The organism is Streptosporangium sp. NPDC087985 (assembly GCF_044741965.1).
Classification (GTDB): Bacteria; Actinomycetota; Actinomycetes; order Streptosporangiales; family Streptosporangiaceae; genus Streptosporangium.
In genome coordinates, this window is the sequence record NZ_JBIUTQ010000007.1 from 169,903 (window position 1) to 277,830 (window position 107,928).

Genomic DNA, 107,928 nt, shown 5'->3' on the forward strand with positions numbered 1-107,928 from the left:
TACAGGGTGACGGTCCCGGAGGCGCGCATGGCGGCCACCCGGGCGTCGACGGTGTCGACGTCCACGAGCTCGGGCTTGTCCCCGGACAGGCCGAGGAGGACGGCCTTGTCGCTGCCGTGGCCCTTGCCGGTCAGTCCGAGCGAGCCGTAGAGAATCACCTCGACCCTGGTGGTCTTCTCCAGGAGGCCGTCCTGGTCGAGGCCCCGGGCGAACTTGTGCGCGGCGGCCATCGGGCCACCGGTGTGCGAGCTGGACGGTCCGATGCCGATCTTGAAAAGATCGAAGACGCTGATCGCCATTGGTCTGGTTCCTGCTTTCACATCGCCGTGATCATGCGCGTCGGATGACGCGCATGATCACGGCGCAAGAGAAGAAATTTCAGGACTCGCCTGAAGTAAGTGCGGTGTACTCCTCGGCGGACAGCAGGTCGTCGGCGTCGCCCTCAAGGCGGACGCGGAACAGCCAGCCCTCGCCGTACGAGTCGCTGTTGACCAGGGAGGGGTCGTCCACGACCGCCTGGTTGACTTCGACGATCTCGCCGCCCACCGGGGCGAAGATGTCGCTCACCGACTTGGTGGACTCGACCTCGCCGATCGCGTCGCCGGCGCTGACCGTCGAACCGACTTCGGGGACCTGCACGTAGACCACGTCACCCAGCGCCTCGGCGGCGTAGGCGGTGATGCCAACGGTGAGGGTCAGGCCGTCGTCGAGGCCCGAGATCCACTCGTGTTCCTTGGTGTAGTGCAGGTCATCGGGAATGCTGCTCATTTTTTCCTCCTGTAGAAAGGCAGTTCGACCACATCGACCGGCTCGCGACTGCCCCGGATCTCCACGGCCAGGCCGGTCGACAGACCGCTGTCCACATAGGCCAGGGCGATGGGCCTGCCCAGTGACTGGGAGGGCGCCCCGCTGGTGACCTCTCCGGCGACGGCGCCGTCGTCGGAGAGGACCGGATACCCGTGCCGGGGCACCCGGCGGCCGGTCGCGACCAGTCCGACCAGGCGACGGGCAGGCGGGACGTCCTTGAGTGGTTCCAGGGCGGCCCGGCCGACGAAGTCACCCGGCTTGTCAAACCTCACCACACGTCCGAGCCCCGCGTCGAACGGGGTGAGGTCGGCCGACAGCTCGTTTCCGTAGAGCGGCATGCCCGCCTCCAGCCGGAGGGTGTCGCGCGCGGACAGCCCGGCCGGGAGCAGCCCGTGCGGCCGGCCCGCCTCGGTGAGCGCGGCCCAGAGCGGCTCGGCGTCGTCGGCCGCGATGAACAGCTCGAAACCGTCCTCGCCGGTGTATCCGGTGCGGGCGAGGAGGACCTCGCGTCCTGCCACGGTGGCGGGCAGACCGGCGTAGTACTTGAGCCCGTCGAGGTCGGCGTCGGTCAGCTCGCCCAGGATGGCGCGGGAGTGCGGGCCCTGGACCGCGATCAGCGCGTACTGCTCGGAGCGGTCCTCCACCACGGCGTCGAAGGCCTTGGCGCGCTCGGTGAGCTCGGCGGCGACCCTGGGGTAGTTGGAGGCGTTGGCGACGACCATGAACTCCTCGTCCGCCAGGCGGTAGACGATCAGGTCGTCCAGCACGCGGCCCGAGGGGTCGACGATCATCGTGTAGCGGGCGCGGCCCGTCTCAAGGGCGGAGATGTAGCCCACCAGCGCGTAGTCCAGGGCCTCGCCCGCCTGGGGGCCGGTCACGAAGATCTCGCCCATGTGGGACAGGTCGAACAGGCCCGCCGCCTGGCGGACCGCGTTGTGCTCGGTGGACTCGCTGCCGTAGCGGAGCGGCATCAGCCAGCCCGCGAAGTCGGTCAGGGTGGCGCCTAGGGCCTCGTGGACACCGCGCAGCGGCGTAGGTCGGGACATGTTCGCACCTCAGGCAGAAGACAGATGAGAGCATCCTCCCCCTCTGTCATCGATGCCTGAGAGCTTCGCCCGACTTTTACCGGACTTTCACCTTCGGCGAGGCCGTCAGGCCTGCTTTCCAGAGAGCACCTACCCGCACGGTCCTTTGCCTTGAGAGGTTCGCGGGGAGGGCTTGCTCCTTCAGGGGTCCTGGCCTGGATGTCAGGACACTCTCCCGCGCGGGATTCATTCGGTGTCGTGGCCAGCCTAACCGCCCAGGGCGGTCGAGCGAAATCCCTCGGTGACGTGTTTTCGCTGCTCGGTGGCGGCCAGGTCGTTCAGGGACGGGCCTGCCATACCAGTTCCTCGAACAGCGGGCACTCGTCGTCGGCTTCGGGGTGCCACTGGACCGCGACGGCGAACGGATGGTCCTCCAGCTCCACGGCCTCGACCGTGCCGTCCTCGGCGTGGGCGGTCACGGTCAGGCCCGTGCCCAGCCGGTCCGCGGCCTGGTGGTGGTAGTGGGCCACGTCCACGCTCTCGGTACCGAGGACCTTGGCGAGCCGGCTGCCGGGGACGGGCCGCACCGGCATGCGGCCGAAGCAGCCGGGGGCGGGGGCGTGCCCGCGGTGGCCGACCACGTCGGGCAGATGCTGCCGCAGGCTGCCGCCGAGGGCGACGTTCAGGACCTGCAACCCCCGGCAGACCCCCAGGAACGGGATGCCCCGCTCCAGGGCCGCCCGCGCCAGCCCGGACTCGGCGTCGTCGCGGAAGGGGCGGATATGGCTGGTCCGCTCGTGCGGGGCCGCGCCGTACCTGGCCGGATCGACGTCTCCGCCGCCGGCCAGGATCAGCCCGTCCAGCCGTCCCGCCAGCGTGGCGGGGTCGCCCGCCGGGGGCAGGATCACCGGCTGCCCACCCGCGCGGACCACGTGGTCGACGTAGGTGTACGGCAGGAGCGCGGTGGTCATCTCCCAGACGGTGAACTTCGCGGGCTCGACGTAGCAGGTGATGCCGATGACGGGGCGGGACATGGTCTCTTTCTCGCAGGACGCCGGGGACGTGGGATATCCGCCCACGTCCCGGCACGTTACCGAGGGCACGGTATGGCGTGGGCAAAACCCCGTCGCCCTCGGGCTGCGGAGACGGTCACGGAAGACGGCCGGGGTGCGAGACAGGCGCCGGGGACGCCGCCGTCCGCGTGGAGAACGGCCGGGGAAGCGGTCACAGAGGGGTGACGTAGGCGCCTGAGATGCCGCCGTCCACCAGGAACTCCGACCCGGTGATGAAGCTCGCGTCGTCCGAGGCCAGGAACGCCACCGCGGCGGCGATCTCGGTGGCCTCGGCGAACCGGCCGATCGGGATGTGCACCAGGCGGCGCTGCGCCCGCTCGGGGTCCTTGGCGAACAGCTCCCGCAGCAGCGGCGTGTTGACCGGTCCCGGGCAGAGCGCGTTGACCCGGATGCCCTCGCGGGCGAACTGCACGCCCAGTTCGCGGGACATCGCCAGCACCCCGCCCTTGGAGGCGGTGTAGGAGATCTGGCTGGTGGCCGAGCCCATCACCGCCACGAAGGACGCGGTGTTGATGATCGACCCCTTGCCCTGGCGCCGCATGTAGGGGATGGCGTGCTTGCAGCACAGGTAGACCGAGGTGAGGTTGACCTCCTGGACCCGGCGCCAGGCGTCGAGGCCGGTCTCCAGGATCGAGTCGTCCTCCGGAGGTGAGATGCCCGCGTTGTTGAACGCGATGTCCACGCTGCCGTAGGTGTCGGAAGCGGTCTGGAACATCCGGACGACGTCATCCTCGCTGGTGACGTCAGCCCTGACGAACAGGCCGCCCACCTCGGCCGCGGCCGCCTCCCCGGTCGCCTTGTCCAGGTCCACGCACACGACGTGGGCACCCTCCTGGGCGAACCGGCGCGCGGTGGCCAGGCCGATCCCGCTGCCCGCGCCGGTGATGACGGCGACCCGGTCCTGCAAACGCTGCATGGCTGTCAATCCTCCGAAATGAAGACGTTCTTGGTCTCGGTGAACGCGGACAGGGCGTCGGGGCCCAGCTCCCGGCCGAGCCCGGACTGCTTGAAACCGCCGAACGGGGTCCAGTAGCGGACGCTCGAATGGGAGTTGACGCTGAGGTTGCCCGCCTCGATCGCCCTGGCCACCCGGAGCGCGCGGCCGACGTCCCTGGTCCAGATGGAGCCGCTGAGGCCGTATCTCGTGTCGTTGGCGATCCGTACGGCGTGCGCCTCGTCGTCGAACGGCACGACCGCCACCACCGGACCGAAGATCTCCTCGGTGAACGCCGGGTCGGTCACCTCGGGGGTGAGGACCGTCGGTGGGAACCAGAAGCCGGGTCCGGACGGGCACGCCCCTCGCAGACGGACCGGGCCGGTGACGAAGGAGGCCACCCGGTCCCGGTGCTCGGCGCTGATCAGCGGACCCATCTCGGTGCTCCCGTCGAGAGGGTCACCCACTCGGACCTCCAGCACCGCCGCCGCGAGCCGTTCCAGGAAGTCGTCGTAGATCGGGCGCTCCACCAGGATCCGGGAACGCGCGCAGCAGTCCTGGCCCGCGTTGTCGAACACCGCGTACGGCGCGCTCGCCGCCGCCTTCTCCAGGTCGGCGTCGGCGAAGACCACGTTGGCGCTCTTGCCGCCCAGCTCCAGCGTGACGCGCTTGACCTGCGCGGCGCACTTGGCCGCGATCTCCTTGCCGACCTCGGTCGAGCCGGTGAACACGATCTTCGCCACGTCCGGGTGCTCGACCAGCCGGACCCCCGCCACCTCACCGGCCCCGGGCAGGACCTGGAGCACTCCCTCCGGGAGACCTGCCGCCAGGGCCAGCTCGGCCAGGCGCAGAGCGGTCAGCGGCGTCCACTCGGCGGGCTTGACGATCACGGTGTTGCCCGCCGCCAGCGCGGGGGCCGCCCCCCAGATCATGACGACCATCGGGAAGTTCCACGGCACGATCACGCCGACGACGCCCAGCGGCTCCTGGAACGTGACGTCCAGCCCGCCGGCCACCGGGATCTGCCTGCCGTGGTTGCGCTCGGGCGCCCCGGCGTAGAAGTTCAGCACGTCACGGACGTTGCCCGCCTCCCAGCGGGCGTTGCCGACCGTGTGCCCGGCGTTGGCGATCTCCAGCTGGGCGAGTTCCTCGGCGTGCTCCTCCACCAGGGAGGCGAAGGCGCGCAGCAGCCGCGCCCGGTCACCTGGGCTGACGTTCCGCCAGGTGGCGGAGGCGCGCCTGGCGCGCTCCACCGCCCGGTCCACCTCGGCGGTGTCGGCGGACCCGACCTCGGCGATCACCTCTTCGGTCGCCGGATTGATGATCTTCATGTTCACATCCGTTCGAATCCCCGGAACAGCTCCCAGTCGGTGACCGCCGAGTCGAAGGCGGCCAGCTCGACCCGGGCGTTGTTCGCGTAGTGCGCCACGACGTCCTCACCGAAGGCGCTCGCCGCCAGTTCGGATTTCTCCCACAGCTCCAGCGCGTCCCGGAGCGTGTGCGGCACGGTCTCCGCGCCCGACGCGTAGGCGTTCCCGGTACACGCCTCCTCCAGGGGCAGCTCGTTGTCGATGCCGTACAGCCCGGCCGCGACCAGTGCCGAGACCGCCAGGTAGGGGTTGACGTCCCCGCCGGGCACCCGGTTCTCGATCCGCAGCGACCGCCCGTGGCCGACCAGCCGCAGCGCGCAGGTCCGGTTGTCCACACCCCACTTGACCGCGGTGGGGGCGAAGCTGCCCGGCACGTAGCGCTTGTAGGAGTTGATGTTGGGGGCGTAGAACAGGGTGAGCTCGCGCAGGCAGGCGAGCTGTCCGGCGATGAAGCGCTGTCCCGTCTCCGACAGCCCGTGTGGCCCGTCCCCGGCCATGATCGGCCGCCCGTCTCCGTCCCGCAGCGAGATGTGGATGTGGCAGGAGTTTCCCTCGCGCTGGTCCGGCTTGGCCATGAAGGTGATCGACATGCCCTCCTGGGACGCGATCTCCTTGGCGCCGTTCTTGTAGACGACATGGTTGTCACAGCTGGTGAGGGCATCGGAGTAGCGGAAGGTGATCTCGTGCTGGCCGAGGTTGCACTCGCCCTTGGCCGACTCGACGTACATCCCGGCGCCCTCCATGCCGAGCCTGATCCTGCGCAGCAGCGGCTCGACCCTGGCGGTGCCGAGGAGGGAGTAGTCGACGTTGTAGAGGTTGGCCGGGTTCAGATCGCGGTATCCGCGCCGCCAGGCCTCCTCGTAGGTGTCGTTGTAGATCACGAACTCCAGCTCGGTCCCGGCTGAGGCACCCCAGTCCCGCTCGCCGAGCCGGTCGAGCTGCTGGCGCAGGATCTGCCTCGGTGAGGCGGCCACGTCCGAGCCGTCCTCCCACACCAGGTCGGCCATCAGCAGGGCGGTGCCCTCCTGCCACGGCACCCGGCGCAGGGTGGACAGGTCGGGCCTCATCACGAAGTCGCCGTATCCTCGCTCCCACGATGACATCGCGTAGCCGGCCACCGTGTTCATGTCCACGTCCACCGCGAGCAGGTAGCTGCAGCCCTCGGAGGAGTGGTGCAGCACCTCCTCCAGGAAGTAGCGGGCGGACAACCGTTTCCCCTGCAGGCGGCCCTGCATGTCGACGACAGCCAGCAGTACGGTGTCGATCCGTCCTGCCCGCACCTCGTCGTGAAGCTCGTCGACGTCCACGCCGCTCTCCTCGCCGGAGTCTTATTGGGCTAGTGTCAGACCATTGAGTTATACGCGAGGATCTTTGTCAAGGGTGGAGGTGAGATTGGACGAGTCGCCGCGACTGACGACCGTGCTGCGGCCGGTACGTGCGGGAAACGCGTTCGAGGAGACCGTCGAACGCCTGCTCCAGGCGATCAAACTCGGTGTGGTGACCGAGAAGCTGCCGCCTGAGCGGGAGCTCGCGGTGCAGCTCGGGATCAGCCGGGTCACCCTGCGCGAGGCCATCCGCGCCCTTCAGGAGGCGGGCTACCTCACCGTACGGCGTGGCAGGTACGGCGGTGCCTTCGTCAGCTACACCCCGCCGCGTCCTTGCCGGGGAGATCTGCGCAGGGCCGTGACCGACATGGGGACCGACGACCTGGCCGACGCGCTCACCTTCCGGATGGCCGTGGAGTGCGGCGCCGCCCAGGTGCTGGCCACCGCGGAGCTGAACGGGGCGCAGCGCGCCACGCTGCGCCGGCGCCTGGACGAGGTCAATTCGGCCGGCCCCGACGACTACCGCCGTCTCGACACGGCCTTTCATCTGGCCATCGCCGAGCTGACCGGCTCCCCGCTGCTCGCCGCGGCCTGCGCGGACGCCAGGCTGCGGGTCACCGACCTGCTCAACGCGATCCCGGTGCTCCAGCGCAACATCGAGCACGCCGCCACCCAGCACGAGGCGATCGTCACGGCTGTCCTGGCCGGTGACCCCGACGCCGCGCGGCGCGCGGTGGCCGAGCATCTCGAGGGCACCGCAGCCCTGCTGAGAGGGTTCCTCGCATAATCTGGTGAATCAGTGGGGGATCTGTTAAGGCACCGAATCGTGGACGCAGGGCGGCTTCCGCTGTTCTGTTTCTTCGTCGCGCTGATCGTCGCCTTCGTGTTCACCCGGATCAACGTCCGGCTCATCCGCGCCAAGATCGGCTGGTTCCGCAACGTCAGCGCCGGTGAGATGCACATCCACCACGTGGTGTTCGGCGTGGTGCTCACCCTGCTCGGCGGGGTGTCGGGCCTGATCGTGTCGGGTATCTCGCAGAGCTGGTACGCCGTGACGGCGGCTGTCTTCGGCGTCGGCGCCGCCCTGATCCTGGACGAGTTCGCACTGATCCTGCATCTGCGCGACGTCTACTGGGAGGAGGAGGGCCGGACGTCGGTCGACGCCGTGTTCGTCGCGGTCGCGATCACCGCCCTGCTCCTGCTCGGCCTGCGCCCGCTCGGCTGGGAGGCCTCCTACGGCACGCCGCCGGGAACGTGGTTCGCGGCCGGTGTCATCGTGGTCAACCTCGTGCTCGCGGTGGTCACCCTGCTCAAGGGCAAGATCTGGACCGGTCTGGCAGGTCTGTTCATCCCGCCTCTGCTGATCCCCGGCGCATTCCGGCTGGCCCGCCCGGGATCGCCCTGGGCCCACTGGTTCATGGCACCCCACGCCCGGCGTCCCCGGCCCCGGAAGATGGCCAGGGCCGAAGGCCGGGAGGAGCGCTGGCGCCGTCCGGTGATCCGCGCCAAGATCGCGTTCCAGGAGTTCGTCTCGGGCCGCCACGACCTCCCCTCCACCCGCCGCAGGGCCCACCACTGAGCGGAAGCCGGGCGGCGGCATCGGGAACCGCCGGCTGGTGGCGCATCCGGTGTCGGAAGTGACCACTTCTGTCAGTACCGTCGCGAGGCGACTCGCGTTGTACGGCTCGCCGATCGGGTGAAGCGGGAGGCGGGGCGGAGAGGCCGGTTGCGGAGAAATCACGAATGATCATGGTGCAAAATCGCTAAAATTTCATGGGTAAAAACACGATCGATCACGGACGCGGGTGATGAATCCCATGGTGGAGATAGTGCCCCGGGCGCTGGAACGGAAGCTGGCCGAATACGTCGAGGACTTCCGGGTGGTGGTGGTCAACGGTCCTCGGCAGGCGGGGAAGACGACTCTCCTCCGGCTTCACCTCCGCGGCCGCAGGGGAGAGTTCAGAACCCTTGACGACCCGGAGATGCTTCTGGCCGCTCTCGCCGATCCCGTCGCCTTCGCGGCTGATGCTCCTCGCCCCCTCTGCATCGACGAGGTGCAGAGGGCAGGGGATCCTCTGGTGCGGGCCGTGAAGATGGTCGTCGATGAGAACTGGGATGCCGGAAGCTTCATCCTGTCCGGCTCGACACGTTTTCTCACCGTTCCGACCTTGTCGGAATCGCTCGCCGGACGTGCCGCGATCCTGGAGTTGTGGCCCCTCAGCATGTCCGAGCGGACGCGATCCTTCACCAACTTCGTCGACCAGGTGTTCTCTGATCCAGAGGCCCTCCGGGGAGGGGTGTCTCCGTGGGCGCGGCATGACTATTTTCAGGTCATCGCCAGAGGTGGATACCCGGAGGCCTTGCGGATGCGTTCCGAGAGCACCCGTCGGGGTTGGTACGACAGCTACCTCGAAACCGTGGTGAAACGGGACCTTCTTGAGTTCGTCCAGATTCAGCAGGCCCGTTCGATCCCCGATCTTCTCGCACTCCTGGCCGCGCGTGCCGGTAGCACGCTGGTTCTCGCTGATCTCGCTCGATCGCTGGGCGGGTTGAGCGTCGACACGGTGCGTAACTACCTGTCCTACCTCGAAACAGTATTTCTGGTCGGGCATGTCCCCGCGTGGTCCACCAACCTGACCTCGAAGATCGCGAAGGCCCCCAAGTCCTATCTCACTGATTCGGGACTGGCCGCGCACCTTCTTGACGCCACGCCTGCCACCTTCGCCAACCCGGTCAACCGTGTGTTGGGCGGGATGACCGAGACCTTTGTCTACACGGAACTGATGAAAGCACTTTCGGTTTCGAGCACCTCGGCATCCCTGCACCACTTCCGTGAGCACAACGATCGCGAGATCGACTTCGTGCTTGAGACGAGGGACGGCCGGGTGGTGGCGATCGAGGTGAAGGCGAGCTCGTCACCGCCTCGGGACGCGACCGCCAACCTCCGTTGGATGCGTGACAGACTCGGAGACCGGTTCGCCGGTGGCTATCTGCTCTATCTCGGTGAGCACACGCTCTCCCATGGAGATCGCATCACTGCCATTCCGCTGTCCGTGCTCTGGGGGCATGCTGTCCTTAGCGGTCGCCAGCCGTAGGAGGGACTCGGTCTCGCCGCCACCCGGTTCCTGCTGCCTACGTAGATCCGAGCTCGCGGTCTGTGCCTCCGCACGCAAATTCGTGCGGAGCGTAACGGGATAGTTCGGTCAACCGGTCCTGCCGACCGGTTGGCCGTCCAGGAAATCGGGCATCCCGGCCTGTGCGAAGCCTCTCCTTCGTCTGGGAGTGCCCGCCGGGCACTCGCCGCGTCCGGTCTCCGGTCCAGTCCGTGCGGGATGGGGGCCAGGGTAAGGATTGGACGGGCAGTCGGAAAAAGGGCATCTCGGACCTACTATCCGGGATGCCCTCTTCCTCGGTAGCCTCCGAGTGACAGTATGAATGTGTTCATTCATTCCCGATGGGGAGGTTTCGGTTATGACCGGCAGCCGGATCGTGCGCGCGCCACGCGGCACCACGCTCACCGCCAAGGGATGGCCACAAGAGGCGGCGCTCCGCATGATCCAGAACAACCTGGATCCCGAGGTGGCCGAGCACCCGGAGCAGCTCGTCGTCTACGGCGGCTCGGGCAAGGCCGCGCGTGACTGGCGTTCCTTCGACGCGATCACCCGCACCCTGACAACGCTGGAGGGAGACGAGACGCTGCTGGTGCAGTCCGGCCGTCCCGTCGGGGTGTTCCGCACGCACGAGTGGGCGCCCCGGGTGCTCATCGCCAACTCCAACCTCGTGCCCGACTGGGCGAACTGGGAGGAGTTCCGCCGCCTGGAGGCCGCGGGCCTGACGATGTACGGGCAGATGACCGCCGGTTCCTGGATCTACATCGGCACCCAGGGCATCCTGCAGGGAACCTACGAGACCTTCGCGGCCGTCGCGGCCAAGCGGTTCGGCGGCACGCTGGCCGGGACGATCACGCTGACCGCCGGGCTCGGCGGCATGGGCGGCGCCCAGCCGCTCGCCGTGACCATGAACGACGGTGTGGCGATCTGCGTCGACTGCGACCCCAGGTCGATCGACCGGCGGATCGAGCACCGCTACCTGGACGTGAAGGCCAAGGACCTCGACGAGGCGCTGCGCCTGGCCTACGAGGCCCGTGACCAGCGCAGGCCGCTGAGCATCGGTGTCGAGGCCAACGCGGCCGAGGCCGTGCCCGAGCTGCTCCGCCGGGGGGCGGAGATCGACATCGTCACCGACCAGACATCGGCGCACGACCCGCTGATGTACCTGCCGATCGGCGTGGCCTTCGAGGACATGGCCGCCGAGCGGGAGAAGGACCCGGCCGGCTTCACCCGGAAGGCGCGCGAGGCCATGGCCAGGCACGTCGAGGCCATGGTCGGTTTCCAGGACGCGGGTGCCGAGGTCTTCGACTACGGCAACTCGATCCGGGGCGAGGCGCAGCTCGCCGGCTACGCCCGGGCCTTTGACTTCCCCGGATTCGTGCCCGCCTACATCCGGCCGCTGTTCTGCGAGGGCAAGGGCCCGTTCCGCTGGGCGGCGCTGTCCGGATCCGCCCAGGACATCGCCAAGACCGACAGGGCCATCCTGGAGCTTTTCCCGGACAACGAGCCGCTGGCCCGATGGATCCGGATGGCCCAGGATCGGGTCCACTTCCAGGGCCTGCCCGCGCGGATCTGCTGGCTCGGGTACGGCGAGCGCCATCTGGCCGGGGAGCGGTTCAACGACATGGTGGCCTCCGGTGAGATCGAGGCCCCGCTGGTGATCGGCCGCGACCACCTCGACTGCGGTTCGGTCGCCTCGCCGTACCGGGAGACCGAGGGCATGGCCGACGGCTCCGACGCGATCGCCGACTGGCCGCTGCTCAACGCCATGCTCAATGTGGCCTCCGGTGCCGCCTGGGTCTCCATCCACCACGGCGGCGGCGTCGGCATCGGCCGCTCCATCCACGCCGGCCAGGTCACCGTCGCCGACGGGACCAGGCTCGGCGCGGAGAAGCTCAACCGGGTCCTCACCAACGACCCCGGTATGGGTGTGATCCGCCACGTCGACGCCGGCTACGACGGAGCCGTCACCGTCGCGGAGGAGCGCGGCGTCCGCGTTCCGATGCGGGAGCGGTAGACCGGCGGGCGCGCCCCGGGGGTGTTCCCGGTGCGTGCCCGCCGGGTGTCCCCCCGGCGGAAACCGGGCCGGGAACGCCTGCCCGGCGGAAACCAGGGGGCCGGGAACGTCGGCGCGCCTTCCGGGAAAACCGGGCCGGGGAATGCCCGTGCGCGGCCGGGTGGTTGGAGGGAACGTGGGTGACGGACTCGATCGACTTCTGGAAGGCCGGCGGCTGTCGCCCGTGCAGCGGCGGATCGCCCGCTACCTCGGCGACCACCTGAACGAGGCGATCTTCCTGTCCAGCGTGGAGCTGGCCGAGAGGGCCGGGGTGAGCCAGCCGTCGGTGACCAGGTTCGCCATGGTGCTGGGCTTCGCCGGATACCCCGAGCTGCGGCAGGCGCTGCGGCCCTTCGTGGTGGGCGAGCCGGGCCCGGCCGGGGCCAATGACCTGCAGACGGCCATTGACGTGGAGATCGCCAACCTGCGGAGCGTGCGGGAGGGCCTGGCCGACCCGTCACGCGTCGCCGGGCTGGGGGCCGCCCTGGCCGCCTGCGAGCCGCTGCCGGTGCTCGGGCTGCGGGTCTCCAGCGGGCTGGCCACCACGTTCGCCTACTTCGCGCGCCGCATCCATCCCGACGTCCGCCTGATGGTCCACGGCGGCTCCGAGCTGGCCGACGGCCTGCACGCCGCGCGGCGGGCGGGAGCCGGCTGGCTGGTCGCGGTGATCCTGCCCCGCTACCCGGTCGAGGCCGTACAGACCCTGAAGAACGCCAGGGAGCTGGGCCTGCGGACCGCGGTGATCACCGACCGGCCGGACGTGCCGTTCGAGGCCGATGTGATCCTGGACGCCCCGGTCGGCGAGCGGCTGGTGTTCGACTCGCACGCGGCGCCGCTCGCCCTGGCCATGGTGCTGGTGGAGGCCATGGCGGACGCGGCGCCGCTGCGGACCCAGGCCCGGCTGGAGGACCACGAACGGATGATCCAGCGGACCGGGGTCTTCGTCGACTGACGGCGTGGCCCCTTTCGGAGGGGGCCGCCGTCCGTCCCGGCTATCCGGCCAGCTTCCGCAGGGAGCGGACCGACCAGGTCAGGGTGAGGACGCCCAGGACCAGGAAGAGACCGAAGGCCACCGGGATCGTGCCGTTGGAGAAGTCGCCGGCGAACAGCGCCCGGCCCGCCTCGACCGCGTAGTAGAGCGGGTTGAACTTCGCGACCGCCTGCATCCACTCCGGTCCGAGCGAGATCGGCAGCATCAGGCCGGAGAGCAGCATCAGCGGCAGCAGGAAGAACTGCACGATCTGCGACATGCCGTTCTCGTCGCGGATCGCCAGCGCGAGGCCGTACGACAGGTTCGAGGCGAACAGGCCGGTGACGGCCATGAGCAGCAGCATGAGGCCCATCGCGGCCGCACCGACCCGCAGGCCCATCAGCGCGGCCACCCCGAGGATCACCAGCGACTGCAGGACCAGCATGATCATGTCTTTGGCCACCCGGCCGAGGATGATCGCGGGCCGCCACGCCTGGCTGACCGCGAGCCGCTCCAGCACCCCGTTGCGGGTCTCGTTGATCATGCCGAAACCGGTGAACATCGAGCCGAACAGGGCGATCATCACCAGCGCGGCGGGGGTGAACACGACCAGCGCCTCGCCCAGCGTCCCGCCCCTGGTCAGGCTGGTCAGCAGCGGGGCGAACAGCAGCAGGTAGAGGACGGGCTGCATGATGCCGAGGAGCGGCCAGGCCGGGTTGCGGCGCAGGTTGCCGAGTTCGTACCCCAGGAACAGCATGGTGTGTCTGAACATTGGGATCTCCGGAGGTCAGGCGGCGTCGCGCAGGGAGCGGCCGGTGTGCTTGAGGAAGACGTCGTCGAGCGTGGCCCGTTCGAGGGAGACCGAGCGGATGGCCAGCCGCTCGCCCTCCAGGGCGCGCAGCAGGGCGGGCAGGTCGTGCTCGCCGTCGTCGAGGTAGGCGCGCAGGCTCTCGCCCTCCTCCCGCGTCTCCCTGATGTACGGCTGCGCGGCCAGCAGCTTCCGGGCGGCCCCCAGGTCGTCCAGCCTGAGCGTGACGACGTCGCCCGCCACCTCCTTCTTGAGATCGCCGGGGGTGCCCTCGGCGACGATCAGGCCATGGTCGATGATGACCAGCCGGTCGCAGAGCGCGTCGGCCTCGTCGAGGTAGTGGGTGGTCAGCAGGACGCTCGTGCCCGCGTCGCGCAGCGCGCGGATCTCGTCCCAGAGGTTGGCGCGGTTCTGCGGGTCGAGGCCGGTGGTGGGCTCGTCCAGGAAGATCAGCGGGGGCCGGTTCACCAGGCCGACGGCCAGGGCGAACCGCCGCTTCTGCCCACCGGAGAGCGTCCGGGCCGGGCGCCTGGCGATCTCGGTCAGGCTGAAGGTCTCCAGCAGCTCCCCGGCGCGGGCCAGCGCGTCCCGGCGGGTCATCCCCGCGAGGCGGGCGGCCAGGACCAGGGTCTCCAGGCCGGGGGCGTTGTCGTCCACGCCACCGGCCTGGCTGACGTAGCCGATCTTCTCCCGGACCTTCGCCGCGTCCTGGACCACGTCGTACCCGGCCACCCGGGCGGTCCCTGCGGTGGGGACGGTGAAGGTGGCCAGCATCCGGACGGTGGTCGTCTTGCCCGCGCCGTTCGGGCCGAGGGCGGCGAAGATCTCACCCTCACCGACGCTCAGGTCGATGCCCCGGACGGCCTCGACCTCCTCCGTTCTGCCCCGCCCGCGTTTGGCGGTGAAGGTCTTGCGCAGGCCGTGCGCTTCAATGATCATGATTCTCCGTTTCGGGGGTGTTCCGGGAAAGCGGGGTGTTCCGGGAAGACGGTGACGCCCCCGGGTGTCACCCGGAGAGACTGAACCCTCCCGCTGGTGGAGGGTCAACCGGTTTTCAGGGGAGCTCGCCCTTTTCGATCTTCTCGGTGGCCTCCTCCACCCAGGTCAGCTGGGCCTGGAGCTGGAGGATGTTGAGCCGCAGGCACTCGTCGATGTGCCGGGGGGCACCGAAGGCCTGCTTGCCGCCCATGGCCCGCCGGACCATCTCCACGGAGAACCGGAGTTGCGCGGCCCGGGCCTCCATCGCCGACTTCAGCTCGGCCACGGGCAGCCGGTCCATGAAGGTCAGCGCCACCTGGAACGGGTCGACGATCGGCTTGATCTCCCACCAGTTGCTCAGCAGGAGCCGAGAGAACTCCGACCGGCCGATCTCGGTGATCGCGTAGACGGTCTTGCCGCCCTTGCCCTCCTCCACCCGTTCCAGCAGGCCCTCGTCGGCCATCTTGCCCAGGCCGTGGTAGATCGAGCCGTAGGCCACGTTGGCCCAGTGGTGGGTGCCCATGAGTTCGAGGCGGCGCCGTACCTCGTAGCCGTGCAGCGGGCCGTCGAGCAGCACGCCGAGCAGCAGGACGCGAGTGGAGGACATATTCAAATTTGTATTCAAGTTTGTATATGGTGTCAACCATGCGAGAGATCAGACGTGACGGCGACGGTGCCCTGCTGGGATTCCTGCGGCCGGTGGGCGGTGTGTGGGAGCCGCTCACCGTGTTCGGCTACCCGCTGGGGGAGCCGCGCCCCGAGGAGGCCGCCTCCGACGAGGTCCATCGGTCGGGGCTGGAGGTGCTGATGCGGCCGTGGGAGTTCCTGGAGGACGGCGAGTGGTACCGGTGCGTGATCCTGGAGGCCGCCGGGGAGGAGGTCAGAATCCAGCCGAACGACCACCGCTACCCGCACAACGTCTACGCCCTGACCTTGGAGCGCCCGGGACCCGCCACCTTCCGCCCGCAGTAGGGGCCGGAGCCGCCGGGGGGGTCACACCGGGCTTGGGGCCCGTGGGGCCGCCGGGGGAGCGCGGAAGCCCCCCGTCGGCCCGGAGTAGGGTGAATCGCATGTCCGTACGCCCGACCGCACTGGTCACCGGAGCTTCCCGAGGGGTCGGGGCCGCGATCGCACACGCCCTCGCCCCCACCCATGACCTGCTGCTCGGCGGCCGGGACGCCGAGGCGCTGGCCAAGATCTGCGCTGGCCTGCCCAACGCCCAGCCCTGGCCGGTGGAGCTCACCGCCGTCACCGAGGCCGACGTCGCCGGGATCGACCGGCTCGACGTGCTGGTGCACAGCGCCGGCGTGGTGACCCTGGGGCGGATCGCCGAGACCCCCGCCGAGGTCTGGCGGCGGACGATGGAGATCAACGTGATCGCGGTGGCCGAGCTGACCCGGCTGCTGCTGCCCGCGCTGCGCGCGGCCCACGGCCAGGTGGTGCTGATCAACTCGGGGGCGGGACAGCGGGCCAACCCGAACTGGGGCTCCTACGCGGCCAGCAAGTTCGCGCTGCGCGCCTTCGCCGACGCGTTGCGGCTGGAGGAGCCCGGCCTCCGGGTGACCACGGTCTACCCGGGACGGGTGGACACCGACATGCAGCGCGGGGTGCGGGCACAGGAGAGCGGGGCCTACGAGCCGGAGAAATACCTGGCCCCGGAGTCGGTGGCCCGGGCGGTTGTCGCGGCCGTGACGGCCTCTCCCGATGCTCACATCACCGACATCACCGTCCGCCCGGCGGCGGGATCCGCAAACTGAAAGAGATTCGGGCTCGCCAATGAATGACTCCATTCACATAATGGAGGGGTGTTCGACGAAATGTGGGGTGCCATCGCGCACCTCGGACGCGACAGCCGGACCCGGGGCTACCTCCGTGACGCCTGGTCGCCCGCCGATCTGGAGCTGCGGCAGTGGTTCGGTCAGGAGGCCGCCCGGCGCGGCCTCGATCTAAGAGAGGACCGCAATGGCAACCTGTGGGCCTGGTGGGGTGATCCGTCGGACAGGCCGGGCGTCGTCACGGGCAGCCACCTGGACTCGGTACGGCAGGGCGGCGCCTTCGACGGCCCCCTCGGCGTCGTGTCCGCCTTCGCCGCCCTCGACACGCTGCGAGCCAGGGGCTTCGAGCCCGCCCGTCCGCTGGGAGTGGCCTGTTTCACCGACGAGGAGGGCGCCAGGTTCGGTGTCCCCTGCATGGGCTCCCGGCTGCTCACCGGCGCACTCGACCCCGACCGGGCGCGCGGGCTGACCGACGACGAGGGCGACTCGATGGCCGAGGTGCTGCGCGGGGCCGGGCGCGACCCCGGCGAGCTCGGCCGTGATGACGAGACTCTCGGTCACGTCGGCGTCTTCGTGGAGCTCCACGTCGAGCAGGGGCAGGACCTGGTCCACCGGGGTGCGCCGGTCGGCGTGGCCGCCGCCATCTGGCCGCACGGCCGCTGGCGCTTCGACTTCCACGGCCAGGCCAACCACGCGGGCACCACCCGGCTGGAAGACCGCGACGACCCGATGCTGCCCTTTGCCAGGACGGTGCTGCACGCCCGTCAGGCCGCCGAGCGGCGCGGCGTGGTGGCCACCTTCGGCAGGCTCCGCGTGTCGCCCAACAACGCCAACGCCATCCCCGGGCTGGTCAGCGCCTGGCTGGACGCCAGGGGCGGCGACGAGGAGGAGGTCCGGGCGCTGGTCGCCGAGCTCGCCGAGTTCTCCAGGGCCGAAATCAGCGCCGAGTCGTGGACCCCCGTCGTCGACTTCGACGAGATCCTGAGGGAGCGGATCGCCGCGGCCCTGGGGGGAGCACCCGTCCTGGCGACCGGGGCCGGCCACGACGCCGGGATCCTCGCGTCCGCCGGTGTGCCCAGTGCGATGGTGTTCGTCCGCAATCCAACGGGAATCTCTCACTCCCCGGACGAACACGCCGAGATGTCTGACTGCCACGCGGGCGTTGCCGCCCTCGCGACCATTCTGGAGGAGCTGTGCCGGAGCTGAACTACTGGTGTGAGCTCGCCTGGCTGCCGCCCGGTGAGGTCGTCGCGGGGGTGCTCGTCCGGGTCGAGGGCTCCCGGATCGCGGAGATCACCCCGGGCATGGCCGATCCGCCGGCGGGAGCCGTCCGGCTCGCCGGCCTGACCGTTCCAGGACTGGCCAACGCGCACTCCCACGCCTTCCACCGGGCCCTGCGAGGGGTGACACAGCGGGAGAAGGGCAGCTTCTGGACCTGGCGCGAGCAGATGTACGGCGTGGCCGCGACGCTGAACCCCGACTCCTACCTCAGGCTGGCCAGGGCCACGTTCGCCGAGATGGCACTGGCCGGGATCACCGCCGTCGGGGAGTTCCACTACCTTCACCACGGGCCGGGCGGTACCCCGTACGACGATCCGAACGTCATGGGCCACGCGCTCGTCCAGGCCGCGCGGGACGCCGGCCTGCGTATCGCGCTGCTGGACGCCTGTTACCTGAGCGGTGGCTTCGGTGCTCCGCTGGTCGGCACCCAGCTCCGTTTCGGCGACGGTGACGCCGACAGGTGGGCCGTACGGGTCGAGGCCCTCGCCGACACCTACCGGGGGGTGGAGGACGTGGAGATCGGCGTGGCCGTCCACTCGGTCCGCGCGGTCCCCTGCGAGCAGATGCCGACCGTCAGCAGGTTCTCCCACCACCACGCCTTCCCTATCCACGTCCACGTGTCCGAGCAGCGCGCGGAGAACGCCGCCTGCGTGGAGATGTACGCCGCCGGCCCGGTCCGGGTGCTGGCCGAGCACGACGTGCTCGGCCCCCGCGCCACCGCGGTGCACGCGACACACCTGTCCGACTCCGACATCGCGCTGCTCGGCCAGTCGAGCACCCATGTCTGCATGTGCCCGACGACCGAGCGCGACCTGGCCGACGGCATCGGCCCTGCCAGGGCGCTGTTCGAGGCGGGCGCGCCGATCACCCTCGGTTCCGACAGCCACGCGGTCATCGACCTGTTCGAGGAGGCCCGCGCGGTCGAGCTGGACGAGCGGCTGGTCACCGAGCAGCGCGGCCACTGGACGGCCGCCGAGCTGCTCCAGGCCGCGACCGCCGCGGGGCACGCCTCCCTGGGCTTCCCCGACGCGGGCATGCTCGTACCGGGTGCGTGGGCAGACCTGGTGTCCGTACGGCTGGATTCGGTCCGCACGGCGGGTGCGTCCCACAGCGGCGCCCCGGAGATGGTGGTCTTCGCCGCGACGGCCGCGGACGTGCACTCGGTGGTCTCGGGTGGACGCCGGGTCGTCGCCGAGGGCAGGCACGTCCTCGGCGACGTGGGCGCGCTGCTCGGCGAGGCGATCGCCGAGGCACGAGGAGAGAAGGAGTGAGCGAGCGGTGAGTGTGCTCTTTGACCGGATCGGGCTGCTCTATACCGGTGATCCGGAGCGGGAGGAGATCGAGGACGCCGCTCTGGTGGTCGAGGACGGCCAGGTGGTGTGGGCCGGAGCCGCGGGTGAGGATCCCGGCGCCGACGAACGCGTGGACGTGGACGGGCGCTGTGTGATCCCCGGTTTCGTGGACAGCCATGCTCATCTGGTCTTCGGCGGAGACCGTACGGCCGAGTTCACCGCCCGCATGTCGGGGGAGCCCTACACCGCCGGAGGCATCCGCACCACGGTCGCGGCGACCCGAGCGGCCACCGGCACCCTCCTGGCGGACAGGACGGCCGCGCTGGTCGCCGAGATGCTCGCCCAGGGGACCACCACGGTCGAGATCAAGAGCGGCTACGGCCTGACGGTCGAGGACGAGCGCAGGTCCCTGGAGATCGCCCGGCGGTTCACCGAGGAGACCACCTACCTGGGCGCGCACGTCGTGCCGCCGGACGCGTCCTCGGCCGACGACTACGTCCGCACGGTCACCGGGGAGATGCTGGAGGCCTGCGCGCCGTACGCCAGGTGGGTGGACGTGTTCTGCGAGCGCGGCGCGTTCGACGCCGACCAGACCAGGGAGATCCTGCTCGCCGGGATCAAGGCCGGGCTGCTGCCCCGGATCCACGCCAACCAGCTCGGCAACGGCCCGGGCGCGCGGATCGCCGCCGAGGTGGGTGCCGCGTCGGCCGACCACTGCACCCACCTGACCGACGACGACGTCTCGGCGCTGTCCTCGGCCGGGGTGGTGGCCACCCTGCTGCCCGGCGCGGAGTTCTCCACCCGCTCGCCGTACCCGGACGCGCGCCGCCTGCTGGACGCGGGAGTGACCGTCGCGCTGGCCACCGACTGCAATCCCGGCTCGTCCTTCACCTCGTCCATGCCGTTCTGCCTGGCGCTGGCGGTCCGTGAGATGCGGATGACGCCCTTGGAGGCGATCAGGGCCGCCACGTACGGCGGAGCCCGGGCGCTGCGCCGCGACGACGTCGGCACGCTGAGGGTGGGGGCCCGCGGTGATCTGGTGATCCTGGACGCTCCCTCCTACGTCCATCTGGCCTACCGGCCGGGTGTGCCTCTGGTGGCCCAGGTCTGGAGGGAGGGCCGCCGCCTGGTTTGAAACCCCGCCGGCTGGGAAGACCGAAATGCCTGTGACGTTACGTTCGGAGACATCCTCCTTGAGGAGGAAATTCAAACCGTTCTTCGGGCGTACTTCTTTAGGGAATCTTTGCGCTGATCCGAACGTTGGTCAGGTAAGCAACATGTCCGCGGGCACGGGGCCTTGGGCGAGCGTGCGGACATGCCATAAGCAGGCGGAGCGAGGTGCCATCGGATGGCAAGGCCGACGGGGAATCGGACGCAGGATCAGCAGGTCTCTGATCGGGACCTGCTGGGAACCTACCTGGCTGAGATCGGGCGGGTCCCCCTGCTCACCGCGGAGGGAGAGGTCGAACTCGCCAAGCGGATCGAGGCGGGCCTCTTCGCGGAGCAGTTACTGGACGGCGGGCTGGCGGAGCCGCGGATCGCGGACGCCGCCGATGAGGAACTCGAACGACTGGCTGTTTCGGGGCAGCGGGCCAAAGATGAATTCATCCAGGCCAATCTACGTCTTGTGGTGGCGGTCGCGCGCAAATACTCCGGAAGGGGAATGCCGCTGATCGATCTGGTTCAGGAAGGAAATCTGGGCCTGGTGCGGGCGGTCGAGAAATTCGATTACCGGCGTGGCTACAAGTTCTCCACATACGCCACCTGGTGGATCCGCCAGTCCGTGGGTCGCGCGATCCACGAGCAGGCCCGGCCGGTCCGGCTGCCCACCCACGCGGGTGAGCAGATGACCCGGCTGATGCGGGTCCGGCGCGACATGCTGGCCGAGCTCGACCAGGAGCCGACGGACGCCGACCTGGCCGCGGTGCTGGAACTGCCGATCGAGCGGGTCCGCGAGCTACGTCGCTGGGCATCCGACCCCGTCTCCCTCCAGCTCGGCGTGGGCGACGAGGACGAGACCGAGCTCGGCGACATGATCGCCGACGAGACGTGGGCCGATCCCGAGCAGCAGGCCATGGACATCCTGGAGCGCGAGCACCTGGAGCAGTGGCTTACCGGGCTGGAGGGACAGACCCGCGAGATGCTCCGCTGGCGTTACGGCCTGATGGACGGCCGCGAGCACACGCTGACCGAGGTCGGTGAGCGCTACGGCATCGGCCGCGACCGCGCCCGGCGCATCGAGCGCGACGCCCTGGCCCGTCTCCGGAAGATGGCCACGGCCGCCTGATTCCCGGCTCACCCGGGCCGTGCCTTCCGAGCCCTGCCCGACTTCGGGCGGGGCTCAGGTCGGTTCGCGCTGCGGTGGCCGGCCGGAACACCCGGCCACCACAGCGCGAACCGACCGGACACGACTCAATCTTCAAGGGACACAGCGCCGGCCGTAACCGCCTAAGGCTTGGCGTACTTCTCCAGGTCGTCGAGGATCTTTCCGGCGGCGGTGACGCCGATGCCGGTCATCCAGGTCTCATCGTCCACGTTGTGGGCCCTGCCGTCCTTGACCGGCGGCAGGTTCTTCCAGAGGGGGCCTCCGGTGACGGCGGCCTGGCTCTGTGCCGCCTGGGCACCGTAGGCGCTGTAGAAGAGCACGTCGCCGTCCGCCTGGGAGATGTTCTCCTGGCTCAGCTCGCCGAACCGCCGGTCCTGGGCGTCCGCCAGCTGCTGCGGTTCGGGACGGCCGAAACCGGCGTCGCCGACGACGATGCCGCTGAACGACTCGGGGCCGTACATCCGGATCTGGGCGGGCATGAAACGCACGATGCTGACCCTGACCGCGTCGGAGCCGCCCAGGGACCGTGCACGGGCCTGGTAGTCGGCGAGAAGTTTCTCCGCCTCCGCCTTCTTTCCAAGCGCGTCGGCGTCGAGGAGGAGGTTCTCCTTCCACGTGGTCCCGACCTTCTCGGTGAACACGGTGGGCGCGATCTGCTTGAGCTTGTCGTAGAACTGCTCCTGCCGGAACTTCGTGCCGAGGATCAGATCCGGCTTGAGCGCGGAGATGGCCTCCAGGTTGAGTGCCTGGAGGGTGCCGACCGGTTGGGTGGCGTCCAGCGCGGATCCCAGGTATTTCGGCCATGTCTGGTTCTCGGCCGCCTGTGCGGCGCCGACCGGCGTGAGGCCCAGAGAGACCATGGTGTCGAGCTTGTCGGTGTCGAGCACGATGACCCGCTGGGGGGACTCGGGCACCTCCGTCTCGCCCATCGCGTGCTTGATCGTCCGGGTCGGGCCCTCGGCGGCCTGCTCGTCGCCGGAGGAACCACAGGCCGCCAGGGCGATGGTCGACAACAGGACGGCAGCCGCGGCCTTGGCCAGGCGGATGGTCATTGGACTCCCTCAAAATATTAGGTAAGGCATACCTAACCATAGTTGAGGTCATCTCGGGGTCAAGCGCCGCTCTGTCCGAAACCTCCTCGAAACACCGTGTGGCCGAGTTTCACAGAGGTGAAACACGCGAGGTCGCGACCTGAAACGGCAGGAGAAGACGCTGGGCGCAATGGCAGTGCGCGGCCGGTCGACGGAGCTCGGGAAGCGTTCACTGCGACGGTGAGAACGGCCACACGCCATTTGTAAGGGAGGGTCGCGTCGAATGAAGATCGATGGCGGCACCACTGCCTGGATGCTCACGGCCACTGCCCTGGTGCTGCTGATGACTCCTGGACTCGCGTTCTTCTACGGGGGCATGACCAGGGCCAAAAGTGTCCTCAACATGATGATGATGTCGTGGGTCAGCATCATCGTCGTGACGATCACCTGGGTTCTCTACGGCCACTCTCTGGCCTTCGACACCGCTGGGGACGGCTCGGGCATCGTCAACAAGCTCATCGGCGGTCTCGACAACATCGGGTTGACCAGGATGGTGGAGACCGCGACGAAGGCCGACGGCACGGGCATGCCGAGCCTGGTCTTCTCCGTGTTCCAGATGACCTTCGCGATCATCACGGTCGCCCTGATCAGCGGTGCGCTCGCCGACCGCGTCAAGTTCGGTGCCTGGGTCGTCTTCGCGATCGTCTGGGTGAGTGTCGTCTACTTCCCCGTCGCCCACTGGGTATGGGGCGGAGGCTGGCTGAGCAGCCTCGGCATCGAGGACTTCGCCGGAGGCACGGTCGTCCACATCAACGCCGGTGCCGCGGCCCTGGCGGTCGCGCTCGTGATCGGCAGACGGATCGGCTGGCGCAGGGAACCGATGCGGCCGCACAACCTCACGCTCGTCCTGCTCGGCGCCGGTCTGCTGTGGTTCGGCTGGTTCGGTTTCAACGCCGGCTCCGAGCTCGCCGTGGACGGGACCGCCGGTCTGGCGTTCATGAACACCCAGATCGCCGCCGCGGTCGCCGCCGGCGCGTGGCTCCTGGTCGAGAGGCTCCGGGACGGCCACGCCAGCAGTCTCGGCCTCGCCTCCGGTGCCGTCGCCGGCCTGGTCGCCATCACCCCGGCCTGTGGTTTCGTCGACCCCTGGGCGGCTTCTGTCATCGGCGCGCTGGCCGGTGTGGCCTGCGCCTACGCGGTCGGCCTGAAGTACAGGTTCGGCTACGACGACTCCCTGGACGTGGTCGGCGTGCACCTGGTCGGCGGTGTCGTCGGCGCGGTGGCACTCGGTGCCGTCGCGGCCTACCCGTCCGCCGGCGGTCAGGAGAAGGGCCTCCTCTACGGCGGCCCGATCTCCCAGCTCGGCGTGCAGGTGCTGGGCCCGGTCGCGGTGGGCCTGTACTCCTTCGCCGTCTCGTGGATCATCGCCAAGGTCATCGACAGGACGATGGGCTTCCGCGTCACCGGGGAACAGGAGATCGCGGGAATCGACATCACCACCCATGCCGAGACCGGTTACGACCTCGGCACCATCCACTCCTCCGGCGTGGCCTCCCCCAGTGGTCCGGCTGTCGCCCCGGTGTCCAGGAAGGTGGACGTATGAGACTCATCACCGCGGTCATCAAGCCCTTCAAGCTCGATGACGTGAAGGCGGCCCTGGAACAGTTCGGCGTCAGGGGCATGACGGTCAGCGAGGCCAGCGGGTACGGCCGCCAGCGCGGTCACACCGAGGTCTACCGGGGCGCCGAGTACCAGGTGGATCTGGTGCCCAAGGTCCGGCTTGAGGTGCTCACCGAGGAGGAGGACGCCGAGGACGTCATCGACGTCATCGTCAAGGCCGCGCAGACCGGCAAGATCGGTGATGGCAAGGTCTGGTCCGTTCCGGTGGACACGGTGATCCGGGTCCGCACCGGAGAGCGCGGACCCGAGGCGCTCTAGCCGGTGAGAGGCGACACCCGCTCGTACGCCGCGGCCCGTAAGGAACGGGCCGCGGACGTCGACCGGTGGCTGACGGACCTGCTCCGGGCCGCCTGCGGCACACCGTACGGGCGCGAAGGAAAGCACGGAAGTCTCGGCGCCCTCGGTGGCGTCGCGCTCGTCGCGGTGGGAAGCCTGGGCCGCGCGGAGCTCGCTCCGGGCAGTGACCTGGATCTGGTCCTGCTGCACAGTGGCCGGGACGACGTGGCTCGCATCGCCGACCGTGTCTGGTACCCCGTCTGGGACTCCGGCGTCGGTCTCGACCACTCGGTGCGGACAGTGGACGAGGCGGCCACGGTCGCCAGGGACGATCTCAAGGCGGTGCTCGGGCTGATCCAGGCCCGGCACGTGGCGGGGGACCCCGGCCTGACGCGCGCGGCGCGTGAGGCCGTGCTCTCCGAGTGGCGGGCCGATTGCAGGCGCCGCCTGGGCGAGCTGCGGGAGGCCTCGGACAAGCGCGCCGAGGCGGGCGGTGAGCTGTCGTTCCTGCTCGAACCCGATCTCAAGGACTCACACGGCGGGATCCGCGACGTGCAGGCGATGCAGGCCGTGGCCGTCGCCTGGGTCGCCTCGGCCCCGGGACCCCGGGTCCGGGAGGCCTACGAACTTCTGCTCGACGTGCGGCACGCCCTGCACCTGGTGACCGCTCGGAGAGCCGACCGGCTGGTTCTCCAGGAACAGGAAGCGGTCGCCGGAACGCTGGGTCTGCTCGATGCCGAGGCGCTGATGCGCAGGCTCGCCGAGGCGGGACGGACGGTCGCGCACGCCTCCGACGCCACCTGGCGCACCGTCGACCGGCTGCTGTCGGGTCCCTCTCCAAGAGGGCGCCGTCCGCTCGCGGACGGCGTCGTCGAGCACGGCGGGGAGGTCGTGCTCGCTCGCGGGGCCGATCCGCGGAAGGACCCCGTGCTCGTACTCCGCGCGGCCGCGGCCGCCGCCGAGGCGGGGCTGCCTCTCGCGCCCGCCACCGTGAACGCGCTGGCCGCCGGGTCTCCGCCGCTCCCGGTCCCGTGGCCGGACGAGGCGCGGGACGCGCTGGTCGCGCTGTTCGGCGCGGGGCGTGCGGCGGTGCCGGTCTGGGAGGAGCTGGACCAGGCGGGGGTGCCGGCGCGGCTCCTGCCCGACTGGGAGCGGGTACGGCACCGCCCGCAGCGCAACCCCGTGCACCGTTACACCGTGGACCGGCACCTGATCGAGACCGCAGCCGGGGCCGCCTCGTTCACCCGTGAGGTGTCCCGGCCCGACCTGTTGCTCATCTCCGCGCTCCTGCACGACATCGGCAAGGGCTGGCCCGGCGACCACTCGGCCACCGGTGCGGTGGTGGCCCGCGACATCGGCATCCGGATCGGCCTGCCCCCGGCGGACGTGGACACCCTGGAGACCGTGGTCCGCCACCACCTGCTGCTCCCCAAGACGGCGACCCGCCGCGACCTGGACGATCCGGTGACGATCTCCCAGGTGGCCGAGGCCGTCGGCTCACGCGAGGTCCTCGAACTGCTGGCCATGCTCGCTGTGGCCGACGGCAACGCGACCGGACCGGTTGCCTGGAACTCCTGGAAGGCCTCCCTGGTCGCCGACCTCGTCCGCCGGGTGCGCTCGGTCCTGTCCGGCACCCCGCTGCCGCCCGCGCCGGTGCTCTCGGCCGCACAGGCGTCCCTGGCCCGGCACGGTGGCGGTGCCGTACGCGTTCACGGGGGAGCGGTCACCGTGGTCGCCCCGGACAGGGCGGGGCTGTTGTGGCGCGCGGCCGGGGTGCTCGCCGCACACCGGATGGTGGTCCGCGCAGCCTCGGCCGCCTCGGCCGGATCCACGGCGGTCATCGAGTTCTCGGTCGTCCCCGAGTACGGCTCACCGCCCGACCCGGCGACGCTGGAGGCCGATCTGAGGCTGGTCCTGGCCGGTCGGCTCGACATCGAGCAACGGCTGGCCCGGAGGACCCGATCACTGCGCCCAACCCATGTACCGGTGGCTCCGCCGTGGGTTACGCTCGTGGATGACGCGTCCAACACGGCAACCGTCGTAGAAGTGCGCGCGCACGACCGTCCCGGTCTTCTGTGGCGGATCGGCAGAGTTTTCGGCGACTGCGGCCTTGACGTACGCGCCGCGCGTGTGGAGACTCTCGGCGCAGAGGTCGTGGATGTCTTCTATGTCGTGGACAACGCCGGACGTCCGCTGACTGATGAGGCCCAGCGAGCACAGGTGCGGGACCATGTGCTTGCCGCCTTACGGTAACCACAAGCAATCGTTCTCTCGTCACCTTCGTAACGATTACGCCCGGTTTGTCGGCTATGTCGATCGTGTCCCGTGACCTTGTGGTCTGATACTGACCACATATGTCGTGACGGTTAGGGGTAGCGAGAGCGGTGACGGCGACATCCGAGAGCGGCGGTGCTTCTGCACGCGACCGTGGCAAGCGGCCTGCCGCCCGGTTCGGTCTGCGGAACTGGCGTGTGCGGTCGCGTCTCACGGCCCTGATCCTGGTGCCGACCGCGGTGGGCGTCCTGCTCGCCGGCACCCGAGTGGTCGCCTCTGTCGACAGCGTGGCGGGCTACCAGCGGACCGCGTCAGCGGCCGAGTACTCCGGTGATATCCGCGACCTGGCCCAAGCTCTCGGTCTGGAACGCGACCGGAGCGCGTGGGCCTCGCTCCAGCCCTCGAATAAGGGGCTGAAGAACAGCGCCGAAGCGCAGCGGAAGACGGTTGACGCACTGGTCAGCAAGGTCCTGCTGGACCTGCAGGCGATCGACGAGTCCTACGGCGTCCGCGTGGCCAAGGCCGCCAAGGACGTGACCTACCAGCTCTCCGGCCTGAAGGCGCTGCGCCAGCTGCTCGGGACGACCCAGGCGGAACGGTACGCCTTCATGGTCGCCCCGCTGCTCCAGCTCCACGAGGAGCTCACGCTGGTCAGCGAGGACACGGAGATCACCGGCAATATGCGCGCGCTCAGCGCGCTGGCCTACGCCAAGGAGGAGGTCTCCAAGCAGCGGGCCCGCCTGCTGGCCGGCTACTACGCGCCTTCGCTGATCAACGCCCAGGAGATCGAGAAGTTCATCGCCTCCCGGTCGCGGGTGGAGGAGTACAAGGCGAACTTCAGCATCGAGGCGAGCCCGGAGAACGGCCAGCTCCTCGTCAAGGCCATGATCGACGAGAAGATCCACCGCGCCGAGCTGACCAAGGCCAGGGCCATCGTGCTCGCCAGCGACCCCCGCAACACGGGCCGCCTGCTCTCCAGCTTCAACCAGGTCAAGGAGTGGTTCTCGGACAACGGCGCGGTCGTGGACGCGATGAAGAAGGTCGAGACCAAGGTCGCCGGTGACGTGGTCACCCGGGCCCGTATGCTGGAGGACACCGAGCAGCGCAACGCGATCATCACGTCCGGGTTCATCCTGATCCTGCTGCTCCTGGTCCTCGGCCTGACCGTGCTGATCGCCCGCTCGATGGTCCTGCCGCTGCGCCGCCTGAGAGCCGAGGCGCTGGACGTCGCCGGATTCACGCTCCCCGAGGTCGTGCGCAAGCTCCGGGTCTCCGGAGACTCCCAGCCTCCCGACATCGCCCCCATCTCGGTCGACACCAAGGACGAGATCGGGGAGGTCGCGAAGGCCTTCGACGAGGTCCACCGGCAGGCCGTGCGGCTGGCCGCCGAGGAGTCCGAGCTCCGCTCCAACATCAGCGCGATGTTCGTCAACCTGTCGCGTCGTACCCAGACCCTGGTCGAGCGGCAGATTTCACTGATCGACGGCCTGGAGAAGGGAGAGGAGGACGGCGGCCGCCTGGCGGACCTGTTCAAGCTCGACCACCTCGCCACCCGCATGCGCCGCAACTCCGAGAACCTCCTGGTTCTCGCCGGGCACGAGCCGACCCGCAGGCGTAGCCAGCCGGCCAAGCTCGTCGACATCGTGCGTGCCTCGCTGTCGGAGGTCGAGGACTACGAGCGGGTGCAGATCAAGGTGCACCGCACGATCTCGGTCGCCGGAAGCTCCGCCAACGACATCGTCCACCTGGTGGCCGAGCTGGTGGAGAACGCCATCCAGTTCTCCCCCCGGGCCAGCCAGGTCGTGGTCTCCAGCAGCATGATCGAGGGCGGTGGCGCGCTGCTCGCGGTCAGCGACGCCGGCATCGGTATGACCACCGAGGAACTGATCGAGATCAACCGGCGCCTGGCTGACCCGCCCGTCGTCGACGTCTCGGTGTCGCGGCGGATGGGTCTGTTCGTGGTCGGCCGGCTGGCCCTGCGCCACGGCATCCGCGTCCAGCTCCGCCCGCAGGAGGCCGGCGGTCTCATCGCCATGGTCCTCTTCCCGCCGGAGCTCATTGTCGAGGCGGTCCAGCCGCCCATCACCCCATCGTGGGGCGCCGAGCCGCAGAGCCAGCAGCCTTCCGGCCAGGCCGCCCCGTTCGGTCAGAGCTCGTTCGGTCAGAGCTCGTTCGGCCAGGTCTCCGACGGCCAGGCCGCCCCGTTCGGCTCCACGTCGTTCGCGGGCGACAGCCCGGCCTTCGGCCGGCCGCAGGGCGAGCTCGGCGCTCCGGTGCCGGCGGGCGATTTTCCCCTCCCCAAGCGTCAGGTGCCGGGCACGAACGGTTCCGGGAGTGTTCCCGGTTCTGTCTTCTCCGCCTGGGGACAGGCCTCCGAGGACGACCCGGCGACCGCCTCGATGCCGGTCGTACGGGTCTCACCGCTCGAATCCGAGCAGGAGGAGTTCCTGCCGATCTTCGCCTCCATCGAGTCGGCCTGGTTCCGCCGGGCCGACGGCACGGATGGACACGGGGCCGACGGGCCCGCGCGGCGGGAGGACGCCCCGCAGCCCGCTCCGCCCGACCCCGTGGGTGAGGCGTCCATACCGGTGAACGGCCCGTCGATCCGCGAACCGGCAGGGGAGCGGATGCCGGCCCGTGAGCCGGACCACTGGCAGACCGCTGCCGACGCCGGATGGCAGGCGGCTCAAGCGGCGAGTGAGCCCGCCCTCGGCGGGCTCACCTCGGCGGGTCTGCCCAAGCGGACCCCCAAGGCCAATCTGGTGCCCGGCGCCGCGGCCAGCGTGCCGTCCAGCCCGATGCCGTCTTTCTCGCCTGAACGGGTCCGTAACCGTCTGTCGAGTTTCCAGCAGGGCGTACGGCGGGGCCGTGCCGAACTGAACGAGGACACCGCCAGGAGCCTGGCGGACAATGAGGAGGGCTCGTGACGACTCTCAGCCATGAGGCGCGTAAGTTCGACTGGCTGATCACCGAGTTCGTCCGTGGTACCCCCGGTGTCGCGCACGCGGTGTGCGTCTCCGCGGACGGACTGCGGATCGCCAGCTCGGAGGGATTCCCGGACGACCGGGCCGATCAGCTGGCTGCCGTCGCGGCCGGTCTGCTCAGCCTGACCGTGGGCGCGTCCCGCGTGTTCGAGGGCGGGGCCGTGACCCAGACGGTGGTCGAGATGGAGCGCGGCCTGATGCTGGTCATGGCGATCAGCGACGGTTCCGTGCTCGCGGTGCTGGCCTCTCCCGACTGCGACATGGGTCTGGTGGCCTACCAGATGACCTTGCTCGTCGACAGAGCGGGTCAGGTGCTCACCCCGGCCCTCCGGGCCGAACTGCAGACCTCCCGGGGGCGGTAGTGATCGAGTTCTCCGCAGGAGAGGGACGTGCTCGGGCGTGACGGAACCGGGGACGAAGAGCCCCTGTTCCGTCCATACGCGGTAACCGGTGGTCGTTCCGAACCCCGGTATCACATGGCGATGGAGACCCTGGTCTCCTCCTCGTTCATCAGGGACGAGGAGCTGGTCCTGCTCACCCCCGAGCAGGACGCCATCATCAGGCTGTGTCGTGCGTTCCGGTCGGTCGCCGAGATCTCGGCACTGCTGAGGGTCCCGCTGGGCGTGGCCCGCGTGCTGGTGGCGGACATGGCCGACGAGGGTCTTGTCCGGCTCCACCAGCCACGACTTGACCAGGGACAACCGGATCTCAACATGCTCGAAAGGGTGCTCAGTGGACTCCGCAGGCTCTAACCATGGCGGCCTGACGTCGACGAAGATCGTCGTCGCGGGCGGGTTCGGCGTCGGCAAGACCACGTTCGTGGGTGCCGTGTCGGAGATCCTCCCGCTGACCACGGAGGCGGTGATGACCGACGCCAGCGCCGGCATCGACGACCTCGGTCTCACGCCGAACAAGGCGACGACCACGGTCGCGATGGACTTCGGCCGCCTTTCGCTGGACCGTGACCTGATCCTCTATCTGTTCGGCACGCCGGGCCAGCACCGGTTCTGGTTCATGTGGGACGACCTGGTCCGCGGCGCGCTCGGCGCGGTGGTCCTGATCGACACCCGGCGGCTGGCCGACGGCTTCCCGGCGATCGACTACTTCGAGGAGGCCAAGCTTCCCTTCGTGGTCGGCATCAACGGCTGGGACGGGCATTTCCACCACACGGAGGAGGAGGTGCGAGAGGCGCTGGCCCTCGCACCCCATGTGCCTATCGTGCGCACCGACGCCCGTTCCCGCGACTCGGTCAAAGGCACGCTGATCACGCTGGTCGAGCACGTCCTGCGGGTCCGCGCGGCCTACGGCATGCCGGCCTAGACCGTACGGCCCGCCGCCGGACGGTCACGGCGGCGGGCCACAGGTCAGCCGGGCACCCAGTCCTTCCACACGATCTTGTTCGCGTCGATCCACTTCCGCGCCGCCTGGTCGGCGCTCAGACCGTTGTTGGTCATGTCGTTGGCGACCGCGTTCTGCTGGTGGTTCGTCCACCCGAAGTTGCGCACCAGCTCGTAGGCCCTGCCCCCGGTGTCGGCGAACTTCCTGCTCACGATCTTGTCGAGCAGGTAGGGCGGGTAGTCGCACGCGACCTTCGCGGCGTCGGCGTCGCAGCCGATCGCATAGGGAGGCAGATTGACTTTCGCCAGCTTGATCTGGGTGAACAGCCACTGGGGTTCGTAGAAGTACATCAGCAGCGGGGTGCGCCGCTGGGTCGCCAGTTTGGCGGCCCTTATCAGGGCCTTCTCGCTGCCCGCATAGACGACTCTGTAGTTGAGCTTGAGATTGCGGACCAGCGCCTCGTCGTTGGTGACGTATGAGGCGTCCCCGTCAAGGATCTGGCCTAAATCGCCTGATTTTTCAGTCTTAAATAGGTGGGCATACTTGTTGAGCTGTCGCCAGTCAGTGATGTCCGGATATCGGTCGGCCATCCACTGAGGGACATACCACCCAATTACCCCTTTATTTCCGTTTCTTCCGGCGGAGACGGCGACCTTCTTCTCCTCGATGTAGGTCTTCTTCTCCGCCTCGCGGCCCCAGTTCTCGATGATGACGTCCACGGTGCCCTTTTCGATGCCCTCCCAGGATTCGGCCTCGTTGAGCTCCACCCTCTGCACCTGGTAGCCGAGCTCCTGCTTCAGGAGCCGGCTGAGTACCGCGGCGCTGGCCTCGTAGCCCGCCCATCCGTTGATGGCGATCTTCACGGTGCCGACGGCCGGCGGGGGCGCCTCCTCCTCGCCGCCGCACGCGGTGAGGAGGAGGAGCGCCGCGACCGCTCCGGCGAGTTGTCTTCTCACAGAATCGGCCGATCGTTTACTGGGGGATCCAGGAGGCCCAGACGGACGGGTTGGCCTCGACCCACTTCTTGGCCGCGTCCTCGGCGCTCAGGCCGTTGTTGGTGATGTCGTTGGCCACCGCGTTCTGCGCGTCGTTGGTCCAGGAGAAGTTCTTGACCAGCTCGTAGGCCCTGCCGCCGGTGTCGGCGAACTTCGTACTCGCGATCTTGTCGAGATCCATCTCGGCGTAGTCGCAGGCGACCTTCTTGGCGTCGGCGTCGCAACCGTCGGTGTGGGGCGGCAGGTTGACGCGGGTCAGCTCGACCCGGTTGAACAGCCAGTGCGGGTCCCAGAAGTAGAACAGCAGCGGCTTCTGCTGCTGCTGGGCCTGGACAGCGGACTCGATCAGCGCCGCCTCGCTGCCGCCGACGACCACCTTGTAGTCCAGCTTCAGGTTCTTGATGATCGCATCCTCGTTGCTGACGTAGGACGGGTCACCGAAGAGGAGCTGGCCCTTGCCGCCCGACTCCGAGGTCTTGAACAGCTCGGCGTACTTGTTCAGGTTCTTGTAGTCGGTGATGTCGGGATACTTGTCCGCCATCCACTTGGGGATGTACCAGCCGATGACCCCCTTGTTCCCGGTGGACCCCGCCTCGACGGCGACCTTCTTCTCCTCGATGTAGGTCTTCTTCAGATCGTCGTGGCCCCAGTTCTCCACGATGAGGTCGACGTCGCCGCTGTCGAACCCCTCCCAGGAGACCTGCTCGGCCAGTTCCTTCTTCTCGACCTTGTAGCCGAGCTTGTCCTCCAGCAGATAGGAGAGCACCGCGGCGCTGGCCTCGTAGCCGGCCCACGGGTTGATGGCGATCTTCACGGTGCCGCCCGCGGCGGCCGCCGGCGATCCGGTGTCGCCGGCGGACGGTTGTGCCGAGCTGGTGCCGGTCTCCACCTTGGCGCCACCGCAGCCCGCGGCGGCCAGTCCAAGCGTCAGGACACCGGCGAGCAGGCTGAGCCTGCGTCCGATCCTCATGCGATCCTCTTCTTTCGGGGGGAAGGGCGCCCGTCGGCACCCTGTGTGATCCGGTCGAGCATGATGCCGAGCAACACCGTGGCGACTCCGGCGGCGAAGCCCATACCGAAGTCGGTGCGCTGGGAGAATCCGGAGACGACGTCGTAGCCGAGGCCGCCCGCGCCGACCAACCCGCCCACCACGACCATGGCGAGCGTCATGACGATGCCCTGGTTGGCGGCGAGCAGGACCGCCCGGCGGGCCATCGGCAACTGCACCTTCCACAGCAACTGCCGATCGGTGGAGCCGGATGACCGCGCGGCCTCCACGACGACCGGGGGCACGGTCCTGATCCCGTCCTCCACCAGCCGGACGACCGGCGGCACCGCGTAGATCACCGAGGCGAAGATCGCGGTGAACCGGGTCGCGCCGAACAGCGCCAGCGCGGGCAGCAGGTAGACGAACGCGGGCATGGTCTGTGCGGCGTCGAGCAGTGGTCGCTGCACGGCGGCGAACCGGGGCGAGCGGGCCGCCGCGATGCCGAGCACGAGACCGACGGCCAGCGCCAGCGTCACCCCGACCAGCACGGTGGTGAGCGTCTCCATGGTGTGCTGCCACAGCCCGAGCAGCGCCGTGGCCAGCAGGCAGCCCACCGCGGTGACGGCGGGCCGCGGTCCGCCGGTCCGCCACGCGACCGCGAGCACGACCGCGGCGACCAGCCACCAGGGGGCGGTGGTGAGCGCGGTCTGCAGGGGGTTGAGGAACGCCTCGGTGGCGATGTTCCTGACCGTCTCGGTCACGCCGTACCAGGAGAACTTGGCCCAGTTCACGGCCTCGTTCACCGGCCCGGCGAAGCGGAGCACCGCGCCCTGCGGGAACTCGGCGGGCAGGTTCCAGGACGCGAGCATGGTGGCGGACAGGATCATCGACGTGCCGGCGCGCCGGGAGCGGAAGGAGGAGGGCCCGGGCGGCACGGGCTCGCGCGTCGCCGCGGCCATGGTGATCCGGTCCAGTACGACGGCCATTGCCACGATTGCGATGCCCGCCGGGAGCATGACGCCCACGTTGGCCCGGGAGAGCCCCCGGATGATGTCCGAGCCCAGTCCCGGGGCCGCGATCAGCGCCGCGATCACCACCATGGCCAGCGCCATCATGACGGTCTGGTTGACGGCCAGCCCGATCGTGGCACGTGCCAGCGGGATGTGGACCTTGCGCAGTGTCTGCAGACGGGTGGCGCCGAGCGCCGTGGACGCCTCCACGGCAGTCGGGGAGACCTGCTCGATGGCCAGCGCGGTGATCCTGATCGCCGGTGGGATCGAGTAGATCATCGTGGTGATCGTCGCCGAGGCGTTCCCGATCTGGAAGAACAGCACCATCGGCGCCAGGTAGGCGAACGTCGGCATGATCTGCATGACGTCGAGGACCGGGGTGAGCAGCCGGCGCAGCCGTACCGAACGTCCCGCCCACACGCCCAGTGGCAGGCCGACCAGCAGGGAGAGCGTGACCGCCGCGAGCACGAGCGCGAGTGTGTCGACGCTCGCCTCCCACACTCCCAGCACCCCGAACGAGCCGAACCCCAGTACGGCGAGCAGGGCGATCCGCCAGCCGCCCGCCAGCAGGCCCAGCGCGCCCGAGGCCCCGATGACCCCTGCCCAGCCGAGACCGTGCAGCACCAGGTGGAACAGGTCGTAGAGGCCGCCGACGGACAGCCGCACGTAGTTCACGAAGAACAGGAAGACCGGGCTCTCGTTGCGGTTGGTGTCCACCCAGTCCCGCACGCCGTTGATGAACCCGAACTGCGCGGCGTCGTCGTCATGGGGGAGGAGCGCGGTGTCCCGGAACACCAGGTAGGCGGCCACGGCCACGGCCACCCCGGTGAGCGGCGCCACCCAGGGCGGCAGCGTCGCCGTCCTGGAACGAGATGCGGGCGGGGTCAGGTGTGTGGGGGAGAGGGAGGCCTGCCGGGAGGTCATGCACCGGCTCCGGCTGTCTGCCCCGGGACGCCGGCCATCGCCGCCAGGATGTCCAGGTGGTCCACCACACCGATCAGCTCCCCGTCGTGTATGACGCGGATCGGCCGGGCCCCCAGGGCGGCCGGTACCGCGTCGCGGATGACGGTGGCCGCCGGAAGCGCGGGACCGTCGAGGGGGTCGTCCTCCAGCGGGGGGCGGCAGATCCAGCGCAGCGAGAGCACCTCGCTCCGGGGCACGTCCCTGACGAAGTCGGCCACGTAGTCGTCGGCGGGAGCGCCGACCAGCTCCTCGGCGGTACCGAGCTGGACGATCGCGCCCGCCCGCATGATCGCGATGCGCTCACCGAGCTTGAGCGCCTCGGACAGGTCATGGGTGATGAACACCATGGTCTTGCCCACCTCGCGGTGCAGGCGGATGACCTCCGCCTGCATGTCCCGGCGGATCAGCGGGTCCAGCGCGCTGAACGGCTCGTCGAAGAGCAGCACCTCGGGGTCCACGGCCAGTGCCCGGGCCAGACCGACGCGCTGCTGCATGCCGCCGGAGAGCTGGTCGGGGCGGGCGTCGGCGGAGCCGTCCAGGCCGACGAGGGAGAGGATCTCCCGGGCCCGCTCGTGCCGTCTCGCCCGGGGGACGCCCTGAACCTCCAGCCCGTAGGCGACGTTGTCGAGGACCTTGCGGTGCGGCAGCAGGCCGAAATGCTGGAAGACCATGCTGACGCGGTGCCTGCGCAGCTCCCTGAGCTGGCCGGGGGAGGCGGCGCGCACGTCCTGGCCGGCGATGGAGATCTCTCCCGCGGTCGGTTCGATCAGCCGGGTCAGGCAGCGGACCAGAGTCGACTTGCCGCTCCCTGACAGTCCCATCACGACGAACACCTCCCCGGGCCGTACCGCGAAGCCGACGTCCCTGACGGCGGCGACGCAGCCGGTGCGCTCGCGGAGCGCGGCCGGGTCGAGCCCGGCATCGGGGCTGCTGAGAACGCGCTCCGCCCCGGGACCGAAGATCTTCCACAGTCCACGGACCTCGATCGCGGCACCGTCGGATGGGGCCACTGACTCCTCCAAAGCTCGACGTCCGGATTCGACGAGGCGACGGACGTAAGGAGTCAAGATATGGGGGAAATATCGTGAATCACAATCATGTGATCTTCCGGAGACCGTTGTGCCTCTGTGACGTTATCCATCATCCATTGCTCTGGAACGATACAAACGGCCATATGGGCATGAGAAATACTTAATGGCGGTATATGGGTGACCGTAATTGGGGCTCCAGCCTGAAAGTGGAGCTCCAGGTTCTCCCCCTTCTGACTCATAAGTAGTTATTTATGGAGCTATGTTCGATTGGCCCCATTGGTTGATATGTGCTCGAATTGCCGAGGACCAAGGGAATCCGGCCGGTGGGTTCATCCACCGAGAGGCAGTGTTCGGTGAGTACACACAACATCCATGGAGCGGGGAGCAGGTTCCGCCTGGAGAACTGGCGGGTGCGCTCCCGGCTGATCGCGCTCATCCTGGTCCCCACCGCCGTCGCAGTGCTGCTCGGCGGGATCCAGGTGTTCGTCTCCATGCGGGCTGCCGCCGACTATCAGCAGGTCAACGATCTGGCCAGGCTCTCGAACCGCATCGGCGAGCTCACCCACGAGCTGGCCGAAGAACGTGACCGTACGGCCTGGTTCATCGCTCTCGGCCGCCCGGAACGCGAGGTGGAGGCCGTACGCAAGCAGATGAACACGGTGACCGCCGCGGTGACGCACGTCCGCGACAGTGGGACCCTCCTCCAGGAGACGCTGAGCGGCCGGACCCGGGACGAGGTGGAGGCCATGCTCACCCGGCTGGACGACCTCGCCCCGCTGCGGGAGCAGGTGCTGAAGTCGACGCTGCTGCCCGACGCGGCCATCAGTGCCTACTCCCTGGTCATCGCCGACCTGCTCTCCCTCCACGACGAACTCGGCAAGGGAGGCGCCGACGACGTGCTGTTCGGCCAGGCGCTGACCCTGAACGCGCTGGCCCGTGCCAAGGAGGCCGCCTCGCTCCAGCGGGGGCTGCTCTCGGTGGTGCTGGTCGCCGGCCGGTTCGAGCAGGAGCAGATGGAGGAGTTCCTCGGCGCGCTCTCCTCCGAACGCAACGAGCGCAAGATCTTCGCCGCCGAGGCCGGAAGCGAGCAGCGCCGCCTCTTCGACGAGACCGTCAACGGCCGGACCGCCGACAGGGCCGAGTTCCTGCGGGAGCTGGTCCTGCTCCGCGCGGCCTCCGGGGCCTCGCTGAAGGGGCTGGATCTGGCCAACAAGGACGACGCCGGGGAGTGGTACGCCGCGCAGACGGTCACGATCGACCGGATGCGCGACGTCGAGAAGCGCCACGCCCAGGACATCGTCGACCGCAGTCAGGAACTCGGCGCCGCCGAGCAGAACCGTGCCCTGCTGGTCGCGGGCTCGGTTGCCGCCCTGCTGCTGGTCGTGCTGCTGATCACCACAGGGGTGGCGCGCTCCCTGGTCAGGCCGTTGCGGCGGCTGCGCAAAGAGGCGCTGGAGGTCGCCGGAGAGCGGCTGCCCGCATACGTCCAGCGGGTACGCGACTCCCGTGACGGCGAGATCACCGTTGAGGTGCCGCCGATCGGGGTCATGTCCCGTGACGAGATCGGTGAGGTCGCCCGGGCGTTCGACGAGGTCCACCGGGAGGCGGTACGGCTGGCGGCCGACGAGGCCAGGCTGCGCACCACGGTCAACGCGATGTTCGTCAACCTCTCGCGCCGGAGCCAGACGCTCGTGGAGCGCCAGCTCACCCTGGTGGAGCGGCTGGAACGCGGCGAACGCGACGACCAACGCCTGGCCGACCTGTTCAAGCTCGACCATCTCGCCACCCGCATGCGCCGCAACAGCGAGAACCTGCTCGTCCTCGCCGGACAGGAAGTGGCGCGACGCTGGCGGAAACCGGTCGAGCTTATGGACGTCGTCCGCGCCTCACTGTCGGAGGTGGAGAACTACGACCGGGTGGTGACCCGGGTGCAGTCCGAGGTCGCCGTCACGGGGCCCGCGGTGAGCGACGTGGTACACCTGCTCGCCGAGCTCGTGGAGAACGCGATCTCGTTCTCGCCGAAGGACAGCGAGGTCGTGGTGTCCAGCAGCCGGATCGACGGCGGCGGCGTGATGGTGTCGGTGACCGACCAGGGCATCGGCATGACGCAGGACGAGCTCTCCCAGGCGAACTGGCGTCTGGCCAACCCGCAGGCCGCCGACGCCTCGGTCGCCCGTCGCATGGGCCTGTTCGTGGTGGGCCGCCTCGCGCTCAAACACGGCATCCGCGTCCAGCTCCGTCCTCAGGACACCGGCCTGACCGCCATGATCCTGCTTCCCGAGACGCTCCTCGCCTCCATCGCCGCCCCACCCCAGCAGGCCGGGCCGCTCCAGGCCACCGGATCCCGTACGGCGGGGGCCGCACCCCCGGCGGCGCCCATTCTGGCGGCCCCCACCGCGCAGGCGCCCGTGCCCCAGCAGAGCAGATCCCGGTGGGCGACCGGGCCGAGTGTGTGGAACCCTCCCGCGGAGCGGCCGCGTCCCTCCTCAGCGGAGGGCGACCGGTTCCCTCCGCCGCCCTCCGGCCTGCCCGAGCGACGTCCGAGCCCGCCGGAAGCGGGCGCCGCCGGACCGCCGCCCGCGGCGGAGACCCCCACCCTGGCCAGAGAGGACTTCCTGCCGATCTTCGCCTCGGTGGAGTCGGGCTGGTTCCGGATCGTCCCCCCCGCTCCCGCCGACGGAGCCGGCCAGTCGGGCGGCCCCGCTCCCGCCAAGTCGGGCGACCCTGCTCCCGCCAAGCCCGGCGGCCCTGCTCCCGCCAAGCCTGGCGACCCTGCTCCCGCCAAGCCCGGCGGTCCGGCTCCCGCCGAGCCCGCCGCCTGGTCCTCCCCTGCCGATACCGGCTGGCAGGCCGCTCAGGCCGCGAGCGCTCCCACGCTCGGCGGGACGACCACCTCGGGCCTGCCCAAACGCACCCCCAAGGCGAATCTGGTGCCCGGATCGGTGACCCCGGCTCCCGGCCCGGCCCAGCCGCAGCAGCCGGTGGCTCCCCTCTCGGCGGAACGGGTCCGCAGCCGGATGTCGAGTTTCCAGCAGGGCGTGCGCAAGGCCCGCAACGAACTTCCGAACCGGGAGAGCTGAGCCGTGCGGGACGGATACCACGACGATGGGCAGGGGCAGGGGAACGGTTACGGTCCGTTGCCGGGCGAGCATCCTGGTTACGGTGGGTCGCCGTACGGTGAGCCGCCCGAGGAGGAGAGCTCGCTGGTCCGGATGTACACCGTCACCGGTGGCCGGACAGCCCCCCGCACCCAGCTCGCCATGGAGGCGCTGGTCTCCTCGGCGACCTCGGCACAGCTCGGCCTGTCCTATATCCGCGAATACCGTGCCATCAGCGAGCTCTGCCGCCAGATCCGCTCCGTCGCCGAGATCTCCGCACTCCTGCACATCCCCCTCGGTGTGGCCCGGGTCCTGATCTCGGACATGGAGAGTGAGGGCCTCGTCCGCATTCACCATCCCCAGATCGACCAGGGCGGCCCCGGTCTCGACCTGCTGGAACGCGTCCTTAGCGGCCTCCACCGCCTGTGACCGCGGCGGGACGGGTGATCCCGGCCTTCAGGCCTGCTGGGCCAGCCACCACTGCGCGGCGATCAGCTCGGCCACCAGGGTCTCGGTGAGCAGGGCGACGTCGGGATCGTCGTCGTGGAGGTAACGGACGGAGGCTCCGGCGCCCGGCAGCTCGCCGCCGACGGTGAGCACGGTGGAGCCGCGCAGGCGGATCCAGTCCATCGCCTGGTCGTCGTAGCGGGATCCGGGGAACAGGATGGCGCGGTAGTCGAGGGTCTTGGTCAGGTAGACGTCCACATGGGACCAGTCACCGGTCTCGCAGGCGTCGGAGGCGCGGCGGGGACCTTCGCGGAACATCAGGGCGGACTGCTCGGCTGAGGACAGGCGCTCGGCGGGGGCGATCGTGTAGACCCCGGCCGGGCCGTCGAGCAGAGTCATCGCCTCCTCCAGCCACTGGTTCCGGCGGTCCAGCAGGTCCGCGGTGGCCTCGGCCGTACGGCGGAGCAGACCGGGCACGTCCAGGCAGGGATCGGAAGGGCCGGACGCGGCGCTGCCCGGGCCGGCGAGGCGGTTCCGCAGGGCCAGGAGCAGGCCGAGGGTGTGCTGGAAGGTCCGGCAGGCCACGCCGCCGCGTTCCTCCTCGGCGGCCATCGGCACGACCAGATCGGCGCCCTCGGTGATCGCCGAGCCGGGGCTGTTGGTCAGCGCCAGCACGAAGGACCGGCCGCGGTGGCGGGCCACCGCGTCAAGGGTCTCCCGGCTGCCGCCGGTGGCGGAGATCGCGACGACCAGGGTGTCCGGGGCCGGCGGAGAGGAGATGGACGCCGAGGCGTATTCGGCCACCGCGTCGATCCCGGCGGCCCGCAGGCGCAGCGCGGCGACCCCGGCGGCATACCGGGAGCTGCCCATGCCGAGGAAGACCACCCGCCGGATCCTCTCCGGGAGCCCGTCGAACGGGTCGCCGGCCTCCAGGGCGCTCGCCAGGCCGGTCAGCGCGGACGGCTTGGTCTCCAGATCGGCGAGGTACAGCTCGGGGTTCACTATCTCTCCTTTGGTTCAGTTGCCGGCAGAGGTCGGCTACCGGGTCCGGCGGGCGCGGGCCGGTGCCGTCACGGCTGCCGGAGGACGGTCCGGCTACCGGTACCAGGACCGTAGAACGCCCATCGGGGCGTAACGCCAGCGGGGGAGGTGCCGGGCGGCGTAGATGAGCTCCCTGCACTCCTGCTCGATCTCGAACGGGCGCAGCAGGGAACGGTCCAACAGGGCGGCATGTCCGTGCCCGGCGAGGCGGGCGAGGTAGGCGGCCTCCAGCGCATCGCGGGCGGCGACGGTCCATGCGGAGATCACCAGGGGATGGGCACCGCGGCGCCTGACGGCGATCTGGCCGACGTGTTCGAGGCTGGTGACCAGCTGGGCGAGGTCGCGGGCGGCGGGCTGGAAGGGGTCGGCGCCGGTGACCGTCGGATTGCCGTCGAAGTCGATCACCGCGTAGCCGTCCCGCCAGCGGAGCATCTGGCCCACGTGCAGGTCGCCGTGGATGCGGATCAGCGGGGTGGCGCCCGCCCAGGCCAGTGGGGCGAGTTCGGCGCGGAGCGCGTCGGCGTGGGCGGAGAGCCAGTCTCTGTCCTCGCCGTCGGTCAGCGCGAGCGCCTCGTTCAGTGCCTCCTCGGCACGGACGGACCAGGCGGTCGCCCCCGTTTCCGGGGCGGCGGGCGCCTGCCGTACGGGGTCGGGGAAGGTCGTGGACGGGGTCGCCATCGCGGCGTGCAGGTCGGCGGCCAGGACGCCCAGGTCGGCGGCGAAGCCGGTGCCACCGGAGACGGCCTCGTCCACGCACCACTCCCAGCCGTCTCCGGCGTCGGGCAGGTAGGCGGTGACCAGGGCGAGCAGTAGCTCGCCGTCGTCGTCACGACGGGACACGGCCGCGTACGGCCTGGCGGTGGCGGTGAAGCCGACCGAGGTCAGATGGGCGAACATGTCCGGCGTCGGCTGCGGGAGCGGCGCCGGTGGGGTGAGCCACTTGACGACCACACTCTCGCCGACCACCACCGACCGGTTTGTCTGGTCCACGGCGAAGCCCCGTTCGGACGTCGGGGGCACACTGTTGACGGCCGATAACAGTTGAATATCGGTTGAAAAAATGGAAGTCCATACGCTGGACAACGGGTGGAAGTGGCGGGCTACGAACGGATCTGGAACCTCACAGCTCAGAGCAGCGAGCAGTTCGCCGCTTCTGCCGTCGCCGGGGCTCGGTACGGTGCCGAGCCGATCCCATATTGAAGACGGATTCAACAGGCAAACCAAACTTTCGCGGGGTAATGTCCGGGTAAAGTCTTGCTCAAGTTATTCTTGGCTGCAACACTCCTGCTTTGGTCTGCCGTGTCCGTAACGGCCGGGCTACCCCCATTACACTTGAAATTTGAAGGAGTAGCGGTCGTGTCCCGTGTCCGGTACACCCGTCGTCTCCCGGCTGTCGCCCTGGCAGCCGGTCTTGCTCTCGCGGTCTCGGCCTGCGGCGGAGGGTCCACCAACACCGCCGCCCCCGAAGCGAGTGCCTCGTCCGCCCAGCTCGATCCGAACGCGGACCTGTCCAAACAGAGCATCACCATCTCGGTCTGGCCCGGCTACACGCCGGAAGACCTCGTCAAGAGGGTCAAGGACAGGCTCAAGACCGAGCTCAAGATCACGTTGCACGACACCAACGAGATCATCATGGGCAAGCTGACCACCGGCGCCGACACCGGTCTCGACGTGGCTTTCGTCTCCGGCCAGTATGCCCAGGCCCTCAACGAGGCCGGCCTGCTCGAGCCGCTCCACCCCGAGCTCATCCCGAACCTGTCCAACCTCTACCCCGAGGCCAAGGAGCTCGCCTACGACAAGGGAAACGTCTTCTCGGTCCCCTACACCTGGGGTACCACCGGTATCTGCTACCGCAGTGACCTGGTGAAGACGCCGCCGACGAGCTGGAACGACATCCTCGACCCGCCGGCCGACGCCAAGAAGAAGGTCACGATGATGACCACCGAGCGCTGGCTGGCCCTGCCCGCCATCAAGGCGCTCGGTCTGTCGGTCAACACCAGGAGCGACGAGGACCTCGCCAAGGTCAAGGCGAAGCTGCTCGAGGCCAAGCCGAACGTGTTCTACGACGACGTCACCTTCGGCGACCGTCTCAAGACCGGCGAGGCCGTGATGGTCGAGGCGTGGGACGGCTGGTGCCCGACCACCGAGAAGAACATCGAGTTCATGGTGCCGAAGGAGGGCAGCGACCTCTGGGCGGACACGATGGTCGTGCTGAAGAGCTCCAAGAACAAGGAAGCCGCGCACGCGTTCATCAACTTCATCCTGGACCCGGAGATCCACGGCTGGGCCGCGGAGAACATCCTCTACAAGGTCCCCAACAAGGCCGCCATGGATGCCCTCCCCGCCAAGCTCAAGGAAGAGAACGTGCCGCTGCAGATGACCCCCTCGCAGCTGCTCGCGGGTGAGTCCATCATCGACCTGGGTGAGGACTCGGCCAAGTTCACCCGCCTCCAGACCGAGGTCAAGGCCGCGCAGTGACACGTTCCACCGTCTCCGGCGCGACCGCGAAATCGCGGTCGCGCCGGTCGCGTGTGCTCGGACGGCTGGTCTTCCTCGGTCCTGGTCTGACCTATCTGATCGTTCTCCTGCTGATCCCGCTGGCGCTGGTCCTCAGCTACGCGTTCTTCCGCAGGGGGCGGTTCGGCGGCGTCGTCTACGAGCTGACCGGGGAGAACCTCACCCGGCTCTTCGACCCGCTCTATCTCGATGTCGTGCTCGGCTCGCTGAAGCTGGCCACGGCCGCCACGGTGATCGCCCTGCTGGTCGGCTATCCCACGGCCTACCTGATCGCCCGGCTCCCCGGGAAATGGAAGACGGTCGCGCTGGTCGCGATCGTGCTGCCCTTCTGGACGAACTTCCTGATCCGGATCTACGCCTGGATCGTTCTGCTCAGTGGTCCCGGGCTGGTCAACACGGTGCTGGGCAAGCTCGGCCTGGGCCCGTTCGAGTTCCTCTACAACGAGGGCACCATCGTCACCGGCCTGGTCTACTCCTATCTGCCGCTGATGGTGCTCCCGCTGTACGCGGCGATCGAGAAGCTGGACCCGCAGCTCCGCGAGGCCTCGGCCAACCTCGGTGCGAAGCCCGCCCGCACATTCGTCTCGGTGACGCTGCCGCTGACCCTGTCCGGTGTGATCACCGGGTGCATGTTCGTCTTCGTGCCGAGCTTCGGCAACTTCGTCATCCCCGAGCTGCTCGGCGGCGGACGCTCGATCATGGTCGGCAACCTGATCAGGGACCAGTTCCTCGCGGCCCGCGACTGGCCGTTCGGGTCCGCCCTCACGCTGGCGCTGATCGCCGTACTGATCGTCCTGCTGCTCCTGCAGTCCTGGAGTGCCCGCCGTGCGTAGACCGCGTCTGCTGTACGTCCCTTTCTGGGCGACCTACATATTCCTGTACACACCCATCGTGGTGCTCGTCGTCATGTCGTTCAACTCCGGCAGGTCGCCCTACTCCTTCGAAGGCCTCAGCCTGAAGTGGTACGGCACGCTCGCGGGGAACGCCGACGTCCGCGAGGGCCTGGTCAACACGTTGATCGTGGCGGCCGGGTCCACGGTGCTGGCCACCGTGCTCGGCACCCTGCTGGCGGTGGGTCTGGCCCGCCACAGCAGGTCGCGGGTGCTGGACGCGATCGGCGTGATGCCGGCCGTACTGCCCGACCTGGTGCTGGCCATCGGCCTGCTGGTGTTCTACGTCATGGTCAAGATAACCCTGGGTCTGCACTCCGTGCTGCTGGCCCACACGGTGTTCGGCATGGCGTTCGTGACCGCGGTGGTCCGCACCCGGCTTACCCATGCCGACACCTCCCTGGAGGAGGCGTCCAGGGACCTCGGCGCGACGCCGCTCACCACGTTCGCCCGGGTCACGCTGCCCCAGCTCATGCCGGGTATCGCGGCGGGCGCCCTGCTGGCGTTCACACTCTCCATCGACGAGTTCGTCATCGCGTTCTTCACCGCGGCGCCGACCTCGCCCACCCTGCCCATCGTCATCTACTCAATGGTCCGCTTCGGGGTCACCCCAGAGATCAACGCGCTGGCGACACTGCTGCTGGCCGTGAGCTTCACCGTGGTGATCGTGGCTCAGCGGATGACCCGACTGACGGAGTCACTGTCCTAATGCTGAAGATCACAGGTGTCAGCCGCCGGTTCGGTGACGTCACAGCGCTGTCAGAGGTCTCCCTGGACATCAGGCAGGGTGAGTTCTTCGCACTGCTGGGCCCCAGCGGTTGCGGCAAGACCACCCTCCTGCGCATCCTGGCGGGCTTCGAGGCCCCCGACGCGGGTACCGTCACGCTCGACGGCGACGATCTGCTCGGCCGTCCCGCGCACCGCCGCCCGGTCAACCTCATGTTCCAGTCCTACGCGCTGTTCCCGCACATGACCGTGGCGAAGAACGTCGCCTACGGCCTGGAGCGGGAGAAGCTGCCCAAGGCCGAGATCGGCGAGCGGGTCGACGAGGTCCTGGAGAAGGTCGGCCTGGCCGAGATGGCCGGACGCAGGCCGCAGCAGCTCTCCGGCGGCCAGCGGCAGCGGGTAGCGCTGGCCCGCGCGATCGTGAAAAGGCCGCGCCTGCTGCTGCTGGACGAGCCGCTGTCCGCCCTGGACAAGAAGGTGCGTGCGGAGATGCAGCTGGAGCTGAAGCGGCTCCAGCACGAGGTCGGCATCACCTTCGTCGTGGTCACCCACGACCAGGAGGAGGCCATGTCGCTGGCCGACCGGATCGCGGTCTTCAGCGCGGGCAGGGTGGAGCAGGTGGATGCGCCGGTGACGCTGTACGAGCGGCCGCGCACGCCGTTCGTCGCGGGCTTCGTGGGCGCCAACAACCTCTTCGAGGGCAAGGCCTGCGCGGGTGGCCTGTCCAGTGACGGACTCGGCGTCCTGCCCGGCGTGTCCGACCTGGAGGAGGGTACGCCCGCGCTGCTCGCCGTACGGCCGGAGCGGCTCAGGCTGAGCGTCCAGGGCGAAGTGGCCGCGGCTGACGCCGCGGAGGCCGGAGACCCGGTGGACGGCGAGGACATTGTGGACGCCGAGGACACTGCGGACGCGGCTGACGGCGGAGACGCCGAGGACGCGGTGGACGGTGAGGGCACGGTGGACGCCGAGGACACTGCGGACGCGGCTGACGGCGAGGACACTGCGGACGCGGCTGATGGCGGAGACGCCGAGGACGCCGAGGACGCGGTGGACGGTGAGGGCACGGTGGACGCCGAGGACACTGCGGACGCGGCTGATGGCGGAGACGCCGAGGACGCCGAGGACGCCGAGGACGCGGTGGCCGACGGGGGCGTGCTGCGGGGTGAGGTCGTCGACGTCAGCTTCTACGGCGGCATCTCGCACGTCTCGGTCCAGGTGGCCGGACGTCAGGCGCCGATCCTGGTGGCCACACAGGGGGCCACCCAGGTTCAGGCGGGATCCTCGATCGCCCTCACCTGGGCTGCCGAGGACGGGGTGTTGATCCCTCAGTGAGACGTCTTGAGCGGGTTGCCTGTGGCGATCCTGGCGTAGTCCAGGATGAGCTCCGCCGCCTCCTCCGGGCCGATCACCGGGTGGCGGGCCGTTATGCGGTATCCGTACGCGTCCTCGAGCGCGACCAGGTTGCGCGCGATGACCAGCGAGTCGCCTGTCAGCGTGAAGGCCCTCAGGGCCGCCCCGGTCTCCAGGACACTCTGGTACATGGAGACCTGCCGGTCGTAGAGCGTGGTGAGCAGGAGGGCGTACATCCTGTTCCGGGGAGCGGCCCCGCCGAGCTCGTTGAGCAGCCGCACGTCCGGGTCGTCCGGCCCGAGTGGCAGGCCCGAGCGGATGGTCACGACGAGCTTCTCGACGGGGTCGCGCATGCCGCTGATCCGCTTGAGCCGCTGCTCGTAGAAACGCTCCATCCCGGCGTGGTGGGCGTCCACCAGCAACTCGCTCAGGTCGGGGTAGTGGTAGAGGACGGCTCCGGAGGTCAGACCGGCCTCCTCGGCGACGTGGTTGAGATGCACTCCATCGGTGCCGTGCCGGATGATCGCCCGGTGTGCGGCGGCAATGAGATCCAGGCGACGGTCCGCCCGCTTTTTGCGTGTCACAATCCCCCAACCGTTGAAAACCACGCTCTGTGCCGGGGTCCATGGTGGCCCCTTTTGGGCACTTTAGCTAGATCTAATAATTGAACCATTCTTCAAAACTGGAATCCCCCTCAACTGGAGGCATGGTGTCCCTCACGATCCTGTTCATGCCGGAGAGCGCCTACGGGCCGACGAACAACTGCATCGGCATTGGCGACATTCTTCGCAAACGCGGCCATCGGGTTGTTTTCGCAGCTGAAGCCTCCTGGAAGGGGAAGCTGGAGGCTCTCGGATTCGAAGAGGACCTGGTCGATCTCGCACCGCCGTCCGAAGATGAGCAGGATCCGGGACAGTTCTGGAAAGACTTCATCCGGGACACCGCTCCGGAATACCGGAAGTCGACCTCGGCGCAGCTGGAGACGGTGACCAAGCCGATCTGGGATGCGCTCATCGATGGCGTGAAGTACTGCGAGCCGCAGCTGAAGGCGATTATCGAACGGGTCCAGCCGGATGTCATTGTCGAGGACAACGTCGTCACCTTCCCGGCGTTGCTCACCGCGGGCAAGCCGTTCGTCCGCATCGTCTCCTGCAACCCCCTGGAGGTACGCGGCGAGGGCGTCGCCCCGGTCTTCTCCGGGCTGCCCGCCGACGACCGGTCGGAGTGGGACGCCTTCCGCGCCGAGTACGAGCGGACCCACCGCGAGGTCTGGACCGCCTTCAACGAGTGGGTCGTCGCCCAGGGAGCCCGGCCGCTGCCGGACCTCGACTTCATCCACGAGGGCGACCTGAACCTCTACGTCTTCCCGGAGATCGCCGACTACACCGGCGCCCGGCCGCTGGGTGACTCCTGGCACCGCCTGGACTCCTCGGTCCGTGAGACCGACGGCGGCTTCGAGCTGCCCGCGTCGCTCGCCGAGCGGGACGGCGCGCTGGTCTACTTCTCGCTCGGCTCGCTCGGCTCGGCGGACGTCTCGCTGATGCAGCGGGCCATCGACGTGCTGGGCACCACCCCGTACCGCTTCATCGTCTCCAAGGGACCCCTGCACGAGGAGATCAAGCTCGCGGACAACATGTGGGGAGCCGAGTTCGTCCCGCAGACTAAGATCATCCCCCTGGTGGACCTGGTGATCACGCACGGTGGCAACAACACCACCACCGAGGCGCTGCACTTCGGCAAGCCGATGATCCTGCTGCCTCTGTTCTGGGACCAGTACGACAACGCGCAGCGGATTCACGAGCTGGGCTACGGCGTGCGCCTGGCCACCTACACCTTCACTGACGAGGAGCTGACCGGCGCACTGGACGGGCTGCTCGGTGACGCCGGGCTCCGTGAGCGTCTGGCCGCCGCCGGCGAGGAGATCCGCCGTCGCGACGGCCTGCGCAAGGCCGCCGACCTGATCGAGCAGGCCGGCGCCTAGAAAGCTCTCAGCACCACCATTACGAGGGAAGTTCCATGGGCAAGTTGATCAACCCGGCAGACGGCGCGTTCCTGCGGGAGGTGCCGGACACCCCGCTCGCCGAGGTCGCGGACGCCGTACGGCGGGCGCGGGCGGCGTATGAGGAGTGGAGCGGGGCCACCCCGGCCGAGCGGGCCAGGGTGATGCTGCGCTTCGCCGACCTCGTCGAGGCCGACGCCGAGGAGCTCACCCGGCTGGAGGTCGCCGAGACGGGCAAGCCCGCGGCGGTGTTCCGCGACGGCGAGCTGCCGTTCGCGGCCGACAACCTCCGCTTCTTCGCCGGCGCGGCCCGCTCGCTGGACGGCACCGGAGCCGGGGTTCTCAGCTCCGGCTACACCTCGGTGCTGGTCCGGCGTCCGGTCGGTGTCGTCGGGTCGATCGCCCCGTGGAACTTCCCGCTCGTGATGGCCGTCTGGAAGCTCGGTCCGGCACTCGCCGCGGGCAACGCGGTGGTCATCAAGCCCGCTCCGCAGACGCCGGGCACCACGCTCCGGCTGGCCGAGCTGTTCGCCGGAGCCGGCGCGCCCGAGGGCCTGCTCCAGGTCGTGCTCGGCGACGCCGAGGTGGGCGAGGCACTGGTCACCGACCCGGGCGTGGACATGGTGAGCGTCACCGGCTCCACCGAGACCGGCCGCGCTGTCATGCGCGGGGCGGCCGGTTCGCTGAAGCGGGTCCACCTGGAGCTCGGTGGCAAGGCCCCGGCGCTGGTCTTCGGCGACGCGGGCCTGGCCGAGATGGCCAGGGGAGTGGCGATGGGCGCGACCTACAACACCGGCCAGGACTGCACGGCCGCGACCCGGGTCTACATCTCCCGCGAGGTGTACGGCGAGGCGGTCGAGGCACTTCACGCGACGCTGGCGCAGATCACGGTGGGCGACCCCTGGGACCCGGCCACCGACATCGGCCCGCTGATCTCCGCCGGACACCGGGCCCGTGTGCACGGCTCCGTCGAACGCGCCGTCGCCTCGGGCGCCTCGGTGCTCTGCGGTGGCACCCCGCTGGACGGTCCCGGCTTCTTCTACCCGCCGACGCTCGTCACCGACGCCCGCCAGGACAGCGAGATCGTTCAGGGTGAGCTTTTCGGCCCGGTGCTGGTGGCCCTGCCGTTCGACGGTGAGGACGAGGCCGTACGGCTGGCCAACGACACCCCCTACGGTCTGGCCTCCTCGGTCTGGTCCGCCGACGTGGCGAGGGCACTGCGCGTCTCGCACCGTCTCGACGTGGGCGTGACCTGGGTCAACGACCACCTGCCGATCGCCTCGGAGGCGCCGCATGGCGGGGTCAAGGGGAGCGGCTTCGGCAAGGACATGAGCCAGGAGGCCGTCCAGGAGTACTCGGTGACGCGTCACTTGATGATCAAGCACCAGGCTCCCGAAGACCGGGCGTCTTTTCGGCCCGCCTGAAATTTATGGCTGTATATCCCTTTTGTAGGGATATGCCGATACTTACTCCATTCGTAGTGACATAAAGGATGTGCTCAAATTGCTTTCGCCGCATCCGCACCCGGCGAGGGGTTACGTAAGCCAGTGATGACACAAGACCGCCGGAGCCACCGCGCGTCAGGGGTAGGCAGCCGACTCCTGCCGTCGAACTGGCGCGTCCGTCCCCGTCTGGTCGCGCTGATCGTGCTTCCGACCGCGGCGGCCGTACTGCTGACCGGCTTCCAGCTCACCAACTCGCTGGCCAGTGCGGCGGAGTACCGCAGGATGACCCAGGTCGCCTCGCTCATCGAGCAGCTCGGCACCCTCTCCCACGAGATGGCCGAGGAGCGCGACCTCACCGCCTGGTACATCGTCGACAACCGGGGCCCCCGCCGGCTCGCCAAGGTCAAGCAGCAGCGCGAGGTGGTCGACCAGGTCCGCGCGCAGGTGCAGAAGTCGATCGACAACCTCGACTCCGGGCAGGCGGCCCGGGTTCTCTCCGAGTCCTCCCAGGTGAGCCGCTGGCTGAAGGGCCTGCCCGGTCTGCGCAAGCCGATGGAGGGAAGCGTGCTCCCGCGTGCGGCCCTCGACATGTACTCGCGAATGATCAGCGACTTCATGACCCTCCATGACGACCTCGGCCGTGGTGGAGGCGACGAGCGTCTGATCGGTGACGCGCTCGCGCTGGGCGCGCTGACCCGGGCCAAGGAGCAGGTCGCCAGGCAACGAGGCATCCTGCTCGTCGGCCTGGAGGAGCGCAAGTTCGACTTCGACGACCCCGCCGAGTTCCTGGGTGCCCACAAGAGCCAGCTCAGCGAGGTGTCCGCTTTCCGGGCGACCGCCTCCCCGGGCGACATCAAGCGCTTCGACGACGCGGTCAGCGGACCGAAGGTCGACCGGGCCGAGTCGACGACCGCCCTGGTCAGGTCCCTCATGCGCGAGTTCAAGCCGCTGCCCCGGATGGGCCCCGTGGGGATCAACAACTGGTTCAACTCCTCCACGGCGATCGTGGACAGCATGCGGACCGTCGAGCGCGGTCTGAGCGCCGCGGTCGTCGCCCGCAGCCAGGAGATGGAGAGCAACGAGCAGCGCAGTGCCGTCATCTCCGGTGCCGCGATCCTCGTCCTGCTGGCCCTGATCCTGTTGATCACCGCCTGGGTGGCCGGCACGCTGGTCCGCCCGCTGCGCAGGCTGCGCAGCGAGGCGCTCGAAGTGGCCGACACCCGGCTGCCCGAGACCGTCCGCGTGCTGCGGGAGTCCGGTGAACTCGCGCCGAACGTGGAGGTGCCCTCCATCGGGGTGGCCTCCCGGGACGAGATCGGTGAAGTGGCCCGGGCCTTCGACGAGGTCCACCGCGAGGCCATCCGGCTGGCGGGCGACGAGGCCCGCCTGCGGAACAACGTCAACGCGATGTTCGTCAACCTCTCCCGGCGCACCCAGTCACTCGTGGAACGCCAGATCGACCTCATCGACGACCTGGAGCAGGGCGAGCAGGACGACACCCGGCTGGCCAGCCTCTTCAAGCTGGACCACCTGGCCACCCGTATGCGCCGTAACTCCGAAAACCTTCTGGTCCTCGCCGGCCAGGAGCAGAACCGTCGGTGGAGCGAGCCGGTCCCGCTGAGCGACGTCGTGCGCGCCTCGCTGTCGGAGGTCGAGAACTACGAGCGGGTGTCTCTCCGGGTGGAGTCCGGTACCTCGATCATCGGTTCGGCTGTCAACGACATCGTCCACCTGATCGCCGAGCTGGTCGAGAACGCCATCTTCTTCTCGCCGCAGGACACCAAGATCATGGTGAGCAGTAACGGCAACGAGACGGGTGCCATCATTCTGGCGGTCACCGACATGGGCATCGGTATGAGCGACGAGGAGCTGGCCGAGGCCAACCGCCGGCTGGCCGAGCCGCCCGCGGTGGACCTGTCGGTCTCCCGCCGGATGGGCCTGTTCGTGGTCGGCCGCCTGGCCATGCGCCACGGCATCCGCGTTCAGCTCCGCCGTCCGGAGACAGGCGGCCTGAGCGCCGTCGTCCTGCTCCCCGTGCAGGTGGTGGCCCAGTCCGGGATGCCCGAGATGGCGATGGCCGGACAGAGTACGTCCCAGCCGTCGTTCGGCGGCATGCCGAATCCGGACCCGTTCGGATCCGGTCCGAATCCGGACCCGTTCGGCGCCGCCCCCGTTGGAGGACCTGCCAACCGGGCGCCCTCGGCCCAGAACGTGCCGCCTCAGGCTCCGCCGGCCGACCTCTGGTCGGCGCCGGTGGTGTCCGCCTCCGCGGTGGAGGATCTGTGGTCGTCGCCCTTCACCTCGGTCTCGCCGCCGCTGTCGGCTCCGGCTCCGCAGCCGTCTGCCCCGCCTTCCTGGCCGGAGATGCCGCCGATCGACCCGTGGACGCCGCCGCAGCGGGACGTGGTGGAGAACACCCAGAACCTGCCCGTGGTCGAGATTTCGGCGACGGAGCCGGAGCCGGAGGAGTTTCTGCCGATCTTCGCGGCGGTGGGGTCCGACTGGTTCCGCAGCAGTTCCTCCGCCGAGCCCGCCGTCGATCTCGCGCCCGAGCCCGAGCCCGAGCCCGAGCCCGAGTCCGCTCAGCCGATGACCATGCCCCGGCCATCGGCCCGGCAGCCACAGCCGGCCCAGGAGGCCCAGCCGCTGCCGGTCCGGCAGGCCCGGCAGGTCCCGCCCACCGAGAGGCAGCCGTGGAGCACCCCCGCCGACCAGGGCTGGGCCGCGGCCGAGGTGGCCAAGAAACCCGTGGAGGGTGGCACGACCGGAGCCGGTCTGCCCAAACGGGTGCCCAAGGCGAACCTCGTCCCCGGAGCCGCCTCCGCAGCGCCGGCGGCGCCGGCCCCCCCGATGCCCCCGATATCGGCGGAGCGGGTGCGCAGTCGTCTGTCCAGTTTCCAGCAAGGCGTACGGCAGGGCCGCGCTGAGATGAGCGAGCGGTCCAACGCCGTCGAGGGAGAGAAGCAGTGAACCATCAACTCAGTCAGGCCGCCCGCGGCTTCAATTGGCTGATCACCGAGTTCGTCAAGGAAATGCCCGGAGTGGCCCACGCGGTGATCGTCTCCGCGGACGGTCTTCCGCTGGCCTACTCGCAGGGTTTCCCCAAGGACCGCGCCGACCAGCTCGCCGCGATCACGGCCGGCCTGATCAGCCTGACCCAGGGGGCCTCCCGGGTCTTCGAGGGCGGCGCCGTCGCCCAGACTGTGATCGAGATGCAGCGTGGCCTCCTGCTGACCATGTCGATCAGTGACGGTTCCGCGCTCGCCGTACTGGCCTCGCCGGACTGCGACATGGGCCTGGTGGCCTATCAGATGACTTTGCTCGCAGAACGTGCCGGGCAGGCGCTCACGCCTGCGCTCAGGGCCGAGCTGCAGTCAGCTCAGCGATAGGGAGGTGATATGGACGCACCGGGATGGCGTGGATCGGGGGAGGAAAACCTGAACACGTCTCAGGCCAAGAGCGGGCGAGATCGTTTGATTCGCCCTTACGCTGTTACCGGGGGAAGGACCGCCCCTCGAATGCAGCTCGCACTCGAGGCGCTGGTCTCCTCGGTGACATTCGTGAGCGTGGATACCGGCACGCTCTCCACGGAGTATCAGGCGATCATCTCGTTGTCCCAGCAAGTGCGTTCGGTTGCGGAGCTCTCGGCTCTGCTGCGCATGCCGCTGGGCGTGACCCGGGTCCTGATCGCGGATATGGCAGCCGAGGGCCTGGTGCAGATCCACCAGCCGTCACTGGATGCCGGAAAGCCGGATCTCAACTTGCTTGAAAGGGTGCTCAGTGGGCTTCGCAGGCTCTGACGCCGGAATGACGTCGACGAAGATCGTTGTCGCCGGAGGGTTCGGTGTCGGCAAGACGACCTTCGTCGGCGCGGTCTCCGAGATCATGCCGCTGACCACGGAAGCGGTGATGACAGAGGCGAGTGCGGAGGTCGACGACCTCTCGCACATCCCGACCAAGCGGACCACCACGGTGGCCATGGACTTCGGCCGGGTTTCACTGGACCGTGACCTGATCCTGTACCTGTTCGGTACGCCGGGTCAGCACCGGTTCTGGTTCATGTGGGACGACCTTGTGAAGGGCGCGATCGGTGCGATCGTGCTGGTCGACACTCGGCGGCTGGCCGACAGCTTCCCGGCGATCGACTACTTCGAAGAGGCCGGACTACCGTTCGTCGTGGCACTCAACGGCTTCGGCGGCTCTCACATCCACGGCGAGGAGGAGGTGCGGGAGGCTCTGACGATCTCTCCGCACATTCCTATCGTCCGTACCGACGCCCGGTCCCGGGACGCCGTGAAGTCGACTTTGATCACTTTGGTCGAGCACGTTCTCACCCTCCGGGTCTGAAACCACGTTGTGAGGCCCACCCCCAAGCGGTGGGCCTCACAACGTGACTCCCCGCACGCCCGGGTACTCCGGCAGGTGCGGGGCTTCGACCACCTTTCTCCGAGGCGCCGCCCGCATCCGGGCCTGAACCCGCCCCGAAATCCGCTCCTCCGCATCCGCCCAGACGGGCGGTGTGAGAAACCCGATGACGATTCGGGAGCGGTTCGGGTGCGGGAATTTTTTTTGTGAAGAGCTTTCCGGTCGCGTTTGAGCGGCCGGGGCTCGCCGAGGCGCGTGATCGGGCGGAGAAAATGCGGCGGGTGCGGATCGGCGGAGCCGGGGGTAATGGTGGAATCCCCGGAGCCGGCTCGCGTTTTAACCGTTGAGCATTTTTGAATCAGCCATCAGGAGAATCGTCCATGACGAAATCACATATGGCATGAGCTGGGATACGGGGCGGCGTGCGCCCGCCGCTGTTTTGAATGAAGATTCAAATAACTACGGCGTGAGGGCCGCCTCGACCCCCCTGACCAGGCGGCCGACCTCGGCGCGGAGGCGGACGAACTCCGGATGTTCCCTGGTGGAGATCTGGTCGCGCGGGCCCGGGAGGTTCACGCGCAGATCGCCGACGACCTTCGCGGGCGCCTTGGACAGCACCACGACCCGGTCTCCGACGTAGACGCTCTCGTCGATGTCGTGGGTGATCAGGACGATGGTCATCGGGTGGTGTGCCCTGACCTGCAGGACGAGATCTTCCAGGTCTTCCCTGGTCTGAGCGTCGACGGAGCCGAACGGCTCGTCCATCAACATCAGGGCGGGACGGTAGGCCAGCGCCCGGGCGATGGCCACGCGCTGCTGCATGCCGCCGGACAGTTCGAAGGGGTATTTGCTCGCGGCGGCGGGCAGGCCGACCTGCTCCAACGCCTCCTGGGCGGCCTCCTTGCGCTGCTTGCGGTCCATGTTCCGGCGCCGTAGGGGCAGGGCGACGTTGTCGCTCACCGACATCCAGGGGAACAGCGATCGGCTGTAGTCCTGGAAGACGACGGCCAGGTTGTCGGGCGTCTGCCGCACCGGAATCCCGCCCACCTCGATCTCCCCGCCGGTCGGCTTGATGAGGCCGGCGATGGAGCGCAACAGAGTGGACTTTCCGCAGCCTGAAGGGCCGACAACGCAGACGAGTTCCCCCTCGGCGACGCTCAGTTCGAGTCCGTCAATGGCCCGGTGCACGTTCTCGCCACTGCCGTAGGTGTGGGTGAGGTTGGCGATCTCAAGCAAGGTGATTCCTAGGGCGTGATCCGCTGGTAAGTGTGCGGGGACTCTAGCGGAGTTCAAATATCGCAGTCGCGGTATGTCCAATTTATGCCTATGTGTCAATCATTGCACTGAAGATGGCTAAGAAGGAAATTTGATACTGAAGTGTCAGAAGTCATTTCATAGCCATATATGTGCGCTACGATCCTGACCGTTCCCTTCTCGAAGATCGTTTCTTCATGCTGTGCGGTCTTCTTCTGCTGTGCGGTCCTGGAGGATCCATGAAACTCCGTTCATCAATCGTCGGGGTCCTGGCGCTGGCACTTGTGACGGTCACCGGATGCAGTGGCGCCGACGAGTCCACCAAGGACTCCGCCGGCGGTTCCGGCCTGGAGAAAACGAAGATCACTGTTGGGACGATGCCGGTGGTCGACACGGCTCCTCTGCAGATCGCGATGGACCAGGGGCTGTTCAAAGCCGAGGGCCTCGACGTCACGCTGACCCCTCTCGCGGGTGGCGCGGAGGCGATCCCGCAGCTCAAGCGCGGCAGCCTGGACATCAGCTTCGGCAACTACGTCTCCTTCTTCTCGGCCTCGGCCAAGGGGGTCATCGACCTGAGGATCGTCGCCGACGGCTTTCAGAGCGGGCCCAAGACGCATGTGATCATGGTCCCCAAGGACAGCCCGATCCAGACGCCGGCTGACCTCGAAGGTAAGACCATCGCGGTCAACACCAAGCGCAACGTCGCCTCGATGCTGGTCCGGGTCGCCGCCAAGGCGCACAACGTCGAGCTCGACGAGGACAAGAACTTCGTGGAGGCACCCTTCCCGGAGATGGAGGGCCTCCTGAAGGCCGGGACGGTCGACGCCGCCCAGGTCGTCGAGCCGTTCGGCACCTTCGTCGGCCAGAACATCGGCGCCCGGATCATCTGGGACACCTCGGAGGGCCCGACCGCGGACTTCCCGATCGCCGGCTACGCCTCGACCGCGGAGTTCGCCAAGGCGAACCCCAACACGGCGGCGGCGTTCCAGCGGGCGATGGCCAAGGCCCAGGCGCTGGCGGCCGACCGGGCGAACGTGGTCGCGGCCATCCCGAAGTACACGAAGATCCCCGCTGAAGCGGCCGGGAGCCTCGCCATCGGCGGCTTCCCCACCACGCTGAACGCCACCAGGCTCCAGCGGGTCGCCGACAGCATGAAGGAGTACGGCCTCCTCGACGCGCCGCTCAACGTGCAAGACCTCATCGTCGCCGACAGATGAACAGAACCCGTGTCATCCGAGGGGTGATCGGCGTCTGTGCGGCGGTGGCGCTGGCCGAGGCGGTCGCCCGGCTGGGGATCATTGATCCGGAGATCGTCCCGCCGATCTCCGCCGTGCTGCTCCGATCCGTCACGCTGGCGGGGGACCCCGTGTTCCTCACCAACATGGCGGACACGGTCCTGGCCTGGCTGATCGGACTGGCGCTGGCCGCCGTGGCGGCGGTCGTCGTCGGCGTGCTGCTCGGATCGGTCCCGTGGCTCAGCGCACCGAGCCGGATGGTGGTGGAGTTCCTCCGCCCCATCCCCTCGGTGGCGCTGATCCCGCTGGCGATCCTGCTGTTCGGGGTGGAGACCGAGATGAAGGTCTCCCTGATCTTCTACGCGGCGACCTGGCCCATCCTGTTCAACACCCTCTACGCGCTCCGGGACGTGGACCCTGTGGCGAAGGACGCGATGCGCAGCTTCGGGTTCGGCCGCCTGGCCGTGCTCTGGCGGGTCTCGCTACCCAGCGCCGCGCCGTTCGTGGCGACCGGGGTACGCGTCGCCGCGGGGGTGGCGCTGGTCGTGGTGGTGGGCGCCGAACTGCTCAGCGGGGGCCAGAGCGGTCTCGGCACCTTCCTCATCGAGGCGGGCAGCGCCGGAGGCAACACCGACGTGACACTGGCCGGCGCGGTCTGGGCGGGGGCCCTCGGCCTCATCGTCAACACCCTGCTGGTCCGGGTGGAGCGCGGCGCGTTCCGCTGGCACTTCGCGCGCACGGAGAGGACACGATGATGAGCTGGGCCGGCGCGGTGGCGCGCGGCGTCCTCACCGTGGTGTCCCGCCTGTGGCTGGCGGCCGCGCTGTTCGTGGCCTGGGAGGTGGCCGCCCGGATCATCCGGGAGAGCTACTTCCCGCCCCCGTCGGAGATCGTCGCGGCGATGCACGAGCTGTGGTTCTCCGGTCCGGCGAGCCGGCTGTTCCTCACCGAGAAGGCTCTGGACGACTTCGGCCACAGCCTGTACAACCTCTCCGTCGGCTGGGTGCTCGCCTGCCTGGCGGGGATCGCCGTGGGCATCGCGCTGGGTCTGTCGCGGACGCTGGCCGACTACGTGGAGCCGATGGTCCACTTCGGGCGGGCGATCCCGCCGCCCACCCTTCTCTCCTTCTACATCGCGGCGTTCCAGCTCGGAACGCCCATGCAGGTGGCGACCATCGTCTCCGGAGTCGTCTGGCCGGTGCTGCTCAACACCATCGACGGCGTCCGTACGGTGGACCGGCTCCATCTGGAGAGCGCCGAGGTCTTCGGCGTGCGAGGGGCCCGCAGGCTGCTGCGGGTCGTCATACCCGCCGCGGCGCCCAAGATCGTGGCCGGTGTCCGTATCAGTCTGGGGATCGCCCTGATCCTGATGGTCCTGTCCGAGCTGGTCGGGAGCACGGCGGGCATCGGTTCCCTTCTCGTCGGCGCCCAGCGCAGCTTCGAACTGCCCCAGATGTGGGCGGGGATCATGCTTCTGGGCGTGCTGGGATACCTGTTCAACGCCGTCTTCGTGGCGATGGAGAAGCGGGCGCTCAGGTGGCACCTGAACGCGCGGGGGGCGACATGAGCTTTCGGCAGATATCGAGGAAGTCATGAGAGTACTGGTCATCGGTGGCGGCATCGGAGGGCTCACCACTGCGCTCAGCCTCCACGCCGCGGGCATCGGCTGCGAGGTCGTCGAGTCGGTTGTGGAGCCGCGACCGCTCGGGGTGGGTATCAACCTGCAACCCCATGCCGTCCGCGAACTCACCGAACTCGGTCTGGGAGAGGCGCTTGCCGAGATCGGCATCCCGACGAGCTACCTGACCTACACCGACAGGTTCGGCGGGGCGATCCTGGCGCTGCCGCGCGGGAGGTTCGCCGGATACGACTGGCCCCAGTACTCCATCCACCGTGGCGAACTGCAGATGCTCCTGCTGGAGACGGTGCGTGAGCGCCTCGGTACGGTCAGGACCGGGCTGTCGCTGGAGGACTTCGAGCAGGACGAGGCCGGGGTCACGGTGTCGCTGCGCGACGTGCGGACCGGCGAGCTCCTGAAGGAGACGGCCGACGTCCTCGTGGGCGCGGACGGTATCCACTCGACCGTACGCGCCCGGCTCCATCCCGACGACGGGCCGCTCCTCTGGAACGGGATCCGGATGTGGCGGGGAACGACGGAGGGGGATCCCTTCCTCGACGGCGCCACGCTGATCGTCGCGGGTTCCAACCTGTCGGCCAAGTTCGTGGCCTACCCCATCTCGGCGCGGGTCCGGGCCCGGGGACGAGCGTTGATCAACTGGGTGGCCGAGGTGATGATCGCCGACCCCGGTCCCGTCCCGGTCGCCGACTGGTCCAGGCCGGGCCGTCTGGAGGACGTGCTCCCGCACTTCGACGGCTGGCGGTTCCCCTATCTGGACGTACCGGCGCTCATCTCCGGTTCGGAACGGATCCTGGAGTACCCCATGGTGGACAAGGATCCGCTCCCCCGCTGGGGGGCGGGCCGGGTCACCCTGCTGGGGGACGCCGCGCATCCGATGTACCCGGTGGGCTCCAACGGTGGTTCGCAGGCCGTGCTTGACGCCAGGGTCCTGGCCAGGGAACTGGCCTACGCGGCCGATCCGGTCACGGGACTGGCCGCGTACGAGGAGGAGCGCAGGACCGCCACCACCGGCCTCGTGCTGGCCCATCGCCAGCTGCCCATGGAGGAGACCATCGCGATGGTCTCCGAGCGAGCGCCCGACGGGTTCGCCGACATCGCCGACGTGCTCACGCCGGCGGAACTGGCGGACATGGCCGCCGCCCAGCGGCGGACCACCGATATGGACATTAATGCTCTTAATGGCCGTTCTTCATGGAATGTTGCACGTCAGACGCATCGGTGATGATTTGTCGAATAAGTGATGTGAACGCCAGAGGCTGCTGACGAGGGAATTAGGTAAATATGTATGGAAAATCCGATTTGATGGGTTTAGGGGCATTGGCTGAACTTGTGGAGCTGTGCTCCAATAACCCTCACCCTGTGGACGCGTCGGTGTCCCATACCACCCAGGTGTTTGACGTGTTCCTCTCCGCAGTCGGCCGCCCGATGAGAGGCAGCGGATACCTATGAGGACAGCATCACCGGGTGAGGATCCTGACATCGGCCCGGCCGCGATGGCGGCGTCCAGCGGTCAGGACCGGGACGGAACCTCCGGAGACGGCGATTCCCCCGTCCGGAGCGGCAGCGGGCTCGCGCTGCGCAACTGGCGCGTGCGGTCCAGGCTGATCGCTCTCGTCCTCATTCCCACCCTTGCCGGTGTCGTTCTCGGCAGTCTCCGGATCGTGTCCTCGGTCTCCAGCGCCGCCGACTACGGGCGTGCCGGGAAGATCGCCGAATTCTCCATCCGCCTGAGCACCCTCACCCACGAACTGGCCCTGGAGCGCGACCTCTCCACGCGTTTCATCGCCGAGCGCCGCACCGTCAACGGGCGCGCGGCGATGAGGAAGCAGCAGACGGTCGTCAACAAGGCCGTCGGAGACGTCCAATCGGTGATCGACTCGCCTGATCTGGCCGGCGCGGACAGCTCGGGCGGACAGCGCATCCAGGACAAGGTCGCCCAGATACGCAGCCGCCTGACGGAGCTGGCGAGCATGCGCCAGGCCATCGCACGCACCCAGCTGCTGGCCCAGCCCACCCTGGACATGTACTCGCGGGCGATCCAGGACCTGCACGCCATTCACGACGAGATCGGCAAGGGCGTCACCAACGACGAGACCCTCACCGGCAGCGTCTCCGCGTTCGCCGCGCTGACCCGCGCCAAGGAGCAGGCCTCTCGCGAGCGCGCCGCCCTCGCGATCGTCATCGCCTCCGGGCGCTTCAGCGGGGAGAGCTTCGACACCTTCGTCTCCGCCCGCGCGCAGCGCGACAGCGAGCTCGTCACCTTCCGTTCCGAGGCCTCGCTTACCCAGCGCCAGGCCTACGACGACACGGTGAGCGGCCAGGAGAAGGACCGGGCCGAGCTGATCCGCATCCGCGCCCTGGTCTTCCCGACGCTGGAGCGGAAGCCCGGTACCCCCTCCCTGATGCCCCTGTCGCAGGCCGACAAATGGTTCGACTCCACCAGTGACGTCATCACGCGCATGCGTGACGTCCAGAAGAGCCTCGGCGACTCGATCCTCTTCCGGACCCAGGAACTCCAGAAGGCCGAGCAGCGCAGCGCGCTGATCGTCGGGGCCGTCGTCACGGCCCTGCTGCTCCTGGTCCTCGGCATCACCGTCCTGATGGCTCAGTCACTGGTCCGGCCGCTGCGCACCCTGCGCACCGAGGCCCTGTCGATCGCCGGCCGCCGGCTCCCCGAGACCGTGCAGAAGCTGCGGGAGACCGGGGAAGCGGCCGTGCCCTCGCAGATCCCCCCGATCGGGGTGAACTCCGACGACGAGATCGGCCAGGTGGCACGGGCCTTCGACGAGGTCCACCGCGAAGCCGTACGGCTGGCGGGCCAGGAGGCCACGCTGCGGAGCAACGTCAACGCGATGTTCGTCAACCTCTCCCGGCGTAGCCAGACCCTGGTCGAGCGCCAGCTGTCCCTCATCGAGAGCCTGGAGCAGGGCGAGCAGGACGAGAGCCGCCTCGGCAGCCTGTTCCGGCTCGACCACCTGGCCACCCGCATGCGCCGCAACAGCGAGAACCTCCTCGTCCTCGCAGGCCAGGAGCCCGCGCGCCGGTGGAGCCAGCCGATCCCGCTGATCGACGTGGTCCGCGCCTCGCTCTCGGAGGTCGAGAACTACGACCGGGTCGACCTGCGGCTCTCCGGTGGCGTCTCCGTGGCCGGAACCTCCGTCAACGACGTCGTTCACCTGATCGCCGAACTCGTGGAGAACGCGATCTCCTTCTCCCCCAGGGAGACCAAGGTCATCGTGTCCAGCAACCGGATCGACGGCGGCGGCGTGATGGTCTCGGTAACCGACATCGGCATCGGCATGACCGCCGAGGAGCTCTCCCAGGCGAACTGGCGACTGGCCAATCCGCCGGTGGTGGACGTCTCGGTGTCCCGGCGCATGGGCCTGTTCGTGGTCGGCCGGCTGGCCCTGCGGCACGGCATCCGCGTGCAGCTCCGCCAGCAGGACAGCGGTGGCCTGACCGCCATGGTCCTGCTCCCCGAGGCACTGCTCTCCGTCTCCAGCGCCCCCGCGATGCCGGCCGGTCCGGCCATGACGTCCGTCGGCGGCGACTGGGCAGGGGGAATGGCCTCGATGGACCGGACCTCCATGCTGGCCGGCCCCACCACGCTCAATCCCGCCCATCCGTCGTTCACCTCCTTCGAGGCCGCCCATCCGTCGTTCGCCTCCTTCGAGGCCGCCCACCAGCCGTTCGCCTCCTTCGACATGGGCCAGCAGTTCAACTCCTTCGAGGCCGCGAAACCCTCCGACAGTGGCTACTTCGGTCGGGCATCGGTCGACACCCCCCCGGCCGGCCACATGCCCGCACCGGGTGCCGACCACGGCTGGCCGAGCCTGTCCCAGGCGGACACCGGGGTGTGGCCGGCCCCGCCGGCCCCGCCGCCCACCGGCGACTCGGGACTGTTCCAGCGGCGCTCCTACGGAGCGGCCGACAGCACCGGCCCGCTGCCCGTGGTCCGCGACTCCTCGCCCATGGAAGAGGCGAAGGAGGAGTTCCTGCCGATCTTCGCCGCGGTCGAGTCCGACTGGTTCAGGAAGGTCGAACCCGCGGCCCCCGCCCGGGAACCGGCCGAGGAGGCCAAGGACCCAGCCCCGCTCCAGCCCGCACCGGCACCCGAGGCCTGGTCCTCACCCGCGGACGTGGGATGGCAGGCGGCCCAGGCGGCCAGTGAACCCTCGCTCGGCGGAATCACCGGCTCAGGTCTGCCCAAGCGCGTGCCCAAGGCGAACCTGGTGCCCGGTACGGCCGCGCCGGACCTGAGCGCGGCACCTCAGACCCCCGTATTCCGGCCAGCCGTCTCTCCCGAGGCGGTGCGCAACAGGCTGGCGAGCTTCCAGCAGGGAGTACGGCAGGGCCGCGCGGCGGCCAGAGGCGAAGTCGGCGACGAGCAGCCGTATCCCGACTTCGGCCGGGGTGTTGAAGGAAACAAGGAGGACCGGTGAGAGAGCTCATCTTGGTCGCCAAGGAGGATGACACGTGCGCGAAATGAGCCAGGCCGCCCGGGGGGTCAATTGGCTGATCACCGATTTTGTAAACAATGTCCCAGGCGTGGCGCATACGGTCGTGGTGTCGGCGGACGGTCTGCCGTTGGCGTATTCCGAAGGCTTCCCCCGCGACCGGGCGGATCAACTGGCGGCGGTCGCGGCCGGCCTGATCAGTTTGACCCAGGGTGCCTCCCGGGTCTTCGAGGGCGGCGCCGTCACCCAGACGGTGGTGGAGATGCAGCGAGGGCTGCTTCTCATCATGTCGATCAGTGACGGCTCCTGCCTTGCCGTGCTGGCGGCGGCCGACTGTGACATGGGTCTGGTGGCCTACCAGATGACCCTGCTTGTCGAACGGGCCGGCCAGGTGCTGACGCCGGCCGTCCGTGCCGAACTCCAGGCCTCTCACCCCAGGTGAGGACGATGATCCTAGGAGGATGCCGTGGCAGGCCGCGGCTGGGCTGGTGAAGGTGACCCGCTGGGCGGGTCACCCTACCAATCGATGGACGACCCTTACCGGCAACGGGGTGGTCCTTCACATCTCATGCAACCGGCACCGGCGGAGCAGAGCTCCCTGGTCCGGCCGTATGCCGTGACCGGGGGGCGGACCGCCCCCCGGACCCAGCTCGCCATGGAGGCCCTGGTCTCCTCGGCGACGTCCGTACATCATGATCTATCCACCCGCACTCCGGAGTATCAGGCGATCAGCGCCCTGTGCCGGCAAGTGCGTTCGGTCGCTGAGATCTCCGCGATGCTCCGCATCCCGCTCGGCGTTACCCGGATCCTGGTCGCGGACATGGCGGCCGAGGGTCTGGTCCAACTGCATCAGCCGCAGCTGGACGCGGGCAAGCCGGATCTCAACCTGCTGGAAAGGGTGCTCAGTGGACTTCGCAGGCTCTAGCCGCAGCGGCGGCCTGACATCGACGAAGATCGTCGTCGCCGGTGGATTCGGTGTTGGTAAAACCACGTTCGTGGGGGCGGTCTCGGAGATCCTGCCGCTGACCACGGAGGCGGTGATGACCGACGCCAGCGCCGGTATCGACGACCTCGGTCTCACTCCGAACAAGACCACCACCACGGTCGCGATGGACTTCGGCCGTGTATCGCTGGACCGTGACCTGATCCTCTACCTGTTCGGCACGCCGGGCCAGCACCGCTTCTGGTTCATGTGGGACGACCTCGTCCGCGGCGCCATCGGTGCGATCGTACTGGTCGACACCCGGCGGCTCGCTGACAGCTTCCCGGCGATCGACTACTTCGAGGAGGCCAAACTCCCGTTCGTGGTCGCGGTCAACGGCTGGGACGGGACCTACCTGCACGGTGAGGAAGAGGTACGGGAGGCGCTGACGCTGGCGCCGCACATCCCGATCTCACGGACCGACGCGCGTTCGCGGGACGCGGTGAAGGCCACGCTCATCACGCTGGTGGAGCACGCTCTGACCGTGCGGATGGCCGTTCCCGGATGGGGCCGCTGACCGCACCGACGGCCTTTTTCCGGGTGGCGCCGTATGACCACCGGGGCGTTAGTCATGCCTCCCAACGGATAGGCTGGGGGGTCGAGTCGCAGACCTGTAGCGCAGAGGCTGGCCAATCACGTGTTCGAGACGCTTTCCGACCGGCTCACATCGGTCTTCTCCTCCCTCCGTTCCAAGGGTCGGCTGTCCGAGGCCGACATCGACGCGACCTGTCGCGAGATCCGCATCGCGCTGCTCGAGGCCGACGTCGCGCTGCCCGTGGTCAGGACGTTCGTCGCCCAGGTCAAGGAGCGCGCCCGCGGCGTCGAGGTCTCCCAGGCGCTGAATCCCGCGCAGCAGGTCGTCAAGATCGTCAATGACGAGCTGATCGAGATCCTCGGCGGGGAGACCCGGCGGCTTCGCTACGCGAAGAACCCGCCGACCGTCATCATGCTCGCGGGTCTCCAGGGTGCCGGTAAGACCACCCTGGCGGGCAAGCTCGCCCGCTGGCTGCGTGACCAGAACCACACGCCCATGCTGGTCGCCGCCGACCTTCAGCGCCCGAACGCGGTCCAGCAGCTCCAGGTCATGGCGGAGCGCGCCGGCGTCGCCGTCTACGCGCCCGAGCCGGGCAACGGTGTCGGTGACCCGATCGCCGTGGCCCGCCAGTCGATCGACCACGCCAGACGGCAGCAGCACGACATCGTCATCATCGACACCGCCGGCCGCCTGGGCATCGACCAGGAGCTGATGAAGCAGGCCGCGGACATCCGCGACGCGGTCTCGCCCGACGAGGTCCTGTTCGTCGTCGACGCCATGATCGGTCAGGACGCCGTCTCCACGGCCCAGGCCTTCATGGAGGGTGTCGGTTTCGACGGCGTCGTGCTCACCAAGCTCGACGGCGACGCCCGTGGTGGCGCCGCCCTGTCGGTCCGCCACATCACAGGCAAGCCGATCATGTTCGCGTCCACCGGTGAGAAGCTGGAGGACTTCGACGCCTTCCACCCGGACCGGATGGCCTCCCGCATCCTCGACATGGGTGACATCCTCACCCTGATCGAGCAGGCTCAGAAGACCTTCGACGAGGCCGAAGCCGTCAAGATGGCGGGCAAGCTCACCTCGGGTGAGGGCTTCACTCTGGAGGACTTCCTCGAGCAGATGATGATGGTCCAGAAGATGGGCCCCATCAAGAACCTGCTCGGCATGATGCCCGGCATGGGGCAGATGCGCGAGCAGCTCAACCAGGTCGACGACCGTGACCTGGACCGCATCGCCGCCATCATCCGCTCCATGACCCCGGGCGAGCGCCAGAACCCCAAGATGATCGACGGCTCCCGCCGGGCCCGCATCGCCAAGGGATCCGGTGTGACGGTGACCGAGGTGAACGGCCTGGTCACCCGGTTCTTCGACGCGCAGAAGATGATGAAGAAGATGGCCGGCGGGATGGGCATCCCCGGTATGCCCGGCGGACGCAAGGCAGGCAAGGCCGCGCAGAAGAAGGCGGCCAAAGGGCGGCGGGTCAGCGGTGACCCGCGCAAGGCGGCACTCGGCAAGGGTGCCTCCGGCACGGACGCCACTCCCGCCGGCACCGCGGGCCCGGGCGGTGCCCTCGGCAGGCTGGGCGCCGGTCAGCTGCCGCCCGGCCTCGAACTGCCCCCGGGCTTCGACCCCTCGAAGTTCAAGCTTCCCGGGCAGAAGTAGGTGTGAGCGACAACGGGTTCGACCGGCGGGCCCGGTGGATCTGGCTGGCCATCGTGGTGGGATTCATCGCCATGGCGACGCTGGAGCTGCTGGGAGTGCGGCCCAGGTAGGACCGGGAGGAGCGGGGGTGACGGAGAGATCCGGCACCCCCGCTCCTCCGTCGTCCCTCCCTACCCCGGACACGCGTGGATTACCGAGATTTGCCCTCCTCGAGCCGGACGGGATGGGCCATGTTTGGCTGGGCACTCCCGTGAGTCTGGCACAATGGCATGTTGGAACATCGTGACCACGTGGGTGCCCTCTCACCCCCGCGTGCCACGCCTGTCCCTATGAACGGTCCTCTCCTCGTGCCCCACTCGATGAGATGCCGTTCACCCACGCTCTAATGCAGGAGAGACCACACCAGTGGCAGTCAAGATCAAGCTCAAGCGGCTCGGTATGATCCGCAACCCGCAGTACCGCATCGTCATCGCCGACAGCCGCACCAAGCGTGACGGCCGGGCGATCGAGGAGATCGGCCTGTACCACCCGAAGGAGACCCCCTCGCGCATCGAGGTCAACTCCGAGCGGGCGGCTTACTGGCTGGGTGTCGGCGCGCAGCCGACCGAGCCCGTGCTCAAGCTCCTCAAGCTCACCGGTGACTGGCAGAAGTTCAAGGGCGAGCCGGCTCCGGCTCCGCTCAAGGTCGCCGAGCCCAAGGCCGACCGGCACGCTGCCTACGAGGCCGCCGCCAAGGAGGCGCTGTCCCTGGACGCCGCCACCACGCCGAAGAAGCCGGCCAAGAAGGCCGTGAAGGCTGACGAGCCCGCCGCTGAGACCTCGACTGAGCCGGTCGCGGAGGAGAAGCCGGAAGGCGAGGCCTGAGGTGCTCGAGGAGGCCCTCGAGCACCTGGTGAAGGGCATCGTCGAACATCCCGACGAGGTCCAGGTTCACGCTCGCCGCATCCGCAGCGGGCGTGTGCTTGAGGTCCGGGTCCACCCCGAGGACCTCGGCAAGGTCATCGGCCGTGGTGGCCGTACGGCCAAGGCGCTGCGCACTGTCGTGAACGCCTTGGGCGACGGCAAATACGTTCGGGTCGATCTGCTCGACCTGAACGAGGCCCGCTAGCCGACACGAGATCCATCGAGTGAACGGGTCACCCACCCAGAGTGGGTGACCTGTTTGCTTTCTGTGACAAACGATCATTTTGGGAGGCGGGCGTGCAGCTTGTCATAGGCCGGATCGGCCGCCCGCACGGACTCCGCGGCGATGTGTCCGTGGAGGTGCGCACCGATGACCCGGAGAGGCGTTTCGCCCCGGGTACGGCCGTCGTCACCGACCCCGCGTCGGCCGGTCCGCTCGTCGTCGAGTCCCGGCGCTGGCACTCCGGTGTCCTGCTGGTCAGGTTCGAGGGCGTCGACGACCGCAACCGCGCCGAGGAGCTCCGCGGCACCACCCTCGTCATCGACTCGGCGGACATCCCGCCGCCCGACGATCCCGACGAGTTCTACGACCACCAGCTCATCGGCCTCACCGTCGTCACTCCCGACGGCGAGCAGGTCGGAGAGGTGTCCGACGTCCTCCACCACGGCCAGGACCTGCTCGTCGTACGGAGGGGCGGCGGCACCGAGGTCTACGTGCCGTTCGTGAAGGCGCTCGTCCCCGTGATCGACCTGGACAGGGGCATCCTCGTCGTGGACGGGCCCGCCGGCCTGCTCGACCCGGACGCGATCGTCTGACATGCGCATCGACATCATCTCGATCTTCCCCGAGTACTTCGCCCCGCTCGACGTCTCCCTCATCGGCAAGGCCCGCGAGCGCGGCATCCTCGACATCCACCTCCACCAGCTCCGCGACTGGGCTCACGACGTGCACCGCACGGTGGACGACACTCCCTACGGCGGCGGGCCCGGCATGGTCATGAAGCCCGGCCCGTGGGGGGAGGCCATCGACGCCGTCCTCGCCACCGACCCCACCGCGCAGCCCAGGATCATCGTGCCGACTCCCAGCGGGGTGCCTTTCACCCAGAAGCTGGCCATGGAGTACGCCTCCGAACCGTGGCTGCTGTTCACCCCGGCCCGTTACGAGGGCATCGACTCCAGGGTCATGGCCGAGTACGGCTCGCGCGTGCGCGTGGACGAGGTCGGCATCGGCGACTACGTGCTCGCCGGTGGAGAGGTGGCGGTGCTGGTGATGGTCGAGGCCGTCGGACGGCTGCTGCCCGGCGTGCTCGGCAACGCCCACTCGGCCGTGGATGACTCGTTCGCGCCGGGGGCGATGGAGAACCTTCTCGAAGGCCCCGTCTACACCAAGCCGCCCGAGTGGCGGGGGCACGAGGTTCCGGAGATCCTGCTCTCCGGGCACCACGGCAAGGTCGCCCGGTGGCGGCGTGACGAGGCGCTCCGCCGTACCGCGAAGAACCGTCCCGAACTGCTGGCCGTGCTCGATCCGGGGAGCCTGGACAAGCACGACCGGCAGGTCCTGTCGGAGCTCGACCTCCCCGACTGATCATGACGTCGGGGCCGTGGTCCGTGGACCGGAGGGACGGGTTGACGGGTTGATTTCCGGTCGGTCGCGAAAATATGGCAGACTGAACCGTTGCCGCCGACTGTCCACAGGTCGGCGCGCGCCGTCGGGCAGATGGGCCTGACTCCCAAGACACCGTCCAATTCAGCACGCGTGTCCATCTCGAAGCCGCTTCAGCGCGGCCGGGTGGACCTCCGGGTGCTCGCGTAAATGAGGTACCACTGCCATGCACACGCTGATCACCGAGCTTGAGAAGGCCACGCTCCGCAGCGATGTCCCGGACTTCCGTCCCGGTGACACGCTCGAAGTTCACGTCCGCGTGATCGAGGGCAGCCGGTCCCGTGTCCAGATCTTCAAGGGCTTCGTCCTGCGCCGCCAGGGCAGTGGCGCCCGCGAGACCTTCACCGTCCGCAAGGTCAGCTACAGCGTTGGCGTCGAGCGCACCTTCCCGGTGCACAGCCCCGTCATCGAGAAGATCACCGTAGTGACCCGTGGCGACGTCCGCCGCGCCAAGCTCTACTACATGCGTGACCTGCGCGGCAAGGCCGCTCGCATCCGCGAGAAGCGCGACGCCCGCTAGGGTCTCGCCCCTGCCGTCCTGGCCCGCCTCCCCACACGGAGAGCGGGCCAGTCCCGTTCAAGGAGGTTTGACCTCCGATGGGTAAGACGCATAGCCATGTCCGTACGGTAGGAGACAGGCCGAGGCCGGTCATCATCTAGGCTCGTCCACGATGACTAGCGAAGGCCGGGAGTACGGCGCAGCCTCGCGTCGACCTGTCGAAGACGAGGTGGACGTGGTTGCCGAAGACGCCCAGAAGACTGCCCAAGATGGCAAGGACAAGAAGAAGGGCTCTCTCTGGAAGGAGCTTCCTGTCCTGCTCGTCGTCGCGCTGGTCCTCGCGCTGATAATCAAGACCTTCGTGATCCAGGCGTTCTACATCCCGTCGGAGTCGATGGAGAACACCCTCCTGACGAACGACCGGGTCCTGGTGAACAAGCTCGTCTACCACACCCGCGACATCGAGCGCGGCGACGTCGTGGTGTTCTCCGGTGTGGACTCCTGGGACGGCGAGGTGCCGTTCGAGGAGCCGTCCAACCCGGTCTCCGCGTTCTTCCGCTGGATTGGCACCGCCTTCGGTGTGGTCCCCGGCGAGAAGGACTACATCAAGCGCGTCATCGGTGTCGCCGGCGACACCGTGAAGTGCTGTGACGTTCAGGGGCGCGTCACGGTCAACGGTGTTCCCCTCGCCGAGAAGTCCTACCTCTACCCCGGTGACGTGCCGTCCCGGGAACCCTTCGAGGTCAAGGTCCCGCAGGGCCGCCTCTGGGTCATGGGCGACCACCGTTCGGTCTCCCTCGACTCCCGCTCCCACATGGATGATCCTGGTAACGGAACCATCCCGGTGGACAAGGTGATCGGCCGGGCCTTCGTGATCGTATGGCCGTTCTCCAGGGCGAAAATTCTCCCCATTCCCGACACCTTCCAGCAGCCCGCACTCAAGGCGGCCGTCGCCCTGGGAGAAGCCGCTCCGCTTCTCGCGGGTTTCGCGGGGGCCGTGCCGCTGGTGCTGTGGCGTCGTCGCTGGCTCTCAAGGCGGTAGCCGTACCTCATGACTGTGGAACCTGACAGCACGTCCGTGGAGTCCGGGAAGAAGAAGCCGTCCCGCAGGGGCGGCCTGCGCGAGTCGCTGACTCTGATCGTGTCCGGCGTGGTGGTGGCCCTGCTGCTGCAGGCCTTCGTCTTCCGGAATTTCTCGATCCCTTCGGAGTCGATGGAGAACACCCTGCGGGAGGGTGACCATGTGGTCGTCAACCAGTTGCACGGCGAGAGCGAGCGCGGCGACGTGGTGGTCTTCAGGGGGTGGCCGGGCGGTGACACCATCAAGCGGGTCATCGCGGTCGGCGGTGACACGGTGAAGTGTTGTGATGCCCAGAAGCGGATCACCGTCAACGGGGTTCCGATCGACGAGAAGGAATACCTGTACCCCGATGACTTCCCCTCGGGCGAAAAGTTCGAGAAGGTCGTGCCCCCGGGGCGCCTGTGGGTGATGGGAGATCACCGCTCCGCCTCCGGTGACTCGCGCAGCCACGAGAATATGGAGGGGGAGGGCACGATCTCCGAGGACGACGTGATCGGCCGGGCCTTCGCGATCTACTGGCCGCCCTCCCGTGTGGCCATCCTCTCGACACCGGATGTCTTCGCCGGACCGGAGACCTTCGACACGGCGCGGTAGTCCGAGATCTTCACCGGGACGGGCGGACGGGGTTCCCTGAGCCGAGGTCCGATAGCGGTACCGAATGCCGCGGATGGGGCGTACTCTCGGCTCATGGTCGCTATGTCTGCCGTGGTGCCATGACCGTTGCGTTCCGTCCCGCGCCGAGCGTGGTCCGGCGGAATTCGGGACTGTACGGCTATGAGCGGGCTCTCACACGCCGCGGGCTGGGGCCCGTGGCAGGGGTGGACGAGGCCGGCCGGGGCGCCTGCGCCGGGCCGCTGGTGGTCGCCGCGGTGGTGCTCAGCCGCCGGATCGACGGCCTGAACGATTCCAAGCTGCTCACCGCCTCCCGCCGCGAGTCACTGTACGGACTGATCATGACGACCGCGGAGGCGGTCAGCGTGGTGGTGATCCCGCCGGCCGAGATCGACGCGCGTGGACTGCACAGGTCCAACATCGAGGGAATGCGCCGCGCCGTCGCCCGGTTGTCCGGTGACCTCGGCTACGTGCTCACCGACGGTTTCCCCGTGCCGGGCCTGCCCGTGCCGTCACTCGGCGTGTGGAAGGGCGACCAGGTGGTGGCCTGCGTCGCGGCGGCCTCGATCGTGGCGAAGGTGACGCGGGACAGGATGATGATCGAACTGGACGGATCCCATCCCGAGTACGGTTTCGCGGTGCACAAGGGTTATGGCACCGTGAGTCATCGCAGGGCACTGGAGGCTCACGGTCCGTGTCCGGCCCATCGATTCTCGTTCGCGACGGTGGCGCGGTCCAGGCCGGGCGGGGTGATGGGTGAGAATGAAGTGGGGGCCGGTCCCACCTGATCGGGTGGACCGGGAAGGCGTGCAACAGGAGGACCGGTATGAGCGCAGAGGATCTCGAGAAATACGAAACCGAGATGGAGCTGCAGCTTTACCGTGAGTACCGCGACGTGGTCGGGCTGTTCAACTACGTCGTGGAGACGGAGCGGCGCTTCTACCTGACCAACTCTGTTGATCTGGATGTCCGGACGGCCGAGAACGGTGACGTGTTCTTCGACGTGAAGATGCAGGACGCCTGGGTCTGGGACATGTACCGACCGGCGAGGTTCGTGAAGAACGTCCGGGTGGTCACCTTCAAGGACGTCAACGTAGAGGAGCTTGCCAAGCCCGAGCTGGAGATGCCCAAGGAGGGTTTCTCCAGCTGAGGCGTTCTCCACAGACGCGGCTCGCGCCTCCCGAGTATCCACAGAATCGGATTCGGTCCGCTGGGGACGGGGCGCGCTGAGCCAAGGTCGGGGACCGGAGGTGGTTCCATGGCCGCGAAGGACGAGTTCGGCAGGCACGGTGAACAGGTCGCCGTCGACTATCTGCTGGCGCAGGGCATGCAGATCCTGGATCGCAACTGGCGATGCCCGGACGGGGAGATCGACGTGGTCGCCCGTGAGGGGCGGGCGCTCGTCGTGGTGGAGGTGAAGGCCCGGTCCGGCCGCACCCACGGGACCGCCTTCGAGGCGGTGACCGAGGCGAAGCTCGGCCGCCTGCGCAGGCTCTCGGGCCGCTGGCTGGCCGCGCGGTCTGAGCGGTTCGACTCCATCCGTATCGACGTCATCGCCCTGGAGCGGTTCGCGGGGGACATCGTCCTCCGCCACGAGCGGGGGGTGTGGTGAGTGGCTGTCGCACGCACGCGCTGCATCGCGCTGGTCGGGGTGACCGGCCATCCCGTTGACGTCGAGGCCGATGTCGGTAGCGGCATGGCCGGCCTGCATCTCATCGGCATGCTGGACACCGCGCTGAGCGAGGCGCGGGACCGGGTCCGCTCGGCCGTGGTCAACAGCCGCTACGGCTGGCCTGACGCGCGGATCACCGTCAGCCTGTTCCCCGCCAGCCTGCCCAAACGCGGCAGCGTGTTCGACGTCGCGATCGCCGTGGCCCTGCTCGCGGCGGCGGGGATCGTGCCCCCCGCCAAGGTCGCCGAGCCGTTCTTCCTGGGCGAGCTCGGCCTTGACGGCTCGATGAGACCGGTCCGCGGCGTGCTCCCCGCCGTGCTGGCGGCGGCCGGAGCCGGTGCCCGCACCGTCGTGGTCCCTCCGCACAACGCCGCCGAGGCCGGTCTCGTGCCGGATGTGACCGTGATCGCCGCCGCCACCCTGGGGGAGTTGGTGAGCCGGCTGCGGAGTGACGACCCGGCTGGCAGGCCCGCTGCCGGGGGCGCTCCGTACGCCGAGCCGCCCCGCCTCGGCGGCGGACCGGGCGGCCCGCGGCCCGCCGCTCCGGACGGTCCGGACGGTCCGGACGAGATCGTCCCGGACCTGGGCGACGTGGCCGGCCAGCCCTTCGCCCGCCGCGCACTGGAGGTCTGCGCCGCCGGAGGCCACAACCTCTGGATGCTGGGCCAGCCGGGCACCGGCAAGACGATGCTCGCCGAGCGGCTGCCCACCCTGCTCCCGCCCCTGGAACGGGACGAGGCACTGGAGGTCACCGCGATCCACTCCATCGCGGGCGCGCTGCCGATGGACCGCCCGCTGCTGACCCGTCCGCCGTTCGTGGCACCTCACCACACCGCGACCGTCGCGGCCGTGATCGGCGGCGGCAGCGGGGTGATCCGCCCGGGGGCGGTATCGCTCGCCCACAGGGGTGTCCTGTTCATGGACGAGGCTCCCGAATACGCGGCGACCGTTCTCGACTCGCTCAGGCAACCGCTCGAATCGGGCAGGGTGACGGTCTCCAGGGCGCTGGGCTCGGTCACGTTCCCCGCCCGGTTCATGCTGGTGCTGGCAGCCAACCGGTGTCCCTGCGCGCGGCCGTCCAGCCCCGAGGACCCGTGCCGGTGCACTCCCGCGGCCCGCCGTCGCTATCTGGCCAGGCTCTCCGGCCCGTTGCTCGACCGGATCGACGTCAAGGTCACCCTGTACCGGTCGACCCGCCGCGAGCTCCTCGCCGACCGCCGGTTCATCGAGCCGAGCCGGGTGGTGGCCGAGCGGGTGCTCGTCGCCCGCGGACGGGCCGCCGAACGGTTCGCGGGCAGGCCGTGGCGGTGCAATGCCGAGATGCCCACCCGTGCGCTCCATGCCGACTACCGCCCGTCGCCGCAGGCGATGTCGCCCCTGCTCCACTGTCTGGACAGTGGAGAGCTGAGCGCCCGGGGTCTGGACCGCGTGATCAGGGTGGCCTGGACCCTGGCCGACCTCGGCGGCAGGGACAGGCCCGAAGTCGAGGAGACCAACGCCGCACTCGGACTGTGGCTGGGGGAGGAACGGTGAACGACCGGCTCGCGCGGGTCACGTTGATGCGGCTGGCCGAGCCCGGCGACGCCGTGATGGGCAGGCTCGTCGCCTCACAGGGTCCGGACGCCGCCGTCGGGCGGATCCGGGAGGGGCGCCCGGACCCCGAGTTCGCCCGCTGGTTCGCGGCCTCCTCGTGCCAGGGCTCGGCCGGATCGCGGCAGGAGCGGGTCACCGTCAGGCTTGAGCGGATGTTCGCCGCCTGGGCGGCCCGGCTGGAGACGGCCGAGCCTGACCGCGACCTGGCCGAAGGGGAGCGGGCAGGGGCGCGGCTGGTGGTTCCCGGTGACTGCGAATGGCCGACCCAGCTGAACGATCTGGGAGACTCCCGCCCCCACGCCCTCTGGCTCCACGGTGATGCCGATCTGCGCTTCTCCTGCCTGCGCTCCGTCGCCGTCGTCGGTTCCCGGGCCGCCACGCCGTATGGCACGCATGTCGCGGCGGAGTTCGGGGCCGGGTTGAGCGAACGGGGATGGAGTGTGGTGTCAGGCGGCGCGTACGGCATCGACGGGGCGGTCCACCGGGGCGCCCTGGCCTGCGGGACACCGACCGTCGCCGTGCTCGCCTGCGGCACCGACATCGCCTATCCCAGCGCGCATCACTCGCTGTTCGCGGCCGTGCGTTCCCAGGGCCTGCTGGTGAGCGAGTGCCCGATGGGCGTCCACCCGACTCGGCCGCGTTTCCTGGTCCGCAACCGGCTCATCGCCGCGCTGACACGGGGCACCGTGGTGGTCGAGGCGGCCGTGCGCAGCGGGGCGCTCAACACCGCGGGGCACGCGGTCTCGCTCAACCGCCACCTGGCCGCCGTGCCGGGGCCGGTGACCTCGGAAACCTCAGCGGGATGTCACCGGTTGATCCGCCAGGGGACGGCCACCTGTGTGACCACTCCCGAGGAGATGATCGAGCTCGTCGGTGCGATGGGCGGTGATCTGGCTCCCGAACCCCGAGGCCCGGTGTTCCCGCGTGACCGGCTGAATCCCGAGACCCGTGCGGTCCTTGAGGCGGTGCCCGCCCGGGCCGGGGCGGGTCCGGCGACGATAGCGGTGGCCGCGGGGGTCGACCTGGAGACCGTGCTGTCCTGCCTCGGCGGCCTGGCCGCCGCCGGGTACGTCGAGCGTGTTCCCCGGGGCTGGCGCCTGCGTCCGGACAGATCCGGCGGTGGCTAGATCAAGGACACGGACTGCCGGTGCGGAGCCGTAGGGTGCCGGCCGCCGCCCGCCCCGCACGGGGGCGTCGCCCGCGCATCAGCCGGGAACTCCACGGTCAGGCCCGCGTGTGGCAGGTGTCTCCCGGGCGGGCCGGTCGCTCTGGGCCGGGTAAGCAGGCCAGATGGGGAGAAGCCGGACCTGGCCCCGGCCCAGCAGGAGCAGCGGGTCGAGATACAGGTGGTCGCGGAGCAGGCCCCAGTGCAGGCAGGAGGCCGGGCAGTGCCCGGGAACATCCTGGAGGACGCCGATCACCTCACCCCGCTCCACCCTCTGGCCGCGCCGTACCGACGGCTGGACCGGCAGGTAGGTCGTCCGCAGGCCGCCGGGGTGAAGCACCGTCACCACCCCCCGATCCGCGAGCGGCCCCGCGTAACCGACCGTCCCGGCTCCGGCCGCGCGGACCTGCTCGCCGGGTGCCGCGGCGAGGTCGGCGCCCCGGTGCCCGGCCAGCCAGGGCTGGGCCGGGGGCGCGAAACCGCGGAGCACGCGGGGCCGCCCGGTGAGGGGCCAGTCCCAGCGGGAAGAGGGCTGCGGCGCTCTCCCCTGGGCGGTCCGGCCGAGTGTGCCGTGCGCGCCCGCGGCCTCCGGCGCGACGAGCAGCAGCGTGGACAGCAGGACGGGGAGCGAGGCCTGCGCCCCGAGGGCGCGGAAGCGATTCACGTTTCCGAGGATGGGAGACGTATGAGGGGTCCGGGCGCGCCGAGCGGGATTCTGTGGACAGGTGATCGGGGCTGTGGACATCCGCTGTTCTCCGATCCCGCCTGTGCCGTACGTCAACGGGTCGCGGAGCGGCGGAGCGGGGAGAGCCAGATCCACGGGATCGTGAGCAGGACTCCGGCCGCACAGATCCACAGCACTGGGCGCAGCCCCAGCAGCTCGCCGAGCAGGCCGCCGGTGAGGCTGCCCAGGGCGAGGACGCCCTGGATCGTGAAGGTCATCGTGGCGTTGATCCGGCCGAGGAGGTCGGCGGGGCTCTCGCGGAGGACGACGGTGCCGAAACAGACGGAGAAGGACACGATGACCATGCCGGTGATCAGCGTGCTGACGGACATGAGCAGGAACTTCGCCCAGATCGGGCCGGAGGCGAGCGCCGCGGTGACGAAGTCGAGCGGGAAGAGCAGCACCGAGTAGACCAGCAGCCGGTTCTCGCCGAGCCGCCTGGCCAGGCGCGGGGTGATCGCCGCGCCGAGCAGGCCGCCCACACCGGCGAAGGCGGTGAGTACGCCGAGCAGCCCGCCGGGCAGGCCGAGCACGTTGAGCGAGTAGATCACGAACAGCGCGATGAAGGCGGAGGCGAAGAAGTTGATCGTGACTCCGCAGCCGCAGAGCGCGCGGAGCGTCGGGTGCCCGGCCACGCCGCGCAGGCCCTCGCGGATCTCGATCCACATGCCGCGCGGCGGAGCGGGGGTGTGGGCCTCCGGCGTTTTGATCGTCCGGATCAGGAACGCGGAGGCCAGGAACGATGCCGCGTTGACCAGGATCGCGAACGGCGCAGTGATCAACTGGACGAGCAGCCCGGCGAGTCCCGGGCCGCCGACGGTGGCCAGGGAGTAGGCCGACTGGAAGCCCGCGAGCGCCTCGGTCCGCTGGCTCTCGTGCACCACCGCGACCATGTGCGGGAAGTTCATCGCGCGGAAGACCACCGCGCAGGTGCCGACGGTGAATGCCACCGCGATCAGCCAGGGCACGGTCAGCAGCCCGGCGATCCAGGCCGCCGGGATGGTGGCCATGGCGACGGCCGAGATCACCTCGCAGCCGATCATGACCGGACGGTGCCGCCTCAGCCGGTCGGCGACCGCACCCGCCTGGAGCCCGATCAGCAGGTAGGGGGCCGAGGTCGCGGCGGCGAGGATGCCCATCTGGGCCGGGGAGGCACCGAGCAGGGTGGCGGCGGTCAGGGGTACGGCCAGCCGGGAGACCTCGGTCCCGGTCTCGGAGACGGCGCGGGCGGACAGCAGCAGCCGGTAGTCGCGCTGCCTGCGCAGGGGGAGGGGCTGAAGCACGGGGATCACCGCTTTCTGAAGGGAATGCTTCATAACTATGAAGATAATCCTTCATAGTTATGAAGGCAATCCTTCAGACTGAAGAAGGTACGGTTTGCACATGACCGAGGTACGGAGGCCGATCACCGACCCCACGGCGATGCGCGCCCTGGCGCACCCCGCGCGGCTCGCCATCCTGAACCGGCTCCAGTCCGAGGGGCCGGCCACCGCCACCGACGTCGCCGAGGTCGTCGGCGTGACGCCGAGCGCGGCGAGCTATCACCTGCGCATGCTCGCCAAGTACGGCTTCACCGAGGACGCGCCTCCGCGTGGCGACGGCAGGGAGCGCCTCTGGCGGGCCACTCCCGGTGGCGTGACCATCAGCCCTAACCCGGACGACCGGCCCGAGGTCCGGACGGCAAAGGACCTGCTGATCAAGGCTGTGCGCGATCAGGCGGCCGAGGAGGTGACCCGTGCCCTGGACAACTTCGACAGGGAACCCCCGGAGTGGCGGGAGGCCTCGGTGCTCAACCGGGCCGTCCTGCTGGTGGACGCCGAGGAGATGAAGCGGCTGGGCGAGCAGATCGACGAACTGCTCGCCCCCTACCGGATCGCCTCCCGGGACCGTGCTCAGGCCCCGGCCGGAGCGCGGATCGCCGAGGCGCAGGTGAGCCTCTTCCCACGTGTCGAGCGGCGGCCGCACGGGATCCCCCGCGAATGATCGGAAGTGGTGTCCGCGGCCGGAGATCTCTCCGGAAACGGTCGGTGAGGATAGGGCGGACTTGACGTGCCGAGGTCAGGGCGAGACCTGATTACGGGTACACTTTTCGATGGCCTGTCACTCACAGGCCGACTTCGCATGCTCCGTCAAGAATCGTTCCCTCGGTCCGGGTGAGAGCCCGGGAGGAGCCGGTTCGGGGCATCAGGGCGGCAGCCGCGGGCTGTCGCGTCAACCGAGAACAGCGCCCGGACGGGCGCCCCGACCTGGAGGACAATCACATGTCCACCCCCGTCGTCACCATGCGACAGCTGCTCGAGAGCGGCGTTCACTTCGGCCACCAGACCCGTCGCTGGAACCCGAAGATGAAGCGCTTCATCTTCACCGAGCGCAACGGCATCTACATCATCGACCTGCAGAAGTCGCTGGCCTTCATCGACCGGGCCTATGACTTCGTCAAGGAGACCGTCGCGCACGGCGGCACGATCATGTTCATCGGCACGAAGAAGCAGGCCCAGGAGGCCATCGCCGAGCAGGCGGCGCGTGTCGGCATGCCGTACGTCAACCAGCGCTGGCTGGGTGGCATGCTCACCAACTTCTCCACCGTGCACAAGAGGCTTCAGCGTCTGAAGGAGCTCGAGGAGCTCGACTTCGACAACGTGGCCGCGTCGGGGCTCACCAAGAAGGAGCTCCTCATGCGCCGCCGCGAGAAGGAGAAGCTGGAGCGCACCCTCGGTGGTATCCGCGACATGGCCCGCGTTCCCAGCGCGGTGTGGGTCGTCGACACCAAGAAGGAGCACATCGGGATCAGCGAGGCTCGCAAGCTCAACATCCCGGTCGTCGCGATCCTCGACACCAACTGTGACCCGGACGAGGTCGACTACCCGATCCCGGGTAACGACGACGCCATCCGCGCCGTCGGCCTGCTGACCCGCGTCGTCGCCGACGCCGTCGCCGCCGGCCTCATGGCCCGCGCCGGTGCCACCCGCGGCGACGACAAGCCGGCCGTCGCCGGTGGCGCCGAGCCGCTGGCCGAGTGGGAGCAGGAGCTGCTCGCCGGTGCCGAGGCTGCTCCGGTCGCTGAGGCTGCTCCGGTCGCTGAGGCTGCTCCGGCTGCTGAGGCTGCTCCGGTCGCCGACGAGGCTCCGGCCGCCGAGGCCGAGGCTGCTCCGGTCGCCGAGAACGACGCCGACGCCGAGAAGCAGGCCTAGCTCCTTCCCGTACGGCCCGGCCGTACGACTCGCAAGACTCTTCCGGGTGGGTGCGTTCAAGATGAGGGCACCCACCCGATCCACGACGACTCCCACGAGGAAAGACAATGGCTTCCGTGAACATGGCCGACGTCAAGCGGCTTCGTGAGCTGACCGCCGCCGGCATGATGGACTGCAAGAAGGCTCTTGAGGAGTCCGAGGGCGACTTCGAGCGCGCCGTCGAGATCCTGCGCCTCAAGGGCGCCAAGGACGTCGGCAAGCGTGAGGCCCGTACCGCCTCCAACGGCCTGGTCGCTCTGAAGCAGGCCGGTGACTCCGCCGCCGCGCTGCTCGAGCTCAACTGCGAGACCGACTTCGTCGCGAAGGGTGAGCGCTTCCAGGAGCTTGCCGCCCAGGTCGTCGAGCACATCCTGGCCACCAAGCCGGCCGACGTGCCCTCCCTGCTGGACTCCCAGCTCGACGGTAAGACCGTCAAGGAGCACCTGGACGAGGCCAACGCCGCACTCGGCGAGAAGATCGAGATCCGTCGTTTCGCGGTGCTCGAGGGTGGCTTCGTCGGCGCCTACATGCACAAGACCGACCCGCAGCTTCCGCCCACGGTCGGCGTGCTCGTTCAGCTCGACACCCCCAACGCCCAGGTCGCCAAGGACGTCGCGCAGCACGCCGCCGCGATGGCTCCGAAGTATCTCAACCCGGAGGCCGTCCCCGCCGACGTCATCGAGAAGGAGCGCGCGCTCTTCGAGGAGATGACCCGCGAGGAGGGCAAGCCCGAGGCCGCCATCGGTAAGATCGTCGATGGCCGCATCAACGGCTGGTACAAGGACTTCACCCTGCTGGAGCAGGCCTTCGTGAAGGACAACAAGAAGTCCATCGCGAAGTTCGCCGACGAGAACGGTGTCAAGGTCGAGGCCTTTGTCCGCTTCAAGGTTGGGCAGGCCTAGTCTTAACTCAGCTTCTCTCAGCAGCAGAGCACTAAACGAGGAGGCCGTCGTCGTGCCGGAGAACCAAGAACCCGCTACGTCGGCGGTTTCGTCGTATTCGGGCCCGCTCCGCTGGAAGCGGGTCATGCTGAAGTTGTCGGGTGAGGCGTTCGCCGGGGGAGAGCCGCAGGGCATCGACCCGGCTGTCGTCAGTCACCTGGCTGACTCGATCGCCGAGGCCGTCCGGAAGGGCGTGCAGGTCGCGGTCGTGGTCGGCGGTGGAAACATGTTCCGGGGCGCCGCTCTGTCCGAGAGCGGCATGGACCGCGCCAGAGCCGACTACATGGGCATGCTCGGCACAGTGATCAACTGCCTGGCTCTTCAGGATTTCCTGGAGAAGCGGGGCATCGACACCCGTGTCCAGACGGCCATCACCATGCAGCAGGTCGCCGAGCCCTTCCTGCCCCGCCGTGCCATCCGTCACCTGGAGAAGGGGCGTGTGGTCATCTTCGGGGCAGGGCTCGGTTCACCGTTCTTCTCCACCGACACCTGTGCCGCACAGCGCGCGCTGGAGATCGGTGCCGAGGCGCTGCTCAAGGGCACCCAGGTGGACGGCGTCTACGACGCCGACCCCCGGAAGAACTCCGACGCCGTCCGGTTCGACCACCTCGAATATGGTGAGGTGCTGACCCGCGGTCTCGGTGTCATGGATGCCACCGCGATCAGCCTGTGCATGGACAACGGCCTGCCCATCGTCGTCTTCGACCTCATGGGTGAGGGCAACATCCTGCGGGCGGTACGTGGTGAAAAGATCGGCACGCTGGTGAGTCCGGCAGGGAAATAGGGAGCCGCTGTGATCGACGAAACCCTCCTCGAAGCCGAGGAAAAGATGGACAAGGCGGTGTCGGTGGCGAAGGAGGACTTCGCAGCCATCCGCACGGGCCGCGTCACCCCGTCGATGTTCAACAAGATCAGCGCTGAATACTACGGGACGCCCACTCCCATTCAGCAGCTGGCCTCGTTCCATGTCCCCGAGGCCCGCATGGTCATCATCCAGCCCTTCGACAAGGGCTCGATGGCCGCGATCGAGAAGGCGATCCGCAACTCCGATCTCGGTGTCAACCCCGGCAACGACGGCCAGGTCATCCGCGTGGCCTTCCCCGAGCTGTCGGAGGAGCGCCGCAAGGAGTACATCAAGGTCGCTCGGAACAAGGCGGAGCACTCCAGGGTCTCCATCCGTAACATCCGCCGCAACGCCAAGGAGACCCTCGACAAGATGGTCAAGGACAGCGAGGCAGGCGAGGACGAGGTGCGTCGCGCCGAAAAGGAGCTCGACGACCTCACCCAGAAGCACGTAGCCAAGATCGACGAGCTGCTCAAGCACAAGGAAGCCGAGCTGCTCGAAGTCTGAACCCATCGGTCCTTGTCTCGCGTGGGTGCTCCACGCGGGACAAGGATTTTGTGTATTGAGAGTAGGACCCCCTTGGAACCTGCGGCGGGTGGTAGCCGTACCGGCCGGAATCTTCCCGTCGCGATCGCGGTGGGTGCCGGTCTGGGAGCCGTGATCATCGGCTCTCTCTACTTCGTCAAGGTGCTCTTCCTCGCCGTGGTGATCGCGGCGGTGGGCATCGGTGTGACCGAACTGGTCAAGTCGTTCGCCACCAGGGGCATCACCGTCCCGGTGGTCCCGGTCCTGGCCGGGATGGCCGCCATGATCGTCGGCGCCTACTACGGCGGGCCCGCGTGGCTGGTCGGCATCTTCGCCATGACCGCGCTCGTGCTGATGATCTGGCGGATGTTCCAGGGCTCCGACGGCTACGTCCGCGACACCACCGCGAGCATCCTGGTCACGGTCTATCCCTCGATGCTCGCCGGGTTCGTGGCGCTGCTGCTCGCGCATCCGCTCGACGGCCCCGACCGGGTGATCGTCTTCATCGCCACCACGGTCGCGAGTGACATCGGCGGATATTTCGCAGGAATATCCTTCGGCAAGCACAGGATGTCCCCGCTGATCAGCCCGAAGAAGACCTGGGAGGGCTTCGCCGGGTCGGCGCTGGCGTGCATGGCCGTGGGCGGCTGGCTGGTGGCGTGGCGGCTGGACGGCGACGTCTGGAAAGGCGTGCTGATCGGCGCCGTCGTGGTGGTCTTCGCCACGCTCGGCGACCTGGTCGAATCAGTGATCAAGCGGGATCTCGGCGTCAAGGACATGGGCAGCGTGCTGCCCGGTCACGGCGGCCTGATGGACCGGCTCGACTCCCTCGTCGTCGCGCTGATCCCGGTCTGGGCGCTGCTCACCCTGCTCGTCTGAGCGCGGCCCGGGCCGGGCGGTGCGATCATCCCGCCCGGGTGAGCCGGTCGGCTGACAGCCGGGGGAGCAGTGTCCGATAGCCGTTCTCCGCGACCAGGCGCAGCTCGTCGGCGGTGATCGGGACCAGCCAGAGCCACCGCACGACGTCCCCGCCGAAGGTGAAGCCCGACAGGTCCGGCAGGCCCGGCAGCCCGGCCAGCATGATGACGCCGCTGTAGGCGGGGCCGAGCGGGAACGTCTCCGGCCGGTGGTACCACTTGGCCGTGTGGCCGTGGCCGATCCAGGTGACCGAGTGCCATGGATACTGGCCCAGCCACAGGAACAGCCGGGCCGCGTCCCGCGCGTCGCCGGGGGTGGCCACGGCGAGCTCCACCCGGGCATAGGCGTCCGGCCGGTCGATGTACTGCTCCATGGCGGGCATCCGCTGGCAGCTCATTCCCACCGTGGACAGGATCGTGTGCTCCCGCTCCCGTTCCGGCGGCCGTTCGGTGATACCGACCGTGGGCAACCGGTCGCCGCCGGCGTCCCAGAACCGACCCGCACCGCCGGCCGTCCGGTCCAGGTGGCCCATCACGAACTGCTGGAACGAGGCCCAGGCGCCGTCGCTGCCTCGCCAGTCCCAGTAGGCGCGGGCCTTGGCCAGCTGGGAGGTCAGGCCCTCACGGACCTGCTCCAGCGACCGGGCGAACGGCGACTCGCCCACCGCGTCGCGGGAGTAGCCCGGTATGCCCCTGCCCGTGTCGGCCCAGCCAGGAATGACCGCGAGCAGCTCGTCGTTCTCGTACAGGGCGACGCCGTCGCCCTCCTCGGACCAGAGCGGTCGCAGCGTGCCCAGCGGTGGCCTGCCATCGGGGTGCCGGGTGTTCGCCCGGGGCACCGCCGGGGGCAGTTCGGAGTTCAGGCGGTCCAGGTCGATCGTCGCCGGAGCCGGATCGTGGTTGGCCAGCCAGACCGCTCCGTGCACCGTCCCTCCGGTCCCGCACAGGTAAGCTACCGAGGAAGTCTCGTCGCGTTCGACCACCAGGGTGCGGCTCCCATAGGGATTGACGTCGGTGAGCACGACCTCGACGCCGTTTCCCCGCTCGCCTGAGGGCCGGATTGTCGCCATACCTCCGGACTCTAGATCAGAGTCGAGTACCGCTTCGAGTAACCGTCGAGAGAAGGCGTTGGACTTGTCGACTGTCAGCCCGTCCGGGACCCCCGCACCCGGCCAGCTCACCTTCGTGGCCCCCCGCAGGGCGAAGCCCGCGCGCCACCTGGCCGACCTGACCATGGCCGAGCGCCGGGCGGCGGTCGCCGAGCTGGGGGAGAAGCCGTTCCGCGCCGACCAGCTCTCCCGGCACTACTTCGAGAAGCTCAACGGTGACCCCGAGCTCATGACGGATCTGCCGGCCGCGGCCAGGGAGAAGTTCGCCGCCGCGCTGTTCCCCACGCTGCTGACCTCGGTCCGGGAGATGACGACCGACGCCGGCACCACCCGCAAGACGCTGTGGCGGCTGTTCGACGGCGCGCTGGTCGAGTCGGTCCTCATGCGCTACACCGACCGCACCACCATGTGCGTGTCGTCCCAGGCGGGCTGCGGCATGAACTGCCCGTTCTGCGCCACCGGCCAGGCCGGTCTGACACGCAACATGACCACCGCGGAGATCGTCGAGCAGGTCGTCGCCGGGGCGCGGGCCCTGGCCGCCGGCGAGGTCCCCGGCGGTCCTGGGCGGGTCAGCAACGTGGTCTTCATGGGCATGGGCGAGCCGCTGGCCAACTACAAGGCTGTGATCGGCGCCGTGCGCCGGATGGTCGAACCGGCGCCCGACGGCCTGGGCATCTCCGCCCGGGGCGTCACGGTCTCCACCGTCGGCCTGGTCCCCGCGATCGGCAAGCTCGCCGCCGAGGGTCTGCCGGTGACGCTGGCGCTCTCCCTGCACGCGCCCGACGACGAGCTCCGCGACACCCTGGTGCCGATCAACACCCGGTGGAAGGTGGCCGAGGTCCTCGACGCCGCCTGGAACTACGCGGCCGTCACCAAGCGCCGCGTCTCCATCGAGTACGCGTTGATCAAGGACATCAACGACCAGGAATGGCGGGCCGACCTGCTCGGCAAGCTCATCAAGAACAAGCTGGTGCACGTCAACCTGATCCCGCTCAACCCGACCCCGGGCTCGAAGTGGACGGCCTCCCGCCCCGAGGACGAGCGGGCCTTCGTACGCCGCCTGGAGTTCCACGGCGTCCCGGTGACCGTCCGCGACACCCGGGGCCGTGAGATCGACGGCGCCTGCGGCCAGCTCGCCGCCGCCGAGTAACCCGCTCTTCCCCGCTGTGACACCCACCGGGGAAGAGCGGGAGCTCCTACGGTGTCAGGCGGTGCAGGTCCCGCGGGAACAGCGTGGTCTGCCTGACGTTGGGCGCGCCCGTCAGTCGGGAGGTCCAGCGCTCCAGCCCGATGGCGAATCCGCCGTGTGGCGGCATGCCGTGGGCGAAGGCGGCCAGATAGCCCGCATACGCCCGCGGGTCCTCGCCCCGGGCGGCCAGCGCCGTCAGGTAGTCGGTGTGCCGGGCCAGCAGCTCCTGCGCGTCCGCGAAGTGGATCGCCGGGATCTCCTCGGGCACCTCCGGCAGTTCGACCTCCAGCAGGGCCAGGGCTTCTCCCGCCCGCTCGGCCGCCGCCGCGTGCATGCCCGCCAGAGCCCGGGTCAGCACCGCCATCACGTCGCGGTGGTCAAGGATGAAGCCGAGCTCGGCGTCCAGGCTCGTGTACTGCGCCAGGTGCCTGGCGGTGTCGTGCGGCTCGGCACGGAAGACCGGTCCCACCTCGTAGACCCGCTCGAACACCCCGACCAGGGCCTGCTTGAAGAACTGCGGTGACTGGGCGAGGAAGGCGGGGCGGCCGAAGTAGTCGATGCCGAACACGTTCGCGCCCGACTCGGTCGCGGTGCCCACGATCTTGGGGGTCTGGGTCTCGGTGAAGCCGAGCCCGTCCAGCACGGTCCGGAAACCGGTGACCCCGGCCGCGGCGATCTCAAAAGGCGCCCGTAGCCGGGGATGGCGGAGCGCGACCGGAGCGTGGTCGAGGATCGTCGGCAGTGTCGCCGGGACCGTGGGCCGATAGAGGTCGAACGGCGGTGGTTCCACCGCCTCGGCCAGCACCTCGATCTCGGGGTCGGCCAGCTCGGCCCCGCCCGGGGCCTGCGGGTTGGCCACCACGGTGCCGGTGATCTCCAACACCGTCTCTTCCGGGTACGGGGCGGTCTCGTGGGCTTGCGGGGCGGGCCCGTGGGTCCGTGGGACGGGCTCGTGAGAGCACGGTGCGGGCCGCTGGATGACCTGGGCGAGACCGGAGCGGTCGCGGATTACCAGGAAGGAGAGGGACTTCAGCTCGCGGCGGCGATGCAGCCACCCGGCGATGCGGACGCGGTGACCGACGTGCTTCGGCAGGTCGGCGGCGAGAATTCGGTGGATCATCACATTCCTTTGCGGAGTATGAGCTGATCCCTTCCCGCGGTGGGTGGGTCGGTGTTCGCGCTGCGGTGGGTGGGTGTTCCTGATCAAGCGGATTCCCGCCTGGTCACGGAATCTCGGCAGCCGCGCGGTCGGCACGCCCAAGGTGGCCTTCGTCGACTCGGGGATCGCCGCGAACCTTCTGGGAGCCGACGCCCGGAGCCTGCCGCGCCCCGACAGCGCTTTCGGCCCGCTTCTGGAGGGCTTCGTGCTGATGGAGCTGTCTCGCCAGCTCACCTGGTCCGAGGAGCGTGTGGAGCTGTTCCACTGCCGGACCAAGGACAAGGTGGAGGTGGATGCCATCCTGGAGAATCGGCAGGGGCGCGTGGTTGGAATCGAGGTGAAGGCGTCGTCGACGGTGCGGCCGGATGACTTCAGAGGGCTGCGCCATCTCGCTGCCCGCCTGGATGATGACTTCGCGGTGGGGATCGTTCTCTATACGGGGACTCGGACGCTTCCTTTCGGGGAGCGCATGCGGGCTGTTCCTGTGAGCGCTCTTTGGGAGGTGGCCGCGCCCCGGCGGTGATCTCCTGGTAAGGATTACGGTCTGGTACGGCGGAGCCGTGCGTAGGCGGCGAGGCCCGCGGCGGACCAGAAGAGCGACGCGGCGACGATCGGGAGCAGGGTCGCGTCGAGCGTTCCGGCGTTGGCGGCGCGCATCCACGGCATGATGGGCACCGTGAACGGGCCCACCGGGGTCAGGCTGATCAGCAGCAAGACCACGTAGCCGCCGAACAGGACGAGCATCGACGCGGCGGGGGAGGGCATGATCGGCCGGCTGGTCAGTGCGCCCAGGGCCGTCCCGGCGCTCAGGGCGAGCAGATGCAGGAGGGCGCCGCGCGCCAGGTCGCCGGAGGACGGCGCGGCGGCGAAGCCGTGGAGCAGCGGCGTGCCGACCGCGATCGCCGCCAGCCCCAGGTTGACGGTGAACGCGGCGAGCAGCCCGGCGCCGACCTCCCTGCCGGGGCCTCCGGCCGCCGTCATCGAGATCAGCCGTTGTGCGGGCGGCTCGGTGTCGAGCAGGCTCCGGGCGGCCCAGGCGAAGACGACGATCAGCAGCCCGGACGAGTCGCCGTAGGCGGACAGCTCCTTGCCGGGCGGCGTCAGCGTCGAGTAGAAGATGACCAGCATCAGCATCAGCCCGATCAGCGGCTGCAACAGCCGGTGGGAGCGGGCGTAGGCGGCCAGCTTGAACCGGATCAGATGGATCAACGACCCCTCCGGGGGATAGTGCCCTGTCTGAGGACGGCGGGACGGGGACGTCACGTGGTGCGTCGGGTGATGTAGCCGTCGGCGCGGAGTTTCTGCTCGACCTCGTCGGCGTCGCCGGGGTCCACGAGCACCTCGATGATCGTCGTGCGGGTCGTTGCGGTGGGCGTGCGGGCGGTGACCGCGTGGTCCGCGACGAGCCAGTGGTCGGCGCCGGGGAACTCGCGGAGCTGGTTCTGGTGGTCGCTGACCACGACCGTGCCGCCTCGCTCGGCGATCTCACCGATGATCACGGGTAGCTCGGTTCGGGTCTGTTCGTCCAGGCCGGCGAAGGGCTCGTCCAGGATCAGCAGGCCCGGCGGGTCGAGCAGCGCCTGGATCAGGCCCACCTTCTGCGCGCTGCCCTTGGACAGGTCGCCGAGCGGCTGCTCCATCAGGTGGGTGGCGTTCAGCCGTCCCGCGAGGGTCCGCGCGGCGGCGGGAGAGGCGCCCCGGACCCGGGCCATGTGGGCGAGATGGGCGGCGACGGTGAAGGGCTGGTCGGTGGGGAAGACGTCCGGGGCGTAGCCGACGACGCGGGGCCGTTCGGAGATCGAGCCGCGCGTCGGGGGGACGAACCCCGCGAGCAGCCGCAGCAGCGTGGACTTGCCCGCGCCGTTGCGGCCGGTGACCTCGATGACGGACCCCGAGCGGAGGGTGAGCTCGACGTCCCTCAGGATCCACGGGCCGCGGCGTGAGTAGCGGAAGGACACCCGGGAGAGCCGCATGGGCGCAACCCTACCGTGATCGCCTGTCAATCCGGCTGACCTGTCCGGCCCGGACGGGATCAGCCGGTGAGGCCCAGTTGCCCGGCGGCCTGCACGGCCAGCCACACCTCGGTGAAGGCGCTTGTCGACGTCAGGTCGCGGCCGGTGAGCGCGCTGAACCTGCGCAGCCGGTAGGCCAGCGTGTTGGGGTGGACGTGCAGCGCCGCCGCCGCGTCCTCGGTGCGGCGGTCCCGCTCCATCCACGTGCGGACCGAGGCCAGCAGCCGGGAGTCGTGGGCCGCGTCGTAACGGATCACCTCGCCGAGGACGTTCTCGACCAGCGCGGACAGCACCGCGGGGTCCTCCGGGAGCCACCTGCCGGCGGTGTCGTCGCCGTAGCGGACGAGCGCCTGACCGGACTCGGCCGCGCGGGAGGCCGCCCAGACCGCTTCCCTGCGGGCGACCCGCAGGGACGTTCCGGCGGCGAACGGCCTGCTCATCCCGGCCGCGGCGCCGGGCAGCCCGGCGAGGACCGCGCCCAGTTCGGCCGGGCCGAGGACGTAGCGGTCGTCGCCCCTGCCGAGCATGAGGAAGGGGTGGTCGTCGAGGGCGCGCAGCAGCGCGTCGTCGGGTACGCCGCGGACCACCAGCAGGACGAGTTCGTCGTCCGGGAGCCCCAGCCTGGTCAGCCGCCGCCGGGCCGTGGCGGGGTCGAGCACGTCCTGCAGCAGCTCGGCCAGGATCTCCGCGCCCTCGCGGCGCAGGGTCTCGCGCTCGTTGCGGGCCATCGCGACCTTGAGCGCGGCGACGGTGGCGATGTGCTGCGCCACCGCCAGCCCGGCCGGGCGGGCACCCTCCCGCTCCAGGGCGACGAGGAATCCGGCGGAGCCGCCGGGCGCCGGCACCGGCAGGACGAAGCCGCCGGGGATGGTCGGGGGAGCGTCCGCCGCCGTGGGCAGCATCCGCGGGTCGGGCACCGGGACGCCGGGCAGCAGGGGGCGTCCCTGCGGCGTGCACAGGTATACGTCGTAGCCGCTCAGCCGTTCCAGGCGCCGGAACAGCGTCGCGGTGTCGAGGTCCTCGGAAGCCAGCCAGCGCAGCGCGCCGAACACCTGGAGCTGTGCGCCGAGCCGCTGTCGGGCGTCCTCCTGGACGGCCGCGGCCACCTCCTGGGCGATGGCGATGAACGGCACCGCCAGTGGTACCTCCAGGACCGGCATGCCCCGCTCCTCCGCCGCGGCGAAGAACGCCCGGTGCAGCGGCGGCGTGTGGAGCTGGGCCGACACCGCCAGCGCGGACACGCCGGCGTCGTCGAGCCGTTCGAGGTAGGCGCGCTGCCCGGCGGCGGAGCGGGGGATCGCCATGCCGGTCGTCATGATGAGCTCGGCGCCGAGCAGCCAGGGTGTGGGGTCGTCCAGCTCGCTGACGTGCGCCCAGGAGATCGACCGCGCGAGCCCGGCCCCACCGGCGTGGACGCGCAGCTGGAGGGCGGGGAAGCGGATCAGCTCCTCGACGGTGAGTTTGTGTCGGGCCACAGGACACACCGTAGTACTTCGTTCCTCCCACAATTGCCTAAATGGGACAAAGCTCTCACACTGGCCAGACAGCCTCTCTGAGCTGGGACTTTCGCGTGGAGGCCGCGCGGCCCGGCCCCCCGAACACCCGTCGAAGGGATAGTGCAGCATGACTGAGCCCCGTGGGCCCGTCGACTCCTCCCGTGTTCCGCGGTTCGCGGGTCCGGCGACCTTCGCGCGGTTGCCGCGTCTGGACGAGGTCGGCCGCTGCGACGTGGCCGTGGTGGGGGTTCCGTTCGACAGCGGGGTCTCCTACCGCCCCGGTGCCCGCTTCGGCCCCTCGGCCGTGCGCGAGGCCAGCAGGTTGCTCCGGCCGTACAACCCGGGCCTGGACGTCTCGCCGTTCGCGGCGCTGCAGGTGGCCGACGCCGGTGACATCGCCTGCAACCCGTTCAACATCGGTGAGGCCGTCGAGACGATCGAGCACGCTGCGACCGAACTCCAGGAGGGCGGGGCCCGGCTGGTCACGATCGGTGGTGACCACACGATCGCGCTGCCGCTGCTGCGCTCCGTGGCCAAGCGGCACGGGCCGGTGGCGCTGCTGCACTTCGACGCCCACCTGGACACCTGGGACACCTACTTCGGCGCTGAGTACACCCACGGCACGCCGTTCCGCCGGGCCGTCGAGGAGGGCATCCTCGACACCGAGGCGGTCGGTCACGTCGGCACGCGCGGCCCGCTGTACGGCAAGCAGGACCTCGACGACGACCAGCGGCTGGGCTTCGGCATCATGACTTCGGCCGACGTGATGCGCCGTGGCGTGGACGAGATCACCGACGCCCTCAGGCAGCGGATCGGCAGCCGCCCGCTGTACGTCTCCATCGACATCGACGTGCTCGACCCCGCGCACGCCCCCGGCACCGGCACCCCCGAGGCGGGCGGCCTGACCAGCCGTGAGCTGCTGGAGATCCTACGCGGCCTGGCCGGGTGCGATCTGGTCGGCGCCGACGTGGTCGAGGTGTCCCCGGCCTACGACCACGCCGAGATCACCTCGGTGGCCGCCTCCCACGTCGCCTACGACCTCGTCAGCCTGCTGGCCCTGTCCGGATCCGAGGAGAAGGCATCATGAGCCGGATGGCCGCCGGGGGAGCCGCCCCCTCCGTCATGAAGGTCGAGCAGCACGGCGTCGGCCGCATCCCCGACATCGAGCGCACCGCCCGCCCGGTCGACCTGTTCCGCCTGGCCTTCGGTGGCGCGAATACCTTCGCCACGTGCGTGCTCGGCTCGTTCCCCATCCTGTTCGGGCTCTCCTTCTGGCAGGGGCTCTCGGCGACCGTGCTGGGCCTGCTGGTCGGCTCGCTGATCCTCGCGCCGCTGGCCGTCTTCGGCCCGGTGAACGGCACCAACAACGCCGTCTCCTCCTCGGCACACCTGGGCGTGCACGGCCGGATCGTCGGCTCGTTCCTCGCTCTGCTCACCGCGATCGCCTTCTTCTCGATCTCGGTCTGGTCCTCCGGCGACGCCCTGGTCGGTGGCGCGCACCGGCTGGCCGGCCTGCCGGAGTCGACGTGGTCATACGGCGTCGCCTACGCGGTGTTCGCCTGCCTGATCCTGGTGGTCTGCGTCTACGGCTTCCGCTTCATGCTGCTGGTCAACAAGATCGCCGTGGCCGCGGCCTCGCTGCTGTTCGTGCTCGGCGTATTCGCCTTCGCGGGAGACTTCGACCCCTCCTACCCGGGGGTGTTCGCCTCCACGGCCGACCCGGCGTTCTGGCCGTCGTTCATCGGCGCCACCCTGATCGTGCTGTCCAACCCGATCTCCTTCGGCGCATTCCTCGGCGACTGGTCCCGCTACATCCCGGCGGACACCCCGCGTCGCCGGGTGATGGGCGCCGCCTTCCTGGCCCAGCTCGCCACGATCCTGCCGTTCTTCTTCGGCTTGGCCACCGCGTCGATCATCGCGACCAGGGCCGCCGAGTACGTCGATCCGGCCGCCCCCAACTATGTCGGTGGCTTGCTCGCGGTCTCGCCCACGTGGTACTTCCTGCCGGTCTGTCTGATCGCCCTGATCGGCGGCATGTCCACCGGCACCACCGCCCTCTACGGCACGGGACTGGACTTCTCCAGTGTCTTCCCCCGCTTCAGCCGGGTCCGGGCGACGATGTTCATCGGCGTGCTGTCGGTCGGATTCATCTTCCTCGGCCGCTTCGCCCTCAACCTGACGCAGAGTATCTCCACCTTCGCCACCCTGATCATCACCTGCACCGCCCCCTGGATGGTGATCATGATGCTCGGCTATGTGACCCGCCGCGGCTGGTACGACCCGGACGCGCTGCAGGTCTTCAACCGTCGCCAGCGCGGCGGCCGCTACTGGTTCAGCCACGGCTGGAACTGGCGGGGCATGTCGGCCTGGATGCTCGCCGCGGTGGTCGCCATCCTGTTCGTCAACATCCCCGGCCAGTTCGTCGGCCTGCTGGGCGAGCTCGCCGGCGGCGTCGACATCTCCCTGCCGCTGGGCCTGGCCATCGCGGCCCTGCTCTACCTGGCGCTGCTGGTGGCCTTCCCCGAGCCGCGCGGCGTCTACGGGCCGGACGGCCCCCGCCTGGTCCGCGCCGCGGACGTCCCGGTCCCGCCCATCGAGGGGCCGGGCGCCCCGGCCGCGGAGGTGCCCGCGCGGGTGTGACCCGCCGGGAGGCGCCCGTGCGGGCCCGCCTCCGGTCCGTCCGCCCGCCCGCCCGCCTGGAGTGTCAGGGGCTCCCCGTCCCCGCAGCGCGCGATCTCGCGGAGCTCATGGCGCAGGTCGAGGACGGCCGCTGGTCCACCCTGACCACGGCGGTCGAGGACCTGACCGGCCGGGCTCCCCGCTCTCTGGCCCGGTTCCTCGCCGAGCACGCCTCCGCCTTCCGCCTGTGACCTCCGCGCCCTGGCTTCCGGGGGTGGCCGGGACGGCGCCGGGGTGGGTCAGCGGGTGCCCCAGGAGTAGGTCTGTTTGTGGAGCTTGAGGTAGACGAAGGTCTCCGTGGCGCGGACGGTGGGTATGGCGCGGATCTTGCCGAGGATCTCCAGGAGGTGCTGGTCGCTCTCACAGACGACCTCGACCATGATGTCCAGGGACCCGGCGGTCAGGACGACGTAGTCGATCTCCGTGATCGCCGACAGCTCCTCGGCCACCATCTCCAGGTCGCCCTCGCACTTTATGCCGATCATGGCCTGGCGGGGGAAACCCAGGATCAGCGGGTCGGTGACCGCGACGATCTGCATGACTCCGGCGTCGAGCAGACGCTGGACCCGCTGGCGGACGGCGGCCTCGGACAGGCCCACGGCCTTTCCGATGGCGGCGTACGGCTTGCGCCCGTCACTCTGCAGCTGTTCGATTATGTGTTTGGAGATCTCATCGAGGGCGACGGGGCCGGGCCTGGCGTCGTTTTCGCGGCGTACCTTGGGCGGCGTTGTCATCCGCGCTCCCTGGCGTCGTCTTGCGGGGCTGGAGCCGACATGTTGCTGCTCCGAAGCGACATGGTGTCAGTTCTCACGGACCTGTCAAGCGAATTCGTAGCGATTTGGTATCTTCGCAACGAAATCCCTTGTCGCGAGGCATCTACTCTGTAAGAGTCGCGACAACTCAGCCCCACTGTGCAAGGAGGTCACCGTTGACCACCCAGGTTGAGAGTATCGAGCCCGCCCGTCTGCGGAACTACATCAATGGTGAGTCCGTGGACGCCAGGAGCGGCAAGTTCTCCGACGTCATCGACCCCTGCACCGGAGAGGCCTACCTTCGGGCGCCGATCTCCGGTGCGGAGGACGTCGACGGCGCCTACGCCGCCGCGGCCGCCGCTTTCGAGTCGTGGAGCCGGCTCACGCCGGGTGAGCGTGCCAACCTGCTGCTCAAGGTGGCCGATGCCATCGACGCGCGGGCGGAGGAGCTGAACGAGGCCGAGTGCCGCAACACCGGCAAGCCCCGTGCGCGCATGGCCGAGGACGAGACTCCGGTGGCCGCCGACCACTTCAGGTTCTTCGCCGGTGCCGCCCGCACTCTGGAGGGGCCGACGTCGGGCGAGTTCCTCGCGGACCACACCTCCGTCATCCGGCATGAGCCGATCGGTGTCGTGGGTCAGGTCACGCCGTGGAACTACCCGATGATGATGGCGGTCTGGAAGATCGCCCCCGCGCTCGCCGCGGGCAACACCGTCGTGCTCAAGCCCTCCGACACCACTCCGGTCTCCACGGTGAAGCTGGCCGAGATCATCGGTGAGATCCTGCCGAAGGGTGTCTTCAACGTCGTCGTCGGCGACCGCGAGACCGGTGCTCTCGTCGTCGGACATCCGACCGCGCAGATGGTCGCGATCACCGGTTCGATCGGCGCGGGCATGGCCGTCGCCAAGACCGCGGCCGAGGATCTCAAGCGGGTCCACCTGGAGCTCGGCGGGAAGGCCCCCGTCGTCATCTTCGATGACGTCAAGGACCTCAAGGCCACCGCGGAGACCATCGCCATGGCGGGTCTCTACAACGGCGGCCAGGACTGCACCGCGGCCTGCCGTGTGCTGGTCCACGAGGACGTCCACGACGAGTTCGTCGCCGCGCTCACCGAGGCGGCCGCCAACACCGTGACCGGCGACCTCGCCAACGAGGACGCCCTGTACGGCCCGCTCAACAACGCCGACCAGCTTGCCCGCGTCGCGGCCTTCTTCGACCGGGTCCCCGGTCACGCCAAGGTCCTGACCGGTGGCCACCGGATCGGCGACAAGGGCTACTTCTTCGCGCCCACCATCGTCGACGGCCTCCAGCAGGACGACGAGATGGTGCAGAACGAGGTCTTCGGGCCTGTCATCACCGTCCAGACCTTCTCTGACGAGGCCGATGCTTTGGATAAGGCCAACGGCGTCAAGTACGGTCTGTCCAGTTCGGTGTGGACCTCCGATCACGGCAGGGCGATGCGGATGTCGAAGCGTCTTGACTTCGGCATCGTGTGGGTCAACACCCACATCCCGTTCGTGTCGGAGATGCCGCACGGAGGCTTCAAGCACTCCGGCTACGGCAAGGATCTTTCGGTCTTCGGCCTGCACGACTACATGCGCGTCAAGCATGTCATGCACTACATCGGCGAATAATGCCGCTAACAGAGGGATAAGCCTGGTATGACCGAAACCCAGGCGGGCATGGAGGCGGCGGTGGTCGCCGCCTCCAACTCCTCCCAGGTGCCCGCCATCGAGCTCGACGGAGTCGTCAAGGAGTACCTCGCCCACGGAGAAGTCGTCCAGGCGGTCAAGGGAGTCACTCTGACGATCGCCGAGGGCGAGTTCTTCTCGCTCCTGGGCCCCTCCGGCTGCGGTAAGACCACCACCATGCGCATGATCGCCGGGTTCGAGGATCCGTCGCGCGGCACGGTGCGGCTGCACGGGCAGGACGTGACCAACGTCCCCGCCAACAAGCGCGACGTGAACATGGTGTTCCAGTCCTACGCGCTGTTCCCGCACATGAACGTCTGGGAGAACGTCGCCTTCGGCCTCAGGCGCAAGAAGGTGGGCGACGCCGAGATCAAGCGGCGCGTCGGTGAGATCCTGGAGATCGTGGCCCTCACCGGGCGTGAGAAGCGCCGCCCCCGGGAGATGTCCGGCGGCCAGCAGCAGCGGGTGGCCCTGGCCCGTGCCCTGGTCAACAACCCGCGCGCGCTCCTGCTGGACGAGCCGCTCGGCGCCCTGGACCTCAAGCTCCGCCAGGCCATGCAGATCGAGCTCAAGCGCATTCAGCGCGAGGTCGGCATCACGTTCGTGTACGTCACACACGACCAGAGTGAGGCGCTCACCATGAGCGACCGCATCGCCGTCATGAACGACGGCCTGGTCGAGCAGCTCGCCACGCCCCGTGAGATCTACGAGCGTCCGGCCACCGCCTTCGTGGCCAACTTCATCGGCACCTCCAACCTGCTCAGCGGTACCGTCGACCGGGTCGAGGCCGGCTCCGCCGTACTGGAGCTGGACGAGAAGAGCCGGGTCCTGGTGGGGCAGGCGTCGCACCGGGCCGGAGAGCCGATCGCGGTCACCGTGCGTCCCGAGAAGATCACGATCTCCACCGAGGAGCCGGCGGGAGACCTCAGCATCGTGCGCGGCACCGTCTCCGAGGTGGTCTACCTGGGCCTTTACAACAGTTACGCGGTCAATCTCTCCGACGGCGCCGAGATCACCGTGTTCCAGCAGAACGCGCTCGACAGCACCAGCACGGCGGAGCGTGGAGACACCGTGTGGCTGTCGTGGCAGCCGCACCACTCGTACGCGATTGGAAATTGAGTCCGCCGATGGATCCTCGCACGAACCCCGCCTTCCTCCGTGGCATGACGCAGAGCCGTTCCGTCACCCGACGCGACGCCTTCCGTCTGGCCGGGCTCTCCGCGGCCGGTCTAGCCCTCACCGCCTGCGGCGTCCAGGGCAAGAAGGTCGCCGCGCCCAAGCAGGACGCCGTCGCCGCCTACTGGGCCGACAAGAAGAGGAACGGAACCCTCCGCTTCGCCAACTGGCCGCTCTACATCGACAAGGACGGCAAGAGATACCCGTCGCTGGAGATGTTCACCGCCGACACCGGCGTCAAGGTGACCTACCAGGAGGCCGTCCAGGAGATCCCCTCCTTCTTCGGTAAGATCCAGCCGCAGCTCGCCGCGGGCCAGGACATCGGCTTCGACCTGATGGTCCTGACCAACAGCATCCAGCTCAACCGGGCCATCCAGCTGGGCTACCTGGTGCCGCTGGACCACTCCCAGCTGCCGAACTTCGCGGCCAACGTCAGCTCGACGTTCAAGGACCCGATCTGGGACCCGAACAACACCTACACGGTGCCGTGGGCGGGCGGCATGACCGGCATCGCCTACAACCCCAAGTACGTGGACGGGGTCAAGAGCATCAATGACCTCTGGGACCCCAAGTACAAGGGCAAGGTCGGCATGTTGGTCGACACCCAGGAGATCTCGAACTTCGGCATGTTCGCCCTGGGCATCGATCCCAACACCTCCACCGAGGCCGACTGGCGGAAGGCCGCGGAGAAGCTCAAGGCGCAGCGCGACGCGGGCCTCGTGCGCAAGTACTACGAGAACGACTACGTCGAGGCACTCGCCCGCGGCGAGGTGTGGATCACCATGGCCTGGTCGGGTGACATCTTCCAGCAGGTCGCCGAGGGCAAGGACCTCAAGTTCGTGGTGCCCGAGGAGGGCGGTACGATCTGGACCGACAATCTGTGCATCCCCAAGACCGCGCAGAACCCGGTGGACGCGCTGATGTTGATGGACTACGTCTACCAGCCCAAGATCGCCACCATGCTGACGGAGTACATCAACTACGTCACGCCGGTCCCCGCCACCAGGGACCTGGTCCTCGCCGACGCCGCCAAGGCCAAGGACGCCGACAAGAAGCTCCTGGAGCAGCTCGCCGAGAGCCCGCTGGTCTACCCCTCCGAGGCCGACATGGCCAGGCTGCGTCCGTACAAGTCGCTGACCACGGCGGAGGAGAAGGTCTTCGAAGGCATCTTCCAGCCCATCACCCAGGGTTAGCGATGACGGAACGGAACAAACGAGGAATGGGGGGCGACCGGTGAAACGTCTCACGCCCTACCTGCTCATCCTGCCCGGCGGTCTCTGGATGGCGATCTTCCTGGTGGTGCCGATGGTCTTCATGGCCTCGGTGTCCACCCAGGAGGGCGACGTGGTGAACGGTTTCGCCCAGACGTTCAACTTCGGCGTGTACGGCGAGGTCCTGGTCAAGTACCAGACCCAGTTCCTGCGCTCGGCCGGATACGGCCTGGTCGCGACCGTCATCTCCATCGCGCTGGCCTACCCGATGGCCTACTGGATCGCCTTCAAGGGCGGCAACCGCAAGTCCACCTACCTGCTGCTGGTGCTGCTGCCGTTCTTCGTCTCGTTCGTGCTGCGCACGGTGTCGTGGAAGTTCCTGCTGGCCGACGACGGCCTGCTGCTGTCGCCGCTGAAGTCGATGGGACTGGTCCCCGGCGACTTCCACGTGCTGCAGACGACCGCGGCGGTGATCGGCGGCCTGGTCTACAACTACCTGCCGTTCATGATCCTGCCGATCTACGTGGCGCTGGAGCGGGTGGACCCGAAGGTGGTCGAGGCCGCCCAGGACCTGTACGCCTCACGGACCGGGGCGTTCACCAAGGTCGTGCTGCCGCTGTCGCTGCCGGGCGTGTTCGCCGGGGTGCTGATGACGTTCGTCCCGATGACGGCGGACTACGTCAACGCCGGCATCCTCGGCGGCCCGAAAAACACGATGATCGGCAACATCATCCAGACCGAGTACCTGGTCAACAACGACTACCCGACCGCGGCCGCGCTGTCGTTCACGCTGATGGCGGCGATGCTGATCGGCATCTTCGCCTACGCCAAGGCGCTTGGCACCGAGAACGTGCTGGAGGCGGCCGCCCGATGAGTACGACTGTCGCAGCACCGAGCACGGCGGGCCGTGCGAAGTCCAGGAGCAGGGTCGCGGACCGGCTGCTCCGGGGCTACGTCTGGTTGATCATCGCCTGGCTGTTCCTGCCGATCACGGTGATGATCGTGTTCGGCTTCAACGACACCCAGAGCAAGTCGAACGTGAGCTGGCAGGGCTTCACCTTCAAGTGGTGGGGCCGGCTGGGCGACTACCCGGACCTGACCGGCGCGGTGGTCAACTCGCTGCTGATCGCGTTGATCAGCGTGGCGATCACCACCGTGCTCGGCACGCTCATGGGCCTGGCCATGGGGCGCTACCGGTTCCGCGGGCAGGGCACCACCAACCTGGTGATGTTCGCGGCGATCTCCTCACCGGAGATCGTCATGGGCGCCTCGCTGCTGTCGCTGTTCATCAGCACCGGCGTGCAGACCGGCTTCGCGACCGTGGTCGTCGCGCACGTGCTGTTCTCGCTCTCGTTCGTGGCCATCACCGTCCGGGCCCGCGTCGTCGGTCTGGACCCCTCGATCGAGGAGGCGGCACGTGACCTGGGCGCGTCCACCTGGGCCACGTTCCGGCTGGTCACCCTCCCGATGATCATGCCGGGCGTCGTCGCGGGCGCGCTCCTGGCGTTCGCGCTCTCCATCGACGACTTCGTGATCACCCAGTTCACCAGCGGCTCCACCCAGACGTTCCCGCTGTGGATCTGGGGCGCCACCCGTATCGGGGTACCGCCGCAGGTCAACATTCTGGGAACCCTTATATTCGCGGTAGGCGTCGTGATCGCCGTGGTCAACACGGTGCTCTCTCGCCGCCGCACCTAGCTGCCGTCAAGCCCCGTGCCCCCACCGGGTGGCACGGGGCTTCGGTGTTCTCAGATCCTCGGCAGAGAACAGGGAGGCGAGATCGGATTCAGGCGGGGGGAACCCGCGCGTGATCTGCAAGGTCACGCGATACACACAAAAACAATTTGACTCACCGTAGGGAAGTGAGATTTGTGGATCCGCTGAAGGCTCTTGCTGATGCGGAGCGCAAGCCGTACTGGCTCGACAGCACGGCGAAACCCGAGCCGCAACCGCGGCTCCTTGGAAACACGACCGCCGATCTGGCGGTGGTCGGCGGAGGATTCTCGGGGCTGTGGACCGCCCTGATGGCCAAGGAACGCGACCCGTCACGCGACGTGGTCCTGATCGAGGGACGCAGGATCGGCTGGGCGGCCTCCGGCCGCAACGGCGGGTTCGCGATGGCGACCCTCACCCACGGACTCGCCAACGGGCTGGAGCGCTGGCCCGAGGAGATCTCCACGCTCGAACGCCAGGGACTGGCCAACCTCGACGAGATCGGCCAGACCGTCGCCAAATATGACATCGACTGCGGTTATGAGCGCACCGGTGAGCTGGTCGTGGCCACCGAGCCCTGGCAGGTCGAGGAGCTTCACAAGAATGTCGAGATCGCCCGGGAGATGGGCCTGCGCTTCGACATTCTTGACCAGGACCAGATTCGAGCGGAGGTGCACTCGCCTACCTACGTCGGCGGCTCCTGGGAACGCGACGGCTGCGCCATGGTCGATCCCGCCCGGCTGGCCTGGGGGCTCCGGCAGGCCTGCCTCTCCCTGGGCGTGCGCATCTACGAGCGCACACCGGTCCGCACCATGAAGGACAACGGGACGAGCCTGGACCTGCTCACCCCGCACGGCACCGTCAAGGCCGACAAGGTCGCGCTCGGCACCGGCGTGTTCCAGCCGCTGCTGCGGCGGCTACGGCACTTCCTGGTGCCGGTCTACGACTACGCCCTGATGACCGAGCCGCTCTCCGCCGAGCAGCTGGCCTCCGTCGGCTGGCGCAACCGGCAGGGCATCGGCGACGCGGCCAACCAGTTCCACTACTACCGCCTGACCGCCGACAACCGCATCCTCTGGGGCGGCTACGACGCGGTCTACTACAACGGCGGCAGGATCAAGCCGGAGTACGAGCAGCGCGACGAGACCTTCGTCAAGCTGGCCGAACACTTCTCCACCACGTTCCCCCAGCTCTCCGAGCTGCGCTTCACCCACAGGTGGGGCGGCGTCATCGACACCTGCAGCCGGTTCAGCGCCTTCTACGGCCAGTCGCACGGCGGGCGCCTCGCCTACGCCGTCGGCTACACCGGCATGGGCGTCGGTGCGACCCGCTTCGGGGCGAACATCATGCTCGACCTGCTCAACGGTGAGCAGACCGAGCGGACCGAGCTCCGGATGGTCAGGGAGAAGCCGCTGCCCTTCCCGCCAGAGCCGGTCCGCTCGGCCGGGATCCAGATGACCCGCTGGTCGATCGCCCAGGCCGACCTCCAGCAGGGCCGCCGCAACCTCTGGCTGCGCACTCTGGACCGGATGGGACTCGGGTTCGACTCCTAGACCTTTGCTCCCGGCCCCCGGTCCGACGGGGGCCGGGAGCATCGGCGACGGGCACCGCTCGCCTCCGGTGCGCGGACAGTACAGACTGGAGAGCGTGATCGAGAGAGTCGAGTTCGAGGCCGACGGGATCAGGCTCGTGGGCGACCTGAGGCTGCCGCCCTCGGCGGGCCCCCACCCGGCGTTGGTCCTCACCGGGCCGTTCACCGGCACCCGGGACCAGGTCACCGGCCTGTACGCGGACAAACTGGCCGAGGCCGGATACGTGACGCTGGCCTTCGACCACCGCAACTGGGGTGAGTCGGGCGGGACGCCGCGCTGCCACGAGGACGCGCAGGGCAAGCTGCACGACCTGCGGGCCGCGGTCTCGCTGCTCCGCTCGCGGCCCGAGGTCGACGGCGGCAGGATCGGCGCGGTCGGTATCTGCCTGGGCGCCGGCTACGCGCTCAGGTTCGCCGCGTTCGACCCCCGGGTGAAGGTCTTCGCGGGCATCGCCGGGGCCTACAACAACCCCTACGGCATGCGCGCAGGCATGTCCCCCGGCGGATACCAGGACGCGCTGGCCTCCTTCACCGAGATCCTGGAGCGTCAGGACCGGGGCGGCCAGGTGGAGTATCTGCCCGCCGTGGCCGCCGAGGGCGAGGCCGCCATGGCGGGTGACGAGCCGTTCGCCTACTACGGCACCGAGCGCGGCGCCTCGGCGCACTGGCGCAACGAGGTCACCAGAGCCTCCGTCCGCGAGCTGATCACCGTGGACAACATGACCGGAGCCGACTTCCTCTCTCCCAAGCCCGGCCTGATCGTGCACGGCGTGGTGGACCGTTTCTGCTCCCCGGAAGGCGCCGAGGAGGCGTACAAGCGGATGGACGGCCCCAAGAAGCTCGTCTGGCTGGACGCCAGGCTGCACATTGACCTCTACGACACCGAGCCCCACGTCACCCAGGCCGTCGAGGCCACCGTGGCGTTCCTCGGCGAGTACCTGTAAGACGATGTTCGTACTGGGACTGGACCTCGGCGGCACCTCCTCGCGTGCCCTCCTCATCGACGCCTCGGGGCGGCGGATCGGATACGGCAGCGCCGCCGGAGGCAATCCGGCGGCCCACGGCACCGAGACGGCCGTCGCCAATATCCGGCAGGCGCTGGAGGCCGCCCTGCACGGTGTGGATCCCGCCGAGGTCGCCGGGGCCGTCATCGGAATGGCCGGGGTCGGGGCACTCGACCGGCCCGTCTTCGACCGGATGTGGGACTCCACCGGGCTGCGCTGCGCCCCCACCCTGACGGGCGATCTCGGCATCGCCTTCGCCGCCGGTACGGCGGAGCCCCGCGGCACCGTCCTCATCGCGGGGACCGGGGCCATCGCCGCCCGCATCGAGGACGGAAGGCCGGTGGCGATCTCCGACGGGCTCGGCTGGCTGCTCGGGGACCAGGGCTCGGGCTTCTGGCTGGGCCGGGAGGCGGCCCGCTCGGCCGTGCACAGCCTGAGCCGGGATGAGAGCGACGGGCTGCTGACCCGCCTGGTCGCCGAGCAGATTTGCGACAACCACATCGAACGTCTCCCGGACGGTGACAGCGAGGCCGCCGGAGCGCTTCCGGGCAGCGATGGCGGGGCCGCCGGAATGTCCTCGGGCAGGACACGGGGCCGCGAGGCCGGTTGGCCGCCCGTGGACGGCAGGGCTGAGGCCCTCCGGATCGTGGTCCACGCCCAGGGGCGTCCCCCGCTGGAGCTGGCGAGACTGGCGCCGCTGGTGAGCCAGGCCGCCGCCGCAGGAGACCCGGCCGCCCTGAAGATCGTTACGACGGCGGCCGAGCTGCTCCGCGCGACGGTGGCCGAAGTACGCGCCGAAGGGGAGAACACCCCCATCGTGCTGGCCGGGAGCGTGCTGACCAGCCAGGGGCCGGTCTACTCCGCCGTACGGGACCAACTGGGCGCGCCGACCGTCCTGGCGGGGGACGCGACCGGGGCGGCGGCCTGGCTGGCGGCGAAGGCGGCGTTCGGCCTGGACCCCGAGGCGGCGGCGCGGCTGCACCGGCGGATCCTGCGGGAGTGAGGTGCCGAGGTGCCGTCAAAGGATTAGCCATCCCTCAGGCATATTAATCTTTTTAATGTGACAGAAAGCCCTATCTGCAGGCATTAGCACCTTTCTAGCACCGTATGCGAAAAATCATTCCTGTTTGTATGGATTGGTCGCGGGAAGGGCTATCGCAGCGAGCGACTGAAGGCCGGCTGTCTCATCGACACCAGCGCATATCACCCACGCTTATCTCGGCACGGAACCAAGATCGGGGGGGACGGATGAGCGAGATGGTGGGCGAGAGCCTCGCCAGGCGACTTGTGGAGTGGGGAATCGACACGATCTTCGGCCTACCCGGCGACGGCATCAACGGCCTCATGGAGGGATTCCGCCGCCAGCGGGAGAAGCTACGGTTCGTGCTGGTGCACCATGAGGAGGCAGCCGCCTTCATGGCGACCGGGTACGCCAAGGCGACGGGCCGGCTGGGCGTGTGCGCGGCCACATCGGGGCCCGGCGCGATCCACCTGCTCAACGGACTGTACGACGCCAAGCTCGATCACGTACCCGTGCTCGCGCTGACGGGGATGCAGGAGACCTCGGTCCTGGGAACCCACTACCAGCAGGAAGTCCATCTGGACCGGCTCTACCAGGACCTGGCGGCCTACAATTTGATGATCACCAATCCTCAGCAGCTTCCGGGAGTGGTGGACCTGGCGATCCGCACGGCACTGGCCAAGCGCACCGTCGCGCATCTGACCTTTCCCAATGACATCCAGGTGGCCGAGGTCGGCGAGGATCCCTATCGGCACGTCGGCCCGGGCAGTCCGCCCGCCAGCGTCCCGACCTACTCTCAGCCGCCGCTGCGGCCCGCGGAGGAGGACCTGGTCAGGGCGGCCGAGACCCTGCGGCAGGGAGAAAAGGTCGCAATGCTCGTGGGGGTCGGAGCTCGGCACGCGCGGGAGGAGGTGCTGGCCGTCGCGGACAGGCTGGCCAGCCCGATCGTGAAGACCCTTCCGGGAAAATCCGTCGTTCCCGACGACCATCCGCTGACCACCGGAGGTCTCGGGCTACTGGGTACCAGACCCAGCGAGGAGCTCATGGAGGAGTGCGACACGCTGTTCATGATCGGCACGTCGTTCCCGTACTCCACGTACCTGCCCTCACCGGGCCAGGCACGGATCGTCCAGATCGACACAGCGCCGGACCTACTCGGCATGCGCCTGCCCACAGAGGCTCCGGTGGCGGCCGACGCCAAGCTCGCTCTCCAACAGCTCCTACCGTCCCTGGAACCTGCGTCGGACCGGTCCTTCCTGGAGAAGTACCAGCGGAAGATGGCCGCCTGGCGGGCGGATATGGAGGCGCTGGAAGACCCCTCCCGTGACCCGATCGCTCCGCAGTACGTCATCGCCTGCCTGGACCGGTCCGCCGCGGACGACGCGATCCTCACCTGCGACTCCGGCACCATCGCGACCTGGGCGGCGAGGCACTGGACGATCCGCGGCGGCAGGGAGTTCTACCTGTCGGGCAACCTGGCCACCATGGCGCCGGGCCTGCCGTACGCGATCGGCATGCAGCACGCCTATCCCGGCCGCCAGGTGATCGCCTACGTCGGCGATGGCGGCTTCGCCATGCTGATGGCCGACTTCCTCACCGCCGTACGGCACGAGCTGCCCATCAAAGTCGTGATCAACAACAACAACGCCTACGGGCAGATCCTCTGGGAGCAGATCGTCCTGGGTTTCCCTGAGTACGAGGTGCGCCATCGGCCGCCCGAGGCCGACTTCTCCACCTGGGCGCGGGGCTGTGGCGCCTACGGGGTCAAGATCAAGGATCCCAAGGACGTCCCCGGCGCGATCCGCGGGGCCCTCGAACACAACGGCCCCGCCCTGGTGGACTGCGACGTCAATCCCAACGAGCCGCCGATGCCGGGAAAGGTGAGCTACGAGCAGGCGAAAGCCTTCACCGAGGCCTTCCTCCGGGGGCAGCCGCACAAGGCCGCCATCCTGGCCACCGTGGCCCGAGACAAGATCAACAGACTGCTGTGATGACTACGGTCCACTACCTTCCCGATCCGGTCCTGCGTCCGCCCGCACCGGCGGAGCAGGTGGACCTCGCCGCGCTCGAACGCGATCTGGCCGCAGCCGTCGACGGAGAGGTCCGCTTCGACGCCGGCGAGGCGGTGGGCGGCCCACGCCGGGATGATCGATGGCGATCGAGCTGGTAGCGAGGGCCTACCAGATACCCACCGACGCGCCGGAGGCCGACGGGACCTTCAGCTGGACGAGCACCACCGTGGTAGTCGTCCAGGCCGGCGCCGACGGGGTGGTCGGCCTGGGATGGACCTACGGGCCTGCCGCTGTGATGTCCGTGGTCGCCGATCTCCTGGCGCCCCGGGTCCGCGATCTCGACGCCGACGACGTGCCAGGCGCGTGGCTGGCGATGCAGCACCGGTTGCGCAACGCCGGACGGCCGGGCGTCGCCGGCATGGCGTTGTCGGCGGCGGACTGCGCGCTGTGGGATCTCAAGGCCCGCCGCCACGGCCTGCCGCTGGCACGACTGCTCGGGACCGCCCGCACGGCCGTCCCCGTCTACGGCAGTGGCGGTTTCACCACCTACGACGCCGAGCAGCAGCATCGGCAACTGGCCCACTGGACTCGCGAGCAGGGTATCCCCCGAGTAAAGATCAAAATTGGTGAGTCCTGGGGGCAGCGGACGCACCGGGATCTGGACAGGATGGCCGCGGCCCGCCGTACCATCGGCGACGACGTGGAACTGTTCGTCGACGCCAACGGTGCCTATACCTGTAAGCAGGCCATCCGGGTCATGCACCAGGCCGCCGATCTCGACGTGTGCTGGTTCGAGGAGCCCGTCTCCTCCGACGACCTCCAGGGACTGGGGCGCGTCCGCGACGCGGTGCGCGCCGACGTGGCAGCCGGTGAGTACGGCTACGACCTTGTCTACTTCAAGCGGATGGCTCCCTTCGTCGACTGTCAGCAGATCGACGTCACCCGCTGCGGCGGCATCACCGAGTTTCTGCGGGCGGCCGCCGTGGCCGCGGCGCACGGCCTGGACGTCTCCGGCCACTGTGCGCCCCACCAGCACCTGGCGGTCGCCGCGGCCACACCGAACCTGCGTCACCTCGAATGGTTCCATGATCATGTTCGGATCGAGGCGATGTTGTTCGACGGCACCCGCTCGCCGGAAGGCGGCGTCCTCCCGGTCGGCCGCGAGGCTCCAGGCAACGGATTGGCTCTGCGGGAATCCGCCGCAGAACGCTGGAGGATGGCCTGAGGGTGCGAGCGGTGGTGAGACGGACGGTGAGCCGATGACAGGGGATGGCAGCTCCGGAGTCGTCAGGAAAACACACGACGGGAGACAATGCCGCGTCCCACATCGTGCCCGCACCAGAGGCGGAAGCGATCACCCGGATGGAGATATTCGATCGCTTCCTCGTCGGTGAACGCGATGGTCACGACGTGGTTCCTGTCGCCGGGGGCCAGGGGCTCCTCGTCGTCCGCCGTGATCGCCGCGGCGAAGGGCCGGCTCTGCACCTTGGGCTCTTTACCCCGGCAGGCGCAGACCACCAGAGACTGGGTACGGCTGGACAGTCCGTGAGGCAGACCGCCCTCCTCGGACGGCAGAAGCGTGATCAACGCTCTGACCTTGACCTGGCTCATCACCCGTCACGACCTTTCGAAGGAGATCGACGGTGGTCGCGCCGCCCGGAGCTGCTCTCGAAGACGGGAGCGCGCCCTGGAACGGTTACGGAAACCACATATCCGTAAGAGGCCCAGCTCGGCAGCCCCCGTGATTGGGCCTGCTCGCTTGGAAGCGCCGGAGCGGAGCCATACACTCCCGCGCGGAGAACTCCCCATCCCTCTTCCATTCTTCACCGTTTTCTCCACAGGTGAAAGCGGGGCGGTGTGAACGAGAAGCGGGTAGCTCGGGCCCTGTGCCCGCGTGCCCATACCAGGCCGCCCAAGCCCGCTGCGAGAACCGAGGCCGCGGTGAGCAGTCCGTGATGCTGGGAGGCCCAGAGCTGGACGCTGTGCGTTTTGGCCTTGTGATCGAAGGGGCCGTGCGCCCCTTGATCGGTACCAGGCGCCTCGTCGGCCGGCCGCCACAGATTGGGTGGTTCCCGGTGAGTCACCTCGGTGGTCTGCTGGGAGTCATAGCCCGTCCAGGCCAGGTATCGGTCCAGGATGCCGGGGACCACCGCGTTGGCGAGGAGCGTCGCCGTGGTCGAGCCGCCGACCCAGTATTCGCGCCGTCGTGGGTGGTCTGCCGCGTAGAGGATCGCGTCGGCGGGGATCTCGGGCTGGTAGATCGGGGGGACGGGCTGGGGATGGCGGGGCAGGCGTGACAGCACCCAGTCGAACTGCGGCGTGTTGACCGCCGGCATCTGCACCATGGTGACCCGTACGTTGCTCTTGTCATGCAGTAACTCGCAGCGCAGTGACTCGTTGAACCCCTGGATGGCGTGCTTGGCCCCGCAGTAGGCGCTCTGCAGGGGAATCCCCCTATACGCCAGCGCCGAACCGACCTGGACGATCACGCCGTGATCGCGAGGGAGCATCCGCTCCAACGCGGCGCGTGTGCCGTTCACGAAGCCCAGATAGGTGACCTCGGTCGCGCGGCGGAACTCATCCGGTGTGATCTTCATGAAGGGGGCGAATATCGAGGAGAAGGCGACATTCACCCACACGTCGATCGGGCCGAGCTCGTTCTCGATTCTGTCGGCGGCGGCGTCGACCTGATCGTGGTCGGCTGTGTCGGCCTCGATGGCCAGCGCCTCGCCACCCGCCTGGCGCACGTCACGCGCAGCCCCTTCCAGGCCGTCAGCGCCACGTGCGAGCAGCGCCACAGCGTCGCCCCGGTCGGCGAAACGGCATGCGGCGGCCCGGCCGATGCCCGCACTGGCTCCAGTGATCACCACGACACGTCGGCCGTCTCGCGTTGTCATAGCTCGACTCCCATTGACTCACGGCGAGATGGCGAGGTACAGGCTGACGAGCAGAATGAGTTCATCCGTCACCCGGGCGGCAGCACTCGAGGCTGCACGATCATATGCCGCCCGCATCTCGCCGAGGTCGGGATGGCATTCCAGACCAGTGGACCTGATGGTGAGTACCACCGCCTTCCGACTTCATGTGTGGCAGTGATCGCCATACCCGGCAGAAACCGACAGAACACATTAGATGCAGCAATCTTCTTATAGAGGAATTATCTGTGTTGAGTGGCTGAGGTTCCTGCTGAGGCCTTCTCGGCAGGCATCGATGAGCCGGCCGGACGCTGAACCATGCTCGATTGACCTGGCTTCTTGAAGGGCGCAGGCCTCGTCCTTCAGGGCAGGGTAAGCCCGGAGCGGTCGCGCATGTTGGGGAGCCTGTCCGCCCCGGCGGAGACGAGGGTGGCGAGGGGTCTGCCGGGGTGTTCGCCTCACCCGCCGAACCGCCCACGGAGTCGAGGGTGCCGGTACGGGTGGCCCGGCCGGTCGAAAAGTTTTCGAACACGCCTGCGTTCCCGCCGATGCCGTGACAGCATGAGCGCATTCGGTAACCATCCGTTGTTCAACGGAAACAAGGGGTGATTTCATGCTGGCCGGCCGCCGCTACCGGCTGGAGCTCACCGCCGACCAAGCCCTGTTCGCCGAGCGGATCGGCGGGATCTGCCGGGCCGTGTGGAACACGGCTTTGGAGCAGCGCCGCGCCTACCGGCGGCGGGGCGCGTCCATCGGCTACGCCGAGCAGTGCCGCCAGCTCGCCGCCGCCAAAACCGACTTCCCGTGGCTGGCCGAGGCGCCGTCGCACTGCCTGCAGCAGACCCTCAACGACCTGGACCGCGCGGTGGCCACCCACGGGGTGGGGCGGGTGCGCTGGAAGTCCCGGCAGAAGACACCGCCGTCGTTCCGCTTCCCCGAGGGCAAACGCCTCACCGTCGAGAAGATCAACCGCAAGTGGGGCCGGGTCAGGCTGCCCAAGTTCGGCTGGGTCCGCTTCCGCCGGTCGCGCCCGCTGGGCGGGCAGGTGCGCTCGGCCACCCTCACCCGCGACGGCCGCCACTGGTTCATCAGCTTCCTCGTCGAGGACGGCCACCCCACCCCGCAGACGCACGACGGTCCGGCCGTCGGAGTGGATCGGGGGGTGGTGAGCGCCGCAGTCACCAGCGACGGCGAGTTCTACGACCGCCGCAACGTCACCTCAGCGGACGTCTCCTCTTTCCACCCTCCGGCCGAGGACAGAAAGGAGCGGGCCGCAGAGCGCGGGTATCTCAGCGCCGGGGAGGCCAAGCGGCGTCTGCGGCTGCAGCGCCGGCTGGCCCGCAGCCGCCCGGGCGGCAGCGGCCGCAGACGGGTGGCGGCGAAGCTCGCGACGGTGATGCGGCGGGTGCGGCGGCGACGCGCGGACTTCAACGCTCAGGCCGCGCACCGGCTCACCGCCCGCTACGGGCTCATCGTGCTGGAGGATC

General features: G+C 69.0%; 103 protein-coding genes and 2 riboswitches (1 of these 105 only partly in view). Of the genes, 74 read left to right on the forward strand and 29 right to left on the reverse strand.

Annotated features, from left to right (window positions below):
* The 7 genes from ACIN94_RS16940 to ACIN94_RS16970 form a co-directional block, all read right to left on the reverse strand.
* A protein-coding gene (locus tag ACIN94_RS16940; protein ID WP_400706346.1) for an L-serine ammonia-lyase crosses the window boundary here: on the reverse strand, positions 1–299 show its beginning. It extends 1,078 nt beyond the left edge of the window; 299 of the gene's 1,377 nt are visible here — the first part of the coding sequence; its start codon is at positions 297–299; its stop codon lies beyond the left edge, outside the window.
* Positions 300–378: 79 nt separating this feature from the next.
* A complete protein-coding gene (gene gcvH / locus ACIN94_RS16945; protein WP_400706349.1) occupies positions 379–768 on the reverse strand; it encodes a glycine cleavage system protein GcvH in 390 nt (129 codons plus the stop codon).
* Positions 765–1,853, reverse strand: coding sequence for a glycine cleavage system aminomethyltransferase GcvT (gene gcvT, locus ACIN94_RS16950; protein WP_400706352.1), 1,089 nt, complete (start codon positions 1,851–1,853; stop codon positions 765–767). Before gcvT ends, gcvH begins: the two co-directional genes overlap by 4 nt.
* A 33-nt stretch (positions 1,854–1,886) precedes the next feature.
* A riboswitch (glycine riboswitch) is annotated at positions 1,887–1,981 on the reverse strand.
* A riboswitch (glycine riboswitch) is annotated at positions 1,982–2,080 on the reverse strand.
* 90 nt (positions 2,081–2,170) lie between these two features.
* Complete coding sequence (locus ACIN94_RS16955) at positions 2,171–2,866, reverse strand: gamma-glutamyl-gamma-aminobutyrate hydrolase family protein (protein WP_400706355.1); 696 nt, start codon at positions 2,864–2,866, stop codon at positions 2,171–2,173.
* Positions 2,867–3,056: 190 nt separating this feature from the next.
* The gene (locus tag ACIN94_RS16960) at positions 3,057–3,821 is read right to left on the reverse strand and encodes a 3-oxoacyl-ACP reductase (RefSeq protein WP_400706357.1); all 765 of its coding nucleotides are present in this window, start codon (positions 3,819–3,821) and stop codon (positions 3,057–3,059) included.
* Between the two features lie 5 nt (positions 3,822–3,826).
* Positions 3,827–5,170, reverse strand: a complete 1,344-nt coding sequence (locus ACIN94_RS16965; protein WP_400706360.1) for an aldehyde dehydrogenase family protein — start codon at positions 5,168–5,170, stop codon at positions 3,827–3,829.
* A 2-nt stretch (positions 5,171–5,172) separates the two neighbouring features.
* The gene (locus tag ACIN94_RS16970; RefSeq protein WP_400706363.1) at positions 5,173–6,516 is read right to left on the reverse strand and encodes a glutamine synthetase family protein; all 1,344 of its coding nucleotides are present in this window, start codon (positions 6,514–6,516) and stop codon (positions 5,173–5,175) included.
* A gap of 64 nt (positions 6,517–6,580) precedes the next feature.
* Between ACIN94_RS16970 and ACIN94_RS16975 the strand changes: the two genes are divergently transcribed.
* The 5 genes from ACIN94_RS16975 (at position 6,581) to ACIN94_RS16995 (ending at position 12,652) form a co-directional block, all read left to right on the forward strand.
* On the forward strand, positions 6,581–7,321 hold the full coding sequence (locus ACIN94_RS16975) for a FadR/GntR family transcriptional regulator (protein ID WP_400706366.1): 741 nt from the start codon (positions 6,581–6,583) through the stop codon (positions 7,319–7,321).
* A gap of 39 nt (positions 7,322–7,360) precedes the next feature.
* Positions 7,361–8,113 (forward strand): hypothetical protein, encoded by a 753-nt coding sequence (locus tag ACIN94_RS16980; RefSeq protein ID WP_400706369.1) that lies wholly within the window; start codon positions 7,361–7,363, stop codon positions 8,111–8,113.
* Between the two features lie 238 nt (positions 8,114–8,351).
* Positions 8,352–9,629, forward strand: coding sequence for an ATP-binding protein (locus tag ACIN94_RS16985; protein ID WP_400706645.1), 1,278 nt, complete (start codon positions 8,352–8,354; stop codon positions 9,627–9,629).
* Positions 9,630–10,005: 376 nt separating this feature from the next.
* Positions 10,006–11,661, forward strand: coding sequence for a urocanate hydratase (hutU, locus tag ACIN94_RS16990; RefSeq protein ID WP_400706372.1), 1,656 nt, complete (start codon positions 10,006–10,008; stop codon positions 11,659–11,661).
* Between the two features lie 175 nt (positions 11,662–11,836).
* Complete coding sequence (locus tag ACIN94_RS16995) at positions 11,837–12,652, forward strand: MurR/RpiR family transcriptional regulator (RefSeq protein WP_400706375.1); 816 nt, start codon at positions 11,837–11,839, stop codon at positions 12,650–12,652.
* Positions 12,653–12,692: 40 nt separating this feature from the next.
* Here the strand turns inward: ACIN94_RS16995 and ACIN94_RS17000 are convergent, their stop codons facing one another.
* From ACIN94_RS17000 to ACIN94_RS17010, 3 genes are all read right to left on the reverse strand, one after another.
* A complete protein-coding gene (locus ACIN94_RS17000) occupies positions 12,693–13,442 on the reverse strand; it encodes an ABC transporter permease (RefSeq protein ID WP_400706378.1) in 750 nt (249 codons plus the stop codon).
* A gap of 15 nt (positions 13,443–13,457) precedes the next feature.
* Positions 13,458–14,417 (reverse strand): ATP-binding cassette domain-containing protein, encoded by a 960-nt coding sequence (locus tag ACIN94_RS17005; RefSeq protein WP_400706381.1) that lies wholly within the window; start codon positions 14,415–14,417, stop codon positions 13,458–13,460.
* A gap of 115 nt (positions 14,418–14,532) precedes the next feature.
* On the reverse strand, positions 14,533–15,063 hold the full coding sequence (locus tag ACIN94_RS17010; protein WP_400706384.1) for a PadR family transcriptional regulator: 531 nt from the start codon (positions 15,061–15,063) through the stop codon (positions 14,533–14,535).
* 38 nt (positions 15,064–15,101) lie between these two features.
* Here ACIN94_RS17010 and ACIN94_RS17015 point away from each other — a divergent pair, with 38 nt between their 5' ends.
* The 6 genes from ACIN94_RS17015 (at position 15,102) to ACIN94_RS17040 (ending at position 21,091) form a co-directional block, all read left to right on the forward strand.
* Entirely contained in the window at positions 15,102–15,428 is a 327-nt protein-coding gene (locus ACIN94_RS17015) for a hypothetical protein (protein ID WP_400706387.1), read from the forward strand.
* Between the two features lie 98 nt (positions 15,429–15,526).
* Positions 15,527–16,213 (forward strand): SDR family oxidoreductase, encoded by a 687-nt coding sequence (locus ACIN94_RS17020; RefSeq protein ID WP_400706390.1) that lies wholly within the window; start codon positions 15,527–15,529, stop codon positions 16,211–16,213.
* Between the two features lie 60 nt (positions 16,214–16,273).
* Positions 16,274–17,437 carry an allantoate amidohydrolase gene (locus tag ACIN94_RS17025; RefSeq protein WP_400706648.1) on the forward strand — a complete coding sequence of 388 codons (1,164 nt, stop codon included), beginning with the start codon at positions 16,274–16,276 and terminating at the stop codon, positions 17,435–17,437.
* Positions 17,425–18,783 carry a formimidoylglutamate deiminase gene (locus tag ACIN94_RS17030; protein WP_400706393.1) on the forward strand — a complete coding sequence of 453 codons (1,359 nt, stop codon included), beginning with the start codon at positions 17,425–17,427 and terminating at the stop codon, positions 18,781–18,783. Before ACIN94_RS17025 ends, ACIN94_RS17030 begins: the two co-directional genes overlap by 13 nt.
* A gap of 7 nt (positions 18,784–18,790) precedes the next feature.
* Positions 18,791–19,939 (forward strand): imidazolonepropionase, encoded by a 1,149-nt coding sequence (gene hutI / locus ACIN94_RS17035; protein WP_400706396.1) that lies wholly within the window; start codon positions 18,791–18,793, stop codon positions 19,937–19,939.
* A gap of 213 nt (positions 19,940–20,152) precedes the next feature.
* Positions 20,153–21,091: an RNA polymerase sigma factor RpoD/SigA gene (locus ACIN94_RS17040; protein WP_400706399.1), complete on the forward strand. Its 939-nt coding sequence runs from the start codon at positions 20,153–20,155 to the stop codon at positions 21,089–21,091.
* Positions 21,092–21,252: 161 nt separating this feature from the next.
* Here the strand turns inward: ACIN94_RS17040 and ACIN94_RS17045 are convergent, their stop codons facing one another.
* Complete coding sequence (locus ACIN94_RS17045; RefSeq protein WP_400706402.1) at positions 21,253–22,182, reverse strand: ABC transporter substrate-binding protein; 930 nt, start codon at positions 22,180–22,182, stop codon at positions 21,253–21,255.
* Between the two features lie 262 nt (positions 22,183–22,444).
* Here ACIN94_RS17045 and ACIN94_RS17050 point away from each other — a divergent pair, with 262 nt between their 5' ends.
* The 7 genes from ACIN94_RS17050 to ACIN94_RS17080 all read left to right on the forward strand — a co-directional run bounded on the left by ACIN94_RS17050 (position 22,445) and on the right by ACIN94_RS17080 (position 30,695).
* Entirely contained in the window at positions 22,445–23,764 is a 1,320-nt protein-coding gene (locus tag ACIN94_RS17050; protein ID WP_400706405.1) for an ammonium transporter, read from the forward strand.
* Entirely contained in the window at positions 23,761–24,099 is a 339-nt protein-coding gene (locus tag ACIN94_RS17055) for a P-II family nitrogen regulator (protein WP_400706408.1), read from the forward strand. Before ACIN94_RS17050 ends, ACIN94_RS17055 begins: the two co-directional genes overlap by 4 nt.
* Before the next feature lie 3 nt (positions 24,100–24,102).
* Positions 24,103–26,370 carry a [protein-PII] uridylyltransferase gene (locus ACIN94_RS17060; RefSeq protein ID WP_400706411.1) on the forward strand — a complete coding sequence of 756 codons (2,268 nt, stop codon included), beginning with the start codon at positions 24,103–24,105 and terminating at the stop codon, positions 26,368–26,370.
* Between the two features lie 218 nt (positions 26,371–26,588).
* Positions 26,589–29,318 carry a nitrate- and nitrite sensing domain-containing protein gene (locus ACIN94_RS17065; RefSeq protein ID WP_400706414.1) on the forward strand — a complete coding sequence of 910 codons (2,730 nt, stop codon included), beginning with the start codon at positions 26,589–26,591 and terminating at the stop codon, positions 29,316–29,318.
* Positions 29,315–29,737, forward strand: a complete 423-nt coding sequence (locus ACIN94_RS17070) for a roadblock/LC7 domain-containing protein (protein WP_184756144.1) — start codon at positions 29,315–29,317, stop codon at positions 29,735–29,737. The genes ACIN94_RS17065 and ACIN94_RS17070 overlap by 4 nt, the downstream gene beginning before the upstream one ends.
* A gap of 27 nt (positions 29,738–29,764) precedes the next feature.
* Positions 29,765–30,127, forward strand: a complete 363-nt coding sequence (locus ACIN94_RS17075; protein ID WP_400706418.1) for a DUF742 domain-containing protein — start codon at positions 29,765–29,767, stop codon at positions 30,125–30,127.
* Positions 30,108–30,695 (forward strand): GTP-binding protein, encoded by a 588-nt coding sequence (locus ACIN94_RS17080; RefSeq protein WP_400706421.1) that lies wholly within the window; start codon positions 30,108–30,110, stop codon positions 30,693–30,695. The genes ACIN94_RS17075 and ACIN94_RS17080 overlap by 20 nt, the downstream gene beginning before the upstream one ends.
* A 44-nt stretch (positions 30,696–30,739) precedes the next feature.
* Here ACIN94_RS17080 and ACIN94_RS17085 read toward each other — a convergent pair whose 3' ends face one another.
* Genes ACIN94_RS17085 through ACIN94_RS17100 form a run of 4 tightly spaced genes read right to left on the reverse strand, consistent with a single transcriptional unit; the run spans position 30,740 to position 35,679 of the window.
* Positions 30,740–31,669, reverse strand: coding sequence for an ABC transporter substrate-binding protein (locus ACIN94_RS17085; RefSeq protein ID WP_400706424.1), 930 nt, complete (start codon positions 31,667–31,669; stop codon positions 30,740–30,742).
* 16 nt (positions 31,670–31,685) lie between these two features.
* Entirely contained in the window at positions 31,686–32,678 is a 993-nt protein-coding gene (locus ACIN94_RS17090; RefSeq protein ID WP_400706427.1) for an ABC transporter substrate-binding protein, read from the reverse strand.
* On the reverse strand, positions 32,675–34,630 hold the full coding sequence (locus tag ACIN94_RS17095; protein ID WP_400706430.1) for an ABC transporter permease: 1,956 nt from the start codon (positions 34,628–34,630) through the stop codon (positions 32,675–32,677). The genes ACIN94_RS17090 and ACIN94_RS17095 overlap by 4 nt, the downstream gene beginning before the upstream one ends.
* On the reverse strand, positions 34,627–35,679 hold the full coding sequence (locus tag ACIN94_RS17100; RefSeq protein WP_400706433.1) for a glycine betaine/L-proline ABC transporter ATP-binding protein: 1,053 nt from the start codon (positions 35,677–35,679) through the stop codon (positions 34,627–34,629). Before ACIN94_RS17100 ends, ACIN94_RS17095 begins: the two co-directional genes overlap by 4 nt.
* 374 nt (positions 35,680–36,053) lie before the next feature.
* Between ACIN94_RS17100 and ACIN94_RS17105 the strand changes: the two genes are divergently transcribed.
* The gene (locus ACIN94_RS17105; RefSeq protein WP_400706436.1) at positions 36,054–38,780 is read left to right on the forward strand and encodes a nitrate- and nitrite sensing domain-containing protein; all 2,727 of its coding nucleotides are present in this window, start codon (positions 36,054–36,056) and stop codon (positions 38,778–38,780) included.
* A gap of 3 nt (positions 38,781–38,783) precedes the next feature.
* Positions 38,784–39,227: a DUF742 domain-containing protein gene (locus ACIN94_RS17110; protein ID WP_400706439.1), complete on the forward strand. Its 444-nt coding sequence runs from the start codon at positions 38,784–38,786 to the stop codon at positions 39,225–39,227.
* A 27-nt stretch (positions 39,228–39,254) separates the two neighbouring features.
* Here the strand turns inward: ACIN94_RS17110 and ACIN94_RS17115 are convergent, their stop codons facing one another.
* Positions 39,255–40,247, reverse strand: coding sequence for an SIS domain-containing protein (locus tag ACIN94_RS17115; protein WP_400706442.1), 993 nt, complete (start codon positions 40,245–40,247; stop codon positions 39,255–39,257).
* A 93-nt stretch (positions 40,248–40,340) separates the two neighbouring features.
* A complete protein-coding gene (locus ACIN94_RS17120) occupies positions 40,341–41,276 on the reverse strand; it encodes a hypothetical protein (protein ID WP_400706445.1) in 936 nt (311 codons plus the stop codon).
* Positions 41,277–41,642: 366 nt separating this feature from the next.
* On the opposite strand from ACIN94_RS17120, the gene ACIN94_RS17125 reads away from it, so the two are divergent.
* Genes ACIN94_RS17125 through ACIN94_RS17140 form a run of 4 tightly spaced genes read left to right on the forward strand, consistent with a single transcriptional unit; the run spans position 41,643 to position 45,751 of the window.
* Entirely contained in the window at positions 41,643–42,764 is a 1,122-nt protein-coding gene (locus ACIN94_RS17125) for a spermidine/putrescine ABC transporter substrate-binding protein (protein WP_400706448.1), read from the forward strand.
* Positions 42,761–43,636, forward strand: coding sequence for an ABC transporter permease (locus ACIN94_RS17130; protein ID WP_400706451.1), 876 nt, complete (start codon positions 42,761–42,763; stop codon positions 43,634–43,636). Before ACIN94_RS17125 ends, ACIN94_RS17130 begins: the two co-directional genes overlap by 4 nt.
* Complete coding sequence (locus ACIN94_RS17135; protein ID WP_400706454.1) at positions 43,629–44,402, forward strand: ABC transporter permease; 774 nt, start codon at positions 43,629–43,631, stop codon at positions 44,400–44,402. The genes ACIN94_RS17130 and ACIN94_RS17135 overlap by 8 nt, the downstream gene beginning before the upstream one ends.
* Positions 44,402–45,751, forward strand: coding sequence for an ATP-binding cassette domain-containing protein (locus ACIN94_RS17140; RefSeq protein WP_400706457.1), 1,350 nt, complete (start codon positions 44,402–44,404; stop codon positions 45,749–45,751). The genes ACIN94_RS17135 and ACIN94_RS17140 overlap by 1 nt, the downstream gene beginning before the upstream one ends.
* Here the strand turns inward: ACIN94_RS17140 and ACIN94_RS17145 are convergent.
* Positions 45,745–46,353 carry a TetR/AcrR family transcriptional regulator gene (locus ACIN94_RS17145; RefSeq protein ID WP_400706460.1) on the reverse strand — a complete coding sequence of 203 codons (609 nt, stop codon included), beginning with the start codon at positions 46,351–46,353 and terminating at the stop codon, positions 45,745–45,747. The genes ACIN94_RS17140 and ACIN94_RS17145 overlap by 7 nt on opposite strands.
* 122 nt (positions 46,354–46,475) lie before the next feature.
* On the opposite strand from ACIN94_RS17145, the gene ACIN94_RS17150 reads away from it, so the two are divergent.
* From ACIN94_RS17150 to ACIN94_RS17175, 6 genes are all read left to right on the forward strand, one after another.
* On the forward strand, positions 46,476–47,750 hold the full coding sequence (locus tag ACIN94_RS17150; protein ID WP_400706463.1) for a glycosyltransferase: 1,275 nt from the start codon (positions 46,476–46,478) through the stop codon (positions 47,748–47,750).
* A gap of 35 nt (positions 47,751–47,785) precedes the next feature.
* Positions 47,786–49,192 carry an aminobutyraldehyde dehydrogenase gene (locus ACIN94_RS17155; protein ID WP_400706466.1) on the forward strand — a complete coding sequence of 469 codons (1,407 nt, stop codon included), beginning with the start codon at positions 47,786–47,788 and terminating at the stop codon, positions 49,190–49,192.
* A gap of 126 nt (positions 49,193–49,318) precedes the next feature.
* Positions 49,319–52,183 (forward strand): nitrate- and nitrite sensing domain-containing protein, encoded by a 2,865-nt coding sequence (locus ACIN94_RS17160; RefSeq protein WP_400706469.1) that lies wholly within the window; start codon positions 49,319–49,321, stop codon positions 52,181–52,183.
* Positions 52,180–52,602 (forward strand): roadblock/LC7 domain-containing protein, encoded by a 423-nt coding sequence (locus ACIN94_RS17165; RefSeq protein ID WP_400706472.1) that lies wholly within the window; start codon positions 52,180–52,182, stop codon positions 52,600–52,602. Before ACIN94_RS17160 ends, ACIN94_RS17165 begins: the two co-directional genes overlap by 4 nt.
* A gap of 9 nt (positions 52,603–52,611) precedes the next feature.
* Positions 52,612–53,013, forward strand: a complete 402-nt coding sequence (locus ACIN94_RS17170) for a DUF742 domain-containing protein (RefSeq protein ID WP_400706475.1) — start codon at positions 52,612–52,614, stop codon at positions 53,011–53,013.
* Positions 53,014–53,020: 7 nt separating this feature from the next.
* On the forward strand, positions 53,021–53,560 hold the full coding sequence (locus ACIN94_RS17175; protein WP_184756164.1) for an ATP/GTP-binding protein: 540 nt from the start codon (positions 53,021–53,023) through the stop codon (positions 53,558–53,560).
* A 477-nt stretch (positions 53,561–54,037) separates the two neighbouring features.
* On the opposite strand, the gene ACIN94_RS17180 is transcribed toward ACIN94_RS17175, so the two are convergent.
* Positions 54,038–54,814 (reverse strand): ABC transporter ATP-binding protein, encoded by a 777-nt coding sequence (locus ACIN94_RS17180; RefSeq protein WP_400706478.1) that lies wholly within the window; start codon positions 54,812–54,814, stop codon positions 54,038–54,040.
* 257 nt (positions 54,815–55,071) lie between these two features.
* Between ACIN94_RS17180 and ACIN94_RS17185 the strand changes: the two genes are divergently transcribed.
* The 21 genes from ACIN94_RS17185 to dprA all read left to right on the forward strand — a co-directional run bounded on the left by ACIN94_RS17185 (position 55,072) and on the right by dprA (position 74,492).
* A complete protein-coding gene (locus ACIN94_RS17185) occupies positions 55,072–56,049 on the forward strand; it encodes an ABC transporter substrate-binding protein (protein WP_400706481.1) in 978 nt (325 codons plus the stop codon).
* The gene (locus ACIN94_RS17190; protein ID WP_400706484.1) at positions 56,046–56,822 is read left to right on the forward strand and encodes an ABC transporter permease; all 777 of its coding nucleotides are present in this window, start codon (positions 56,046–56,048) and stop codon (positions 56,820–56,822) included. Before ACIN94_RS17185 ends, ACIN94_RS17190 begins: the two co-directional genes overlap by 4 nt.
* A complete protein-coding gene (locus ACIN94_RS17195) occupies positions 56,819–57,634 on the forward strand; it encodes an ABC transporter permease (protein ID WP_400706487.1) in 816 nt (271 codons plus the stop codon). The genes ACIN94_RS17190 and ACIN94_RS17195 overlap by 4 nt, the downstream gene beginning before the upstream one ends.
* Before the next feature lie 25 nt (positions 57,635–57,659).
* On the forward strand, positions 57,660–58,928 hold the full coding sequence (locus tag ACIN94_RS17200) for a flavin-dependent oxidoreductase (protein WP_400706490.1): 1,269 nt from the start codon (positions 57,660–57,662) through the stop codon (positions 58,926–58,928).
* A 223-nt stretch (positions 58,929–59,151) separates the two neighbouring features.
* Complete coding sequence (locus tag ACIN94_RS17205) at positions 59,152–62,148, forward strand: nitrate- and nitrite sensing domain-containing protein (RefSeq protein ID WP_400706493.1); 2,997 nt, start codon at positions 59,152–59,154, stop codon at positions 62,146–62,148.
* Between the two features lie 43 nt (positions 62,149–62,191).
* Entirely contained in the window at positions 62,192–62,605 is a 414-nt protein-coding gene (locus tag ACIN94_RS17210) for a roadblock/LC7 domain-containing protein (RefSeq protein WP_400706496.1), read from the forward strand.
* Between the two features lie 126 nt (positions 62,606–62,731).
* On the forward strand, positions 62,732–63,088 hold the full coding sequence (locus ACIN94_RS17215) for a DUF742 domain-containing protein (protein WP_231509361.1): 357 nt from the start codon (positions 62,732–62,734) through the stop codon (positions 63,086–63,088).
* Complete coding sequence (locus tag ACIN94_RS17220) at positions 63,069–63,662, forward strand: GTP-binding protein (protein WP_400706499.1); 594 nt, start codon at positions 63,069–63,071, stop codon at positions 63,660–63,662. The genes ACIN94_RS17215 and ACIN94_RS17220 overlap by 20 nt, the downstream gene beginning before the upstream one ends.
* Before the next feature lie 120 nt (positions 63,663–63,782).
* Positions 63,783–65,342, forward strand: a complete 1,560-nt coding sequence (ffh, locus tag ACIN94_RS17225; protein WP_400706502.1) for a signal recognition particle protein — start codon at positions 63,783–63,785, stop codon at positions 65,340–65,342.
* A 405-nt stretch (positions 65,343–65,747) separates the two neighbouring features.
* The gene (gene rpsP / locus ACIN94_RS17230) at positions 65,748–66,206 is read left to right on the forward strand and encodes a 30S ribosomal protein S16 (RefSeq protein WP_400706505.1); all 459 of its coding nucleotides are present in this window, start codon (positions 65,748–65,750) and stop codon (positions 66,204–66,206) included.
* A gap of 1 nt (position 66,207) precedes the next feature.
* A complete protein-coding gene (locus ACIN94_RS17235; protein WP_012888562.1) occupies positions 66,208–66,450 on the forward strand; it encodes an RNA-binding protein in 243 nt (80 codons plus the stop codon).
* Positions 66,451–66,542: 92 nt separating this feature from the next.
* Positions 66,543–67,061 (forward strand): ribosome maturation factor RimM, encoded by a 519-nt coding sequence (gene rimM / locus ACIN94_RS17240; RefSeq protein ID WP_400706510.1) that lies wholly within the window; start codon positions 66,543–66,545, stop codon positions 67,059–67,061.
* 1 nt (position 67,062) lies between these two features.
* Positions 67,063–67,830: a tRNA (guanosine(37)-N1)-methyltransferase TrmD gene (trmD, locus tag ACIN94_RS17245; protein ID WP_400706513.1), complete on the forward strand. Its 768-nt coding sequence runs from the start codon at positions 67,063–67,065 to the stop codon at positions 67,828–67,830.
* 244 nt (positions 67,831–68,074) lie between these two features.
* The gene (rplS, locus tag ACIN94_RS17250; RefSeq protein ID WP_400706516.1) at positions 68,075–68,428 is read left to right on the forward strand and encodes a 50S ribosomal protein L19; all 354 of its coding nucleotides are present in this window, start codon (positions 68,075–68,077) and stop codon (positions 68,426–68,428) included.
* 151 nt (positions 68,429–68,579) lie between these two features.
* The gene (gene lepB / locus ACIN94_RS17255; RefSeq protein ID WP_400706519.1) at positions 68,580–69,449 is read left to right on the forward strand and encodes a signal peptidase I; all 870 of its coding nucleotides are present in this window, start codon (positions 68,580–68,582) and stop codon (positions 69,447–69,449) included.
* A gap of 9 nt (positions 69,450–69,458) precedes the next feature.
* Positions 69,459–70,082 carry a signal peptidase I gene (gene lepB, locus ACIN94_RS17260; RefSeq protein WP_400706522.1) on the forward strand — a complete coding sequence of 208 codons (624 nt, stop codon included), beginning with the start codon at positions 69,459–69,461 and terminating at the stop codon, positions 70,080–70,082.
* A gap of 119 nt (positions 70,083–70,201) precedes the next feature.
* Complete coding sequence (locus ACIN94_RS17265) at positions 70,202–70,888, forward strand: ribonuclease HII (protein ID WP_400706525.1); 687 nt, start codon at positions 70,202–70,204, stop codon at positions 70,886–70,888.
* A 38-nt stretch (positions 70,889–70,926) separates the two neighbouring features.
* Complete coding sequence (locus ACIN94_RS17270) at positions 70,927–71,250, forward strand: DUF2469 domain-containing protein (RefSeq protein ID WP_400706528.1); 324 nt, start codon at positions 70,927–70,929, stop codon at positions 71,248–71,250.
* Between the two features lie 108 nt (positions 71,251–71,358).
* Positions 71,359–71,712, forward strand: a complete 354-nt coding sequence (locus ACIN94_RS17275) for a YraN family protein (protein ID WP_400706531.1) — start codon at positions 71,359–71,361, stop codon at positions 71,710–71,712.
* On the forward strand, positions 71,713–73,305 hold the full coding sequence (locus tag ACIN94_RS17280; RefSeq protein WP_400706534.1) for a YifB family Mg chelatase-like AAA ATPase: 1,593 nt from the start codon (positions 71,713–71,715) through the stop codon (positions 73,303–73,305).
* Positions 73,302–74,492: a DNA-processing protein DprA gene (gene dprA / locus ACIN94_RS17285; protein ID WP_400706537.1), complete on the forward strand. Its 1,191-nt coding sequence runs from the start codon at positions 73,302–73,304 to the stop codon at positions 74,490–74,492. Before ACIN94_RS17280 ends, dprA begins: the two co-directional genes overlap by 4 nt.
* A gap of 78 nt (positions 74,493–74,570) precedes the next feature.
* Here dprA and ACIN94_RS17290 read toward each other — a convergent pair whose 3' ends face one another.
* Entirely contained in the window at positions 74,571–75,194 is a 624-nt protein-coding gene (locus tag ACIN94_RS17290) for a murein hydrolase activator EnvC family protein (RefSeq protein ID WP_400706540.1), read from the reverse strand.
* Positions 75,195–75,307: 113 nt separating this feature from the next.
* Entirely contained in the window at positions 75,308–76,570 is a 1,263-nt protein-coding gene (locus ACIN94_RS17295; protein ID WP_400706543.1) for an MFS transporter, read from the reverse strand.
* A gap of 67 nt (positions 76,571–76,637) precedes the next feature.
* Here ACIN94_RS17295 and ACIN94_RS17300 point away from each other — a divergent pair, with 67 nt between their 5' ends.
* The 6 genes from ACIN94_RS17300 to ACIN94_RS17325 all read left to right on the forward strand — a co-directional run bounded on the left by ACIN94_RS17300 (position 76,638) and on the right by ACIN94_RS17325 (position 81,673).
* Positions 76,638–77,237 (forward strand): ArsR/SmtB family transcription factor, encoded by a 600-nt coding sequence (locus ACIN94_RS17300; protein ID WP_400706546.1) that lies wholly within the window; start codon positions 76,638–76,640, stop codon positions 77,235–77,237.
* 278 nt (positions 77,238–77,515) lie between these two features.
* Positions 77,516–78,445 carry a 30S ribosomal protein S2 gene (gene rpsB, locus ACIN94_RS17305; protein ID WP_400706549.1) on the forward strand — a complete coding sequence of 310 codons (930 nt, stop codon included), beginning with the start codon at positions 77,516–77,518 and terminating at the stop codon, positions 78,443–78,445.
* A 107-nt stretch (positions 78,446–78,552) separates the two neighbouring features.
* Positions 78,553–79,386, forward strand: a complete 834-nt coding sequence (gene tsf, locus ACIN94_RS17310) for a translation elongation factor Ts (protein WP_400706552.1) — start codon at positions 78,553–78,555, stop codon at positions 79,384–79,386.
* Positions 79,387–79,438: 52 nt separating this feature from the next.
* On the forward strand, positions 79,439–80,209 hold the full coding sequence (gene pyrH / locus ACIN94_RS17315; protein ID WP_400706555.1) for a UMP kinase: 771 nt from the start codon (positions 79,439–79,441) through the stop codon (positions 80,207–80,209).
* 9 nt (positions 80,210–80,218) lie between these two features.
* Positions 80,219–80,776, forward strand: coding sequence for a ribosome recycling factor (gene frr, locus ACIN94_RS17320; protein ID WP_400706558.1), 558 nt, complete (start codon positions 80,219–80,221; stop codon positions 80,774–80,776).
* Positions 80,777–80,848: 72 nt separating this feature from the next.
* Positions 80,849–81,673: a phosphatidate cytidylyltransferase gene (locus tag ACIN94_RS17325; protein ID WP_400706561.1), complete on the forward strand. Its 825-nt coding sequence runs from the start codon at positions 80,849–80,851 to the stop codon at positions 81,671–81,673.
* 25 nt (positions 81,674–81,698) lie between these two features.
* Here ACIN94_RS17325 and ACIN94_RS17330 read toward each other — a convergent pair whose 3' ends face one another.
* Positions 81,699–82,781, reverse strand: coding sequence for a suppressor of fused domain protein (locus tag ACIN94_RS17330; protein WP_400706564.1), 1,083 nt, complete (start codon positions 82,779–82,781; stop codon positions 81,699–81,701).
* Between the two features lie 64 nt (positions 82,782–82,845).
* Here ACIN94_RS17330 and rlmN point away from each other — a divergent pair, with 64 nt between their 5' ends.
* Positions 82,846–83,970 carry a 23S rRNA (adenine(2503)-C(2))-methyltransferase RlmN gene (gene rlmN / locus ACIN94_RS17335; protein ID WP_400706567.1) on the forward strand — a complete coding sequence of 375 codons (1,125 nt, stop codon included), beginning with the start codon at positions 82,846–82,848 and terminating at the stop codon, positions 83,968–83,970.
* Positions 83,971–84,016: 46 nt separating this feature from the next.
* On the opposite strand, the gene ACIN94_RS17340 is transcribed toward rlmN, so the two are convergent.
* Complete coding sequence (locus ACIN94_RS17340) at positions 84,017–85,129, reverse strand: amino acid--tRNA ligase-related protein (RefSeq protein WP_400706570.1); 1,113 nt, start codon at positions 85,127–85,129, stop codon at positions 84,017–84,019.
* A gap of 73 nt (positions 85,130–85,202) precedes the next feature.
* Between ACIN94_RS17340 and ACIN94_RS17345 the strand changes: the two genes are divergently transcribed.
* Positions 85,203–85,691, forward strand: a complete 489-nt coding sequence (locus ACIN94_RS17345) for an ATP-binding protein (RefSeq protein ID WP_400706573.1) — start codon at positions 85,203–85,205, stop codon at positions 85,689–85,691.
* Positions 85,692–85,705: 14 nt separating this feature from the next.
* Here the strand turns inward: ACIN94_RS17345 and ACIN94_RS17350 are convergent, their stop codons facing one another.
* The 3 genes from ACIN94_RS17350 to ACIN94_RS17360 are packed head-to-tail and all read right to left on the reverse strand — an operon-like array spanning position 85,706 to position 88,655.
* Positions 85,706–86,377 carry a hypothetical protein gene (locus ACIN94_RS17350; protein ID WP_400706576.1) on the reverse strand — a complete coding sequence of 224 codons (672 nt, stop codon included), beginning with the start codon at positions 86,375–86,377 and terminating at the stop codon, positions 85,706–85,708.
* Positions 86,378–86,427: 50 nt separating this feature from the next.
* Positions 86,428–87,141, reverse strand: coding sequence for an ATP-binding cassette domain-containing protein (locus tag ACIN94_RS17355; RefSeq protein WP_400706579.1), 714 nt, complete (start codon positions 87,139–87,141; stop codon positions 86,428–86,430).
* Between the two features lie 59 nt (positions 87,142–87,200).
* Positions 87,201–88,655, reverse strand: a complete 1,455-nt coding sequence (locus ACIN94_RS17360) for a PucR family transcriptional regulator (protein ID WP_400706582.1) — start codon at positions 88,653–88,655, stop codon at positions 87,201–87,203.
* A 148-nt stretch (positions 88,656–88,803) separates the two neighbouring features.
* Between ACIN94_RS17360 and speB the strand changes: the two genes are divergently transcribed.
* From speB to ACIN94_RS17375, 3 genes are read left to right on the forward strand one after another with little or no spacing between them, the layout of a single operon-like run.
* Positions 88,804–89,763: an agmatinase gene (speB, locus tag ACIN94_RS17365; protein WP_400706585.1), complete on the forward strand. Its 960-nt coding sequence runs from the start codon at positions 88,804–88,806 to the stop codon at positions 89,761–89,763.
* A gap of 5 nt (positions 89,764–89,768) precedes the next feature.
* Complete coding sequence (locus tag ACIN94_RS17370) at positions 89,769–91,316, forward strand: purine-cytosine permease family protein (RefSeq protein WP_400706651.1); 1,548 nt, start codon at positions 89,769–89,771, stop codon at positions 91,314–91,316.
* 17 nt (positions 91,317–91,333) lie between these two features.
* Positions 91,334–91,546 (forward strand): hypothetical protein, encoded by a 213-nt coding sequence (locus tag ACIN94_RS17375; protein ID WP_400706588.1) that lies wholly within the window; start codon positions 91,334–91,336, stop codon positions 91,544–91,546.
* A 48-nt stretch (positions 91,547–91,594) separates the two neighbouring features.
* On the opposite strand, the gene ACIN94_RS17380 is transcribed toward ACIN94_RS17375, so the two are convergent.
* The gene (locus tag ACIN94_RS17380; RefSeq protein WP_400706591.1) at positions 91,595–92,089 is read right to left on the reverse strand and encodes an Lrp/AsnC family transcriptional regulator; all 495 of its coding nucleotides are present in this window, start codon (positions 92,087–92,089) and stop codon (positions 91,595–91,597) included.
* A 194-nt stretch (positions 92,090–92,283) separates the two neighbouring features.
* On the opposite strand from ACIN94_RS17380, the gene ACIN94_RS17385 reads away from it, so the two are divergent.
* The 11 genes from ACIN94_RS17385 to ACIN94_RS17435 all read left to right on the forward strand — a co-directional run bounded on the left by ACIN94_RS17385 (position 92,284) and on the right by ACIN94_RS17435 (position 104,751).
* The gene (locus ACIN94_RS17385) at positions 92,284–93,741 is read left to right on the forward strand and encodes a gamma-aminobutyraldehyde dehydrogenase (protein ID WP_400706594.1); all 1,458 of its coding nucleotides are present in this window, start codon (positions 92,284–92,286) and stop codon (positions 93,739–93,741) included.
* 27 nt (positions 93,742–93,768) lie between these two features.
* Entirely contained in the window at positions 93,769–94,917 is a 1,149-nt protein-coding gene (locus ACIN94_RS17390; protein WP_400706597.1) for an ABC transporter ATP-binding protein, read from the forward strand.
* 8 nt (positions 94,918–94,925) lie between these two features.
* On the forward strand, positions 94,926–96,167 hold the full coding sequence (locus ACIN94_RS17395) for a PotD/PotF family extracellular solute-binding protein (protein ID WP_400706600.1): 1,242 nt from the start codon (positions 94,926–94,928) through the stop codon (positions 96,165–96,167).
* 40 nt (positions 96,168–96,207) lie between these two features.
* Entirely contained in the window at positions 96,208–97,059 is an 852-nt protein-coding gene (locus tag ACIN94_RS17400; RefSeq protein WP_400706603.1) for an ABC transporter permease, read from the forward strand.
* A complete protein-coding gene (locus ACIN94_RS17405; RefSeq protein WP_400706606.1) occupies positions 97,056–97,883 on the forward strand; it encodes an ABC transporter permease in 828 nt (275 codons plus the stop codon). The genes ACIN94_RS17400 and ACIN94_RS17405 overlap by 4 nt, the downstream gene beginning before the upstream one ends.
* Before the next feature lie 173 nt (positions 97,884–98,056).
* Positions 98,057–99,451 (forward strand): NAD(P)/FAD-dependent oxidoreductase, encoded by a 1,395-nt coding sequence (locus ACIN94_RS17410; RefSeq protein ID WP_400706654.1) that lies wholly within the window; start codon positions 98,057–98,059, stop codon positions 99,449–99,451.
* Between the two features lie 94 nt (positions 99,452–99,545).
* Positions 99,546–100,433: an alpha/beta hydrolase gene (locus ACIN94_RS17415; protein WP_400706609.1), complete on the forward strand. Its 888-nt coding sequence runs from the start codon at positions 99,546–99,548 to the stop codon at positions 100,431–100,433.
* Positions 100,434–100,437: 4 nt separating this feature from the next.
* Positions 100,438–101,496 (forward strand): N-acetylglucosamine kinase, encoded by a 1,059-nt coding sequence (locus tag ACIN94_RS17420; RefSeq protein WP_400706612.1) that lies wholly within the window; start codon positions 100,438–100,440, stop codon positions 101,494–101,496.
* Positions 101,497–101,741: 245 nt separating this feature from the next.
* Positions 101,742–103,505: a thiamine pyrophosphate-dependent enzyme gene (locus tag ACIN94_RS17425; RefSeq protein ID WP_400706615.1), complete on the forward strand. Its 1,764-nt coding sequence runs from the start codon at positions 101,742–101,744 to the stop codon at positions 103,503–103,505.
* On the forward strand, positions 103,505–103,684 hold the full coding sequence (locus ACIN94_RS17430) for a hypothetical protein (RefSeq protein ID WP_400706618.1): 180 nt from the start codon (positions 103,505–103,507) through the stop codon (positions 103,682–103,684). The genes ACIN94_RS17425 and ACIN94_RS17430 overlap by 1 nt, the downstream gene beginning before the upstream one ends.
* A complete protein-coding gene (locus tag ACIN94_RS17435; protein ID WP_400706621.1) occupies positions 103,666–104,751 on the forward strand; it encodes an enolase C-terminal domain-like protein in 1,086 nt (361 codons plus the stop codon). The genes ACIN94_RS17430 and ACIN94_RS17435 overlap by 19 nt, the downstream gene beginning before the upstream one ends.
* Before the next feature lie 62 nt (positions 104,752–104,813).
* On the opposite strand, the gene ACIN94_RS17440 is transcribed toward ACIN94_RS17435, so the two are convergent.
* Both ACIN94_RS17440 and ACIN94_RS17445 read right to left on the reverse strand, forming a co-directional pair.
* The gene (locus ACIN94_RS17440; protein ID WP_400706624.1) at positions 104,814–105,137 is read right to left on the reverse strand and encodes a hypothetical protein; all 324 of its coding nucleotides are present in this window, start codon (positions 105,135–105,137) and stop codon (positions 104,814–104,816) included.
* 212 nt (positions 105,138–105,349) lie between these two features.
* Positions 105,350–106,423, reverse strand: a complete 1,074-nt coding sequence (locus ACIN94_RS17445) for an SDR family oxidoreductase (RefSeq protein WP_400706627.1) — start codon at positions 106,421–106,423, stop codon at positions 105,350–105,352.
* A gap of 631 nt (positions 106,424–107,054) precedes the next feature.
* On the opposite strand from ACIN94_RS17445, the gene ACIN94_RS17450 reads away from it, so the two are divergent.
* Positions 107,055–107,928: RNA-guided endonuclease InsQ/TnpB family protein (locus tag ACIN94_RS17450; RefSeq protein ID WP_400706630.1), on the forward strand; the 874-nt coding region annotated here is incomplete at its 3' end.

Bases quoted from the DNA above. Each gene is read 5' to 3' on its own strand.
- rpsB (WP_400706549.1), top strand. From the start codon at position 77,516: ATGTCCACCCCCGTCGTCACCATGCGACAGCTGCTCGAGAGCGGCGTT.
- ACIN94_RS17370 (WP_400706651.1), top strand. From the start codon at position 89,769: ATGGCCGCCGGGGGAGCCGCCCCCTCCGTCATGAAGGTCGAGCAGCAC.
- gcvH (WP_400706349.1), bottom strand. From the start codon at position 768: ATGAGCAGCATTCCCGATGACCTGCACTACACCAAGGAACACGAGTGG.
- ACIN94_RS17200 (WP_400706490.1), top strand. From the start codon at position 57,660: ATGAGAGTACTGGTCATCGGTGGCGGCATCGGAGGGCTCACCACTGCG.
- ACIN94_RS17095 (WP_400706430.1), bottom strand. From the start codon at position 34,630: ATGACCTCCCGGCAGGCCTCCCTCTCCCCCACACACCTGACCCCGCCC.
- ACIN94_RS17210 (WP_400706496.1), top strand. From the start codon at position 62,192: ATGAGCCAGGCCGCCCGGGGGGTCAATTGGCTGATCACCGATTTTGTA.
- ACIN94_RS17015 (WP_400706387.1), top strand. From the start codon at position 15,102: ATGCGAGAGATCAGACGTGACGGCGACGGTGCCCTGCTGGGATTCCTG.
- ACIN94_RS17430 (WP_400706618.1), top strand. From the start codon at position 103,505: ATGACTACGGTCCACTACCTTCCCGATCCGGTCCTGCGTCCGCCCGCA.
- ACIN94_RS17440 (WP_400706624.1), bottom strand. From the start codon at position 105,137: ATGAGCCAGGTCAAGGTCAGAGCGTTGATCACGCTTCTGCCGTCCGAG.
- rplS (WP_400706516.1), top strand. From the start codon at position 68,075: ATGCACACGCTGATCACCGAGCTTGAGAAGGCCACGCTCCGCAGCGAT.
- ACIN94_RS17020 (WP_400706390.1), top strand. From the start codon at position 15,527: ATGTCCGTACGCCCGACCGCACTGGTCACCGGAGCTTCCCGAGGGGTC.
- gcvT (WP_400706352.1), bottom strand. From the start codon at position 1,853: ATGTCCCGACCTACGCCGCTGCGCGGTGTCCACGAGGCCCTAGGCGCC.
- ACIN94_RS16985 (WP_400706645.1), top strand. From the start codon at position 8,352: ATGGTGGAGATAGTGCCCCGGGCGCTGGAACGGAAGCTGGCCGAATAC.
- ACIN94_RS17190 (WP_400706484.1), top strand. From the start codon at position 56,046: ATGAACAGAACCCGTGTCATCCGAGGGGTGATCGGCGTCTGTGCGGCG.
- ACIN94_RS17050 (WP_400706405.1), top strand. From the start codon at position 22,445: ATGAAGATCGATGGCGGCACCACTGCCTGGATGCTCACGGCCACTGCC.
- ACIN94_RS16955 (WP_400706355.1), bottom strand. From the start codon at position 2,866: ATGTCCCGCCCCGTCATCGGCATCACCTGCTACGTCGAGCCCGCGAAG.
- ACIN94_RS17140 (WP_400706457.1), top strand. From the start codon at position 44,402: ATGCTGAAGATCACAGGTGTCAGCCGCCGGTTCGGTGACGTCACAGCG.
- ACIN94_RS17270 (WP_400706528.1), top strand. From the start codon at position 70,927: ATGAGCGCAGAGGATCTCGAGAAATACGAAACCGAGATGGAGCTGCAG.
- ACIN94_RS17265 (WP_400706525.1), top strand. From the start codon at position 70,202: ATGACCGTTGCGTTCCGTCCCGCGCCGAGCGTGGTCCGGCGGAATTCG.
- ACIN94_RS17000 (WP_400706378.1), bottom strand. From the start codon at position 13,442: ATGTTCAGACACACCATGCTGTTCCTGGGGTACGAACTCGGCAACCTG.
- ACIN94_RS17380 (WP_400706591.1), bottom strand. From the start codon at position 92,089: ATGACAACGCCGCCCAAGGTACGCCGCGAAAACGACGCCAGGCCCGGC.
- ACIN94_RS17295 (WP_400706543.1), bottom strand. From the start codon at position 76,570: ATGAAGCATTCCCTTCAGAAAGCGGTGATCCCCGTGCTTCAGCCCCTC.
- ACIN94_RS17170 (WP_400706475.1), top strand. From the start codon at position 52,612: ATGGACGCACCGGGATGGCGTGGATCGGGGGAGGAAAACCTGAACACG.
- ACIN94_RS17390 (WP_400706597.1), top strand. From the start codon at position 93,769: ATGACCGAAACCCAGGCGGGCATGGAGGCGGCGGTGGTCGCCGCCTCC.
- hutU (WP_400706372.1), top strand. From the start codon at position 10,006: ATGACCGGCAGCCGGATCGTGCGCGCGCCACGCGGCACCACGCTCACC.
- trmD (WP_400706513.1), top strand. From the start codon at position 67,063: ATGCGCATCGACATCATCTCGATCTTCCCCGAGTACTTCGCCCCGCTC.
- lepB (WP_400706522.1), top strand. From the start codon at position 69,459: ATGACTGTGGAACCTGACAGCACGTCCGTGGAGTCCGGGAAGAAGAAG.
- ACIN94_RS17445 (WP_400706627.1), bottom strand. From the start codon at position 106,423: ATGACAACGCGAGACGGCCGACGTGTCGTGGTGATCACTGGAGCCAGT.
- speB (WP_400706585.1), top strand. From the start codon at position 88,804: ATGACTGAGCCCCGTGGGCCCGTCGACTCCTCCCGTGTTCCGCGGTTC.
- ACIN94_RS17090 (WP_400706427.1), bottom strand. From the start codon at position 32,678: ATGAGGATCGGACGCAGGCTCAGCCTGCTCGCCGGTGTCCTGACGCTT.
- ACIN94_RS16965 (WP_400706360.1), bottom strand. From the start codon at position 5,170: ATGAAGATCATCAATCCGGCGACCGAAGAGGTGATCGCCGAGGTCGGG.
- ACIN94_RS17040 (WP_400706399.1), top strand. From the start codon at position 20,153: ATGGCAAGGCCGACGGGGAATCGGACGCAGGATCAGCAGGTCTCTGAT.
- ACIN94_RS17010 (WP_400706384.1), bottom strand. From the start codon at position 15,063: ATGTCCTCCACTCGCGTCCTGCTGCTCGGCGTGCTGCTCGACGGCCCG.
- ACIN94_RS17185 (WP_400706481.1), top strand. From the start codon at position 55,072: ATGAAACTCCGTTCATCAATCGTCGGGGTCCTGGCGCTGGCACTTGTG.
- ACIN94_RS17195 (WP_400706487.1), top strand. From the start codon at position 56,819: ATGATGAGCTGGGCCGGCGCGGTGGCGCGCGGCGTCCTCACCGTGGTG.
- ACIN94_RS17300 (WP_400706546.1), top strand. From the start codon at position 76,638: ATGACCGAGGTACGGAGGCCGATCACCGACCCCACGGCGATGCGCGCC.
- ACIN94_RS17175 (WP_184756164.1), top strand. From the start codon at position 53,021: ATGACGTCGACGAAGATCGTTGTCGCCGGAGGGTTCGGTGTCGGCAAG.
- ACIN94_RS17355 (WP_400706579.1), bottom strand. From the start codon at position 87,141: ATGCGGCTCTCCCGGGTGTCCTTCCGCTACTCACGCCGCGGCCCGTGG.
- ACIN94_RS17025 (WP_400706648.1), top strand. From the start codon at position 16,274: ATGTGGGGTGCCATCGCGCACCTCGGACGCGACAGCCGGACCCGGGGC.
- ACIN94_RS17055 (WP_400706408.1), top strand. From the start codon at position 23,761: ATGAGACTCATCACCGCGGTCATCAAGCCCTTCAAGCTCGATGACGTG.
- ACIN94_RS17150 (WP_400706463.1), top strand. From the start codon at position 46,476: ATGGTGTCCCTCACGATCCTGTTCATGCCGGAGAGCGCCTACGGGCCG.
- tsf (WP_400706552.1), top strand. From the start codon at position 78,553: ATGGCTTCCGTGAACATGGCCGACGTCAAGCGGCTTCGTGAGCTGACC.
- ACIN94_RS16960 (WP_400706357.1), bottom strand. From the start codon at position 3,821: ATGCAGCGTTTGCAGGACCGGGTCGCCGTCATCACCGGCGCGGGCAGC.
- ACIN94_RS17215 (WP_231509361.1), top strand. From the start codon at position 62,732: ATGCAACCGGCACCGGCGGAGCAGAGCTCCCTGGTCCGGCCGTATGCC.
- ACIN94_RS17045 (WP_400706402.1), bottom strand. From the start codon at position 22,182: ATGACCATCCGCCTGGCCAAGGCCGCGGCTGCCGTCCTGTTGTCGACC.
- ACIN94_RS17205 (WP_400706493.1), top strand. From the start codon at position 59,152: ATGAGGACAGCATCACCGGGTGAGGATCCTGACATCGGCCCGGCCGCG.
- ACIN94_RS17340 (WP_400706570.1), bottom strand. From the start codon at position 85,129: ATGATCCACCGAATTCTCGCCGCCGACCTGCCGAAGCACGTCGGTCAC.
- ACIN94_RS17420 (WP_400706612.1), top strand. From the start codon at position 100,438: ATGTTCGTACTGGGACTGGACCTCGGCGGCACCTCCTCGCGTGCCCTC.
- ACIN94_RS17425 (WP_400706615.1), top strand. From the start codon at position 101,742: ATGAGCGAGATGGTGGGCGAGAGCCTCGCCAGGCGACTTGTGGAGTGG.
- ACIN94_RS17160 (WP_400706469.1), top strand. From the start codon at position 49,319: ATGACACAAGACCGCCGGAGCCACCGCGCGTCAGGGGTAGGCAGCCGA.
- ACIN94_RS17405 (WP_400706606.1), top strand. From the start codon at position 97,056: ATGAGTACGACTGTCGCAGCACCGAGCACGGCGGGCCGTGCGAAGTCC.
- ACIN94_RS17395 (WP_400706600.1), top strand. From the start codon at position 94,926: ATGGATCCTCGCACGAACCCCGCCTTCCTCCGTGGCATGACGCAGAGC.
- ACIN94_RS17005 (WP_400706381.1), bottom strand. From the start codon at position 14,417: ATGATCATTGAAGCGCACGGCCTGCGCAAGACCTTCACCGCCAAACGC.
- ACIN94_RS17330 (WP_400706564.1), bottom strand. From the start codon at position 82,781: ATGGCGACAATCCGGCCCTCAGGCGAGCGGGGAAACGGCGTCGAGGTC.
- ACIN94_RS17155 (WP_400706466.1), top strand. From the start codon at position 47,786: ATGGGCAAGTTGATCAACCCGGCAGACGGCGCGTTCCTGCGGGAGGTG.
- ACIN94_RS17275 (WP_400706531.1), top strand. From the start codon at position 71,359: ATGGCCGCGAAGGACGAGTTCGGCAGGCACGGTGAACAGGTCGCCGTC.
- ACIN94_RS17435 (WP_400706621.1), top strand. From the start codon at position 103,666: ATGGCGATCGAGCTGGTAGCGAGGGCCTACCAGATACCCACCGACGCG.
- lepB (WP_400706519.1), top strand. From the start codon at position 68,580: ATGACTAGCGAAGGCCGGGAGTACGGCGCAGCCTCGCGTCGACCTGTC.